The organism is Lacinutrix sp. Bg11-31, assembly GCF_002831665.1.
In the GTDB taxonomy this organism is placed as follows: Bacteria; Bacteroidota; Bacteroidia; order Flavobacteriales; family Flavobacteriaceae; genus Lacinutrix.
Genome location: NZ_CP025118.1, coordinates 3,229,601 through 3,344,943, shown reverse-complemented (window position 1 = coordinate 3,344,943; position 115,343 = coordinate 3,229,601). Strand labels below are relative to the sequence as shown.

At 32.4% G+C, this 115,343-nt stretch carries 90 protein-coding genes and 1 tRNA gene (2 of these 91 running past the window's edge); 32 read left to right on the top strand and 59 right to left on the bottom strand.

What is annotated here, in order from left to right:
• Window positions 1-274, bottom strand: the 5' end (the start) of a protein-coding gene (gene mutS, locus CW733_RS14885; protein WP_100998087.1) for a DNA mismatch repair protein MutS. The gene continues 2,339 nt to the left of window position 1, outside the view; the window shows 274 of its 2,613 coding nt (coding positions 1-274); the start codon lies at window positions 272-274; its stop codon lies off the left edge, out of view.
• 157 nt (window positions 275-431) lie between these two features.
• Here mutS and CW733_RS14880 point away from each other — a divergent pair, with 157 nt between their 5' ends.
• A complete protein-coding gene (locus CW733_RS14880; protein ID WP_100998086.1) occupies window positions 432-989 on the top strand; it encodes an RNA methyltransferase in 558 nt (185 codons plus the stop codon).
• A gap of 87 nt (window positions 990-1,076) precedes the next feature.
• Here CW733_RS14880 and CW733_RS14875 read toward each other — a convergent pair whose 3' ends face one another.
• Both CW733_RS14875 and folK read right to left on the bottom strand, forming a co-directional pair.
• The gene (locus CW733_RS14875; RefSeq protein ID WP_157811593.1) at window positions 1,077-1,457 is read right to left on the bottom strand and encodes a hypothetical protein; all 381 of its coding nucleotides are present in this window, start codon (window positions 1,455-1,457) and stop codon (window positions 1,077-1,079) included.
• A 147-nt stretch (window positions 1,458-1,604) separates the two neighbouring features.
• Entirely contained in the window at window positions 1,605-2,735 is a 1,131-nt protein-coding gene (gene folK / locus CW733_RS14870) for a 2-amino-4-hydroxy-6-hydroxymethyldihydropteridine diphosphokinase (protein ID WP_100998868.1), read from the bottom strand.
• Between the two features lie 357 nt (window positions 2,736-3,092).
• Between folK and CW733_RS14865 the strand changes: the two genes are divergently transcribed.
• Both CW733_RS14865 and rpsU read left to right on the top strand, forming a co-directional pair.
• Window positions 3,093-5,786: an AsmA-like C-terminal region-containing protein gene (locus tag CW733_RS14865; RefSeq protein ID WP_100998084.1), complete on the top strand. Its 2,694-nt coding sequence runs from the start codon at window positions 3,093-3,095 to the stop codon at window positions 5,784-5,786.
• A 249-nt stretch (window positions 5,787-6,035) separates the two neighbouring features.
• Window positions 6,036-6,230, top strand: a complete 195-nt coding sequence (gene rpsU, locus CW733_RS14860) for a 30S ribosomal protein S21 (RefSeq protein ID WP_034061258.1) — start codon at window positions 6,036-6,038, stop codon at window positions 6,228-6,230.
• Window positions 6,231-6,482: 252 nt separating this feature from the next.
• On the opposite strand, the gene CW733_RS14855 is transcribed toward rpsU, so the two are convergent.
• Window positions 6,483-7,277, bottom strand: a complete 795-nt coding sequence (locus CW733_RS14855) for a DUF2797 domain-containing protein (RefSeq protein ID WP_100998083.1) — start codon at window positions 7,275-7,277, stop codon at window positions 6,483-6,485.
• A 43-nt stretch (window positions 7,278-7,320) separates the two neighbouring features.
• On the opposite strand from CW733_RS14855, the gene CW733_RS14850 reads away from it, so the two are divergent.
• On the top strand, window positions 7,321-8,835 hold the full coding sequence (locus tag CW733_RS14850) for a GH3 auxin-responsive promoter family protein (protein ID WP_100998081.1): 1,515 nt from the start codon (window positions 7,321-7,323) through the stop codon (window positions 8,833-8,835).
• Window positions 8,836-8,999: 164 nt separating this feature from the next.
• Here the strand turns inward: CW733_RS14850 and CW733_RS14845 are convergent, their stop codons facing one another.
• The 8 genes from CW733_RS14845 to CW733_RS14810 form a co-directional block, all read right to left on the bottom strand.
• Window positions 9,000-9,521 (bottom strand): GNAT family N-acetyltransferase, encoded by a 522-nt coding sequence (locus CW733_RS14845; RefSeq protein WP_100998079.1) that lies wholly within the window; start codon window positions 9,519-9,521, stop codon window positions 9,000-9,002.
• A gap of 65 nt (window positions 9,522-9,586) precedes the next feature.
• Window positions 9,587-10,819 carry an ATP-dependent Clp protease ATP-binding subunit ClpX gene (gene clpX, locus CW733_RS14840; RefSeq protein ID WP_100998077.1) on the bottom strand — a complete coding sequence of 411 codons (1,233 nt, stop codon included), beginning with the start codon at window positions 10,817-10,819 and terminating at the stop codon, window positions 9,587-9,589.
• Window positions 10,820-10,911: 92 nt separating this feature from the next.
• Window positions 10,912-11,586 (bottom strand): ATP-dependent Clp endopeptidase proteolytic subunit ClpP, encoded by a 675-nt coding sequence (clpP, locus tag CW733_RS14835; RefSeq protein WP_034061248.1) that lies wholly within the window; start codon window positions 11,584-11,586, stop codon window positions 10,912-10,914.
• A 217-nt stretch (window positions 11,587-11,803) separates the two neighbouring features.
• Window positions 11,804-13,132 carry a trigger factor gene (tig, locus tag CW733_RS14830; protein WP_100998075.1) on the bottom strand — a complete coding sequence of 443 codons (1,329 nt, stop codon included), beginning with the start codon at window positions 13,130-13,132 and terminating at the stop codon, window positions 11,804-11,806.
• Between the two features lie 177 nt (window positions 13,133-13,309).
• Complete coding sequence (locus CW733_RS14825; protein WP_100998063.1) at window positions 13,310-13,657, bottom strand: phage holin family protein; 348 nt, start codon at window positions 13,655-13,657, stop codon at window positions 13,310-13,312.
• Window positions 13,658-13,678: 21 nt separating this feature from the next.
• Entirely contained in the window at window positions 13,679-14,443 is a 765-nt protein-coding gene (locus CW733_RS14820; protein WP_100998061.1) for an alpha/beta fold hydrolase, read from the bottom strand.
• 200 nt (window positions 14,444-14,643) lie between these two features.
• Window positions 14,644-15,357: a pyridoxine 5'-phosphate synthase gene (locus CW733_RS14815; protein ID WP_100998059.1), complete on the bottom strand. Its 714-nt coding sequence runs from the start codon at window positions 15,355-15,357 to the stop codon at window positions 14,644-14,646.
• A 26-nt stretch (window positions 15,358-15,383) separates the two neighbouring features.
• Complete coding sequence (locus tag CW733_RS14810) at window positions 15,384-15,905, bottom strand: hypothetical protein (RefSeq protein WP_100998057.1); 522 nt, start codon at window positions 15,903-15,905, stop codon at window positions 15,384-15,386.
• Window positions 15,906-16,008: 103 nt separating this feature from the next.
• Here CW733_RS14810 and CW733_RS14805 point away from each other — a divergent pair, with 103 nt between their 5' ends.
• The 11 genes from CW733_RS14805 to CW733_RS14755 all read left to right on the top strand — a co-directional run bounded on the left by CW733_RS14805 (window position 16,009) and on the right by CW733_RS14755 (window position 26,617).
• Complete coding sequence (locus CW733_RS14805) at window positions 16,009-16,668, top strand: CBS domain-containing protein (protein WP_100998055.1); 660 nt, start codon at window positions 16,009-16,011, stop codon at window positions 16,666-16,668.
• Window positions 16,669-16,670: 2 nt separating this feature from the next.
• The gene (locus CW733_RS14800) at window positions 16,671-17,546 is read left to right on the top strand and encodes an NAD kinase (protein WP_100998053.1); all 876 of its coding nucleotides are present in this window, start codon (window positions 16,671-16,673) and stop codon (window positions 17,544-17,546) included.
• Window positions 17,547-17,687: 141 nt separating this feature from the next.
• Entirely contained in the window at window positions 17,688-18,389 is a 702-nt protein-coding gene (locus CW733_RS14795) for a DUF6089 family protein (RefSeq protein WP_100998051.1), read from the top strand.
• 1 nt (window position 18,390) lies between these two features.
• Window positions 18,391-19,128, top strand: a complete 738-nt coding sequence (locus CW733_RS14790) for an isoprenyl transferase (RefSeq protein WP_100998049.1) — start codon at window positions 18,391-18,393, stop codon at window positions 19,126-19,128.
• Window positions 19,064-21,712 carry an outer membrane protein assembly factor gene (locus CW733_RS14785; RefSeq protein ID WP_100998047.1) on the top strand — a complete coding sequence of 883 codons (2,649 nt, stop codon included), beginning with the start codon at window positions 19,064-19,066 and terminating at the stop codon, window positions 21,710-21,712. Before CW733_RS14790 ends, CW733_RS14785 begins: the two co-directional genes overlap by 65 nt.
• Before the next feature lie 237 nt (window positions 21,713-21,949).
• The gene (locus CW733_RS14780; RefSeq protein ID WP_100998045.1) at window positions 21,950-22,939 is read left to right on the top strand and encodes an OmpH family outer membrane protein; all 990 of its coding nucleotides are present in this window, start codon (window positions 21,950-21,952) and stop codon (window positions 22,937-22,939) included.
• Window positions 22,940-22,976: 37 nt separating this feature from the next.
• Complete coding sequence (locus CW733_RS14775; RefSeq protein WP_100998043.1) at window positions 22,977-23,486, top strand: OmpH family outer membrane protein; 510 nt, start codon at window positions 22,977-22,979, stop codon at window positions 23,484-23,486.
• Between the two features lie 92 nt (window positions 23,487-23,578).
• A complete protein-coding gene (gene murI / locus CW733_RS14770) occupies window positions 23,579-24,361 on the top strand; it encodes a glutamate racemase (protein ID WP_100998041.1) in 783 nt (260 codons plus the stop codon).
• 171 nt (window positions 24,362-24,532) lie between these two features.
• Window positions 24,533-25,078, top strand: coding sequence for a hypothetical protein (locus tag CW733_RS14765; RefSeq protein WP_100998039.1), 546 nt, complete (start codon window positions 24,533-24,535; stop codon window positions 25,076-25,078).
• Between the two features lie 133 nt (window positions 25,079-25,211).
• A complete protein-coding gene (locus CW733_RS14760) occupies window positions 25,212-25,895 on the top strand; it encodes a hypothetical protein (RefSeq protein ID WP_100998037.1) in 684 nt (227 codons plus the stop codon).
• 122 nt (window positions 25,896-26,017) lie between these two features.
• Entirely contained in the window at window positions 26,018-26,617 is a 600-nt protein-coding gene (locus tag CW733_RS14755; RefSeq protein ID WP_100998035.1) for a hypothetical protein, read from the top strand.
• A gap of 139 nt (window positions 26,618-26,756) precedes the next feature.
• On the opposite strand, the gene CW733_RS14750 is transcribed toward CW733_RS14755, so the two are convergent.
• The 4 genes from CW733_RS14750 to CW733_RS14735 form a co-directional block, all read right to left on the bottom strand.
• On the bottom strand, window positions 26,757-27,269 hold the full coding sequence (locus tag CW733_RS14750; RefSeq protein ID WP_100998033.1) for a gamma carbonic anhydrase family protein: 513 nt from the start codon (window positions 27,267-27,269) through the stop codon (window positions 26,757-26,759).
• Window positions 27,270-27,510: 241 nt separating this feature from the next.
• A complete protein-coding gene (locus tag CW733_RS14745; RefSeq protein ID WP_100998031.1) occupies window positions 27,511-28,248 on the bottom strand; it encodes a LytTR family DNA-binding domain-containing protein in 738 nt (245 codons plus the stop codon).
• The gene (locus tag CW733_RS14740; RefSeq protein WP_157811592.1) at window positions 28,245-28,697 is read right to left on the bottom strand and encodes a hypothetical protein; all 453 of its coding nucleotides are present in this window, start codon (window positions 28,695-28,697) and stop codon (window positions 28,245-28,247) included. Before CW733_RS14740 ends, CW733_RS14745 begins: the two co-directional genes overlap by 4 nt.
• Window positions 28,698-28,777: 80 nt before the next feature.
• The gene (locus CW733_RS14735; RefSeq protein ID WP_100998027.1) at window positions 28,778-30,970 is read right to left on the bottom strand and encodes a histidine kinase; all 2,193 of its coding nucleotides are present in this window, start codon (window positions 30,968-30,970) and stop codon (window positions 28,778-28,780) included.
• A 207-nt stretch (window positions 30,971-31,177) separates the two neighbouring features.
• Here CW733_RS14735 and CW733_RS14730 point away from each other — a divergent pair, with 207 nt between their 5' ends.
• Window positions 31,178-32,200, top strand: coding sequence for an SIMPL domain-containing protein (locus CW733_RS14730; RefSeq protein WP_100998025.1), 1,023 nt, complete (start codon window positions 31,178-31,180; stop codon window positions 32,198-32,200).
• A gap of 96 nt (window positions 32,201-32,296) precedes the next feature.
• Window positions 32,297-33,478, top strand: coding sequence for a VWA domain-containing protein (locus CW733_RS14725; protein ID WP_100998024.1), 1,182 nt, complete (start codon window positions 32,297-32,299; stop codon window positions 33,476-33,478).
• Between the two features lie 95 nt (window positions 33,479-33,573).
• Here CW733_RS14725 and CW733_RS14720 read toward each other — a convergent pair whose 3' ends face one another.
• Window positions 33,574-34,584 (bottom strand): type IX secretion system membrane protein PorP/SprF, encoded by a 1,011-nt coding sequence (locus tag CW733_RS14720; RefSeq protein WP_100998022.1) that lies wholly within the window; start codon window positions 34,582-34,584, stop codon window positions 33,574-33,576.
• Between the two features lie 259 nt (window positions 34,585-34,843).
• Here CW733_RS14720 and CW733_RS14715 point away from each other — a divergent pair, with 259 nt between their 5' ends.
• Both CW733_RS14715 and CW733_RS14710 read left to right on the top strand, forming a co-directional pair.
• Window positions 34,844-35,746, top strand: coding sequence for a NifU family protein (locus tag CW733_RS14715; RefSeq protein ID WP_100998020.1), 903 nt, complete (start codon window positions 34,844-34,846; stop codon window positions 35,744-35,746).
• Window positions 35,747-35,855: 109 nt separating this feature from the next.
• A complete protein-coding gene (locus tag CW733_RS14710) occupies window positions 35,856-36,056 on the top strand; it encodes a dodecin family protein (RefSeq protein WP_100998018.1) in 201 nt (66 codons plus the stop codon).
• 80 nt (window positions 36,057-36,136) lie between these two features.
• On the opposite strand, the gene CW733_RS16675 is transcribed toward CW733_RS14710, so the two are convergent.
• Together CW733_RS16675 and CW733_RS16670 are read right to left on the bottom strand one after the other, a co-directional pair.
• Window positions 36,137-40,027, bottom strand: coding sequence for a T9SS type B sorting domain-containing protein (locus CW733_RS16675; protein ID WP_232730370.1), 3,891 nt, complete (start codon window positions 40,025-40,027; stop codon window positions 36,137-36,139).
• Between the two features lie 163 nt (window positions 40,028-40,190).
• Complete coding sequence (locus tag CW733_RS16670) at window positions 40,191-43,541, bottom strand: choice-of-anchor L domain-containing protein (RefSeq protein ID WP_232730369.1); 3,351 nt, start codon at window positions 43,539-43,541, stop codon at window positions 40,191-40,193.
• A 234-nt stretch (window positions 43,542-43,775) separates the two neighbouring features.
• Here CW733_RS16670 and CW733_RS14700 point away from each other — a divergent pair, with 234 nt between their 5' ends.
• From CW733_RS14700 to CW733_RS14690, 3 genes are all read left to right on the top strand, one after another.
• Entirely contained in the window at window positions 43,776-45,881 is a 2,106-nt protein-coding gene (locus CW733_RS14700) for a thioredoxin domain-containing protein (RefSeq protein WP_198520080.1), read from the top strand.
• Between the two features lies 1 nt (window position 45,882).
• Window positions 45,883-46,242, top strand: a complete 360-nt coding sequence (locus tag CW733_RS14695; RefSeq protein ID WP_100998017.1) for a DUF1304 domain-containing protein — start codon at window positions 45,883-45,885, stop codon at window positions 46,240-46,242.
• A gap of 76 nt (window positions 46,243-46,318) precedes the next feature.
• Window positions 46,319-47,131: a mechanosensitive ion channel family protein gene (locus CW733_RS14690; protein WP_100998016.1), complete on the top strand. Its 813-nt coding sequence runs from the start codon at window positions 46,319-46,321 to the stop codon at window positions 47,129-47,131.
• Here CW733_RS14690 and tsaB read toward each other — a convergent pair whose 3' ends face one another.
• From tsaB to CW733_RS14580, 22 genes are all read right to left on the bottom strand, one after another.
• Window positions 47,132-47,809 carry a tRNA (adenosine(37)-N6)-threonylcarbamoyltransferase complex dimerization subunit type 1 TsaB gene (gene tsaB, locus CW733_RS14685; RefSeq protein WP_100998015.1) on the bottom strand — a complete coding sequence of 226 codons (678 nt, stop codon included), beginning with the start codon at window positions 47,807-47,809 and terminating at the stop codon, window positions 47,132-47,134. It lies immediately after the preceding gene.
• 109 nt (window positions 47,810-47,918) lie between these two features.
• Window positions 47,919-49,256: a TolC family protein gene (locus tag CW733_RS14680; protein ID WP_198520079.1), complete on the bottom strand. Its 1,338-nt coding sequence runs from the start codon at window positions 49,254-49,256 to the stop codon at window positions 47,919-47,921.
• Window positions 49,243-50,358 (bottom strand): efflux RND transporter periplasmic adaptor subunit, encoded by a 1,116-nt coding sequence (locus CW733_RS14675; RefSeq protein WP_100998013.1) that lies wholly within the window; start codon window positions 50,356-50,358, stop codon window positions 49,243-49,245. Before CW733_RS14675 ends, CW733_RS14680 begins: the two co-directional genes overlap by 14 nt.
• 62 nt (window positions 50,359-50,420) lie before the next feature.
• Window positions 50,421-51,662 (bottom strand): ABC transporter permease, encoded by a 1,242-nt coding sequence (locus CW733_RS14670; protein WP_100998012.1) that lies wholly within the window; start codon window positions 51,660-51,662, stop codon window positions 50,421-50,423.
• A 58-nt stretch (window positions 51,663-51,720) separates the two neighbouring features.
• Window positions 51,721-52,950 carry an ABC transporter permease gene (locus CW733_RS14665; RefSeq protein WP_100998011.1) on the bottom strand — a complete coding sequence of 410 codons (1,230 nt, stop codon included), beginning with the start codon at window positions 52,948-52,950 and terminating at the stop codon, window positions 51,721-51,723.
• Window positions 52,943-53,644 carry an ABC transporter ATP-binding protein gene (locus CW733_RS14660; RefSeq protein ID WP_100998010.1) on the bottom strand — a complete coding sequence of 234 codons (702 nt, stop codon included), beginning with the start codon at window positions 53,642-53,644 and terminating at the stop codon, window positions 52,943-52,945. Before CW733_RS14660 ends, CW733_RS14665 begins: the two co-directional genes overlap by 8 nt.
• A gap of 151 nt (window positions 53,645-53,795) precedes the next feature.
• Window positions 53,796-54,014 (bottom strand): hypothetical protein, encoded by a 219-nt coding sequence (locus tag CW733_RS14655; protein ID WP_100998008.1) that lies wholly within the window; start codon window positions 54,012-54,014, stop codon window positions 53,796-53,798.
• Between the two features lie 68 nt (window positions 54,015-54,082).
• Window positions 54,083-54,631, bottom strand: a complete 549-nt coding sequence (locus tag CW733_RS14650) for a DUF420 domain-containing protein (protein ID WP_100998006.1) — start codon at window positions 54,629-54,631, stop codon at window positions 54,083-54,085.
• 54 nt (window positions 54,632-54,685) lie between these two features.
• The gene (locus CW733_RS14645) at window positions 54,686-55,429 is read right to left on the bottom strand and encodes an SCO family protein (protein WP_100998005.1); all 744 of its coding nucleotides are present in this window, start codon (window positions 55,427-55,429) and stop codon (window positions 54,686-54,688) included.
• On the bottom strand, window positions 55,416-56,150 hold the full coding sequence (locus tag CW733_RS14640; RefSeq protein ID WP_100998003.1) for a hypothetical protein: 735 nt from the start codon (window positions 56,148-56,150) through the stop codon (window positions 55,416-55,418). Before CW733_RS14640 ends, CW733_RS14645 begins: the two co-directional genes overlap by 14 nt.
• Window positions 56,151-56,239: 89 nt before the next feature.
• Window positions 56,240-56,620, bottom strand: a complete 381-nt coding sequence (locus tag CW733_RS14635) for a cytochrome C oxidase subunit IV family protein (RefSeq protein WP_100998001.1) — start codon at window positions 56,618-56,620, stop codon at window positions 56,240-56,242.
• Between the two features lie 50 nt (window positions 56,621-56,670).
• Entirely contained in the window at window positions 56,671-57,669 is a 999-nt protein-coding gene (locus CW733_RS14630) for a cytochrome c oxidase subunit 3 (protein WP_100997999.1), read from the bottom strand.
• Window positions 57,670-57,809: 140 nt separating this feature from the next.
• The gene (locus CW733_RS14625; protein WP_100997997.1) at window positions 57,810-58,391 is read right to left on the bottom strand and encodes a cytochrome c oxidase subunit 3; all 582 of its coding nucleotides are present in this window, start codon (window positions 58,389-58,391) and stop codon (window positions 57,810-57,812) included.
• Between the two features lie 2 nt (window positions 58,392-58,393).
• On the bottom strand, window positions 58,394-59,284 hold the full coding sequence (gene cyoE, locus CW733_RS14620) for a heme o synthase (protein ID WP_100997995.1): 891 nt from the start codon (window positions 59,282-59,284) through the stop codon (window positions 58,394-58,396).
• Window positions 59,285-59,512: 228 nt separating this feature from the next.
• Window positions 59,513-61,624, bottom strand: coding sequence for a gliding motility protein RemB (locus CW733_RS14615; RefSeq protein ID WP_100997973.1), 2,112 nt, complete (start codon window positions 61,622-61,624; stop codon window positions 59,513-59,515).
• A 216-nt stretch (window positions 61,625-61,840) separates the two neighbouring features.
• Window positions 61,841-62,638, bottom strand: a complete 798-nt coding sequence (locus CW733_RS14610) for an energy transducer TonB (RefSeq protein WP_100997971.1) — start codon at window positions 62,636-62,638, stop codon at window positions 61,841-61,843.
• 118 nt (window positions 62,639-62,756) lie between these two features.
• Window positions 62,757-63,479, bottom strand: a complete 723-nt coding sequence (locus tag CW733_RS14605) for an energy transducer TonB (protein WP_100997969.1) — start codon at window positions 63,477-63,479, stop codon at window positions 62,757-62,759.
• 42 nt (window positions 63,480-63,521) lie between these two features.
• Window positions 63,522-63,914, bottom strand: a complete 393-nt coding sequence (locus CW733_RS14600) for a VanZ family protein (protein ID WP_157811591.1) — start codon at window positions 63,912-63,914, stop codon at window positions 63,522-63,524.
• Entirely contained in the window at window positions 63,907-64,287 is a 381-nt protein-coding gene (gene gcvH / locus CW733_RS14595) for a glycine cleavage system protein GcvH (protein WP_100997959.1), read from the bottom strand. Before gcvH ends, CW733_RS14600 begins: the two co-directional genes overlap by 8 nt.
• A gap of 287 nt (window positions 64,288-64,574) precedes the next feature.
• On the bottom strand, window positions 64,575-71,891 hold the full coding sequence (gene sprA, locus CW733_RS14590) for a cell surface protein SprA (protein WP_100997957.1): 7,317 nt from the start codon (window positions 71,889-71,891) through the stop codon (window positions 64,575-64,577).
• Window positions 71,892-71,897: 6 nt separating this feature from the next.
• Window positions 71,898-72,479: a Holliday junction branch migration protein RuvA gene (gene ruvA / locus CW733_RS14585; protein ID WP_100997955.1), complete on the bottom strand. Its 582-nt coding sequence runs from the start codon at window positions 72,477-72,479 to the stop codon at window positions 71,898-71,900.
• 63 nt (window positions 72,480-72,542) lie between these two features.
• Window positions 72,543-74,828, bottom strand: coding sequence for an NADP-dependent malic enzyme (locus CW733_RS14580; RefSeq protein ID WP_100997954.1), 2,286 nt, complete (start codon window positions 74,826-74,828; stop codon window positions 72,543-72,545).
• Window positions 74,829-74,906: 78 nt separating this feature from the next.
• Here CW733_RS14580 and CW733_RS14575 point away from each other — a divergent pair, with 78 nt between their 5' ends.
• A complete protein-coding gene (locus CW733_RS14575) occupies window positions 74,907-77,288 on the top strand; it encodes a TonB-dependent receptor domain-containing protein (protein WP_198520078.1) in 2,382 nt (793 codons plus the stop codon).
• Here CW733_RS14575 and queG read toward each other — a convergent pair whose 3' ends face one another.
• The 10 genes from queG to CW733_RS14525 form a co-directional block, all read right to left on the bottom strand.
• Window positions 77,289-78,215 carry a tRNA epoxyqueuosine(34) reductase QueG gene (gene queG, locus CW733_RS14570; protein WP_100997952.1) on the bottom strand — a complete coding sequence of 309 codons (927 nt, stop codon included), beginning with the start codon at window positions 78,213-78,215 and terminating at the stop codon, window positions 77,289-77,291.
• 39 nt (window positions 78,216-78,254) lie between these two features.
• Window positions 78,255-79,277 (bottom strand): Holliday junction branch migration DNA helicase RuvB, encoded by a 1,023-nt coding sequence (gene ruvB / locus CW733_RS14565; protein WP_100997945.1) that lies wholly within the window; start codon window positions 79,275-79,277, stop codon window positions 78,255-78,257.
• Between the two features lie 199 nt (window positions 79,278-79,476).
• Entirely contained in the window at window positions 79,477-81,264 is a 1,788-nt protein-coding gene (locus tag CW733_RS14560) for a cbb3-type cytochrome c oxidase subunit I (RefSeq protein ID WP_100997941.1), read from the bottom strand.
• A 26-nt stretch (window positions 81,265-81,290) separates the two neighbouring features.
• The gene (locus CW733_RS14555; protein ID WP_100997940.1) at window positions 81,291-82,367 is read right to left on the bottom strand and encodes a cytochrome c oxidase subunit II; all 1,077 of its coding nucleotides are present in this window, start codon (window positions 82,365-82,367) and stop codon (window positions 81,291-81,293) included.
• A 31-nt stretch (window positions 82,368-82,398) separates the two neighbouring features.
• Window positions 82,399-83,763 carry a quinol:cytochrome C oxidoreductase gene (locus CW733_RS14550; protein WP_100997939.1) on the bottom strand — a complete coding sequence of 455 codons (1,365 nt, stop codon included), beginning with the start codon at window positions 83,761-83,763 and terminating at the stop codon, window positions 82,399-82,401.
• 21 nt (window positions 83,764-83,784) lie between these two features.
• Window positions 83,785-84,252 carry a cytochrome c gene (locus tag CW733_RS14545; RefSeq protein ID WP_100997938.1) on the bottom strand — a complete coding sequence of 156 codons (468 nt, stop codon included), beginning with the start codon at window positions 84,250-84,252 and terminating at the stop codon, window positions 83,785-83,787.
• A 99-nt stretch (window positions 84,253-84,351) separates the two neighbouring features.
• Window positions 84,352-84,882, bottom strand: a complete 531-nt coding sequence (locus CW733_RS14540; RefSeq protein WP_100997937.1) for a DUF3341 domain-containing protein — start codon at window positions 84,880-84,882, stop codon at window positions 84,352-84,354.
• A 3-nt stretch (window positions 84,883-84,885) separates the two neighbouring features.
• Window positions 84,886-86,355 carry an NrfD/PsrC family molybdoenzyme membrane anchor subunit gene (gene nrfD / locus CW733_RS14535; RefSeq protein WP_100997936.1) on the bottom strand — a complete coding sequence of 490 codons (1,470 nt, stop codon included), beginning with the start codon at window positions 86,353-86,355 and terminating at the stop codon, window positions 84,886-84,888.
• 34 nt (window positions 86,356-86,389) lie between these two features.
• On the bottom strand, window positions 86,390-89,491 hold the full coding sequence (locus CW733_RS14530) for a TAT-variant-translocated molybdopterin oxidoreductase (protein WP_100997934.1): 3,102 nt from the start codon (window positions 89,489-89,491) through the stop codon (window positions 86,390-86,392).
• A gap of 75 nt (window positions 89,492-89,566) precedes the next feature.
• On the bottom strand, window positions 89,567-90,862 hold the full coding sequence (locus CW733_RS14525; RefSeq protein ID WP_100998865.1) for a c-type cytochrome: 1,296 nt from the start codon (window positions 90,860-90,862) through the stop codon (window positions 89,567-89,569).
• A 212-nt stretch (window positions 90,863-91,074) separates the two neighbouring features.
• Between CW733_RS14525 and CW733_RS14520 the strand changes: the two genes are divergently transcribed.
• Entirely contained in the window at window positions 91,075-91,467 is a 393-nt protein-coding gene (locus CW733_RS14520; protein ID WP_100997932.1) for an SPOR domain-containing protein, read from the top strand.
• Window positions 91,468-91,872: 405 nt separating this feature from the next.
• Here CW733_RS14520 and infB read toward each other — a convergent pair whose 3' ends face one another.
• From infB to rimP, 3 genes are read right to left on the bottom strand one after another with little or no spacing between them, the layout of a single operon-like run.
• Window positions 91,873-94,659, bottom strand: coding sequence for a translation initiation factor IF-2 (gene infB, locus CW733_RS14515; protein ID WP_100997930.1), 2,787 nt, complete (start codon window positions 94,657-94,659; stop codon window positions 91,873-91,875).
• A gap of 35 nt (window positions 94,660-94,694) precedes the next feature.
• Window positions 94,695-95,927, bottom strand: coding sequence for a transcription termination factor NusA (gene nusA / locus CW733_RS14510; RefSeq protein ID WP_100997928.1), 1,233 nt, complete (start codon window positions 95,925-95,927; stop codon window positions 94,695-94,697).
• A 12-nt stretch (window positions 95,928-95,939) separates the two neighbouring features.
• Complete coding sequence (gene rimP, locus CW733_RS14505; protein WP_100997926.1) at window positions 95,940-96,401, bottom strand: ribosome assembly cofactor RimP; 462 nt, start codon at window positions 96,399-96,401, stop codon at window positions 95,940-95,942.
• Window positions 96,402-96,706: 305 nt separating this feature from the next.
• Here rimP and CW733_RS14500 point away from each other — a divergent pair, with 305 nt between their 5' ends.
• Window positions 96,707-97,528, top strand: a complete 822-nt coding sequence (locus tag CW733_RS14500; RefSeq protein WP_100997924.1) for a universal stress protein — start codon at window positions 96,707-96,709, stop codon at window positions 97,526-97,528.
• A gap of 180 nt (window positions 97,529-97,708) precedes the next feature.
• On the opposite strand, the gene CW733_RS14495 is transcribed toward CW733_RS14500, so the two are convergent.
• A tRNA-Gln gene (locus tag CW733_RS14495) sits at window positions 97,709-97,781 on the bottom strand.
• A gap of 208 nt (window positions 97,782-97,989) precedes the next feature.
• Here CW733_RS14495 and CW733_RS14490 point away from each other — a divergent pair.
• Window positions 97,990-101,481 (top strand): DUF2723 domain-containing protein, encoded by a 3,492-nt coding sequence (locus tag CW733_RS14490; RefSeq protein ID WP_100997923.1) that lies wholly within the window; start codon window positions 97,990-97,992, stop codon window positions 101,479-101,481.
• Between the two features lie 2 nt (window positions 101,482-101,483).
• Complete coding sequence (locus CW733_RS14485; protein WP_100997922.1) at window positions 101,484-102,137, top strand: polysaccharide deacetylase family protein; 654 nt, start codon at window positions 101,484-101,486, stop codon at window positions 102,135-102,137.
• On the opposite strand, the gene CW733_RS14480 is transcribed toward CW733_RS14485, so the two are convergent.
• Both CW733_RS14480 and CW733_RS14475 read right to left on the bottom strand, forming a co-directional pair.
• Window positions 102,134-102,430, bottom strand: coding sequence for a co-chaperone YbbN (locus tag CW733_RS14480; RefSeq protein WP_100997921.1), 297 nt, complete (start codon window positions 102,428-102,430; stop codon window positions 102,134-102,136). The genes CW733_RS14485 and CW733_RS14480 overlap by 4 nt on opposite strands.
• A 251-nt stretch (window positions 102,431-102,681) precedes the next feature.
• Window positions 102,682-103,983 (bottom strand): metallophosphoesterase, encoded by a 1,302-nt coding sequence (locus CW733_RS14475; RefSeq protein WP_100997920.1) that lies wholly within the window; start codon window positions 103,981-103,983, stop codon window positions 102,682-102,684.
• A 199-nt stretch (window positions 103,984-104,182) separates the two neighbouring features.
• On the opposite strand from CW733_RS14475, the gene CW733_RS14470 reads away from it, so the two are divergent.
• The 3 genes from CW733_RS14470 to CW733_RS14460 all read left to right on the top strand — a co-directional run bounded on the left by CW733_RS14470 (window position 104,183) and on the right by CW733_RS14460 (window position 109,536).
• Entirely contained in the window at window positions 104,183-107,140 is a 2,958-nt protein-coding gene (locus CW733_RS14470) for a GH92 family glycosyl hydrolase (protein ID WP_100997919.1), read from the top strand.
• An 81-nt stretch (window positions 107,141-107,221) separates the two neighbouring features.
• Window positions 107,222-108,538 (top strand): sugar MFS transporter, encoded by a 1,317-nt coding sequence (locus CW733_RS14465; RefSeq protein WP_100997918.1) that lies wholly within the window; start codon window positions 107,222-107,224, stop codon window positions 108,536-108,538.
• On the top strand, window positions 108,535-109,536 hold the full coding sequence (locus CW733_RS14460; RefSeq protein ID WP_100997917.1) for a N(4)-(beta-N-acetylglucosaminyl)-L-asparaginase: 1,002 nt from the start codon (window positions 108,535-108,537) through the stop codon (window positions 109,534-109,536). The genes CW733_RS14465 and CW733_RS14460 overlap by 4 nt, the downstream gene beginning before the upstream one ends.
• A gap of 175 nt (window positions 109,537-109,711) precedes the next feature.
• On the opposite strand, the gene cphA is transcribed toward CW733_RS14460, so the two are convergent.
• A complete protein-coding gene (gene cphA / locus CW733_RS14455; RefSeq protein WP_100997916.1) occupies window positions 109,712-112,354 on the bottom strand; it encodes a cyanophycin synthetase in 2,643 nt (880 codons plus the stop codon).
• Window positions 112,355-112,613: 259 nt separating this feature from the next.
• Between cphA and CW733_RS14450 the strand changes: the two genes are divergently transcribed.
• Window positions 112,614-113,474, top strand: coding sequence for a cyanophycinase (locus CW733_RS14450; RefSeq protein WP_100997915.1), 861 nt, complete (start codon window positions 112,614-112,616; stop codon window positions 113,472-113,474).
• A gap of 463 nt (window positions 113,475-113,937) precedes the next feature.
• Window positions 113,938-114,231 (top strand): GIY-YIG nuclease family protein, encoded by a 294-nt coding sequence (locus CW733_RS14445; RefSeq protein ID WP_100997914.1) that lies wholly within the window; start codon window positions 113,938-113,940, stop codon window positions 114,229-114,231.
• 247 nt (window positions 114,232-114,478) lie between these two features.
• Here the strand turns inward: CW733_RS14445 and CW733_RS14440 are convergent, their stop codons facing one another.
• Window positions 114,479-115,343, bottom strand: the 3' portion of a protein-coding gene (locus CW733_RS14440) for an isoaspartyl peptidase/L-asparaginase family protein (protein WP_100997912.1). It continues 65 nt past the right edge of the window; the window shows 865 of its 930 coding nt (coding positions 66-930); the start codon falls outside the window, past its right edge — the gene reads right to left on this strand; it ends in the stop codon at window positions 114,479-114,481.

Here is a 115,343-nt window from a genome sequence, read left to right as displayed (position 1 = left end):
CGCAAATAGCAACACGCTCTCCTGCTTTTACTAACTTAGGCAAATAGGTGTTTATAGAATGGTGTGGAAAACCAGCAAGTTCTATTTCGCTTTCGCTTCCTGCTCCTCTTTTGGTTAAAGTAATACCCAAGATACCAGCTGCTTTTATAGCGTCGCTTCCAAAAGTTTCGTAAAAATCCCCAACACGAAATAACAATAAAGCATCAGGATATTTTGCTTTTATAGCGTTATACTGCTTCATTAAAGGTGTTACTTTTTTCGTTTTTGCTGCCAAAGAAATTTTGTTTTGAATGTTATTGGATATAAGTTTGCAATGTAACTAAATATTGATTTTTTTAGAAATCAATTTTACTTTAGTTATTTATAATTATTCACAATTCTACAGAAGAGATTACCGCATCGTATTCTCCTCTCAATATACCGATTGATTTATGCGTAAACTAAAAAATAGTGAACTCGACAGATTAAGTGTTGATGACTTTAAACAAGCCAACAAAACACCTATTATTATAGTTTTAGACAACATTAGAAGTTTAAACAACATTGGTTCTGTTTTTAGAACGAGTGATGCTTTTTTGGTTGAAAAAATTTATCTCTGTGGCATAACCGCTACTCCACCGCATAAAGATATTCATAAAACAGCATTAGGCAGCACAGATACTGTAACTTGGGAATATGCCGAAAGCACGTTAGATGTTATTAAAAAACTAAAAACTGAAAATGTGAAAATTTGCGCTATCGAGCAAGCTGAAGATTCAACTATGCTTGACACTTTTAAAGTAGAAGACGACAACAAATATGCTTTAGTTTTTGGTAACGAAGTTAAAGGCGTTGCACAAGATGTAGTAAATGCTAGTGATGTGGTTATTGAAATTCCTCAGTTTGGAACAAAACATTCTCTTAATATTTCTGTTAGTTGTGGTGTTGTTGTTTGGGACATCTTTAGTAAATTAAAAAATATTACTCTACATAATAGTACTATTTATTAATTTCCCTGAAAAAGGGTACCCTTTCCCATTTACCAACACTTTTACATCTATTACATTTTTTAGCAAATTACCTCCTTCCGGAAAGAGCTATACATCGTAAAAAAAATCATTCTTATTAACAGTCTTAGCTCCAGCGTTACCAATACTAATTTTAGAAACAAACACATTTGCTTCCCCAAAATTTTTCATAAAATTGGTACAGGCTTGAATATAGTAATCTCCATATTTAATAGAATCGAATAACTCAAATTGACCTATTCCAACGCCTTCATTTATAAATACGTTTTCCGTTTTAATTAATTCTCCTTCTTCAGAAAATAAGCTAACATAAAGTAATGTGGTTTTTAGAGAAGGTTTGTTTTCATTTGAAGAAACATAGGCTTTAAACCAAATAACATCCTCTTTAGCATAATTTGATTTATTAGTATGAATAAACACTTTTTCGAAAAACAACTGATCTTTTTGCAAAGCAGATACGATAGAGTCTATCGGTTTATTTTGTGCAACTAAGAATTGTGCAAAAAATAAAAAAATAAAAACCTTAAAAACACACTTCATGATTTGATTGATTTACATTAAGTTTAAATAAAATCTACAATAAATAAGGGCGAAATATTAATTATCTCCACAAATAGCATCTAAAACAAATAAATAATCTTCACGATTCTTCACAAAATCACGATTAGAAATATCTATTATCTTTACATTAAAGTCCGTTTGAGTTTTTAAAAAATCTAAATAACCAGAGTTAATTTTATCAAGATAATCACTATCAATATTTTGCTCGTATTTTCTACCACGTTTTTTAATGTTCTCTTTAAGTCTTTCGGTATTTTGATAGAGATAAACATAGAGTTCTGGTTTCGCAATATCTTTATACATTAAGTAAAACAACTTTCTATATAATTTAAACTCGTCTTGATTTAGTGTGATTTTAGAGAAAATTAACGATTTAAAAATATCGTAATCACTTACAATAAAATCTTTAAATAAATCGAGTTGCGATAAGTCGTCACTTATTTGCTGGTAACGATCTGCAAGAAAAGACATCTCTAAAGTAAAGGCATAACGTTGCGCATCTTCATAAAACTTAGGCAAGAATGGATTATCTGCAAAACGCTCTAAAATAAGTTTAGCATTATAATCTTGAGCAATTTTTGTAACCAAACTTGTTTTTCCTGCTCCAATATTTCCTTCAATTGCAATGTAGTTATACTTCGAAAAATCGTGTTGCTTACTTGGATTTTTTAACCAAATATTTATTGGTTCTAAGACACTCTTATCTTCACACTCGGCTAACAAAACAGAAATTTGTTTTCCTAAAACTGGATGCTTAAACTTAGATGCGATATGGTGTAGAGGTTCTAAAACAAACTTACGGTTGTGCAATTCTGGATGTGGTACTTTAAGAGATTTAGTATCAATTAATGTTTCATCTATAAATAAAACATCTAAATCTATAGTTCTAGACTCATAACCTTGTTTTATAGTTCTAACCCTTCCTAAATCCGTTTCTATTGCTAATAATTCCTTTAGAATCTTATTCGGTTTCAAATAACTTTCGACTAACAAACATGCATTAAAAAAATCATCACCATCAAAACCCAAAGCTGGTGTTTTAAAAACTTTCGATATTATTTTAATAGTCCCAATTTTTAAATGAATAGCGTCCACAGCAGCTTGCAAATTCTTAAATTTGTCGCCTTTATTGCTTCCTATAGATATGTAAATTTTTTGTGAATCCATTTTTAATTGAGAAAGCAAAATAACTAAAAGTAAATGGTTTCCTTTAAATTTAGTTAAAGAACTTATTAACGAATTTAAAGAAAGCCTTTCGAAGGTGTCTCGACAGCGTTCAGCAAGACTCTTTAACACAAAAATGACACTAAAAAAAACAAACATAAAGTTTAACGTGTTTTTTATATTTGCTTGTTTATTATTTTTTAAGTAAATTTTTCAATTTAAAAGCAAATGAAGAAATTTACCTTTTGTAATAAATGCTAAACTTTTATTAAAACCTTTGATAACACATCTAAATACTTAGATTGTACGTAAATACAATACTTAACAAAACTAAATCTATCCCTAAACTTGGGTTTAAACATGAAAAAAATATTAAAGATTACAGGTATCTCTCTATTAATTATAGTTATACTTTTATTAGTTGCTCCTTTTATTTTTCAAAGTCAGATAAAAGACATGGTTCGCAACTTTATTAATAATAGCGTAAATGCTAATGTTGAATTTGCAGATGTTAGCTTAAGCTTTTTAAGCAGCTTTCCACAAGCCAATGTTACAGTCGACGATCTTAAAATCACCAATTTCGAACCTTTTAAAGATGAAACTCTAGCGAGCGTAAAATCGCTATCTTTCGATATGTCTATTAAAGAACTCTTTAAAAAGGCAGATGAAGGACCTATTGTTGTTAATTCAATTTATATAAATGAAGCACTTATTAATCTAAAAATAAACAAATTTGGAGATGCTAATTATGATATTACTAAAACAAAGGAAAATATAGATATAAACACTGAAAAAAGCGAAGGTTTTACGCTAAACATTGAAGATTACGCTATAACAAAAAGTGTCTTAACCTATTTAGATGAAGGATCAAACACCAAACTTCATGTTACGGAATTAGATCATTCTGGAAGCGGAACGTTTTCGGAAAGTGTTTCAAAATTAAACACAAAAAGTGAAGCTAACGTTACATTAAGTCTTGACAATACTGAATATTTAAGCAATAACAGCGTAAAATTAGATGCTTTAATAGATCTTGATTTAAAAAACAGCAAATACACTTTTAAAGAAAACAAAGGTCTTATAAACGATTTGCCTTTAGAGTTCTCAGGCTATGTACAACTGGTAGAAGGCGGACAAAATATTGATATTGCTTTTGAGAACCCTGGTTCAAGTTTTAAAGATTTTCTAGCAGTTATCCCTAAAGTATATTCTAAAAACATTAGCGATGTTGAAACTAGTGGAAACTTTAAAGTAAGTGGAAAAATTAAAGGGTTGGTAACCGAAAAAACGATTCCAACTTTAGATATTAACATTGTATCTAACAATGCATCGTTTAAATATCCCGATTTACCAAAACGTGTTGAAAACATTAGCATTAATGCGGCCATAAAAAACACGACTGGTAATGTAGATGACACTTTTTTAGACTTAAAAACACTTAACTTTAAAATTGACGAAGACGAATTTAAGTCTTCAGTAGTTATAAAAAACCTTACCAAAAACATGCTTGTAAATGCTAATATTGATGGTGTTTTAAATTTAGCTAACATTACGAAAGCATATCCTGTAACTTTAAAAAACGAATTAAGCGGAATTATTAAAACAAAGCTAAATACTAATTTCGATATGAATGCCATTGAAACCAATGCCTACGATCGCATAAAAAACAATGGTAACATAAGCGTAAACGATTTTGTGTTTTCATCTGTAGATATTGTCAATCCGTTAAACATTTCTCAAGCTAATGTTAGTTTTAAACCTGGCACTGTAACTTTAGAAAACTTTAAAGCCACAACTGGCAAAACAGATTTAAATGCTACAGGAACCATTAATAATTTACTAGGTTTTTTATTGAGTGACAAGAAGCTAAAAGGTGATTTTAATGTGATTTCTAATAATTTCTTAGTTAGCGACTTTATGGTAGAAGGTGGAAGCGACAGACCTGTAAACCAAAGTACAGAACCAAACGATGCTCTTAAAATTCCTGCATTTATGGACTGCTCTATTACAGTTGATGCAAAAACGGTAGTTTACGATAATCTAACGCTTACAAACGTAAAAGGAAAATTATTAATTAAAGATGAAACTGCGAATTTACAAAACGTAACTTCTGATTTGTTAGGCGGAAAACTTAACATGACAGGCTTAGTCGATACTAAAAGCAAAACACCAACTTTTAATATGGATTTAGGCATGAGTAATTTTGATATCTCTCAATCTTTTAAAGATTTAGATATGCTTGAAAATTTAGCTCCAATTGCAAAAGTATTACAAGGAAAACTAAATAGCGCAATTACATTAAGCGGAACTTTAGGAGACGATTTTACACCTCTAATGAGTTCGATTTCCGGTGGTGCTTTAGCCGAATTATTAACCACTAAAGTGGAGCCCAAAAACGCTCCTTTATTTGATGCTTTAACTAGTAAATTAAGCTTTATAGATTTTGATAAGCTAGATTTAAAAGATTTAAAAACAGCTTTAAAATTTGAAAATGGTCGCGTAACACTTTCTCCTTTTAATATAAACTATAAAGACATTGACGTTACAGTTGCTGGAAATCATGGATTCGATAAATCTATGGATTACAATGTTATTTTTAATGTGCCTGCAAAATACTTAGGAGGTGAAGTAAATAGACTTATTGGAAAAATAAACGACAATGAAGTTAACAAAATAAGCATTCCTATAACCGCAAATTTAACAGGATCGTTTACAAGCCCTAAAGTGCAAACCGATTTAACAAGTGGAGTAAAAAATTTAACAACACAATTAATAGAAATTGAAAAACAAAAACTTCTTAATAACGGAAAAGATAAAATTAAAGATTTGTTAGGCATTAATGGAGGCAACCAAACGACAAACGGCAGTACTAACACTCAAACCGGATCTCCTGTTAAAAATGTTATAAATGATATTTTCTCAAGCGGGAATACACCAAGCACGAACCCAAGCGCACCAACAGATTCAACTAAGCAACCTGTTAATGTAGTAAAAGATGTTTTAGGTGGATTGTTTGGGAAAAGTAAGAAGAAAAAAGACACAATTAAACAGTAAAAAGAAACAAGAACGTTTCGAAATTTCTGAACTGTTAGAACATAGAGCAAATAACTGACTTTAACTAAATTATTAAACCTTTAAAAGAGGCTTAAAAAGCCTAGATTTATTAGACTTTTCTAATATCTAAATGATTAAAACAGAGCATTAATAAAATAAAATGCAAAAATTGTATAAGTCTATTGTTTAAATTAAAAGATAAACTTATATTTGCAACCTGAAATTTAAGAATACACATAATATAAAGATATGTTAAGAATAGAAATTAAAGACGGAGAAAATATAGAAAGAGCTTTAAAACGTTACAAAAGAAAACACCGTAACATTAAAGTAATGCAGAACTTAAGAGAAGGTCAACACTTCACTAAGCCTTCTGTAACACGTCGTCGTCAAATTCAAAAAGCAGCTTACATCCAAGGATTAAGAGACGCAGAAAACGTATAATACATACTTTTTCTTTTATAATATATAAACCTTGCATTCTATTAGAATGCGAGGTTTTTTTGGTTTCTAGTTATTGGAATGTTTAGAAATTTTATATTTAGGGATTGAACTGGGTTTGTGCTGAATTTTATAACACCTCCCAAACTCAAAAAAAAAAAAAAAAAAAAATAGCTTCACTCGTTTAAAAACATTGATAACTAAATAGACTGTTGGTAAAAACACCAACAGCGGCAAAACTAATAAGCCTATTTACTAAACGATCTCAATAGTAACCACTTTACCTTCATTTCCACGAATATTACAAACGGTATCATCTTCAAAAATAAGATACTGTCCTTTTATACCTTTTAAAACACCTTCAAAGCTACCTACTTTTTCAATATTTAAACTTTTAGGCTTAACGGGATAAGACAATACAGGAAAATCTATATTAATTTCATTATTATTTTCAATAAAATATTCTTGAGCTTCATCAGGAATGTATTGTTTTAGCTTGTTTTTCCACTCTACTAAACTCTCGTCGACTACATCGTTTTTAAGCATGGTTCGCCAATTGGTTTTATCTGCTACATAATCTTTTAAAGCAACTTCTGTAATACCTGCTAAATAACGATTAGGCACTTCTACAATCTCTATAGCTTCATGTGCTCCTTGATCTATCCAACGTGTTGGCACTTGGGTTTTTCTAGTAACACCAACCTTTACATTGCTAGAATTAGCGAGATATACAATATGTGGTTTTAGCTGTACTTTCTTTTCGTATTCTAAATCGCGATCTTCTTTATCTAAATGCGCAGTACTTAATTCTGGTCGCATAATCCAATCTCCTGCTTGAGGCATATCGAAAAAGCAATTTTTACAAAAGCCTTGCCTAAAGATTGGCTTGTCTAAGCCACAGTTTAAACATTGATGCTTAACAAATTTAATTCTCAAGGTTTTATCTAGTAGTTGATTCATATTAATGAAATCGTTTTCGAAAACTAAATAATATTGAATTGGGCTAGAAAACTCCGTTGTCATTTTTGTTAGCACGCCTTGGTAAGTCATAAAAAAAAGTGTTATTTTTAGTGTCTAAATATACCATAAATATATGCCAATTACTTTAGTAAACTCTATCGCTTCATGGTTTTTAAAGAAACGGTTTCACCAAATCGATTTATTTCTAAAATACCCAAACGAAGTGCAAGAAGAACTGCTTTTTAATTTAATTGAAACAGCTAAGGATACTGAAATTGGTAAGAAATACGACTATTCTTCTATTAAAACCTACGCAGAATTTGCAAATAGAGTTCCTGTAAAAAACTACGAAGGTTATCAAGATTTATTTGAACGTTCTCGATTAGGAGAACACAATATTTTTTGGCCTTCACCAATAAAATGGTTTGCAAAGTCCAGCGGAACAACTAGTGCTAAAAGTAAATTTATTCCAGTAAGTCAAGACTCTTTAGAAGATTGCCATTATGCTGCAAGTAAAGATTTACTCTGTATGTATTTAAACAATAATGAAAACTCTCAACTCTTTACAGGGAAAGGTTTAAGACTTGGTGGAAGTAAAGAATTATACAAAGAAAACGGAACTGCCTTTGGAGATTTAAGTGCTATTTTAATAGATAACATGCCTTTTTGGGCAGAATTTAGTAGCACGCCAAGCAACAAAGTCTCTTTAATGAGCGATTGGGAGACCAAAATGGCTGCTATTGTAAACGAAACTATAAATGAAAATGTTACTAGTTTGGCAGGTGTACCTTCTTGGATGCTTGTGTTGCTTAATAATGTTTTAGACAAAACTGGAAAAGATTCATTGTTTGATATTTGGCCAAATCTGGAAGTTTACTTTCATGGAGGTGTAAGTTTTAATCCTTACCAACAGCAGTATAAAAATATTTTACCAAAGAAAGATTTTAAGTATTATGAAATTTATAATGCTTCGGAAGGATTTTTTGCTATTCAAGACCTAAACCATTCTAACGAATTACTATTAATGTTAGATTACGGAATTTTCTACGAGTTTATTCCAATGGACACTCATGGTACACCAAACGAACGCGTTATTCCTTTAAGCGAAGTAGAAAAAGGTAAAAACTACGCAGTAATAATTACTACAAACGCTGGATTATGGCGCTATAAAATTGGTGACACTGTTCGTTTTACATCTGTTTCACCTTACAGAATTAAAGTTTCTGGAAGAACAAAGCACCATATTAATGCTTTTGGAGAAGAACTTATTATTGAAAACGCGGAAGATGCTTTAAAAAAAGTATGTAAAAAAACAAAAAGTGAAATTGTAGATTATACTGCTGCCCCAATATTTATGAAAGGTAAAGAGAAAGGTGCACACGAGTGGCTTATAGAATTTAAAACACCTCCAAAAGATATCGATTATTTTAATGAATTGTTTGACAATGCACTAAAATCTATAAACTCAGATTACGAAGCCAAACGTTATAATAACATGACATTAAATAAGCCGAAAATTAATGTAGCCAGAACAAAACTATTTTATGATTGGCTGAAACAAAACAACAAACTTGGAGGACAACATAAAGTACCGCGTTTATCTAATACAAGAGATTATATAGATGAGCTATTAAAGTTAAATGATTAAAACTAGATGCACAAAATAAAAATAATTTAAATAAATTATTGGTAATCAAATAATTATATTTATATTTAACTTGCTATTATTAAATTCTATCCTAGTTGAAGATGTGTTAATTAGTTAATTCAGATTCAAGAAAAACCACTCCTAACTTTTTTATGAGTGGTTTTTTATTTACATAAAATATATATACTGTTTTTAGGAAAACCGGGATCTTCTCTCTCAGGCTGTAAGACAAATCCATTAGTAACTAACAACTTCTTTGAGCTTTCGTTTTCAATATGCGTAAAGGCTTCAATTATACTTAAGTTAAGATCGTTTAAACCAAATTTTATAACTGCTTGTAGTGCTTCAGACATGTAACCTTTTCTAAAATACTCAGGCAATAAATCGTAACCAACTTCAGCAGTTTTCCTGTCTTGAGAAAAATTCCACAAGCATATACTACCTATTTTTTCATTTGTAACTTTATTGATTAAAGTCCAACTTATAGATTTGTCTTCTTCTAAATAACTAATCAGTTTATTAATATGTGCCACAGCTTCTTCTTCCTTTGTATACAAAGGTTGTATAATATACTTTCTTACAATTGGGCTAGATCGAGAAGCAAAAACAAGAGCAACATCTTCCAGGTTTGTATTGGTAAAAACAAGTCTTTCTGTTTCTGGATTTTTAAATCTTGACAGCTTCATTTATAAAAAATAAAAAAGCCTACTTTATAATAAAGTAGGCTTCAATTTGTACTATTATTATGTTATTAAGAAACTGCCTTTAATTTCTTAATAGTGTTTTTAGATATTTTTTGTTCGGCGTAAGCCTTAGTGACATTTAATTTCTTAATATCACTTCCTGGTAATTCGAACATGGCATCTGTTAAAATCTCTTCACATAAAGAACGCAACCCTCTAGCTCCTAACTTATATTCTATAGCTTTACCAACTATAAACTCTAAAGCACCATCTGTAATACTAAACTCTATCTCGTCCATAGAGAAAAGTTTTTTGTATTGCTTTATAATAGCATTTTTAGGCTCTGTTAAAATAGCTCTAAGCGTAGCACCATCTAAAGGATCCATGTATGTTAATACAGGTAACCTTCCAATAATCTCAGGAATTAACCCAAAGTCTTTTAAATCTTTAGGAATAATATATTGCAATAAGTTATTATTATCTACAACGTCATCACTTATTGAGGCGCTATAACCAACAGCTTGCATGTTTAATCTTTTAGAGATTACACGATTTATACCATCGAAAGCTCCACCAGCAATAAACAAAATATTCTCTGTATTTACTTCTATAAATTTTTGATCTGGATGTTTTCTACCTCCTTTTGGTGGTACATTTACAACCGTTCCTTCTAATAATTTAAGCAATGCTTGTTGCACACCTTCTCCAGATACATCTCTAGTTATAGAAGGATTATCACTCTTACGAGCAATTTTATCTATCTCATCTATAAAAACGATACCTTTTTCGGCTTTCTCTAAACTGTAATCTGCTGCTTGTAATAAACGTGTTAAGATACTTTCTACATCTTCACCTACATAACCTGCTTCAGTTAATACTGTGGCATCTACAATAGCTAAAGGTACGTTAAGCATTTTAGCAATTGTTTTTGCCATTAACGTTTTACCAGTTCCAGTTTCACCAACCATAATAATATTCGATTTTTGAATCTCGATATCATCATTTGATGGTGGCTGCAATAAACGTTTATAATGGTTATAAACCGCTACAGACATTACTTTTTTAGTAGACTCTTGCCCAATAATATATTCGTCTAAAAACGTCTTTATTTGCTGCGGTTTACGCAACATAAGTTCTGCAGACAAATCTTCACTATCACTCTCCTTAGATTCTTCAATTACAATACCATGTGCTTGCTCTATACAGCGATCACAAATATGCGCATCTAAACCTGCGATTAATAAACTTGTTTCTGGCTTTTTCCTACCACAAAACGAACATTCTAATTCTTCCTTTGCCATTCTTTAATAATTAAAAGTAAAAAGTTGAAAATAAAAAGTTCTTACTCAAACCTTTCTAGTACAACTGCAATCACTATTGTATTATATAATTTCTAATTACGAGCTAAAATCTCGTCAATCATTCCGTATTCTTTAGCTTTATCTGATTTCATCCAATAATCACGATCACTGTCTTCGTAAACTTTGTCGTAATCTTGACCAGAGTGCTTACTTATAATTTTATAAAGTTCTTCTTTTAAAATTAATATTTCGCGAGCTGTAATTTCAATATCACTTGCTTGACCTTGTGCACCACCTAACGGTTGGTGAATCATTACACGAGAATGTGTTAAACCACTACGCTTTCCTTTTGCTCCTGCGCATAATAAAACGGCTCCCATTGAGGCTGCCATTCCTGTACAAATAGTTGCTACATCTGGTTTAATAAACTGCATAGTATCGTAAATACCTAATCCTGCATATACACTTCCTCCTGGAGAGTTAATGTACATTTGAATATCTTTATTAGCATCCACACTTTCTAAAAACAAAAGTTGTGCTTGTACAATATTTGCAACATTATCGTTAATTCCTGTTCCTAAGAAAAGGATACGATCCATCATTAATCTTGAAAACACATCTAGCTGAGAGATGTTTAATTGACGTTCTTCTATAATATAAGGCGTCATGTTTTGAGGTGTAACACTACTAATGATTTTGTCGTAGTATGTACTGCTTATTCCTTGGTCTTTTATAGCAAATTTTTCGAATTCTTTTCCGTAATCCATATGTGTGTTTTGAATTTGATATTTTAGTTAAGTTTCTAAATTACTTCAGAAACATTTAAATGTATGGCTAAATCAACAGTTCTCAAACTTTTTATGTTGAATTTAACGCTAATAAAATAGGCACTGAATTGTAAATAATTCAATGCCTAAATATAATGATATTATAATTAAATTTCACAAGTACTACAACTGCACTTAGTAAGACATTTTAATAAAATTATTTGTCTCCGTAAACTTCTTTAACAAATTTATCGTAAGATAATTCTTTAGTTTTTACGTTTGCTTTTTCTTTATAAAGACCTAATAGTTTTTGGCTTACTACTTGCTCGCTTAAACGTTTTACTTCTTCTTGGTTAGATAATACTCTTGCAGCAATATCGTCAAGTTCTTTGTCACTAGGATTCATTTGACCAAATTGTGCCATTTGCACTTTAATCATTGTCTTAGCACTCTCTTTTACGTCTTCGAAATCTACCTTAATGTCGTTAGCTTGCATTAATTTAGCTTCGATAAGTTGGTAACGTAAGCTTTTCTCAGACTTCTGGTACTCTTCTTTCGCTGTAGCCTCATCCATAGGGTTTTCTCCTGCTGACTGCATCCATTTTGTTAAAAATTCTGCTGGTAAATCGAATTTAGTATTTGCTACTAAATCTTCAGTAACATCGTTTAAGAATTTCTGATCTGATTGCTGTACGAATTGCTTTTCAGCATCTTCTTTAATCTTCTCTTTTAATTCTAAAACCGATTTTACACCATCTTTTCCAAATAACTTATCGAACAACTCTTGATCTAAATCTGCTGGTTCGCGTTTATTAATTTCGGTTACTTCAAAAGCAACTTCAATATCTAAACCATGTGCTTTATCATCTTCCACTTTTAATGCTTGCATTAATTCGTGGTCATCTTCGTAAAGTCCTTTTGTTTTTAATGTAATAACATCTCCAACTTTAGCTCCAACAAATTTCTTTTCTGTTGCTTTACCTTTAAACTTATCTAAAGTTAAAGTTACAGTATTTTCTATTTCTTCAGCTTCATTTTTATAAACACCAGTAATTTCACTGTCTTTAGCAACTTCTTTTAAAGCTACTAATTTACCATATTGCTTCTGGATATTTTCAACTTGACCATCAATCAATTTATCGTCTGCAACGATATTGTAATGTATTATATCTTTTTTTCCTTTTAAATCAACTTCGAATTCTGGCGCAAGACCTAATTCAAATTCAAAAGAAAAACTATCTGAATCCCAATTGATTTCGTCTTGAGTTTTTGGTAATGGCTGACCTAAAACATCTAACTTTTCTTCAGCTAAATACTTATTTAATCCTTCTTGAATTAACTTATTAACCTCATCGGCTAATACAGCTTTACCGTATTGTTTTTTAACCATTCCCATTGGCACTTGACCTTTTCTAAATCCAGGAATGTTTGCAGTTTTTCTGTAATCTACTAAGATTTTATCAACTTTAGCTGTGTAATCCTCTTTCTCGATTAATACTGTTACTACAGCATTTAATGCATCTTTATTTTCTCTTGTAATATTCATCTTGAATAATCTGTTTAATGTAACCAAAAATGGAGTGCAAAAATACTAATTTTTTACTCTCCATCAAAGTTTTTGATTTGTTGAATTTTAGACGAAATCTAATAACAAAGAATGTTCTCGCAAAGTTGTTAAGCTGTAAAGTTTGCTGCTGCCCATTATTCTTTGACTTATTACTGCTTACTTTTTCTCTGTTTTCATAAATGATTGCAATAACGATTGTAGTATTGACAATAGCACACTAAATAAAATTGCCCACCAGATATTATCTACAGAAAAACCATCGATTAATTTATCTGCAAGTAAAATGATTAGCGCATTTATTACAATTAGAAATAACCCTAATGTAATTATAGTTATTGGCAATGTTAATATCACCAATAACGGTTTTACTAATAAATTTAAAATTGACAATACAACTGCTACAATTATTGCAGATACATAGCCATCTACTTGCACGCCATTTAATACGTTGGCCAACACAAATACTGCTATTGCGTTTAAAAGAAGTCTAATTATTAAGTTCATAATTTTTGTTTTATATGCTTTTCAATATACAAAATTAATTACTGCGTTATAAAAATCTTTAGGATTCTCTGCATGCAACCAATGTCCTGCGTTTGCAATGGTTTCGATTTTAGCGTTTGTAAAATGAGCCTTTATAATTGCTTCGTCTTGCGCTGCAATGTATTCGCTTTTATCTCCTTTTAAAAATAACGTTTCACCTTCAAATTTAGAATGTATTGGTAATACTTCTCCAACTTCACTAACGTTTTTAGTTAAAACATCTAAATTTATTCTAAGTCCTAAAACTCCTTTTTCTACCCAATATAGATTTTTTAAAAGGAACAGTCTTGTTCCGTAATCGCTAACATAATTAGACAATTGCTCTTCTGCCTCTCCTCTTGTTTTTAATGTATTAAAATCTAAATTCGCTAAACCTTCTAAAATAGCATCGTGATGAATAGGATAAAAACGCGGAGAAATATCTGCAATTATTAACTTACTTACATAATCGGGAAATTGCGATGAAAATAACATTGCTGTTTTTCCTCCCATAGAATGACCAAGTAAAACAATATCTTTTAAATTATGCGTGTCGCAATAGTCTTTTAAATCTTGAGATAATAGATCGTAATTAAAGTTATCGCTATGAAAACTTCTTCCGTGATTTCGTTGATCTACCAAATGAACCTGAAATCCTGCTTTAGCAAATTCCTTTCCTAATGTTTTCCAATTATCGCTCATGCCTAAAAAGCCATGAAGGATAATAAATGGCTTACCTTCTCCTATTATGTTTGAGTGTAATTGCATTTTATTCTTCCTTAAATCCTCCAAAAAGAGGAAATTGTAATATTAATTATATTGTTTTTACTCGAATATTTTTTTGACACGAATTGCACTAATTTTCACGATTCCGGATGTGCTTACTCTTACTAATTCTTTTACTGTTTTTTTTTCTGAATATGAATTGATTATAAATTTAACCTCAACTTAGAGCTAAAGTTCAAACTCTACTTCAGCTTATTCAAATACATGTTAACTACATTTTCTATACCTAAATATAAGCTTTCGGAAATTAAAGCATGACCAATAGAAACCTCTAACAATCCTGGGATATTTTGTTTAAAAAACTGAATATTATCCAAAGACAAATCATGTCCAGCATTTATTCCTAATCCTATTTTATTTGCAATCTCTGCACATTCTGCATAAGGCTTTATTGCTTTTTTATTCCCTAAACGATATTGATCTGCAAAACCTTCAGTATACAATTCTATTCTATCTGCTCCTGTTTCTTTTGCACCTTCAATTTGCTTTATATCTGGATCTACAAAAATAGATGTACGAATATTGTTCCTTTTAAACTCGGCAATAACTTCAATTAAAAAATCTTTATGTTTAATAGTATCCCAACCCGCATTGCTAGTTAAAGCATCTATACTATCGGGAACTAATGTTACTTGTGTTGGCTTAATTTCAAGAACCATATCTACAAATTTCGAGATTGGATTTCCTTCTATATTATACTCTGTATGTACAATTGGTTTTAAATCGTAAGCATCTTGGTAGCGAATATGCCTTTCGTCTGGTCTTGGATGTATAGTTACTCCTTCTGCTCCAAAACGTTGCACGTCTTTTGCAAATTGCACCACATTTGGCGTATCTCCTCCTCTAGAATTTCTTAAAGTTGCTATTTTATTTATATTTACGCTTAATTTCGCCATTTTTTATTGCTTAAATTTAATACTTACTATTTATAGTAATCTTTTACACCTAATCCTATTGTCCAAAAATATTTTGCTTTTTCTTTATCATCTAAAACCCATTCTTTATTTTCAAGATACACTCCCATTTCTTTCATTCCTTCTATCAACTCATCAATCTCTTCTTCAAAAGCATCTCTATAAACACCAATTGACGACTCAAGAAAAGTGTAACAGTAAGGTGCTTCGCTAGAATCAACAACTCCATCATTTTCTATAGTTAACAACTCAATTAAATCTAAGCTTTGAGATTTAAAAGGGTTGATTCCATATATTTCAATTTCTGTTTTTTCCGGAAAGGGACCACATATAAATTCAATAAACTCAATATTTCCAGAACTATCTATATCTACTCTTAGTTCAAACTCGTCATAAAAAAGACTATCATCATTAACTTCTGAAGGTTTCCCCAGTTTATTTAACAATTCAGTTTTTGAATCACCCAACGTAATAACTTTTCCATTTACAATTTCAATTCCTTGTAATGGATTTAAAATAATTTTTATCAACTGTTTTTAGTTTTTTATTATTGTTTACAATACAAAAATACAAAGTAGATGCACGAGATTGTTCTTATTTTTAATTAATTTGCATAAAATTGAAAGACGCACAATGAATCTTCTAGATTACATAATAAACGATATTAAACCATTATTAAATACTGACAAAGTTAAAGAGATTCAGCTGCTTTTTAATCAGTTAACGTATTCTCATATTCCTATTGTAAATGCTGAAGGTGTTTATTTAGGTTGTATCTCTGAAAACGATGCACATTGTTTTGATAGCGAAAAACCAATTCAAGACTATCGTTATTCTGGTGAAGGCTTTTTTGTTAGAGAAGATACTGATTGGTTAGATGTACTTGAAGCATTTGCTCAAAACTCAGCCAACATCATGCCTGTTTTAAGTAATAAAAACGTGTATTTAGGTTATTATGAGTTAAATGACATCATTACCCTGTTTAATGAAACACCTTTCTTTTCTGAAGCTGGAGCTGTATTAATTATAGAAAAAGGAATGGCAGATTATTCTTTTAGTGAAGTAAGCCAAATTGTAGAGTCTAACGACGGCAAAATTCTAGGCGCATTTATTTCGAAATTTGAAAATGACATCACTCAAATTACTTTAAAAATAGGGAATGCTAATCTCAATGAAATCATGCAAACTTTTAGACGTTATAGTTATAATATATTATCTGGACATGAAGACGACAGCTATTTGATAGGGCTTAAAGAACGTTCTGATTATTTAAACAGATACCTAAACATATAATTATGAAGGTCGCCATTTACAGTCAGTACCCAAAAAAACAATCTAAAGATTCTTTAAAAGTACTTACAAAAGAACTGCTAAATTTAAACGCTTCGCTTTTTCTAGAAAGTGAATTTTATAACGATATTAAAACTGAACTTTCCAAACCTTCAGTATATAACACTTTTAAAACTTTAGACAAAAGCTTCGATTTATTTGTAAGCATTGGTGGAGACGGCACCATTTTAAGAGCTATTACCTTTGTAAAAGATTTAAACATTCCAATAATTGGCATAAATACTGGAAGGCTAGGTTTTTTAGCAACAATACAACCAGAAGATATAAAAGAAGCTATCATAGATATTTATAATAAAAAGTACACGTTAAGTAAACGCACCTTATTATCTATAGAAACTTCACCAGAGAACAATGATATAAAAGATTTAAATTTTGCTTTAAACGAGATCGCAGTCAGTAGAAAAAACACAACCTCTATGATTACTGTGGAGACCAAATTAAATGGTGAATTTTTAACATCGTATTGGAGCGATGGTTTAATAATTGCAACACCAACAGGCTCTACAGGTTATTCTTTAAGTTGTGCAGGACCAGTTATTACTCCAGACACTACAAGTTTTGTTCTAACACCCATTGCACCTCATAATTTAAGCGCAAGGCCATTAGTTATAGAAGATTCTTTTACAATAGAACTTAAAGTAAGTGGTCGTGAAGACAATTACTTAGTCTCTTTAGATTCTAGAATAGCAACTTTATCTAACGACACCATTATTACCATAAAAAAAGCACCTTTTACTATTAATATGATAGAGTTAAACTCTGAAAGTTTTCTAGCAACCTTGAGAAAAAAACTACTTTGGGGAGAAGACAAGAGAAATTAACAGCTTATTTTTTAGCAAAAAAACTTCCAAAACATTCATTTTTACAATAATTATAAGTAATCACTGTTTTAAACTGTAACTATTTAGCTGAAATCACAATAGGCTAATCTTATTTATTATATTTGCAAACTTTGAAGATTTATGAAGTATTTAACGCTTTTACTAATAATATTTTTTGGCACACAAATAAGTAGCGCTCAAATTAACGAATTTGGAATTTTCGTTGGTGGCAGTAACTTTATTGGAGATGTAGGTGCAACAGACTATATAGCACCTAAGCAATTAGCTTTTGGAGCAATCTATAAATGGAACAGAAGCAAAAGGCATTCTTATAGAATCTCTTTAACCTTTACAGAGTTAGAAGGAGACGATAATGATTCTGATGATCCTAGCAGACAAATAAGAGATTATAAGTTTAATAATAACATTTTAGAACTTTCTGCTGGAATGGAATTTACTTTTTTCGATTTCGATTTGCATAATGGAGGAACGGTTTCTACTCCTTATTTATACTCTGGAATTAGTGTAGCAAAACACGATAATTTTTTTTTTAATCCTGATGGCACTGGTGCTATTGTAGACGAAGAAACTACGAACTATGCTTTTGGTATTCCTATGGTTTTAGGATATAAAGTAGCGGTTTCAACAGATTTTATTTTAGCTTTAGAAATTGGAGCTCGTTATACGTTTTCGGATAAATTAGACGGGAGTGTCTCAGATTATGGTGGAGCAGATGCATCTGTTAGCTTTGGAAACACTAATAATAATGATTGGTATACCTTTACAGGTATTACACTAACCTATACATTTGGTAGAAACCCATGTTTTTGCCCAGGAGGATAATTTGGATACAAGCAAGATAAATACAAGTAAATTACCAAAACATGTTGCCATTATTATGGATGGCAATGGTCGTTGGGCTAAACAAAAAGGCTTTCTTCGTGCTATTGGTCACGAAAATGGCACAAAATCCGTACGCCAAACCGTTGAAGCGAGTGCAGAACTAGGTATAGAAAACCTAACATTATACGCATTCTCTACAGAAAACTGGAACAGGCCAAAGTTAGAAGTAGATACTTTAATGAGGCTTTTAGTATCTTCTTTAAAGAAAGAAATTAAGACACTTCAAAAAAACAACATAAAACTTAATGCTATTGGTAATCTCTCTAACTTACCTAAAAAGGTCTTTAAAGAACTTAATGAGGTAATAGAGAATACTAAAAGCAATACACGCATGACATTAACCTTAGCATTAAGCTATGGTTCTCGTGATGAATTACTAAATGCCATTAAAGAAATAAGCGATAAAGTTAAAAATAATATAATTTCTTCTGAAAATATTGACGAATCGATTATTAATGAGCATCTTTACACGCAAAATTTACCAGATGTAGACCTACTTATTAGAACCAGTGGAGAACAACGCATCAGTAATTTTTTACTCTGGCAAATAGCTTATGCTGAATTATACTTTACAAAAGTATTATGGCCAGATTTTACACAGCAACACCTTTGTGATGCTATCATCGAATATCAAAATAGAGAAAGACGCTTTGGGAAAACAAGTGAACAAATTAGTTAAAAACAAACAATTGAAAACATTTTTACAATCCACATTAGCAATACTATTTGCGCTATCTAGTTTTTTAACTCAAGCGCAAGACCTCTCTTATGAGGACAGTAAAACATACACAATTGCAGACATAAAAGTTGTTGGTAACACAAGCTTTAGTGAGCAAACCATTATTACGTTTTCTAAACTTAAAAAAGGAGATGAAATACTAATTCCTGGTGAAGAAATAAGTACTGCTATTAAAAAACTATGGAAAACAAACCTCTTTAGCGATATTGAAGTATACCTTTCTAAAATTGAAGGCAATGCTGCATACCTTGAAATAAGACTTGCCGATTTACCAGCTTTAAACGAATTAAAAATTGTTGGTGTTAAGAAAAGCAAAAAAGAAGCCTTAATTAAAGAAAGCAAGCTTCAACAAGGTGTAAAAATCACTGAAAACCTTATTACTACTACAAAAAACTATATTCAGAATACAAACAGAAAAGCAGGTTTTTTAAATACAAAAGTAAACATCAATACCATTCCTGTAGTAGACTCACTAGATAATGCCAGAGTAAATATGGTATTAACTGTAGATAGAGGTGAAAAGGTTAAAATTAGCAAAATCAACTTTGAAGGGAATACTGTTTTAAGCGATAAAAAGCTTAGAAAAGCCATGAAAAACACTAAGCAAAAAAACCCTATTCGTATATTAAAGCGTTCTAAATATATAGAAGCCGATTTTAAAGAAGACATAAATAGTGTTATAAACAAGTATAAGGAAAATGGATACAGAGATGCTCGTATTATTTCAGATACTTTAATTGTTAATAATGCTAAAACAGTAAGCTTAAACATTAAAGTAGAAGAAGGAGAAAAATATACCTTTGGAGAAATTACATTTATTGGTAACACCGTTTATACAGACCAATTTTTAAGACGTAAGTTAAGAATTGAAAATGGAGATACTTATAATGGTGTTTTATTAGAAAAACGAATTGCAGACAATTCAAGTCCAGATGCAGACGATATTACAAATCTTTACCAAGATCATGGTTATTTATTCTCTACTATTAATCCAGTTGAGGTAAGTGCAGATGGCAATGTAATAGACATGGAAATTAGAATTTCGGAAGGTAAACCAACTTATTTTAACAAAATTACTGTAGTTGGAAACGAGAAAACTAACGATCATGTTATTTATAGAGAAATAAGAACACGACCAGGCGAATTATATAGTAAATCTAACGTTGTACGTACAGTTCGTGAATTAAGTCAGTTAGGTTTCTTTGATGCAGAACAAATTGATCCTCAGTTTAAAAACGCAAACCCAGATGATGGAACTATAGATATAGAATATGGTGTTGTAGAGTCTGGATCTAGCCAAATAGAACTACAAGGTGGTTATGGTGGTGGTGGTTTTATTGGTACATTAGGTTTATCATTTAACAACTTCTCATTAAAAGATATTCTTAAAAAGGATGCATACAAACCAATTCCTTCTGGAGATGGTCAAAAATTAGCATTACGTTTACAAGCAAGTCGTTTTTACCAAACCTATAGTTTTCAGTTTTCAGAGCCTTGGATGGGTGGAAAAAAACCAGTACAATTTTCAACATCGTTATCGCATACTAAGCAGTTTTTATATAATGCGCAAACCGGAAAAGCTGATAAAGACAAACGTTTTAATATTACAGGTCTTACATTGGGTTTAGCTAAACGTTTATCTGTACCAGACGATTACTTTACGCTATCTCAAGCGTTGAGTTTTCAACACTACAATTTAAAAAACTACAACACAGGATTATTTACTTTTGGTGATGGTTATTCTAACAATTTATCTTACACAATAGGACTAAGTAGAAATAACACCTTTAACGATCCCGTTTTCCCAACAGGAGGATCTAGTTTCTCAGCAACAGCAAAATTATCCCTACCATATTCTATGCTTAATGGCACAGACTACGAATCTTTACGCGTAGAGCGAGAAACAAATCAAGAGATTGTAAACGATGCTACTCTAGATATTGATGATAGAACTGTTGCATCAAATAGAATTTCTGAAATTGACCAAGAACGTTTTAAATGGTTAGAATTTTATAAATTAAAATTTAAAGGAGATTGGTACACAAAATTAGTAGATAAATTCGTTTTTAAATCAAGTTTAGAATTTGGTTATTTAGGTGCATATAATCAAGATAGAGGTATTATTCCTTTCGAGCGTTTCTTTCTTGGAGGTGATGGACTAGGAAGTTATAGTTTAGATGGTAGAGAAGCCGTTGCTTTAAGAGGCTACCCAAACCAAGGACTATCAGATAACGATGGAGGAACAGTCTTTAATAAATTCTCTTTAGAATTACGTTATCCAATTACACTAAAGCAATCAGCAAAAATATATGCCTTAGGTTTCTTAGACGCTGGAGCATCATACGACAGTTTTAAAGACTACAACCCGTTTAACGTAAAACGTTCTGCAGGTTTAGGAGTTAGAATATTTATGCCTGCCTTTGGTTTATTAGGTATTGATTTCGGACATGGTTTCGATCCACTTCCAGGAAATACAATAAAGCATGGATGGGAAACTCACTTTATTATCGGACAACAATTTTAATAAAATAAAGGTCTTTTTTGTATAAAAAAAGGCCTTTATTAATGTAAAAATTTCAACAATTTATTATTTTTGGCACGATATTTTCAATGATTACTTTGAGGATTTGATTCAAGAATTAAAATTTTTACAATTAAAATTCGTTATTTTGAAAACTAAGTGATTCAAAATAAGACAGAATCAATATCCAAACTGTCTGTTTTTTTGAATTTATGTTATTAAATATAAAAATATAACCAGATGAAAATTAAAGTTCTTTTTTTATTGACCATAGTATCAATGCTATCCTTTCAAGCAAACGCGCAACGTGGAGTGAGAGTTGGATATATAGATACCGAATATATTTTACAAAACGTACCTGAATATACTGAGGCAACTTCACAGTTAGATTCAAAAGTTCAGAAATGGAAAGGTGAGATAGAAACAAAATTAAAAATTGTAGAACAAAAGAGAACCGACTTAAATAACGAGAAGGCACTTTTAACTAAAGAATTAATTGAAGAACGCGAAGAAGATATCACTTTTGAAGAAAAGGAAGTATTAGATTATCAGCAAAAGCGATTTGGACCTAATGGAGATTTAATGATCCAAAAGAGACAATTAATGCAGCCCGTTCAAGATCAAATTTTTCAAGCAGTTCAAGATATTGCTAAAGCAAAAAAATACGATTTTGTTTTCGACAAGTCCGCAGATCTAGTAATGCTATATTCAGCAGAGCGTTTTGATATGAGCGAGCAAGTTTTAAGAACTATTACACGCTCTTCTAAAAGAAAGCAGCTAAAGTCTAAGAAAGATAAAAAAGAAGCTAAAGATGAGGATGTAACTGTAGAAATAGACGAAAGCAAAGACGCAAGACAACTCGCTTTAGATAAGAAAAAAGCAGATAGAGCAGCGTTACAAGAAGCTAGAAAAAAAGAGATTGCAGATAAAAGAGCAGCAGCAATTGCAGCAAGAGAAAAAGCAAAACAAGATAAGCTAGACGCAAGAAATAAAACTAAAGAAGGTACAGAGAACAATAAAGAAGAAGGTACCGAAGATAATAAAGCAGAAACTGGAGATGCTCCTAAAACTAAAGAACAAATTTTAGAAGCACGTAAACAGAAGAAACTAGCAGATAGAGCAGCTAGAAAAAAAATGCTTGAAGATAAAAGACAAAAAACCTTAGAGGATCGTAAGAAAGCAAAAGAAGAAAAAGACAGTGCTCCAGAAGACGAGAATCAAGACGATTAAAAATTAATAACTATAACACACAAATACTATTTTAAAAATGAAACAAATTAAAACATTACTAATTGCAGCAACATTATTTTTTGGAGCTACTAGCTTTACAAACGCTCAATCTAAGGTTGCCCACATTAATACAACAGACTTAATTCAAGCAATGCCTGATATGAAAGTTGCTCAAGCAGATATGGAACGTATTGGTAAAACTTACCAATCTGATATTGAAGCTATGAAACTAGAATTAAAAACTAAAACTGAACGTTTTGAAGCAGAAGCTACTACAAAAACTCAAGAAGAGAACGAAAAGCGTTATGTTGAAGTACAGACAGATCAACAATCTATGCAACAATATGCAGCTAATGCTCAACAGCAATTACAAAAGAAAGAAATGGAGCTTTTAAAGCCTATTACTGAAAAAGCTAAAGCAGCAATCTTAAAAGTAGCTAAAGCTCAAGGTTTTGACTATGTATTAGATTCTTCTCCTCAAGGTGGAGTAATTATGGCTGAAGGTAAAGATTTACTTGCAGATGTAAAGAGAGAATTAGGATTCTAAGAAGACCTAACCAAAACAAATAGTACTAAAAGCCGACTTATTAAGTCGGCTTTTGTATTTTTATAAAGTGAGTAATCTTAGACTAAATTTTTATGAGTAAACAACCTATTGGCATATTCGATTCTGGCGTTGGTGGCACTTCCATATGGAAAGAAATGCACTTGTGTTTGCCTCTCGAAAGTTCTATTTATTTAGCCGATAGTTTAAATGCGCCTTATGGGCAAAAAGGTAAAGACAAAATTATTGAGCTTAGTATAAAAAACACCGAGTTCCTTTTAAATAAAAACTGTAAACTTATTGTTATTGCTTGTAATACTGCAACAACAAATGCTATTAGTGTTTTAAGAGAAAAATATAATGTTCCAATTATTGGCATTGAACCAGCAATTAAACCAGCTGCATTAAATACGCAAACAAAAGCTATTGGTATTTTAGCCACTAAAGGCACGCTATCTAGTGCGTTGTTTCACAATACATCTAACTTATATTCAAATGGCATAACCATTGTAGAGCAAGTTGGCCAAGGTATTGTAGAATTAATTGAAACTGGAAACTATGAGTCTATTGAGATGGAAATGCTGCTTAAAAGCTATTTAAAACCAATGCTTGAAGCCAATATAGATTATCTAGTACTTGGTTGCACGCATTATCCATATCTTATTCCTATGCTTACTAAATTACTTCCTAATCATGTTAAAATTATAGATTCTGGTTTGGCAGTTGCTAAACAAACTAAAGCTGTTTTAGAGCAACATAATTTATTAAATGCCGAAACACTAAAACCAAAGAATAAGTTTTATATTAATTTGAAGAACACCGAAGTAATGCAATCTCTTTTGGGAGATACGTTTTATGTTGATTATTTAGAGTTTTAATTTGATTTTTTAGTGTACTTCTAATAAAAAAAACTACTTATATGCTAATATTAATAAATTATCTTTATAGGATAGCATTAACACAAAACTGACTATAATCTGATATATTTACGGGATATCGTTAATAAAAGTGTTGATATAACACGTTACCCAACATTTGAAAACCAACTTATGACAAAAAGAGATTTTTTTAGAATTATAATAAAACTTTTCGGACTTTACTCATTAATTCTAACTGTTTTCACATACATTCCGACCAATATAAGCTATGTAACTTTTCAATTCGAACCGATTGTGTTACTTTGGATTTTTGGAGCTGTGGCTTTAACAGTTTTGGTTTATATACTTCTAATTCGTAAAACTGACTTAATAATTGACTTTCTAAAATTAGACAAAGGATTTGATGACGAACGAATTGAATTTAAGAATTTTAATAGTCAAAAAATAATGCAACTTGCCCTGATATTAATTGGCGGATTTTTGATTATCGACTATTTACCTGACTTTTTACAATATACTTATTTAGCATTTAAAAAAGAGGTTTCACCAAACGGACTGAATCAATTGGAAGATTTTAGTTTTGGAAAAATAACGGATTACTTCAATTGGGTAATTTCTGGAATGAATTTAATTGTTGGCTATATTTTGCTAACTAATTACGACCGAATTACTAAATGGTTAAATAGAAAAGAAAAAACGTTGGGTAACACCGTATAAAAATAATTGCTACATTGTGCTTAATCAAAGGTCGTTGCGCTTTTGTTACATCTGATTTTCCTTCGGAAAATCCTCGCACACAAAACCGCAACTATTCTTATACATAAACGTTGGCAACAATTTAAGAGAAACTATGTACAAAGGAAAAACTGATAGAGAATTAATTGAACTTTTAGCAATTCATAAAAAGTTGACATTCCAATCTCAACTGAATTTAAAAACGGAATTAAATCACCGAAATATTCAAGAGAATATCGCAGGTTTGGAAAACACTCTTAACGAAAAAATTTCTGAAATTGAAAATCTTGATTATTTAAAGAATCTTGGATTTAAAGCCGACAAATTCGGCGACTCAATTAAAGTTACCCGAACTGACAAAGCTGTTTTAATGGATATTGTTGCAATTGTTTTGGGAATAATATTTTGTCTAATTGGATTTTTTGGAATTTTAGGTCTTATTGGTTCATTTTCGAGCGAAGGCGAATTTAGTATTTTATCGCTAATCACAACTGTCGGAATGATAGCAATCGGAGTTTTAGGAGTTAAATTTTTAAGCGGAATTAAGAGCTTAATTGACTATGCTGGTTTTGAATTGCTAAATAATAATGGAACAATAACTCTGAAAAAAAGATTTGACACAAAACTTGTAGAAATACAGAAAAACGAATCTTTACTTGAGTTAAAAGAACAATCGGAATTGATGATTTTAAAATTGGAAAATGACGATATTTTAAGTGCAAACACAAATAATATTATTCAGAAAATGACAATATCTGAATTAACAAAAAAACTAAAAACTGTTGCCAACATCGCATAAAAATAATGCGTAGTTTAGTGCTTAATCAAGAGTTCGTGCATTTTTGTTACATCTGATTTTCCTGCGGAAAATCCTCGCACACAAAACCGCAACTTTCCATATACATAAACGTTACAAAACATATGAAACAGAAATCACCGATTATTCTTCTTTTGATACTATTTTCGAGTTTAGTCTATTCACAGGAGTTTCCAGATTATTTAGTAGACGAAAATGGTTTTCAATTTTCTTGCGAAATTAGAGAGATTAAAAATGGTAAGATTAAATACTATGTTAATGGAAATTCATCAATAATAACAAAACGAATTGTTGAATTTGAAAACGGTTACTTATCCGATTCTAGTAAAGTAAAAAACTCTTTAGGAACTAAAATTCTAAAACCGGATTTAGGATTTGCTAATGTATATATCTATAATGGTCAAACAACTGCTTTCAAAGTTTATCACAATGGTAAAGAGTTAGTTAAGATTAAAGGAAATAGTTATTTTCTACTAAAAATTAAGAGTAACGAATTACATTCTTTTTTTAGTTCTGGAGATGATAGCCTAGTAGAAATTAAAGCCGAAACTGGAAAGACATATTATATTAAAGGGAAATTAGGTGAAAAAAGCGCGTCAAATGGAATTAATAATTATACAACATTTAGTCATAATTTGATTTTAGAAAACAGTGAACTTTCAAGATATGCTGTTTTATCAATGAAAAAGAAAGCTAAAAAATAATAAGTTTTGTAACATCCGTATATAACAAATAGAAATCGACGAAAAACACTACCTACTATTTAAAAATAATCTTATTAGTTTACGAATTTAAGAAAATGTGTTTTTTGACATTTAAATTAATTTATACAGGCAACTTTTATTACTTAAACCAACTAGAATATTTCACATAATTCTCAGCAATGCGGTTTATTTCTCCATTAATTAATTCTTTACTAATGTCTTTAACTTTTTTCGCTGGAACTCCTGCGTAAATACTTCCAGATTCTACTGTAGTGTTTTGTGTAACTACTGCTCCTGCCGCAACTATACTATTACTTTCTATAACGCAGTTATCCATAACTATACTTCCCATTCCTATAAGTACATTATCTTGAATGGTACAACCATGCACTATGGCATTGTGTCCAATAGACACATTATTCCCAATAATTGTTGGGTATTTTTGGTATGTGCAATGCACAATTGCTCCATCTTGTACATTTACCTTATTACCCAGTTTTATATAATTTACATCGCCTCGTAACACAGCATTAAACCAGATACTACATTGTTTTCCTACTTGTACATCTCCAACAATAGTTGCGTTTTCTGCAATGTAGCAGTCTTCTGGTAATTGTGGGCTTTTTCCGTTTACTGGTTTTATTATTGGCATGGTTTAGTTAATTTGTTAATTCGCTAATTTGTTTATTGGTTCTCGATACATTCCGATAAAAAAAATCGGAACACTCGAACTGACAACGTGATGCAATTTAATACTTTGGTGTCACTTCGAGTGATTTTTGAAGCATGAGAAAATTGTATCGAGAAGTGTTTTTTTTTGTTAACCTGATTATTGTTCTAAATTGTTCTCGATACAATGCTCCTTTGGTCGCATCACTCGAACTGACGAATTATTATTTAAAATAAGATAATAATTCAGATTTTCTAGATGGCGAAACCATCACTTCTTTTCCGTTACTTAAAATTACGCTTCCTCCTTTTCCTTTTACATATTTTACAACTTCGTTTACATTAACTAAGTAACTTTTATGCACACGCGCAAAATTAGAATCTTCTAAGGCCTGCTCAAAATACTTAAGTGTTTTGCTTACTACTTTCTTTTTGTTGTTGTTTAAATGGATTTCGGTATAATTGTCATCGGCTTTACAAAATAGAATATCTGCAGTACTTATAACTTCGAATCCATTTTGTTGTGGAATGGTTATTTTTCCAGCTACATTATTATTGGTTTTTGGTACTAAAACTTGATCTTGTAGTGCATCTTCTTTTGTTTTAATTTCTACTACATAATCTACTGCCTTTATTAAATCGTCTATTGCAATAGGTTTCATTAAATAATAGCTTGCGTGTGCATTTAAAGCCTCAATTGCATAATTGTTGTATGCAGTTACAAAAACGGTTTCAAAATCTCTGTCTCCCACCTTATCTAGTAAATCGAAGGCATTACCATAAGGCATTTCTACATCTAAAAAAACCAAATCTAACTCGTTGTTTCTTATTAACTCTAAGCCTTCGTTTATGTTTGCTGCTTCACCAACAACATTTACGTTTGGACAGTATTTTTTGAGATAGTTTTTAAGAATCTCTCTACTTGTTTCTTCGTCTTCTACTATTATTGAGTTTAGTTTCATTTGCTGTTGGTTCTGAGTTTTGTGTTTATTATACTAATACTCATTCTCTCATTATTTTTAGAAGGAATATTTCTTATTTCATTCCAATAAGTCATTATCTCATTTTTTGATTCTGTTAAATTTTTAAGTTTTTTCAAATATTGATCGCTATCTACTTCTTTATCATTTATTAGGTAGACGATTTTAGGGTATCGTTTACAATAAATAGAAATTATAGTATCTATAATAATTACTCCTTCTTTTGCTTCTTTACCTAAATGATTAGAGAAATATTTTGAATCTTTATAAATATAATTATAAGATGAATAAGGCCTTTTCTTTAATTTATCATCAGAGTCATTTAATTGACTCAATCTTTTATAAGGCTTTCCATTCAACAAAATCATTGGATCACTATTAATTTGATTTTTCTTTATATTTAAATCAACAAAATCAGATAATTCAATCATTTTATTTGGCTTATATGAAGTTGATTTACAACTTAAAACCATTGACACAAATAATAAAGCAAAAACTCTACTCCACATAACTAATCTCGTTTCAAAGTAACAACAACCTTAGTTCCAATATCTCCTTCAGTTTGTCCTTTATATAATTCGTCTATAAAAACATCAACTTTATCTTTATACATTTCATTTAAAATAGCAACTCGCTTTTTTATATTTCCCATGCCTTTAGAATTCTGTTTCTGCTGGTTTTCGGTTTTAAGTGACTTAGATTTTTCTCGACCAATACCATTATCTGTAATGGTTATAGTAATTTCATCTTTACTCTTTTTTGTTATAGAAATATCAAGCTGCCCTTTTTCTTCTTTATATCGTAAGCCATGCCAAACCGCATTTTCTATATAAGGCTGCAATAACATTGGCGGAATTTGGTAATCTTCCACATTTATGGCTTCGTCTACTGTAATATTATAATCGAACTTATCTTGAAATCTAAAATGTTCCAGTTTTGTATATAATTGCAATAACTCTACTTCTTTTGCTAAAGGAATAAAATCTTGCTCACTATTTTCTAAAACGGCTCGCATTAGCTTAGAAAAATCGCTTAAATATTTATTTGCTGTGCGCTCATCGTTTGTGGCAATAAAGCTATTGACAGAATTTAATGCGTTAAATATAAAATGAGGATTCATTTGGCTTCGTAAAGATTTTAAAGCCAATAAATTATTTGCCAAGCGTTGTTGTTTAATATACTTATACATTAAATAAGCTGCAAAAAGTAATAGTAACAATCCACCAATAAGTGAATAAATTATTATTTTCTGGCTCTTATTTTGTTCCTGGTTTAATTGATATCTACTTTCCGATAGTTCTCGATCGCTTTCTAGAGAGGTGATGCGGTTTTGTTTTTCGGCAATACTTTTATTAAAACGCGCAGCTTGTGTTATTTGCTGCTCTTTTTTTACAAAAAGTGCTTCAACAGACTTAATATATTCGTCGTAAGTTTTTCTAGCACTTTCATAATCTCCAGATTCTTCAAAAACTTCCGACAGCTTCCTATTGGCATCTTTTTCAACCACTAAATCCTCTCGCTCGCCTGCCTCTACTATACTTTTTTCTAAATATGGTATCGCTTCAGCATAGTTTTTTTGCATATATAATGCATTACCAATTTTATAGTTTTGTTTTTGAATGGTGTAACTGCTTTCAATATCTATTATAGAATCTTTTTCAATATCTTTAATATCTAAAATAGCCTCTTGTCTAAGGCGAATTTCGTCATCAAAATTTCTATTAGAGTTATTAAAATCTGCAACTTTCACTTTCTCTTTTATTGCTCGTGTTTTATTCTCTTGCGTTGCTAAATCTAGCGAATTACTATAATATTTTTTTGCTTTATCAGTGCTTCCGCTAGCATCAAACGATTGGGCTATTTTAGAATTTAAGTCGGTTACTTTAGGTGCAATTAAGTGTTTTTGAGCAATACTTAATCCTTTATTGTACGAAGCGACAGACTTTGTATAGTCTTTCATTTTATAAAAAACATCACCAAGTCCTTCGTTTAACTCAACTAATTGATAATTGGATAATTCCTTCTGATTTAATTCTTCTAAAACCGAAACACTTTCTTGATAATTACTATTAAGCATGTATGCTTCTCCTAACTTCAATTTTACTTCGTTAGAATTGTAACTATTAAGGCTTATTCTATAATTAGAAACTGCTAAATCGTATTGTTTCCAATGCATATAAATGTCGGCAAGCACTTCGAAGGCTTCAGCATTTTGCTTTACAGACTCACTCTTTTTAATGCTTTCTGTTACAAATTGTATACTTTTATTGGCAGATTTTTTCTTGTAAACTAATGCCGAATCTATTAAATTGTTAAATGAGTTATTTTGCGTTCTTTTAAATAACTTACTACTTGAATACGACGTTTTTGGTAATACATTTACAGTAATACGCTCATCACTTTTTACGGTGTAATAAATGGTTTCAAAGTCTTTGTGACTAATAATAAGTTCGTCTCCAATTTTTGCTCGTACTCTAAATTCGCCAGCTCCATTAGACGATGTGTACGCGCCTCCATTTATTTCGACATTAACATCTTTAATAGCTTCACTAGATTCTTCTTCCTTTACTAGACCACGAATGTAGAAAAAAGCTTCGTTTTTAATTTGACCTTCTGTTTCTATAGCATCGCTTTGCTGTCCATACAATGTACACGAGCAAATAATGAATAGAATATAACTTATATATAATTTAATGTGCTTCATTTTTATAATTACTAAAAGATAAACTTACACACTTTAATTGGCATAATAAAATCAGTTTCCTCGAAACTGAAGCAACACACAGATAAAATCGCCTTGTTTACTCATTTAAAAACGCAAGTCACTCATTACAAAGTAGCATTCACTCATTGCTATTTTTATTAAAAAAAAGTTGAGCATAAGTTTACACTCTAATTAATACACAAACACATGAAACACTCAATTTACTTAGCCTTATTATTATACGCTTCTTTTACATCTGCACAAATTAGAGGTAATGCAACTACTATTTCTAGGCAAAATGTTATACATGCAGAATCGCTTGGCAATGCTAATACTTATGGTAACAACTTGAATACTTTTAGGCAGCGAAATCTAGTGCCAAATCCAGTAATTACAATAGATGTAAAAGCACTTAACAATATTGTAGCAGATTCTTACACAGCTGTTTTTAACTTGGTTCAAATTGGTGAAACGGCAGAAGACACCAATAGATTAATGAACGCGCGTGTTAATAGCGTAAAAAGCGCTTTAACGACTCAAGGTATATTTAACAAGGATATTATTATAGATGTTATTTCTTTTGTTCCTGTTTACGAAACTGTAGTTGAAAAAAAATTATTTAGTAAAACTTATACTGAAGTTCCCAAAGGCTTCGAGTTACAGCAAAACTTACATATTAAGTTCACTAAGGTTAATCAGTTTGAAAAGGTATTAGCAGCTTGTGCAAAAAACGAAATTTACAATTTAGTAAAAGTGGATTATTTTATAAATAATATTGAAGCTGTTTACACAAAGCTAAGAGCCGAAATTTTAAAAACACTTAAAGAAAAAAAGCAATTTTATTTAGACTTAGGTTTCGATTTAACAAACTACAAACCAACAATGGCAGACACTAAATACTGTCATTTTCCAAGAGAATTCTACAAAAACTATCAAGCTTTCAATAGTATTTCTTTAGAAGCTATAAAAAAGAACAAAGGCATAGTAAAAGCAAAAAAACAAACCTCTTACTATTACGACCCATTGTCTTTTAAAGAATATGATATTATTATAAACCCATCTATTGTAGAACCTGTAATCCAAATAGGAATGGAAATAAAACTACAGTATAGAGAAAAACCTGAAACACCAAAACCTATAGAAAAAGTAAAAGAAGTAATAAAAAATAAGTATTTCATTCTGTCTAAAGATGGAGAGCTTACAGTAAAAGAATTAAAATTAGAAAATTAAAAATTATGACACGAGCATGCCAAAAGCTTAATCATCTATTAGAATGATTAATAGCGAACTGCATGTAACCTTAAAAAAATCAATAAATCTAAACACATGAAAACAACAATTAAATTTAGCTTAGTAGCTTTAACAGCCTTTTTCTTTTTAGCCTGTAATGCTAACAACAAAAAGCAAACTAAAAGTTATGCTTTAAACGAAACTATTGTAACAGCAGATCCAGTTTCAACTACTCCAAAACTAGACAAGAAATACATTAAAGTTGCATTGTTACTAGACACAAGTAACAGTATGGATGGTTTAATAGATCAAGCAAAAGCGCAACTTTGGGAAATTGTAAACGAGTTGTCTTATGCGAAATGTAAAGACGATAAGCCCAATCTAGAAATAGCACTTTACGAATATGGAAACGACAACTTAAATAGCGAGGAAGGCTACATTAGACAGGTTTTAGCCTTTAGTGATGATTTAGATGAAATCTCAAAACAACTCTTTTCCTTAACCACAAAAGGAGGTAACGAGTATTGTGGTTATGTAATAAATACTGCATTAGACCAATTAAAGTGGAATGCAAATCCAGGCGATTTAAAGCTTATTTTTATTGCAGGAAACGAGCCTTTTACTCAAGGCGAGGTAGACTACAAAAACGCATCTAAACGTGCGCATAATAAAGATGTAACCGTAAATACTATTTTTTGCGGAAACTACAATCTAGGAATTTCTAGTTACTGGAAAGAAGGAGCCGATTTAACACATGGAGACTATATGGCTATTAACCATAACCAAGAAACTATTTATATTGCTACGCCTTATGATGATGCTATTTTAAAACAAAACAACAAGCTAAATAAAACCTATATCGCCTATGGTTCTCAAGGCAGGATAAAAATGCAATTACAGGCAGAACAAGATGATAATGCTGAAGGTTATAGTAGCGCAAATGCAGTAAGTAGAACCGTTAGTAAAAGCTCTCATTTATATAAAAATTCTTCTTGGGATTTGGTGGATGCATCAAAAGACGAAACTTTTAAATATGAAACTTTAGATGAAAGTGAATTACCGCAGGAGCTAAAAAATAAAAGTGCTTCAGAAATTAAAACTTATGTTTCAAACAAAACGAAAGAGCGTAAAACGATTCAGAAGGAAATTCAAGAATTAAATAACAAACGAAAGGATTATATTTTAAAAGCTAATAAAGACAACAGTAATGGATTAGAGAATGCCATGATAAAAGCAATAAAATCTCAAGCGAAAGTTAAAAACTATACATGGAAATAGCTTAAACTTATTTAAATACAGAATTGGTATTAAAAATCAAGCAAAAAAAAAGGCCTCGATATATCGAGGCCTTTTTTATATAAATATATTTTGTTTTAGTTAATCGCTGGACAATTACAACTGTAACGCTCTTTAGAACAACCAAAATTATAACCTAAAGTTATTTGGTGAAAACCACCATTATTAAATACTACCGAATTTGCTTGGTAACTATAAGTATAAGCAAACATAAAGTCGTTTAAATTAACACCTAAAAGTGGCGTTATGTATTGTAATTTCTGGCTACTTACTCCAGAACCATCAACAAACTCTGCACCATCTAAACTTCTTCTGTAAGAGATTCCTCCCCAAACCTTTCCGAAATCTAGTGTTTTATATGCTTTAAGGTTTACATCAAAAGAAGCTTCTTCTGTTGCATCTCTATACATAAACATAACCGAAGGTTCAAAACTCCAATCATTGTTGTAGCTACTAAATGTATTACCTACAGAAATCAAGTATGTACGTAAATTTTGGTAGCTTAAACCTTGTTCGTTAAAGTTTACACCATCATTTTCTAAAAGATTTTTTACTGTTGCATGCGCGTAAAAATCATATAAGTGGTAAGAAAAACCAAAATCAACATTAAAGTTTGTTGCAGATTGTTCTATTCCTGCTATAATTGGATCAGGACCATCAAACAAAAATGATGTTTCGTCTAATTTATATTGAATAGCTCCAAGGCTTAAACCAAAGGATAACATATTTAAATCTATTTCATTTCTAGAAAACATAATGTGGTGAGCATATGTAAAATACGCTCCTGTTTGTGAATGAAAACCGTTTTTATCAGAATATACTATTGCTCCAATTCCAGATTGAGACTCTCCAACTCTACCATTAACACTTGCTGTTAATAATGCAGGAGCATCATCGTCCCCAAACCATTGTTGGCGACCAGTAATTCTAATTTTAGAACAATTAGCAACTCCAGCCATAGATGGATGGATAAGATAATAATTATCTGTTAAGTAATCTGAATATACAGGAAGTCCTTCTTGTGCCTTAGCAAATTGAGTGCTAAAAAACACAATAACTACTAATGTAAATAACCTTTGTAATCTCATAATATCTTTTTTCAAGGTAGATGTTGGTTCAAAATGTATAGCTCACGCTAAAATAACTCTCGTTTGTCGAATAAATTATATTGAGCCAAATATATAAATTTACTTTGGAATATTTAGACTCTCAAAAGTTAAAGCTACCAATATAAAAAGGATTTAACAAAAAAGCTAAATTTTTAGACATATTAACGCCGTCTTTAAGTATCAAATATATCGATATCTCTACTTACTTTTAGTATTTTTGCATAAAAATTGTTGCAAAATGAATACTTTTAAAGTTACAACACAAGAAACTTCCAATTCTACGATATTAAAATTTGAAGTCAATCAATTTATAACTCAGCACCAAAGCTTCGAGTTTAATAATATAGATGAAGCTAAAGCATCTCCTTTAGCTCAACAATTATTCTATCTGCCATTTGTAAAAAAAGTCTACGTAACTAGTAATTTTGTTGCTATTGAACGTTTTAATATTGTTGAATGGAAAGAGGTGCAAAATGAAGTTTCTGAACAAATTGAAAACTACTTAAACGAAGGCAACTTGGTAATAAACCAAGACATCGCACCAAAGAAGACACCAGTAACTGTATACGCAGAGAGCACTCCTAATCCTAGTGTTATAAAATTTGTTGCGAATAAAAAGATTGCCAATGGTGCTTTCGAATTTACTTCAATAGATACTGCTAAATCTTCACTTTTAGCTACAGAATTATTTCATTTCCCTTTTGTTAAAGGAGTCTTTATAGATGAAAATTATGTTTCTGTTACTAAATATGATGTTGCTGAATGGAATGATATTACAAATGAATTACGTGAGTTTATTAGAGGTTATATTGAAACTGGAAAGGAAGTTATTTCTGCTAATGCACCAGAAGTAATAGAAAAATCTACTGAAAAAGTTGAAGCACATTTTGAAACCTTAGACGACACCTCAAAAGAAATAATAAACATACTTGAAGAATATGTAAAACCTGCCGTTGCTAGTGATGGAGGTAATATTCAGTTCGATTCTTATGATGAAGCAACAAAAACCGTTAAAGTTATCCTACAAGGTGCTTGTAGTGGTTGTCCTTCTTCTACGTTCACTTTAAAAAATGGTATAGAAAATATGCTAAAAGAAATGCTAAAAGGCAAAGTGAACACGGTTGAAGCTATAAACGGTTAATCTTACAAATAAACCTTTCATCGGTTTAGCTTTTTTTTTAAATAACTCCATTTGTAAATTTTATAAAAACCTGTAATTTAGAGTCAATATTAATTTAAAACTCAAAATTATGGCTGTATTAAAAGTTATTGAAGTATTATCAAATTCTGAAAAAAGTTGGGAAGACGCAACTAAAAAAGCAGTAAAGCATGCTTCAAAAAGTGTAAAAAATATACGTTCAGTATACGTTCAAGATCAAAGCGCAAGCGTTAAAGATGGAGAAGTATCTGATTTTAGAGTAAACTTAAAAATTACTTTTGAAGTAAATTAATCACATTTTAATATACTTACAAAAAACGCCTGAACATTAGTTCAGGCGTTTTTTTGTTTTAAATACTTATTCTATATTTTCTATCGCTTCAACGTAAAGTGTCTACGAATAGATTTTTTCTCATCTGTACTTGGTTCTCTATATTCTAAAGTAAACCAGTAATCACTTGTAGGCATTGGGTTACCGTTGTAAGTACCATCCCATCCTATTCCTGTTGGGCTTAACTGTTTTAATAGTTTACCGTAACGATCGAAGATATAAATAACAGCATCTGGCTGTCTTCCAATATCGTAAACATTCCATGTGTCGTGGTAACCATCGCCATTTGGTGTAAAGTATAATGGGTAATCCATAACCATAACTGGGATTGTTGTTTCTCCACAACCTATCGTGTCTCTTACTGTTACCATATGCTCTCCTGCTGCAACATCTGTAAAGGTATACACATATGCTCCTGCTGCATTTAACGTTCCTAGTTCCCAACTACCGCCATCGATACTAAACTCGTATACTGCTATTGAGGTGGTTGCTGTACCTGTTGCTGTTACTAATATATCGTGTTGATCTGCAAAAGCTAAGCTTGTTATCTCATAAGCTACTGCTGGTGGCTCGCTTACTGTTACGAAAGTGTTAACTTCAATACTTGGACATCCTGTTGCGATATCTGTTGCTATAACACCATAAGTTCCGCCTTCGGTTGGCTCTAAGAATTCTGCTGTTTGGCCTGCTATATCTGTGCCATTTAAGTTCCATACAAAAGTATAGAATGCTGGATCTAACCCTGTGTCTATTACTGGTGAGTTAATTACTTCTGTACCATTTGTGTTGATACATAATAAATACTCTGCTTCTAAAGTAAATGATGGCATTGGGTTTACTTGTAAAGTGATTTCTGCTGTTTCATAACAAGCAGACGTATCGTTATCTACTTCTCCATCGTTGTTTAAATCTACTAAATCACCAAGACCATCACCATCTAAGTCGATGTAATCTATAATGCCATCTGCATTGGTATCAAATCCTTCTGCTACTCCATCACCATTAATATCTACAATATCAAATATGCCATCTGCTGGTACAGTGGTGTCGATTGTATCTATTGTGCCATCGCCATTAACATCTAATCCTACAGTTAATGTAGTAAGATCTAAATTTAGTGTGCCTGGAATATCATTATCTACTCTTACAATAATTACTTGTGGGTTTACTGTATTGGTATATGTAAATGGTAGCGGATTTGTACCTGCATCTGCATCGACTTGATTATCGTAATACGTTACCGTGTAATTTAATGGGTCTTGGCCATCTAATACAAAAGGATTTTGTGTTGCTAAATCAAACTCAACCATGTCGTTTGTTGTATCGTTATCAAACTCCATAGTATCGTCACATACTTGGTAAAGTATTGCAACACCATCTGGATTGGCTTGTGCTGCTTCGTCTACTACTAAATTGAAGGTTAATGCTGTGGTATCACATCCTGTTACTGTGTTTGTAATGTTTACGTAAATAGTTTGTGGATCACTAGTATTCGTGTAATCGCCACTTGCTGTTAAATCGTTCATTGAAGCATCTGCTTCGCCTTGCGTTTCATGGTAAGTGACTGTAAATATTGCTGGATCTTGTCCGTTTAATATCGCTGCTGTCATCGTTGTTAAATCGAAGTCTGCAACGTTGTCTGTATTCAGCTCACAAATAACATAGTCGTTTACTGGTGTAACTACTGGTAATGGGTTTACAATAACATCGAAGCTTACTAAACTGTAACAGCCTGTTCCATTTAATCCTGTAGCATCTGTACCATTGGTAAGACGTACAAAAATAGTTTGTGGTGTTACTGCTACGTTTGGATTTCCAGGATCTTCGTTAATATGCATGGTTGGGTCTGCTATCGCATTGTTACCCATTACAGCATCGTCTTGTGTAATGTAGTAACTTGCTGTTACACCTACTTCTCCATTGATAATGAAGCCTTCGTTTTGTGTTAAATCGAATGTTTCTAATAAATCGTTTGGTCCTACAATGTCTATATCGTCACACAATTCTAAATCTACTGGATTTGGACTTGGTGATGGGTTTGGGATCACTCTAATAGTTACGGTTGTAAAGCTAAAGCAGCCTGTGTCGCTATCGGTTACTCTTACGTATAGGGTTTGTGGTCCTGTCATCGTATTTTCATACGCTGTTGGATCTGCTATGGCATTAATATCTGCTTGAGCATCGGCTAATGCTTCGTAATAAGTAACTATCCAACTCACGTTTGTAACACCTGTGATTTCGATGTCTTCAACCGTTAAATCGAAAAATGTAATGCCATCGTTAGCTTCCATGTAATTGGCATCTAAATCGTCACATTGGGTTAATTCATTATCATAATTAGCAGCGATTACTGGTGGGAATTCTACCCTTATAATAAAGCTTCCTGTAGTTACACAACCGTTAGCATTGCTTACTAAACGTATATATATCGTTTGTGGATTAGCGACATTAGTATAGTTACTTGTGTTTACTATTGGGTTGTTTCCTGAGTCTGCTAGTGCTTGTGTTGTGTGGTAGCTTAGCGTGAAATCTGCTGCTGTTTGTCCTCCTGTAAAAATTTGTGGTGTGATTACGGCATCAAAATCAAACTGGTTAACACCATCGTTATCATCATCACAAATAATATAGTCGTCGATTGCAATTGGTACTACTGGTGAAGGTAATACTACTAAATCCATAGTTACAATGGTAAAACAACCGGTAATATCGTTTTCTGCTAATACATAAATAGTTTGCAGATTAGCAACGATGTTTGCGTATGGACTTACTAATGGATTTGTCATGCTCATCGCATCGGCTTCTGTTTCGTAGTAGCTAATAGTGATGTCTGGCTCGCCATTGGCTATTATTGCAGATTGACCGTCTAGATCGAACATATCGTAAAAACCATCGTTATCGTCATCACATTCGTCTGATGGTAACGGCATTGCTACTGGTGATGGTAATGGGTTTACTCTTAAATCTAGAGTAATCGTACTTACACATCCTGTAACATTGTTTGTTGCTCTAACGTAAACCGTTTGTGCATTGCTTGTGTTAGAATATGGACTAACGATTTCTACTGTTGCGTCGTTAGTGTCTGCTCCTGCTTGTGTGCTAAAGTAAGTTAAAGTAATACCTGTTTGTCCGGCTAGTATTTGTGCATTAGCATCTTCTAAGTTGAAGGCTTCTACTTCATCGCCTGGATTATTAACATCGCATAAACTTAGTGGTGTTGGCTGTACTAATACTGGCAATGGATTTACTATTAATTCTAAGGCTACTGTTTTATAACAAGCTGTAGCATTATCTTCTACTCGTACCCAAATGGTTTGCATGTTTGCCGTTGTATTTACATAGGCGTTTGGTGTTGCAATAGCATTGGTTGGTGCTTCAGCATTAGCTTCTGAGGTGTAATACGTAATAGTGTATAATGTTGGGTCTAAATCGTTAGAAGTATCTGCATCTAATAGGTTTAGAATTTCTGGATCTTTGGTTGGTAAATCGAACGTAGCAAAACCATCGGCATTATCATCACAAACTTCTAGTGGTGTTAATACTAATGCTGTTGTTATTTGTGGTGTTGGATTGACAATAAGTACTAAGTCTACAAATGTTGCACAGTCGGTTGCAATTGTAGAACTTTCTACACGCACGTAAATGGTTTGCATGTTGACTACAATGTTATTATAAGGACTTGCTAATGCATTAACATTGTTGTCTGCATCTGACATCGTTTCATGGTAAGTTACCGTAAGTCCTGGTGCGCCTCCTGTGATTTCTGCTTCCGAATCGGTAAGTGTAAAGACGCCAAATCCATCACTGTCTGGATCGCAATATTCTAAATTCGCTGGTGTAAAAGCTACTGGTGCTTGCTCTACTACTAGATCTAATGTTGTTGTGTCGTAGCATCCTGTATTTACATCTTGTACGCCTACAAAAATAGTTTGCATGTTAGGCACAACGTTAGTGTACGGGCTCGCTAATGGATTAGCTTGTGCATCTGCATCTGCTTGTGAAAAGTAATACGTTACAGCGTATGCTGGATTACCGCCTGAAATTTCGTTGTTTTTTATGGTTAGCTCTATTTCTGTTATTCCATCTGGTGTGCCATCATCACAAACTTCTAGTGGTGTTGGTACAACTAGTTGGGAGTGGGTTGGCTGTAACTGTTACCGTACCTGTTGCTCTACACGTTCCATTAGTAAGGTAATCTACTGTATAGGTAGCTCCTGGTGTTCCTCCTGTTATTGCTCCAGTTGCAGAATCTATTATAGCAGCATCAGTTGGCACAGTACTAAAAGAGTAGGTTCCACCTGGTGTTACTTCAGAATCGACTATTGCTCCATCACATGTTGGTATCATAATAAATGAAGCATCATCTGTTGTTTCAACAGTTAATGGAAATATTGATGATGATGAGCAAGCTCCTCCAAATGAATATTCAACAAAATAAGTTGTAGCAGAAGTTCCTCCTGTTACAGTTCCTGTTGCTGGATTTATATTTGCGCCATCTGTTGGTACTGGATTAAAAGTATACGTTCCTCCTGTATTAGCTTCTGTTGTTACTATTCCTCCATCACAGTTTGGTGTCATTGTAAAAGTGGCATCAAATGTTTCATCTACTGTTACGGTAAACGAGCTTGTTGTAGGACAAGTACCACTTGTTGTATAATCTACTGTATAACTTACTGTTGAAATACCGTTGGTAATTGTTCCTGTTGCTGGATCTATTGTAGCTCCATCTGTTGGCATTACATTAAAAACGTAGGTTCCTCCTGGCGTAACTACTGAATCTACTGTTGCTCCATCGCATAAAGGCATCATTGTAAATGTAGAATCATCATTAGGATTAACAGTAATAGTAAAACTAGTTTCTCCAAAACATGTTGGATTTGAGTTGTCATCTACTCTAACATAAATAGTTTGAGGACTAGCTGTATTAGAATATGTTATTGGATTAGTTATAGGATTTGTAGATGTAGCAACATCTGTTTGCAATTCATAAAAACTAACTGTAAAATTTGCAGGATCTTGACCATTTAGAATATCAGATTCTAAAGTCGTTAAATCGAAAATCTCAACACCATCGTTTGTAGAGTCATCACAAACAGCAATATTAGAAGGCTGTGTAGCTGTTGCATTTAGATTTACAACTAAATTAAAAACTTCAGTTGGCGAAGCTATGTAACATGCAGCATCTTGGATACTTTCAATTCTAACAAAAATAGGCTGAGGACTTAAAGTGTTTAAATATGGACTTGTTAAAGCATTTGTTCCAGCATCTGCATTTACAAAATCTAAATAATATGTTACATTAAAATCTGCTGCTGCTTGAGTTCCAAGAATTACTAGATCTTGACTCGTTAAATCAAAAGACTCTTCTCCATCGTTAGAAATATCATCACAAACCACCATATCTGGCGCAGGATTTAAAACGATATTTAAATACTGTAATAAAAACACATCTGTAGAGTAACACATTCCAGATTGCGTATCATCTACTCTAATATATACCATTTCCCCATCAGTTCCTGTGTAAGTTGCTGGATTACCTATAGGGTTTGCATCAGCATCTGCATCTGCTTGAGAGCTATGAAAACTTACAACAACTGCTGCAGGATCTTGAGTACCGATTGCAGAAGTTTCATTTTGGGTTAAATCAAAAATTACAGCTCCTCCACTATTACATTCCGTTATATTAGTAACAGCCTCAACTGTAGGGCCAGGAATAAATTCTACAAAAATAGAATCTGAAGTTTGACAAGTTACAGAAAAAACAATATCTACAGAATAAGTTCCTTCTTGTGTTGCATTAAGAATAGATCCTGTTTCTCCAGGAATTACTACGCCATCTAAATACCAAGTATGTATTGCTGTTGGTAATGCTGTATCTAGTACAATTGCTGTACCTTGACATTCTGCAGTACCTGCATTAATAGTTATATCATCTCCTAAATCTCCACCTAAATCAAAAGAACCAGCTCCTAAAAACACAGCAGCATCGTAGGCTGTATCCAAAGCATCGGCTATTACTAATTTAATAGTATAAGGGTTATCTGGTGTTACGTTAGAAATAGCAGTCATTGGTACTGTGTAGCCAAGAAAATTTATTGGACTATTATTTCCAGGTAATCCTCCAGCTCCATAATAAGCATCGAAAAAAGTAGGATTTGCCGATGGACAACCACCATTCCAAGTATTATCTCTAACTGTAAAAACCGTTACTACATCTGTAGTCCCAGGTACTAAAGCTAAATTTGTTGTAATACCTGTGGTTTGGTCTGTTAATAAAAATGCAAATGCATCTGTAAAACCACATTGAAATGTTCCATATTCTTCCGAGGCAAAAATGAAATCGAAACTAATTTGGCTTACAGTTGGTGTAAAATCGAATTGAAGATACGACGCGTTATTAGTATTTGTACCACCAATTTGAGCTTCTAAATCTGCATCTCCTGGCCATGTTCCACCACCTGCACTCTGGTTACTATCTTCTGGTCCTTCAGCATCCAAAGCACTTCCAGAAGACAGCACTATTCCTGCTTCAAATCCAAATGCACCTGGTATTGCTGTAAAAGAACCAATACCGTTTACAGATCCAAAATCGTTTCCAGAACTAGAAACAATATTTGACACTGCTGCACACGGACTATCTATTAAAACATCTTCTACTAGCTGTTGAGCATTATATGTTGTTACATCTACGTCTATATATGGTGTTAAAACCTCAACGGTAATTGTTACAGATTCTGAACATCCCGTAGGATTAATGTCTGTTACTGTAAATGTTGTTGTAAACGTACCAATATTATTAAATTGATGACTAACAGCCTGTCCGTTATCGGTTGCAGACCCATCTCCATAATTCCATGAATAAACTGCTCCTGTTGCATCTTCTGAAAATGTAGCACTACCAGTAAAATCTACTGAACCTCCAACTGGAATTTGAACCACTCCTCCTCCATTTGCTACTGGATTAGTAGTGTCTATTGAAGGTGTAATAGTTTGACATGTTTGTAAACATGAAATATCTGCTGCCCAGCCTGTAGTGTTACCAGAACTATTACTAATAAATTGAAGCGTAATACATCCTGTTGTGCTTGTTGGTGATGCAGATATAGTTTGTGGATTACTATTTGCTCCAGCTCCACCTCCATAATAAACTCCAATTACAGCAGCAGAAGTATCATCTCCATCATAGACTGTTAATTCGTCTCCTGGTGCACCATTAAAGATATCTTGAGTATTAAATAAAGTAAAATCTAATTGAATAAATTGATCTATTGTGTCTGGACAAATTGTTAATACAAAATTCTCATCACTAGAATAATTTGATGATGCTCCTCCTGAATCGTAGAGAGTACCAGAACATTGATTAACAGTTCCATTCTGCATTAACACATCTTGTGCAAAAAGACTTGATGAACAAAAAAATAAAACTAGGATTAGCGTAAAGTGCTTCATTATGGTTGGTTTTTACTTCATATATAGGTAGTGTACAATAATACTAATAAATACTGAAATTATAAAGTATTCAAGAGGTCAAACAACCTTAAAATTGTACTTTCATCTATATGTTGATACTTATATATCGTTTGATTGTTATATTAATATAACAATCATTATTAAATTATTCCTACCTTTTCTAAAATTTAATGTATAATACAGTTATACAATCGTTGCTTAAAATCAATAAAGATGAAACTACTCACATTTATATCTATTCTTTTACTATACAACTGTAACGCACAAAAAAAAGAAACTGTGGCTCACAAATTCACCAATAATTTAATTAACGAAACAAGTCCTTATTTGCTACAACATGCTCATAATCCTGTAAACTGGGAAGCATGGAATTCGACTACTTTAAAACTAGCCAAACAATCTAACAAACTTATAATTATTAGTGTTGGTTATGCTGCCTGCCATTGGTGCCACGTTATGGAACATGAAAGTTTTGAAGACGAAGCTGTTGCGCAAGTAATGAATAGCAACTTTGTTAATATTAAAGTTGACCGAGAGGAACGACCAGATATTGACCAAGTCTACATGAATGCTGTCCAACTAATGACTGGTCAAGGCGGTTGGCCAATGAATGTAATTACACTTCCGGATGGCAGGCCTGTTTGGGGAGGAACGTATTTTAAAAAAGACCAATGGGTTAGTGCTTTAACTCAAATTGCTGAGTTATACGAAACACAACCTGAAAAACTAGAAGAATATGCTAGTAAACTTGAGCAAGGCATGAAATCTGTAGATGTTGTTTCTATGAATACTGAAACTCCAAAATTTGAAACTTCTTTTATTAATGAAGCCGTTGAAAACTGGTCAAAACATTTCGATAACAAACAAGGAGGCATGAATCGTGCACCAAAGTTTATGATGCCTAATAACTATCATTTTTTAATGCGTTATGCGTTTCAAAATAAAAAAGAAAATATTGCTAAATTTGTTGATAACACGTTAACAAACATGGCATTTGGTGGTATTTACGATCAAATTGGCGGTGGATTTTCTAGATATTCGGTTGATGTAAAATGGCACGTGCCACATTTCGAAAAAATGCTTTACGATAATGGGCAATTGGTTAGTTTATATGCTGATGCTTACTTGCTAACTAAAAACGAATTATATAAAGAAGTTGTAGTTGAAACTCTTGAATTTATAGAAAGAGAGCTCACAGCTACTAATGGTGCTTTCTACTCTTCGTTGGACGCAGACAGTTTAACAGAAACTGGAGAACTTGAAGAAGGTGCTTTTTATATTTGGACAAAAGATGTTCTAAAATTGATTTTAAAAGAAGATTTCAACTTGTTTTCTAACTATTATAACGTTAATAATTATGGTTTTTGGGAGCACAAAAATTACGTTTTAATTAGAACTAAAAATGATAATGATTTCATTGCAAAAGAAAACATTTCACTTGAAACTCTAAAAACAAAGAAAGCGAAATGGCAATCCCTTTTATTAGCTGAAAGAGAAAAAAGAGAACGCCCGCGTTTAGATGACAAGATTCTAACCTCTTGGAATGCCTTAATGTTAAAAGGCTATGTTGATGCTTATCGTGTTTTAAAAGATAAAAAATATCTTGATGTTGCTTTAAAAAATGGACAATTCATTTTAAGTAGTCAATTAAAAGAGAATGGCAGTTTGTTCCATAATTATAAAGATGGAAAATCGAGTATTAATGGTTTTCTAGAAGATTACACCACTACTATCGATGCTTTTATTGCATTATATGAAATCACTTTAGATGAAAAATGGCTAAACAAAGCAAAAGCATTAACCGATTATTGTTTTGATGCTTTTTTAAACGACACTAATAAAATGTTTTATTTTACTTCTAATAAAGATGAAAAATTAGTTTCTAAAACTATCGAGTATCGCGATAATGTAATTCCAGCAAGCAACTCAATTTTTGCCAAAAACTTATTTAAACTCTCGCATTATTTTGATAATGAATACTATTTAAACACAGCAACTACAATGCTTAATAATGTAAAACCAGAAATTAAAGAATACGCTTCTGGCTATTCAAACTGGTTAGATTTAATGCTAAATTACACAGAACCTTTTTACGAAGTTGCTATTGTTGGTAATAAATATAAAAACAAAATTAAAGCGTTAAACGAGCGTTACATTCCAAATAAAATAATAGTTGGCAGTAAGGGTGAAAGCAAGCTACCTTTACTTAAAAATAGATTTATAGAAGACGAAACGTTTATATACGTTTGTGTTAATAAAGCTTGTAAGCTACCAGTTAAAGACGTTAAAAGCGCTATTAACTTAATAAACAACAACTAATATGAATTTACTAACCACTATACTAGTAGCTTTTGTAGCACTGCTCCATTTTTACTTTTTAATACTAGAAATGTTTTTATGGACTTCTCCAAAAGGCATAAAAACCTTTGGGTTAGAAAGCAAAGCATTTGCCGAAAAAACTAAAGTACTAGCAGCCAACCAAGGTTTATATAACGGTTTTTTAGCTTCTGGTTTAATTTTCGGGTTGTTATTAAAAAACACAAATACTATCATTTTCTTTTTAAGCTGTGTTATAATTGCAAGTATTTATGGAGCCTATTCTACAAAAAAAATACGTTTATTTTATTTTCAATCTATTCCAGCAATTTTAGCTTTAGCCTCTGTTTTATTTTTAAAATAACACAGGATTAACTTAATACCGTTTAGAAAGTTTTTAATTTTGCACAAAATTAAATTTTAATTAATTAAATAAAGAAATGGATTTACAAAAATGGATTGACAAAGGTTACGAACTTATGCTTGAATATGCTCCTAAAACACTACTAGCAATAGTAATATGGATAGTTGGTGCTTTTGTTATTAAATATCTTAGAAAAGGAATAAGTAAAACAATGGACAAGGCAGACTACGACCCTAGTCTTAAAAAATTCTTGCTTAATTTAATTGGTTGGGTCTTAAAAATAGTTTTAATAATTGTTGTGTTAGGTACATTAGGTATTCAAACAGCATCATTTGCAGCTATAATTGCAGCAGCTGGTTTGGCAATTGGTTTAGCATTACAAGGTTCTTTAGGCAATTTTGCTGGAGGAGTTTTACTTATGATCTTTAAACCTATAAAACTTGGTGATTTAATTGAAGCACAAGGAGAGGTAGGTGTTGTTAAAGAAATTGAGATTTTCACAACTAAGCTTACAGGTTTATCCAACCGTGAAATTATAATTCCAAATGGTGCTTTATCTAATGGAAATATTATTAATTACACTACAGAAGGTACACGAAGAGTTGACCTTGTTTTTGGTGTAGGTTACGATTCGGATATTAAACAAGCAAAAGCGGTTTTACTTAACGTATTAACAAATCATCCAAAAGTATTAAAAGATCCAGCTCCTAAAGTTAATGTTATGGAATTAGCAGATAGCTCTATAAACTTTGCTGTAAGACCTTGGTGTAAAGCTGAAGATTACTGGGCTGTATATTTTGAAGTAACAGAACAAACTAAAGAAGCGCTAGATACTGCTGGAATAGAAATACCTTATCCACATCAAGTAGAAATACAAAAGCAAGGATAATTACTTTTTAGGTTTAGGCTTTAAAGCCACAAAGTCTTTTAAATAATAAGGTTCAAAATAAGCGACATCTTCGGTGTCGCTTTTTTTATGCTTTAAAAAAGCCAAAGCACTCATTTGGTCTGCAGATGGTAATTTATCTTCAACAAACACAGCGTTTTCATGACTTAGAAGCGCTTTTGTTTTCTCTACTCCATTTCCAACAAAATACACTTTACCTTTAGATAATTCTTCAGCAAAAGAAGTTTCGTCTAAAATTTGAGCCTCGATAGCTCTAATCTGTTTTAATTCTGAAGAAAAAATAGCCGAGTACACTTCCATTCGTCTAGCATCTAACATTGGAACAACAACACCACTTTCTGCTTTTACTTGATGTGCTAAAGCCTCTAGAGTAGAAATAGAAATTAACGGAATATCTAAAGCATAACACAAGCCTTTTGCTGCCGAAACACCAATACGTAATCCTGTATAAGAGCCTGGTCCTTTACTAACTGCTATTGCTTCTAATTGCGTACGCTCAATCTTTGCTTCGCGAAGCGTTTCATCTATAAAAACATGTAACCGTTCTGCGTGAGAATAGTTATTGCTATAATCTTCTTTTAAAAGCAAAGTCTCACCATCCTTAGATAGTGAGACTGAACAATTTGTTGTTGACGTTTCTATGCTTAATATGTACATCAATTTATTTTTTTAGAATTCATAAAACCTAAAGTAAAATTACCATTTTACTTTAGGTTTTAATTCACTCTTTATAATTTATATAAAACAATTTGCTAATATCTTTTATATTTTACTCTGTAATTGGTTTTCCAAGATAGAAATCTAAAACTTTTGTTTTAAAAACAAAATCATATTTAGCATTAATTAATGAAGCTTCTGCATTTACAAGTCTTAATCTAGATTGCTCTAAATCGAATGCATTCATGACTCCTATATTATAACGTTCTTCGGAATTACTAAATGCTAACTCTTGCGATTGTAGTGACACTTTTGCAGCTTCATAAGCTCTTAATGCAGACTTTGCATCTGTAAAAGCACGTTGTACATTTGCTTCTAAAGTTAACTTGGTTTGTTCTAAACCTAATAATGCATTTTGTTCTTGAATTTGCGATTTTGCAACTGCTGTTTTATTCTGGTATCCAGAAAATATTGGAACATTAACACTCAACCTAAAACTATGTGCTTTTTGGTCGTTAAGCTGTGTAAAGAATCTATCTTCAGTATCGGTTAAATTAGTAAAGAAAACATTAGACCCAAAACTATATCCTGCAGAAACAGTTGGATAAAATCCACTTTTAGATATTTCTGTACTTAATTTCGAGCTTTCAATATTTTTTTCAGCCACTTTAACTTCGCTTCTATTTTCAATAGCATAATTTAAAATAGGAGTAACATTATCGTACATCAATTCTGCTGAAGGATCAACCACATCAATAACTTTAACATCGAAACCAGCAAAATCTACTTGTAATAATTGCGATAAAGACAATAATGATAACTCGTAGTTGTTCTCTGCAACTGTAACACTCTGTACGTCTCTACTTAATGTTGCTTGCGCATCATAGATATTAGCTTTTGGTTGTACACCAGCATCTACTAATTCTTGAACTTGGTTGAGTTGTTTTTTTGAAAATTCGAATTGTGCTTTTGCAGACTCTAAATTCTCTTTATTAAATAAAATATTTAAATATGAATTTACCACATTAAGAGAAATATCATCCTTAATACGTTGCAGCTCTAGTTTGTTAGTCTCTAAATTTAACTGAGACTGCTTATGCAAATTAGTTAACCTAAAACCATTAAAAATAGTTTGGCTTGCTCCTACACTAAAACTAGTACTGTTAGATGTTCTATCTGCAAATTGCCCTGGAAACAACTCTGTATTCCCAACCGATAAACTATGTCCTGCACTACCACTTACAGCAGGTAAAAAAGAACCTTTCGATGCTATAATATCTTGCTCGTTTAACAATAGCGTATTTTGAGCTTGTACAATAGAAATATTATTTTCTAAAGCATGGTTTACACTTTCTTGTAACGACCATACTTTGCCTTGAGCATAAGCCGAGGAACCAACACATACAAAAGAGACAATTGTTAAAACACTTTTTATATTAATCTTCATCATCGTTATCTTCTTTAGAGGCTTTGTTCCAAACCTTGATTTTATCACCTTCTTTAACGCCATCTGTAATTTCTACATTAATACCATCAGAAAGACCTAACTCAACATTTACTTTTTCAAATTCACCTTCACCTTTTTCAATTTCAACAAAAGGCTTTTCTGTAATTCTATTAAATTGAAGTAAAGACTCTTTAATAACCATAATGCTATCTTTAGATTCCATTTCAATTTCTGCATTAGCACTATAACCTGCTCTAATTTTTGTAGAAGATTCCACTTCTACATCTGCTTTAATTGTAAACTGTACAGCTCCATTTACTTCGTTACCTTTTGGCGCAACAAAAGTTAATTTTGCAGGGAATTCTTTTTCTCCAATAGCACCTAATACAACTTTAATATCTTTTCCTTCTTCAAGTTTACCAACTTCTGCTTCGTCTACTTTTCCTTCAAAAATCATTTTACTCATGTCTGCAATTGTAGCAATTGTAGTACCTGCATTAAAGTTATTACTTTCTATTACTTGATCTCCTTCACGTACAGGAATTTCTAAAATAGTACCAGGAATTAGTGCAATAATATTTGTGTTTGCAGAACCTCCTCCAGAAAGTGATCCTCTTTTAATAATTTGGTAATTATTTTGTGCTTGACGTAGCGTTTCGTTAGATTGATTTAAAGCCAACTCACTGTTTTCGAAATCCTGTCTTGAAATAACGCCTTTATCGAATAACGATTTATTTCTATCGTAAATTGTTTTAGAATTGTTGTAAGCTAATTTTGCAGACGATATTTGCCCATTTGCACCAACTAAACTTTGCTCGTTTGGTACTACTCTAATTTTAGCTATTACATCTCCTTTTTTAACAATATCTCCTTCTTCTACCAATATCTTATCGATAATTCCAGCTATTTGTGGCTTTAATTCAATTTCTTCTTCAGGGTTTAATTTTCCTGTAGCAACTATTTTTATGTTAATTGAATCGTAAAAAGGCTCAGCTGTTTTAAAATCTTCTACAGATTTAGAATTAGAGTCTTTAAAATACTTCAGCACAAATATAAGTGCGATAAGCAATCCTAATCCTACAATAATTTTTAATGCTTTTTTCATTTTTAAATTTAATTTTCTTCGTTGGTTTAAAAGCGATGTGCTTTCTTTATTTTGATTAACTATTATTCTTCTCTTAAGGCATCAATTGGCTTTATACTAGTTGCTTTAAAAGCAGGTATCAATCCTATTAATGTTCCTAATACTATTAATATTACTAGTGCTATAAAAACGACACTAATAGAAACTGACGCATTTATTAACACAGCATCTGTTCCTTGACCATATAAAGAATCTACAAGTATAAGTAAGGATCCTCCACTAATTATACCAAGTAATCCTGCTATTAAAGTAATAAAGACAGCCTCTAAAACAACTTGTCTTTTTATCTCGAATGGTGTAGCACCAAGTGCGCGACGCACTCCAATTTCTTTTGTTCTTTCTTTTACAGTAATAAGTAGAATATTACCAATAGCAAACACACCTGCAACAAGCGTAGCAATACCTACAAACCATGTTAAAAACTGCATACCTGTTAAGAATCCTGTTATTTTTGCAAATTCTTTCCCTAAATTAAAACTACCAAAAGCACGATTATCTTCTGGGTGTACTTTGTTTAAGTTTCTTAAAATAAGCTTAGCATCTGTTTCTATTTGCGAAATATCGTATTCTGGTTTTCCGGTAATCATCATCCAACCTATATTTTCGCCCATATTATATATTTGCTGAAAGGTTGTAAATGGAATATGAATATCGCTTGATGGTCCCATATTAGCATTTCCCGTTTCAAACATACCAACGACTTTAAAGTTCATGCCATTAAGCTGAATGTACTCACCTATCATTTCGGCGTCTTTTTCAAAGAGTTGTTTATAAATTTCTTCTGAAATTACAACTACTTTTCTATTCTCATCGATGTCTATTTGATTGATAAAACGTCCTTGAATCATTTTCTTTTTCTGAACCTGATCTAGTAATGGGTAATCTCCATTTACGCCAAAATTTCCAGATAAGAAATTATGTACTACTAAAGCCTGACTTTGATTTCTAGGCACAACAAACTCGATACCTTCTACGTTTTCTTCTATCTTTTTAGCATCACTTATTTTAAGCTGAACCTGTCTACCTTCCTGAAACCCTTTAAATGGTTTACTTGTACTTTGCGCCCAAACAAATACACTGTTGGTAGCAAAGCTTCCAAATAGTCTATTAAATGAGTTTTCGATACCACGTGCAGATCCTAATAGTCCAATAAGCAATAAGATTCCCCACCAAACACCAACCATAGTTAATGCAGTACGTAGTTTGTTTTTGGTTAAACTATCGTAGACCTCTTGCCACGTATCTCTCTCGAATAAAAATTTCATTTGTTAATTTTTATTAATTCAAACTGAAAACCTATTAATGTTGCTCTGTTAATCATAATTAATCGTCTCTTAGTGCTACAATAGGCTTAATTCTAGAAGCTTTTTTTGCTGGTAAATAACCTGCAATTGCTCCTGCCAAAATAAGTGTAATGGCTGCGCCAATTACAATACTTAAACTTACCGATGGATCTTTAATAAAATATTTCTCTAAAAACGGACCTGCAAACTCTACAACTCCCATACCAATTACTAAACCTACAAAACCAGCAATAATAGTTACCAATATAGATTCTAATAAAATAATAGATACTATAGATTTTGGAGACGCTCCTAAAGCTTTTCTAATACCAATTTCCTTTGTACGTTCTTTTACTATAAAAATCATCATGTTACTAATACCTACAATTCCGGCTATTAAAGTTCCAAAACCAATAACTAAAACTAGAAAACCTAGAATAAATGTAAACTGATTAATTGCTTTAGATTCGTTTGCTAAATTACGAACACGAATAGCACGCTGGTCGTTTTGCGAAACCATAAACCTGTCTTTCATCTTTTTGGTTAGTAGATTACTAAAACCAATAGCTGCATCGAAATTCATTTCAGGATTATAGGTTAAATTTATTTGGTCGACATAATCGTTATTCCCATAAATTTGTTGTGCTGTACTTATTGGCATGTAGATTAAACGTTCTTCATTATCCCCTCCATCATCACTAAACACACCTACTACCTTATATTGAATACCATTTAAATTTAAATATTTTCCAATAGCTGTTGTTTTTAAAAACAAATCTTCTTCTACCAAACGCCCAATAACTACTACTTTGGTTTTGTTTTTAATATCAGACTCGTTTACATAACGTCCATAAGTTACTTTTGTATTCTCTAAATATTGATGATCTGGATTAACTGCACGAATACTATAGTTGTTTTTTTCGTTTCTAAAAGTCGCAATAACATTTAAGTACACTCTTGAAGTAATATACTGTACTTTATCTCCAAATTCTTCTTTAATCCAAGCTTGATCTTCATTTTTAAATTGAATGCGTCGTCCTGCTTGTAAGCCATTACTCGCTTTAGATGTCATACCAGATTGTACAAATATTGAATTGGATGCATCATCTACAAATGCAGAATCAAATGTATTTACCAGTCCGTTTACAATACCAAATAATATTGCAAATAGGGAAATAGCAAATGCAACCGTAAAACCAGACAATAAAGACCTGGTTCTATTCATATTTATACTTTGGAAAATTTCTCTCCAGAGATCTCTATCAAACATATTGCGAAGCTCTTACTTGTTCTACAAATGTATCCTCCATAATAACACCGTCTTTTAGTCTTACTATACGTTTACACATGCTTGCAATATCCTCTTCGTGTGTTACCATTAAAATGGTTTTACCTTCGTCGTTTAAAGACTGTATAAAATCCATAATTTCGTAAGACGTTTTGGTATCTAGAGCTCCTGTAGGCTCATCTGCCAATAATAATTTTGGATCTGCTGCTAATGCTCTTGCAATGGCTACACGTTGTTTTTGCCCTCCAGATAATTCGTTTGGTAAGTGATGTGCCCAGTTTTTTAAACCTACTTTTTCTAAATGAAATAAGGCTTTTTCTATACGCTCTTTACGCTTTAAACCTTGGTAATATAATGGCAAAGCCACATTATCTAAGGCATTTTTATAATTTATTAAGTTGAAAGACTGAAAAATAAACCCTAAAAATTTATTTCTATAGATAGCTGCCTTTTTTTCGGTAAGATTTTTAATAGGTACATTATCTAAAATGTATTCGCCTTCATCTGCTTCATCCAGCATTCCTATAATATTAAGCAAAGTAGATTTTCCTGATCCCGAAGAACCCATTATAGCTACCATTTCTCCTGCTTCTACAGATAGGTCTATTCCTTTTAATACATGTAAACTAGAGTCTCCAATTGGATAAGACTTGTGTAGCTTATTAATTTTGAGCATAATGGTTGATTTTTTGATTGATGTTATCTACATCATATCCATTAGACTGCAAAGGACTTTATTTGTTACAGGAATTGTGTAAAAAAAATGTTAAAACATGAATATTTGTGTTAAACACTCTTACAAGTCTAAATGAAAGAAAGTATTACTGCTACTTTTTAACTCTAAAATACTTCCAATAGATAGCAAATCCAACACCAAAAACTAAAATATATGGTATTGCCATTAAGTAAATAATACCATCGTTTATACCTTTTGCTACACCTTGACCTTCCTCGTTTTCCAAAACTGCTCGACACATGGCACATTGCGCATTTGTATCAATAAAAGTGAGGAGAGAAAAAAGGAATAAGGTTACTTTGTTTTTCATTTTTATAGAATTACTTCTCGATACAATTTCTCATGCTTCGAAATCACTCGAAGTGACAATAGATTAAATTACGCGTAATATGGAGATATCATTAAATAGACAACAACACCTGTTACTGCAACATATAACCATAATGGAAATGTGATGCGTGCTATTTTTTTATGTCTTTCGAAATTATTTGAAATAGCTCTTACATAAGTAATTAACACAAAAGGTATTACTACAATAGATAGTAATATGTGTGTTATTAAAATGAAGTAATAAACATATGCAATAACTCCTTCTCCTCCAAATTTGGTAGAATCGCTCGTCATGTGATATCCAATATATAATAACAAGAATATTACAGATAAAGAGATTGCAAATTTCATTAATCGCTCATGAAGCACACGATTACCTTTCTTTATTGCCGACACTGCTACTAATAACACAATAGCTGTTAATCCATTTATAGTTGCGTAGATTGGTGGCAAGAACGTTAAAGGCTCTACATCGATCCCAAAGTCTTTTAATTTAATTAAAAACAATGCTGCTACAGCTATAGGAATAATAACAGAAAGTGCAACAATCCATTTATTATATTTTTTTTCGTTTTGTATATTTTCTGATGTATTCATTTTTATTTATACCGTTTTAATCATTAAAAATCAATCGAAGTAATAATCTACAACTTACTCGTTTAAAAGTTTTTTAATATCTTCTTTTAGCATGGTAATTTCCTGTTCATTACCATCTTCATCCATTTTCTCTTGCTCGCTAATAATACCTTTGTAAAATATTTTAGGGTTACCAAAACCATCTAGCCTTGAGCGAATAAATCCATTTTTATCTATTAAAGCAAAATCACCAGAATGCTCAAAACCTACTTCATCGTCTTCTACTTTACCTACAAAAATATTAAAGCCAACATTAGCTAACTTGTAGATTTCAGTCTCGTCACCTGTCATTAAATTCCAATTAGGATTGGTAATACCATATTTTTCAGCGTATTCTTTTAAAACTTCTGGTGTGTCCAATTCTGGAGTAATCGAAAAAGAAGCGACACCAAAATCGTTATTAAGTTTATATACGTTTTGTATGTCTACCAAGTTTCTATTCATTCTTGGACAAATTGTAGGGCATGTTGTAAAAAAGAACTCTACAACATACACTTTACCTTTATAATCTTCTTGCGTTATTGTTTTACCATCTTGATTAGTAAAGCTAAACGCAGGTACTTTTTTAGGAGTTCCGTTTATTTCTATAAACGCTAGTTCTCCTTTGTCTTCAAAATTATTGTCTTGTCCAACACTTATTCTGTCGTTTCTAGTGATGTCGTTGTTTTTTATTCTATCAACAATTTTTGGAACGAATATTATTCCAAATAATAAAATAATAAAAGCAATACTTATGTAAGAGTAATTATTCTTTTTCATCTGTTTCTTTATCAGGATTAAGATCTTTAGCTCTTCGGTTTGAAGAATCTATTTTATTTCTTCCAGATTTTCTATATTCTTCTAATAGCACGCGCATGTCTTCGGCTGCTAATTTGTTTTTGATAATTGAAACCTTAGAACAATCGTAAGCTGTTAGTGGATAGATTTGGGTTTCTTTTTCAATCTCTTTTTTAGTCCTATCGTCAAGTCTCCCTCTTTGACTTAGTTCTTTATCTATAACAAATACACCGTTTGTTCCCAAATTAGCATCAAGTTGTAGACTTGTTCGCAAACTATTAAATAGTTTATTAATATCACTATCGCTAGCATATACAAAGTGCCAATACTTGTGCACGCTATATTTAGTTAATTCTTGAGTTAATCTAGTCGTTCTATCCTGAGACTCTTTAGTTACCATCATTACTATTTGAAACTTCTTAAAGCCTTTAAACTTATTATAAACAAGTTCTTTAAGGTTTGAAGCCTCTACTATTCTAGATTCTGGATCGCTTCCTAAAAAGCCTAAAACTGTTATGTGGTCTTTTAATAGAACTTCTGAATTTGTTATTGAAGATAAATTAGAAATATCAAGCACCTCTTCTTTTACAACGTCTAGAATATTATAGTTATTTGTTGCAGGATACAACATAAGTAAGAAAACAACTGGTAAGAAGAATAATATTATTAAAATCAAATATTTTTTAATAGCTTTTTTACTCATGATTGCTTTCTATGTTTAGAATTACAAAAATAAAAAAAGGTGGTTTAAAAAAACCACCTTTTACTATCTTTTAACTTAAATCATTTTAATTAAAAATCTTTTTTAACAAATCCGTTAGTGTAAACACCTTCAATGTAACCTCCTTCTTGTAGAAGGATAAAGACTAAATAGCAAATCAAGAATACTGCTGTCCATATTACCATACGTCTTAACGCTTTGACTTCATCACGCATGTGCATAAAGTCCCAAGTAATATAGTATGCTTTTACTATGGTTAGAATAATAAAAATCCAGTTAAGTAATTTCATACCTAAAACTTTACCCATTAACATTTCTGGTTTGTAAATACCTAAAACCACCTCTATTAAAGTTATAAATGTTAAGAAAGCTAAAACGCCCCAAATTTTTGAAGTATTCGATTTAAACTTTACTAAACCTTGAAATATTGCTAATTTATGTTCTGCCATTATAATATGCTTTAAATAGTTTTCCTTTTACAGGAAATGATAATATTATTTTATTAAACTAAGTAGAAGAATGTGAATACAAATACCCAAACTAAATCTACAAAGTGCCAATACAACCCTACTTTCTCAACCATTTCATAGTTCTTACGTCTTTCGTAAGTACCTATAATAACGTTAAAGAAAACAATAATATTAATTACAACTCCAGAGAATACGTGGAAACCGTGGAAACCTGTAATAAAGAAAAAGAAATCTGCAAATAATGGCGAACCATATTCGTTGGTTTTTAAGTTAGCGCCATGCACTACTGCTTTTCCGTTTGTTTTTAATTGCTTTAATGACTCTTCACGAGAAAGTATTGTTTTATGACCGTGCTCATTTATAATTTGGTTTCTAATCAATACATTTTCGTTTGCAACTAAACCGTTGTAAACTTCGTCTACAGAATATTCTGGTAGTGAACCTTCACTTACAAACCATAACCCTTTTTTGCTTTCGTGTTGTGCTCTATCACCATGTACTACTTTTGCAAAGTCTGCAATAGCTACACGTTCAAATTTTTGCTCACCGTCTACAGTTTTATACTCACCAAATTGTAAGATGTTACCACCTTTAGTTTGTACAGCTCCATATTCTCCTTTAATAAATGTATTCCATTCCCAAGCTTGAGAACCAACAAAAATCACACCACCAATAACAGTTAAGAACATATACCATGTTACTTTTTTCTGATTCATGTGATGTCCAGCATCTACGGCTAATACCATAGTTACCGAAGACATAATAAGTACAAAGGTCATGAACGCAACATAAATCATTGGATAATTACCATGAAAGAAAGGTACGTGAGTAAAAACTTCGTCTGCAATTGGCCAAGAATCAATAAATTTGAATCTAGAAAAACCATAAGCAGCTAAAAATGCTGAGAATGTTAAGGCATCGGAAACGATAAAAAACCACATCATCATTTTACCATAACTGGCTTTTAATGGAGCATTTCCGCCTCCCCAAGTTTTACCTTCTGTTCCAGTAGTTGCAACTGTAGTATTCATATAGTTGAGTTCGTTAATTTAAAATATTGCACAAAAATAATCATTTTCTTCTACTAAAGAAATGTTAAACTGTAATTTTTGAGCCTTGTTTTGTCTGATTAGTAAATTCTGTTTCTTGTCTACCCTTATATTGTATAAATCTAACCTACAAAATACATTAGTAAATACAAGAATACCCACAGTATATCAATAAAGTGCCAGAATGTTCCGGCTAATTCCATACCTAACATATTATCTGCCGTATACTTTTGTTTAAAATGATTATAAATTACGACCAGCAAGCAAATTAGTCCAACAGCTACGTGTAGTATGTGAAAAAAAGCAATTAAAAATATAAATGATGCTTTAGGATCACTAGTTTCTCCTGTAAAATAATAACCAGCTTCTATAAGCGCTCTAAAGCCCTGAAATTGAAGTACAATAAACAACACTCCTAATACAAAAGTAGTTAATAATAAAATAGTTGTTAATTGTCTATTGTTGTTTGTTAAAGCCCGTTGCGCAAAAACATAAGCAATACTACTTGCTATTATTACAAAAACACTCACTAAAAACACTTGCGGTAAATCTAAGGCTTTAGACCAATCTGGACGTGTACGACTAATTATTACTGCACTTGTTAAACCTGCAAACGACATAAACAATGCAATAAGGCCAAACCAAAGCATCATTTTTTTAGCACGTTCTTTCTTTTCTTTTAGGGTTCCTTGAGTTAAATCCATAATTATCTAATAAACTTATCTACTACGTAAATAATTTGTACTAATGTGATGTATGAAACACTAGCTAACATAAGTTGCTTCGCAGCTTTTTCTGTCATTTTTTTGAATAGCTGAATCGCGTAATACAGCATAAACAGACCTAAACCAAAAACAATTGTTGCAGCAACATAAGATAGCTCTAGCTTTCCTGTTACTCCAAAAACCGGAATAATTGAAATTATAATGGTCCAAATAGTATACATAATTATTTGTACAGCTGTGCCTTTATCCTGTTTTTTAGTTGGCAACATGAAGAAGCCTCCTTTTTTATAATCGTTAAATAAAAACCATCCAATTGCCCAAAAGTGAGGAAATTGCCAGAAAAATTGTAATGCAAATAAGGTTCCTGGCTCAATACCAAACTCGTTAGTAGCTGCTACCCAACCTAACATAAAAGGTATTGCTCCTGGAATAGCACCAACAAATACAGCCAAAGGTGTTTTTGTTTTTAATGGTGTGTATGCACAAGTATATAAAAAGATAGAAATAGCACCAAACATTGCTGTTTGCGGATTAATATAATATAGAATACCAATACCAAAAACGGTAAAAACGGTTGCTATTATAAAGGCAGTGCGCACAGTCATGCGACCAGCTGGAATAGGACGATTTTTAGTCCTGTCCATTAAAACATCTAAATCTTTTTCTATAATTTGGTTGTAAGCGTTTGAAGCTCCAACCATAAAATAACCACCTAAAGCTAATAAAAAAAGTGTTGTGTAATTAACCTCTTCAACACCAAGCAAATAACCAGCAACAGAAGAAAACACGACACTTAATGCTAAACGCATTTTCGTGATTTCTTTAAAATCTGAAATTAATGAAGGTTTTGCTATGATAGTTGTAGTACTCAATGTATTGCTTTGTTTTTAATGCTATAGTAAGCACTTAAAAATTTTAGGCAAAGATACGTTGTAAAAGTAGATTTATAAAAGAAAAGAGTGAGGATTTTAAGGTTAGTTTATACTTAAAAAAATCTATTGTTAAAATCACTTACAAAACTAGAGATATACAAATATCGAATAGTTATCATTCATTTCCTGTTTTATGCTTATTCAATAAGAACTGTGTTTCTTTAAACCCTACAAATCATAATACCAATTAAACAAATCTGTTCTCAATCCAATATTAAACCAAACAGAACTGCTTCTTAGTTCCGCCTCACCAATAGCATCAGGATTAAAATTACGATAGCTCACATTAGTAAACAATTTTAAATTTGATGCAGGATTTAGAAGAAAGCCTGCTTGTAAGCTTGCATTAATAGTAGTTGTTTGTATGCCTTGCCCAATTTTTACTCCAGAATCGAAAGGTCTATCTACTTCATCTCTAAAAATATTACCTCCATAATTAAAATTATCTGTACCATTATTAATATCAAAACCGCGAATTCCTGTTATTAGTTTAGCTTCTCCAAACAATCTGCCTTTTCTATAACGGCCTATCAATACTAACTCTCTAAAGTTTGCTCCCCAAAGGTGTGCCATTGGCTGGTTATTATGCGCATAGTTTAGTGTTATTGTATTATGCGAATAGGTATAAGGTCGTACTGCGTTATATTCCGCTTGAAGCATTAAATCTTTCACTTTAAAAGCATTGTAATACTTTACACCTAATTGTAATCCAAATTTATTTTTCCAACTACCTTCTCCTCCTTTAGCGTCACCTAATGAAAATTCATCTAAAACAAATTGAGAATACATATTAAAATTATCGTTAATCTTATATTTTGCAGAAGCTCCAACAATAGCATTTCCTGCATCTTGTCCGGTTTCAAACTCGATAGCGCGATAGAAAATAACAGGATTCAAATAATTAATATCGAAACCTCTATCGTTTGTATTTGCCCATATTACAGATTCGAACAATCCTAAATTTAAACGCTTGTTTACATTCCAACTTAAATAGTGGTTAGCAATGTATTTAGTTAAAAAGGCTCCATCTTCGGTAACTTCTGCTCTTACATCTTTTAACCACGTGTATGTGTTTGTATATTTTATTTTCCAAAACTTAGTATTCAATTTTAAATAAGGATACGGGCTTGCTGCATCACTTTGCAACAATGAACGATAGCCATCACCAATAAAATTCTTTCCATGTCCAAATTGGACATTAATAAATTTTGCTGGTGTGTAAGACAGATACGCTTCTGCCACAGGATAATCATAAGCATCCTCTTTAAAGCGCTTAGCAATACCACGACCAGGAATAATGGCAGGATCTCCACCTTCCGATTTAATACTATCTGCATAGTCATTAAAATACTGTGCAAAACGACCTTGGTTTTCGTAAACCGAAGCCGAGAAATTAAATGTCGCACCTAATCCTCCTTGTATAAAAACGCCTCTTGTATTATTGAAAGTAGAACTAAAATCTGCATCAGTATCTTTTCCTACTTGTAAATCAAAAATTGGATCTACAGTAAACCAATAGTCTGAACCTTGTAGTTGTACCAAGTGCTCATTCCATAATTTCTTTCCTGCCCAAGTTTGAGTTTCTTTTTTTAAAGCTTCATTTTCAGCATTAAAATCATGATAAGCAGAAACCTCTTCATAAATAAATGGTTTTGAGGCTGTATGGCTATTTGTGCCTATTAAATTTGTTGCACGATCAAACTTAGAATAATTTTCATGCGAAAACGGAATATTTAACTGACTTGAATATTCGCTATTATCGTATTTTATATAATCTGCATTTACTCTATCAAGCTCATTTTTAGCAGCTAATTCTAAAGCACTTAGCTCTTGTTCTATTTGTTTTTTATTTTGAAGTGCTAAATCCTGAGCAACAATTGTTTGGTCTTCTAATGGGATTTTTAATACTATTGAGTATTGCTTGTACGTTGGATTACTATTATAAGTTGCTGGGTCTACTTTTGGGAATTCTTTAATAACACGAATAACTTCGGCTTTTAACTCTGGATAAACAGCATCCACATACATGGTTCTAAAGTAACCCTCTTTATCTACTTCGAATAAAATAACAACTTCTCCTTTGTAATTAGCTTCGCTTATGGTCTCTGATACTTTGAAGTTTTCAAATATTAAATTGAACACTTTAGCATCGAAACATTTTTGCATGTTAGCAATTGGTTCTTCTTTACAAGAATCGAAAACAGGAGGCTTTTCGTTATTATCTTGAGCAATTGCTAAAGACTGAAAACATAGTATTAAAATGAAAGCATAAAACTTCATGGTCTATTTTACATTTAATTTCGTCGAAAGATAACATTTTTAAATTTTTTAATACTGAAGTTTTAATACTTGATTTATAATCCATCTTAAAGGAATAACTCTCCAATTTGGAAACCAATGAGACATCAAAACTAGTTCTAAAAAATTTTATTGCAAATTAAAAACCGTTACTACCAAAGGTAATAACGGTTTTTAATAATTGAAATACTATTCTATTTATTGAATATTGAAATTAATTGGAAGCATATACGACACCACAACTGGCTTATTATTATTTTTTCCTGGCTGCATTGTTGGAATCTTACCAACCACTCTATTGGCTTCTTTTTCTAACGCTGTATGTTTAGCTTTCGTTTCAATAATTTCAACCTCTCCAAGTTTATTGATTTTAAAAGAAACATAAATTTTCTGTTTTCCAGTTATACCTAAATCAGTTGCTACATCTGTATCAAATTTTCTCTGTACTAGTTTTGATAATTTTTCAGACAAACATTTCCTTCTACCTTCATTGTTTGTTTCTTTCTCACAACCAGGGAAAATTGGCACTTGTTGTACAGCCATAATATTTATTATTGGTTCAATATCTTCAATAACCAAACTTGGATCATCTGTAGAAAGAACAGGCTTTTTATTTGGAGGAACAACAACATCAACAAGTTTAGCTTCCACTTTCTTAATTTCTTCTAAATCGTCTACAATTTTAAAATCAGGATTTTTAGGCTTAGGCTTAACTATTTCCTCTTTAGGTACGTGCTTAACTTCTTTTACAATTTTGTAAATTTTAGGATCAACCTCATAGATGGAATCATCCTTTTCATGAGTTACATAGACTAACTCCTTAGATCCCTCAAAAGACATCTCTAAAGCACCATAACTTGCCAACAAGCACAAAATTAATCCAACCTGAAAGTACAGCGTTGAGTTTTTTTGTAAATTTACATCATGTTTTTGCGATTTCTGCACGTTAATCTCGTTTTGACGAACGAGATCGTGACTTTTCTTTGAATTGTTCATAATTATTAAAGTTTACATGTTAATATTATGAAGAAATAACAATAAGCATACCAAAACCAAAAAACCCGATACAAAGTTTGTATCGGGTTTTTAATTTATGTGCTTTTAAACTAATTAATTAGTCTTGTACATTAAATGTTATTGGCAAATCGAAAGTTACTTTCACAGGCTTTCCTCTTTGCTTACCAGGTTTCATTTTTGGTATTAAACCAACAACTCTTCTAGCTTCTTTTTCTAATCCAGGATGTGGACCACGTGTTTTAACGTTAACAATGTTTCCTGCTTTGTCTATAGTAAAACGAGCATAAATACGTTGTTTACCACTTAAACCCAATTCTTGACCTAAGTCTAAATCGAATTTTCTTGAAACTATTTTGTTAATTGCATCAGACATACATTTACGTTTCTGATCGTTGTTTCCTTTTTCACAACCAGGATATACAGGTACACTTTCGATTACTGCGAAAGAAACTTCTACATCTTCTTCTATCTCTTCTACTTCAACATCTTCAACTTCAACAATTTCTTCTTCTTGAGTTGTTTCTGTAGATTCGATAACCGTTTCCTCTATTTCCGCTTCATCTTCAACAACATCAATAACTTCTGGCGCTGGTGGTGGTGGTGGTGGTGGTGGTGGTGGTGGTGGTGCTTGATTTGTAATTGGAATTTCTTCATCCAATTCGTCATCAACATCAATAGACCTATTATCTACAACACGCTCGTCGTATGTTTTGTAATTGATAGCCGTATATGTTAAACCTAACATTAACAACATACCAACCGCAAAATAGAGAGAGCTGTTTCTGCCTACGTTTGCTTTAGGGTTTTTCTTTGTTTCCATTAATTTGTTTATTTATGCTTTGCTAAAATAACTATTTATTTATCAAAAAAGCAAGCTATTATTCTTTTTTATGGCGCGTTTTTTTATACTTAATAAAAGTAATGAAGCAAATACCATTCCTAAAACATTTGCTAACACGTCTTTAAAGTCACTTTCTCTACTTACAGTAATCCAACCTTGTAGTAATTCTATAGCTATACCATATACCAATGAAAATAGTGCCGCAAGACTTAAAGCCTTACTGTATTTAAAGCTAAATTTATAATGAAACACTACAAACCATAGTATAACGAAAAGAAAATGTGCTAAAACATGTCCTACTTTATCGTTAAATGATGGTAAATCTTTAACAACATCTTTTAACTTCATTAAGCTTAAAGCAGATAACATTATCGTGTAAAAAACACTTACTAAAAGACTAAATTTCTTAAGCACTAATTAGCGCTTTGTAATCTTCGGCAGATAATAATGAATCTAATTCTGAAACATCTGACACTTTAACTTTAACCATCCAACCTTCACCATAAGGATCTGAGTTTACTTTTTCTGGCTCATCTTCAAGAGACTCATTAAATTCTATAATTTCTCCTGCAACAGGTAAAAATAAATCTGAAACCGTTTTTACCGCTTCAACTGTACCAAATACTTCTTCAGCATCTAATGTTTCGTCTAAAGTTTCAACTTCTACATAAACAATATCACCTAATTCGCTCTGTGCAAAATCTGTAATACCTATTGTAATTACATCTCCTTCTATTTTAACCCACTCGTGGTCTTTAGTATATTTTAATTCTGATGGAATATTCATTATGTTATTTTTTTATAATTTTTACAAATGTAATAAAGAATTTTTTGAAAACAACTTTTTTAAGGCAGAGCCAAAGAAGTATTTTGTTGGTTTTTCTAACTTAAAAAAGTTAAAATTATTTATTTAGATTCTCGTTTTACTCATTGATATTATTTTTTAATTAGAAATCGTAAATCTTCGATTTCACGGTAATGACAATTTCAATGGAAACCTCAAGGCAAAGTCTTGAGGGATTTATTTTTATTTAATTGCTTTGGGTTTTCAAATAGAAAAATTAAACCATTTTATTAGTTACCAAAATTATACCTCAAAGTTAACCCAGAGCGTATTGTTGTTTGTGGAAAAGCAGTAGATATTGCATATTCTGAGAACGTATAATCGAAGTAAAAAATACCGGTTAAGTTTTTACTAAATGAATAATTAGCATTATACTTCAATCCGTAAATGGTTTGTCCGTTTGTTATTTGATTATTCTCTAAATCTAAATATCTAATAATTGTTTTATTATCTCTAACAGAAAGATTAGCTTCCATTAATAAATCACTAACTATAGCTTTTTTTGGTCCTGCTAATTTAGTTTTAATACGTACATCTTTAAATCTGTAACCCAATTTAAGTGCGTATTCTTTTCCTTGAATTTCAGTCATTAAATTATTATCGAAACTTAGAGATAGTAATCTATCCTTTCTAACCTCAACTCCAACAATTACAGAGTTTTTCATTTCCATATCTACTTTAATTAACGGACTAAATAACTCAGTTAAGTTGACATTACTATACAGTTCTGCATTTTTATAGTTACCTGCTTGATCTAAGTCATCAGATGGCTGGAAATCGTAAGGAGAAGTGTAATCGATACCATTAAAATCTAAATTTGTTCTAAATTGATTAATAGTATAACTAGAACGGTAACCATGAGATAATGATAAGCGTTTAAAACGTTTTTTAAACCATTTAAACTTCATTAAGCCTGTGTATTTAATATCCCAATTGGGGATTGGCACATTTCTAAAGGCCCCTAATTTTGTTTTCTCAGCATTTTGCCCAGTGTATGCGCTTAAAAACGCTGGTAGTAATACTGCTTGACTTGTTTTACCAAAACCTTTTGGAAAACCATTAAGATCTGCGCCTTCAAAATTATCTTGATTGTTTAAATCCACTCCTTTTTCGGCAGCCAATCTTCTTGCTATTATTAATCTATTTTCTCTAAAAGCATCAAAAGCTTCTGAGCTTATTTCATCACTTTTTCCAAAGGCTGTAGGTAATGTAAATGTTGACACATTAAAATTTCCAAAGGTATTTGGTGTTAAGGATTGGTATTCATTAGTAATTTGATCTACTTTGTAGTTTTCTGTATAGTTTTCAGCATAGGTTCTTGTTGCTACTAAATCTATTTTCAAATCATTAAAAGGCTCTAAATTAGCCGAAAGATCCAGTTGTTTTGTATGGGTTTTTGTGTACTGTTGATTAAAATCTTGAAAGTCTGTTAACCAACCATTTCTTGCTGCTATATCTCTAATATCTCTCTGGCTTCCTAAAGTATAGCCAAATGTTGGTTTAGAAGTGCCAATAAATCCTGGAGTATCTAAGAAACCTGGTAAAAACGTTCCGTTATTTTCAGAATAATTAGCTTGAATACGTTTTACAGAAGTTAAAATACCAATTCCAAAATTGGCTATTCCTGTTCCAAAACCACTTTTCTTTTTAGTTACTACCTTTTTTGTGTCGTCTTTTTTAGATGCTCCTGGAGGAGTACCTCTTTTTGGTTTTCTACTAACCTTACCATTACTTTTAGTTACACGCTTCTTCTTAAGACCAATGTATTTATAAAACTTACGCATATCTAACGTAGAGTTAATATTGTGTGTGTTTCCGTTGGAAATAGAATTTCCTAAATCGTAAGTTAAACCATCATCTGCAACAAGCTCTCCAAATAAATCTGAACCTTTTTGCCATTGGTATAAACCTTGGTAAGAATATGTTGCATTAATAAAATCAAGCGCTGGGAATTTGTTGAAAGGTAACTCGTAATTTATACCTAAAGTTTGCGAGCGTCTATTAGCATCACCAACATCAAAATAACCATCCCAAACATCTAAACTTGGGTCTTGTTCTCCATTTACAATATTATCTTTAAAGTAGTTTCTAACTATATTATTATTTGCAACTGCAAAATTAAAAGATAAAGACTTCGTTAAATTCCAGTTTACAGTAGATTGGAAATCGAAGTTGTAATTTCTTCTAAACAACTCCTCTAAACCAATATTATTTCCACCTAATTCAACCTCTCTAAAACGCTGACTGTTAAATTGTCTTTTTATATCTGAATTAACCGTAAAACTAGAAGGCATTAAGTTAAGGTTAAAGTCTTTTAATAATTTCCAATATTTATTAGTAAAAAGTGAATCGTTCTTTTTAAAAGGCTCGAATACTTTTGGCTCAAAATTATAGGCATAACTTGCTCCTGTTCGAGATTGCTTATCTATAGAACGCTCGATTTCGAAATCGCGATGTTCTACTTTGTTATAAGAATGATTAAATGTTAAGTTTTCTACATCGTAAAAACGAGGTTTAGATTCTCCTGTTCTTACTTTTCTAACACCAATAAAATTGATACTTCTACGTTTAGTATATTCTTCGGACTGTTCTCTAATAGTTTTCTTTTCTTCGGCAGTTCCGGCAGCATCAATTCTATCCTGAAGCTTTAAATCTTCATATTGCGCATCGTATTCTGGCGTAATTAATTCTACACCTTGACCGTAATTAAAAGGTAATTGAACTCCCCATTTTTTAGGTAATAATTGTCCGATATTTATATTAGTAACAACATCGTACTGCTTAACCTCTTCCATACTACGCTCTTGTGGACCTTGATCTACAGAACCAAAACCAGCTGTACTCATTCTACCTGTTGCACTTATATTTGCAAAATCAGCAAAATTAGTATCTACATTCATTATAGCAGCCCAACCACCTTCGTTATCCATATCAGATAATCGAAGTTCATTAAACCATACCTCTCCACATTGCGCATTAGGTGAACCATTTTTTACACCAACCATTAAGGTTCTTACAGCTCCAAAATTTGGATTTCCTTTTATTGCTAATCTAGTTTGCCCAAGTTCGTAGTTTTCATATTGGGAAGTTGTTGGTATTTCTATTAATTCGCCATTTACAACATCGTAAAAACTAGCCTCTGGATTTGCCAAAGTACCATTTGCGATACCCAAAGATTTTATTTTCTCTAAAAGGTTTAATGGTAAATTTATTTCATTTGCAGTAGGCCATAAAGCAGCACTAGTGGTTCCTGTTGAAACTTGTAATGGAATTTCGATTTGGTAGTAATTTTCTGTTAAATCATTACCCATTCTAATAAAACCAACTAATTCTTTATCTCCTAATCCAGGAACATCTCCTTCTTCTGCATGCATAAACATTCTAAGACGTTTGTATTGTCTCATATCTATACTAATATTCTTATATACAGCTCTAGAGTCTTTTGGCTCTAAATCGCATACATTAACAACAAGAGATTGCTCGTTTTGATCTATTATGGAGTTATTATTATTTAATCTTTCTGGCTCTATTCCTGGTGGAGACTCGTAACTACCATCATTTTCTTGTGTACTTACTACTCCAACTGTAAATTCTGTATCATCAAAATTTGGCGATGTTGGGCCTCCATTTAACGATAATTGATAACGTCTCCAGTCGCTACGTACCAAATCTAAAGTACCAAAACGGAAGGTTGTTTGTTCTGAAAAACCATTAAGGTACATACGTGCAAAACGAATAGAACGTAAATCTGTAATTCCATTTCTAGCAATTACATGATCGCCTTTAACTGGAATTCTAAATTGGTACCAACGTACTTGTTCTGATTCTCCATTAGGTAAAGATCTAGGACGTATTTTTACATCTTTAATAAAATCTCCTATTGGGTTTCCGGGTAAAATTTCGTTTGTATTGTTTAATGGTAAATTTTGTCGTGTTACTTCTAATTCGTATTCGTAATAACTATCGATAGTATTCATCGTGTTATCTCTATTAATATCTTCTACATCTGGTTGTGTTGTAGAACCTCTATTAGTATCGCTAAATGCATCTGGAGAATTACCTTGCACATTGTTATAACGTTTGTAACGGTCTAAAACATCTCCTTCTGCACTTAAATAATATTGATAATTATCTGCAGATGGATCTGGCAAAGATGCAATTGAAGATGGTATTGGTGTTGGATTCCCAGGATTAATAGTAGGATCGGTAATACTCATTTCTTCTAAATCATCATAACCATCGAAACCAACATCTTGATTTGTACGCTCATCTCCTGTAGAATCAAAAGCATAGATTAATGCTTGATTTTGAGGAATAGCCCAAGGTGTTATTGTGCTTTGTAATAAATTAACGTTCCCATCTGCTGGTAAACCATTCTCATATTGTTTTTTACCATCTTTTAAAACATCTTCTGAAATGCTTCCTAAGTTAAATACCAATTTTCCTCCTGGATTTGTTGGATTGTCTTGAAAAGGATCTTGCATCCAAAACTCTATATATTCTACATTAGATTGTTCAAAATCTGTGGATGTTAATTGTCTTGTAATTCCTGCCCAACCATTAGTAGGTGTTATAAGCGTAGAACCATCTGCTTCTAAATTGGTGTCACTAAAGTTATATGGCCCTCTTTCTGTTGGATAATAAGTTAAATCTAAAGTGTTTAAAACACTTGTTTGACCTTGTGCTATATCTTGCTCTGGGAATAATTCACTAACAAAAACACGAGAAGTATATAAGTTTGATACATCGTCATCATCTATTCCTGTTGGTCTTTGACTACCATAAAAAATAGGATCGATAGTATACCAGTTTAATAATGCTCTGTCATAACCATTTCTAATACCACTAAAACCATCTGCTACTGTAGTTCCATTTAATTCTAAAGGTCTACTTGATAGTTTCCATGATTGAGCCGATTTTAAGTCTATACCATTTTGACTCCCTTCAAAGTCATCAATATAAGCGGTTGCTTCTCCGTTAAAATCTGTTCCTTTTGGTGCTCCAGGTAATAAATAAGCAAATTCTCCATTAACCGATAAATTAGAAGGTGCATCTGTGTCTATATTTGGCAGCTTGTTTACTAGTCTTGTAAAGAAAGGTACTTCGGTAGAATAATTACCATTAAATCCAAGTATTGTGTTATTAATTGGCTCACTATTATAGTTTGCTTTCTGGGTAATTGGTCTTTCGTTTAAATTAACATAAGTAGCACCAATTAAAAACTTCTCATTAAATTGATGTTCTACATTAATACCTGTGTAACGCTTTGTTTGTTGACCAAATATTGAGTTGTTTTCTGTAGTTACCTGTATTGGAGTATTTGATGCTTTTAAAGCTTCGTCTAAAATTTGTACACGACCTAATTGGTAATTTACTGTATAATCTACGCCTTCTACAAGAACACGTCCTCCTGCAGTTACTTTTACAGAGCCTCTTGGAACATTAAAACCTCCAATAGCAATACCATCTCCTCCTTGAGATTTATAACGTCCTTTTATTTGAAATTTATTTTTCTGAACCTCGTCTAAAGCTGCCGTTTTTGTAGATTTATACAAGATATCATAAACGTACTTTTCTTGATTGGCGTTAGTATACGTATCCGATTCATAATCGAAGCCATTGTTTCCTGGGTTACCATCATTATCTAAAACATCAAATAAATAACGTCCAAAAGGCTCTACTTTAGTAAATACTATTTTCCCATTTTGAGGTATTACTGTTATTCCTGATACAAAATCGAAAAAACCATCTCCATTAGCTTGCGGATCGTTATTATAATTTAATCTGTCTAAATTGAATAAACGCAATAATGTAGTTTGTTCTATTGGTTCGCCTTCAAAATCGGTTCCAAAAGGAGAACCATCTACAGCACTAATATAATTTAAAGGTGCAGATTCATTATAGAAAATATTTAATTTAAAATCTTCCTGACTTAATTGGTAGGCTCCAGTGTCGTAGATATTCTTCATCATTAAATCCCAAATTGGTTGAGAAACAGATGTAATACTACTTTTAAGTAATTTAAGAATTAAGTTGTTATTTGTTACGTTTGTTACTTCATTACTACCATTTGTTTCTACAGTAGTTGCACCAATACCATCGTTAGCAAATTCACCAACCTGATACACTTGACCTCCAACTGTATATTGAAAAGCTACGGCTAATACTTCATCATTATTTAATCGCTGATTTAATGAAATATAACCTAATTGTGTGTTGATAACATATTCTTGACCTTCTTGTAGTTTTCTAGTGTTTTCAAGTTTTGCGTAATCAAATCCTTCGTTAAAACCAGAAACTAGTATACCAGATTGAACGGTTGCAATATCTCTAATAGCATCTGTAATTTGCGAACCTGGTCCACCAATATTTGTTGGATCTAAACGGTTATTTGCATTATCTGGGTAAGCTCCTGGACCAGCAGTAACAACAACTCCTGAATTTCCAACAAAAGCAGTTTCTCCAAGATCCTGAAGTGCTACTACATTTCTTACGTTTTCTGTTCTATTACTTCTATTAGTTACCCAAACTTCTGCTCTTGTAATTTGAACATTTGTATTTATATATGGGTAATTTTCTAAAGATTTATCGTAATTCTCACGGAAATACTGTGCTAGGAAAAAGTGACGATTCTCATCGTAATCACGAATAAAGAAATCGAACTCGTCTAATGTTCCTCCACCTTGAGCGACTACAGAACGTGTGTCTGATTTTTGTTCAGAAAACACAGCAGTAACTGTAGTTTTTCCAAACTGTAATTTTGTTTTAACACCAAATAGACTTTGCGCTCCAGAAATAAGAGAGCTATTTAATGGCATACTTACATTACCAACTTCTAGTTTTTGAAGTATAGAATCTTCACCTCCTCCAAAAGTAGGATCGTATTCTAATTTTACTAATTGTTGAAAGTCGAAACTTGCTTCGGTATCATAATTGGCAGTAACTTGAAGCCTCTCTCCAACTTTACCTAATAAACTTAAACTAATTCTCTGGTCGAAATCGAACGTAAAATTACTTCTGTTTCTAGGTGAAAATGATGGATTATCTTGTTTTGTAAACAAAACTCCTAAATCCATTTCTAAAGAACCTTGTGGTACAACTTCTATGGTGTTTCCGCCAAAAATAGTTTCAAAAAACCCTGAGTTTACATAAAATTCGGGTAGTAAATTCTTTTTTGCTTCTTCGGAAGTGTCCTTTTTACCATCAGTAGCATCAATTTTATCTTTATAATATCCTTTTAAATTTTCTTTAAACACCAAATTTTGATACTCTTTTGGTGTTAAAATAATTGGATAATTAAGATTAAAGTTACCAATAGATTCTGTATAAACATAGCGATCTGTTTGTGGATCATAAGTATACTTAGAGGTAATACTATTAGGATTTGGCATTTCAATATTACCAAAACTAAACCCAGTTTTTGTAGAGTCACTTTCTACTGTTGGATCTGGATCTTGCGCAAAAGCACTAAGCGATAACAAGAATGCTAAAACTGTTAATGCACTATTTTTAATCGATTTATAAAAAGACAGGTTAGTTGTGTTCAAAATCTACTATAATTTTTTTAAAGCTTGTTTAATTATGTTCTCTACGCTAGCCTCTGGTTCGGATACAACAATTTTATCTACCACACGCTCTGCTTGTTTTTTCGCAAAACCAAGTACTTCTAAAGCAGATAACGCTTCATCTTTGTTGGTATTGCTTCTATTGACAGAAACTTCGTCAATATCGTAAATTTTAATAATTTTATCTTTTAAATCAATAATAACACGTTGCGCAGTTTTTATTCCAATACCTTTTATGGATTGAATAAGTGCAACATCCTCTGTAGCAATACCTTCACGAATTTGTTTAGGCGTAAGAGACGAAAGCATTGTTCTTGCTGTGTTAGTACCAATTCCGCTTACAGAAATTAGTAACCTAAACACTTCTCGTTCTCCTTTTGTTACAAAGCCATAAAGACTATGAGAATCTTCCTTTACTTGAAGATGTGTAAATAATTGTATATTTTCCTGTTCAGGAATTTGAGAAAAGGTATTCAAAGAAATGTTTAACAAATAACCTACACCATTACAGTCTATAACGACATCTGTTGGATTTTTTTCCACCAATTTTCCTTTAATATGTGTAATCATCTACAGTTATTTGTTAAGATTTCAAATGTAATAAAATTCTCGGACTAAAAATTATTTGCTTTTTTAACTCATTAACGCCTCTTTTCCTTTCTGTTGTGCATCTATTACTGCTATTGCAGTCATATTTACAATTTCATCTACACTTGCATCCAATTGAAGAATATGCACTGGTTTACGTAATCCCATCATAATAGGACCAATAGACTCTGCTTTATTCAATTCTTTTAGTAATTTATAAGTGATGTTTGCAGATTCTAAATTTGGAAAAATAAGAGTATTCACCTTATGTCCAGCTAATTTAGAAAACGGGAATTTATCCTGAAGCATTTTGTTATTAAGTGCAAAATCTGTTTGCAACTCTCCATCTACTATTAAATCTGGGTGCCTTCTGTGTAAATAAGAAACTGCTTCACGTACTTTAGTTGCTGTTTGATCTTTTGAAGAACCAAAATTCGAAAAACTCGTCATTGCCATTACTGGCTTTAGTCCAAACATTTTTACAACACCAGATGTCATTTGTGCAATTTTAATTAAGTCTTTAGCAGTAGGATTAATATTTATAGATGTATCACTTAAAAACATTGGCCCACGCTCTGTCATCATAACATTTGTAGTCGCTATTCTGGTAGAACCAGGTGCTAAACCAATAAGTTCTAACATAGGCTTTACTACTTGAGGATAACTACGAGAATAACCAGATATTAAAGCATCTGCATCTCCTTCATTTATCATCATTGCTGCATAGTAATTACGCTCACGCATTAATTTTTGTGCCTCCAATAAAGTTACACCTCTACGTTTACGTTGCTCCCAATAAACTTGCGCGTATTTATTTTTCTGCTCGATTTGCTCGTCCGTTTTTGGATCGATTATCAATACATCTGCATCAAATTCTATCTCTTCTTTTAAACGCTCTATTTCTTCTTTTCTTCCTAATAAAATAGGAATTGCTATGCCTTCATCATAAACTATTTGTGCAGCTTTTAATACATCTATATGGTCTGCTTCTGCATATACTACACGCTTAGGAGCAGATTTTGCTCTGTTTAAAAGGAGTCTAATAATTTTATTATCATTACCCAAACGCTCTAGCAATGAGTCTTTATACTTTTCCCAATCTTCTATTGGTTCTAATGCTACTCCACTTTCCATTGCAGCCCTTGCAACCGCTGGAGATACTTCTCCAATAAGTCTTGGGTCGAATGGTTTTGGAATGATATATTCTTTACCAAAAGTTAATCTGGTTTCATTATAGGCAATATTTACTTGCTCTGGCACTGGTTCTTTAGCCAAATTTGCTAATGCTATAACAGCTGCCATTTTCATGGCCTCGTTAATTTTTGTTGCACGAACATCTAAAGCTCCTCTAAAAATAAAAGGAAAACCAAGTACGTTATTTACTTGATTAGGATGATCGCTACGTCCTGTAGCCATAATAATATCATCTCTAGTGTCTATAGCTAATTGGTATTGAATTTCTGGGTCCGGATTCGCCATTGCAAAAACAATAGGATTCTTAGCCATTACCAATAACATTTCTGGAGTTACAATATCTGAAGTAGATAAACCAACAAAAACATCTGCACCTTTCATGGCTTCAAGAAGTGTATCTATTCTTCTGTGCGTTGCAAATTCTGCTTTTTGAGATGTTAAATTACCTCTATCATCTCTAATTACACCTTTACTGTCTAGCATGACAACGTTTTCACGTTTTGCTCCAAATGCCAAGTATAGTCGTGTACAAGAAATTGCTGCTGCTCCTGCTCCACTTATAACTATTTTTGCATCTTCAATCTTTTTTTCTGAAAGCTCTAATGCATTTAACAAGGCTGCAGCCGAAATTATAGCCGTTCCATGTTGGTCGTCATGCATTACAGGAATGTCTAACTCTTCTTTTAAACGTCTTTCTATTTCGAAAGCTTCTGGTGCTTTAATATCTTCAAGATTAATACCACCAAAAGTTGGCGCTATCATTTTTACAGTTTGAATAAACTCCTCTATGTCCTCTGTACCAACTTCAATATCGAAAACATCGATATCTGCAAATATTTTAAACAGTAAACCTTTTCCTTCCATTACTGGCTTTGAAGCTTCAGGTCCTATATTACCTAAACCTAAAACTGCTGTTCCGTTAGAAATCACAGCAACTAAATTGCCTTTTGCAGTATATTTATAAACATTATTAACATCTTTTGCAATCTCTAAACATGGCTCTGCTACACCTGGAGAGTAAGCTAAAGCTAGATCTCTTTGGCTTGCATATTTCTTGGTTGGCACTACTTTTATCTTACCTGGAGTTGGCTTAGCATGGTATACTAATGCTTCTCTTCTTTTGCTTTGTTTACTCATATATTTTCATTGTGATATGAAATACAAATGTAAGGTTTTTGCAGAAAGGAAATGCTGAAAAAACAATATCTTCGAGCTATGAATATTGGATCATTTAAAAATTATCTTACAATCGCGTTATTGTTTTTCTTCGCCTCAATATACGGTCAGAACATTATTTCTGGCAACGTTGTAGATTCCGCAAACAACCCAATTGAATTTGCTAATATTATTTTAATAGAATCTACAAATAACGCTGTTAAATATGGAGCAGTTTCTAATGAAAAAGGTGAGTTTGTTTTAAAACTAGAAGAAAAAGGAACCTTTAAATTAGTTGTTAGCTTTATTGGTTATAAAGATTTTAAAAAGGATTTAGACTTTTCGGAATCTATAAATATTGACGACATTATTTTATTAGAATCTAATACTAGTTTAAAGGAAGTTACTATTACTTCTTCTAAAGAATTTATAACAAAAAAAGAAGACAAGATTATTTTAAACATAAAAAACAGTCCTCTTAAAGCAGGTTATAATGGTATTGAAGTGTTACAAAGATCACCATATGTATGGGTAGATTCTAGTGATAATATATTAATGCGAAACGAAGCCGCTACAATTTTAATAAACGGTAGAAAAAGTAATTTAAGTAGTAGCGACTTGTCTAGTTATTTGTCTGGTATAAATTCTGAAAGCATTAAAAGTATTGAAATAACCACCAATAAAGGAGCAAACTTAGATGGAGAAAGTACAGGTGGTGTTATTAATATTATTCTATCAAAAGGAGTCTTAGGTTTTAATGCGACTGTAAAAACCTACAACTTCTTTAAAGGTAAAAACTACAACAAACACTATTTGGGTAGTGTTTTTAATTATGGAGCTAACAAATGGAATGTTTATGGTAGTTATAATTATTCTAAAAATTACACTGGAACAAAAATAGATACTGATATTTTTTATAATGAAACTTATAATTTTATTCAAACGAAAAGACTTTCGGAATCAACATTGCCAAAGCATAATTATCAATTAGGCTTAGTCTCTGAGATTTGGACTAATCATGAATTAGGCCTAGAATTGTTTGGCTCAACCAATAGACGTGCTTCGGGTGTTTTTGGGAACTTAACTATAACTAATAATAATGATTTATTAGACTCGGGAACTGTAAACGTTACAAATAATGCCAATAGCAATGTGGTTAATGGAATACTTAACTACAAATGGAAAATAAAAGGAAATGACGAAACTTTCACTGTTTTTGTTGATTACACTAATCAACAAAATACTGATAAAAACATAAACTTCTCTAATTATAATTTGGGTTTGTTTGATGATAACTTAGAAACCAATAATGCAGATACAGATACAAAGGTCTATTCTTTTCAAGGCGATTATAAAAAGAAATATAACAAAGGTTTAAAATTAGAAACAGGTATTAAACACACTATTAGCAATAGGTTTAATGGTTTACTTTCTAAATTTCTAGAAGAAGATTCTTTTATTGTTGATGAAGAAAGAACAACCTTGTTTAAATATAATGAAGGTATTACTGGTGGTTATTTTTCTTTAGATAAAAATTTATCGTCTAAGCAGTATTTAAAATTAGGTTTAAGGATTGAGAATACAGCTATAGAAAGGTTTGACTTATTGGATGATAATAACCGTATTAAACAAAATTACACAAACCTCTTTCCATCGGCTTATTATTCTTATAATTTTTCTAAAAGCAAATCGTTATCAACAAGTTATTCTAGAAGTATTAGAAGACCTTCTTTTAACTTATTAAACAATACTATTATAAAGGTCAATGATTTTAGATTTTTAATAGGAAATCCAGACTTAGAGCCTGAGCTTGTAGATAAAGTTGAGATTAGTTATCAATTTAACAAGCAAACAGTATCGGCTTATTACAATGAAGTAAATGATGCTATTAACGGAGTGTATTTTTTAATTGATGATATTGCTTACTATCAAAAGAAAAATGCCGGAAGTCAAATTCAATATGGTTTAGAGTATAACAGATCTAACAAGATTAATAGTTGGTGGTACTTACGCTTTACAGGAAATTTATTTTACAGAAAATTTGTTGATGAACAAGGTAATGATCAATTTGGGAAGGCCACTATTTACCTAAACACATTCAACAATTTTAAATTAAGTAATACCTTAGATTTGGATATTATTGGTCGTTATAACTCAGCAAAAACAGATGCTTTTTATGAAGCAGCAGAAAAATACAGTGTTAATTTAGTAGTAAAGAAATCGTTTTTGGACAAAAAACTAAACGCAAGACTATACATAAATGATGTATTTAATTCTTTACAATACATTAATGTTAGACAGTTTGATAATTATGTAACCAGAGATTTTACAAAACCCAGAACAAGAACTGTAGGTTTATGGCTTACTTACAATTTTACAAATAATGTAAAAGCCAGTAAAAAGAGAAATAAATCAAAGAATGATGTTAAAAATAGATTTTAGTTATTTCAAAAAATCTATATTTCTTGTTAAACCTGAGAATTTAGTACGCTTCACTGCCGATTTTTGAAACACTTTTTTAAAAACATCTTCTGTAATTTCTTCCCAATCCTTTTTTGTCATATCTAATAACTCTGGATGTGGATTAAAAAGAGGTTCGCTATGTGGTTTCGAAAACTTATTCCATGGACAAACGTCTTGGCAAACATCGCAACCAAACATCCAATCGTCAAACTTGCCTTTCATTGTGTTAGGCAATTGGTCTTTTAGTTCTATTGTGAAATAACTAATACACTTACTTCCGTCCACAACATAAGGCTCTGTTATGGCCTGTGTAGGACACGCATCTATACAAGCTGTACATGTTCCACAGTGATCTGTTGTTGCATGATCGTATTCTAAATCTAAATCTATTATTAGTTCGGCTATAAAATAAAAAGAACCTACTCGCTGCGTTAATAAATTACTGTGTTTCCCAATCCAGCCTAGTCCAGATTTTGCTGCCCAAGCTTTATCTAAAACTGGTGCAGAATCTACAAAGGCACGACCAGAAACTTCGCCTATTTCATTTTGAATATAATGCGTGAGTTCTTTTAATTTAGATTTTATAATATGATGATAGTCGTGACCGTAAGCATATTTAGAAAGCTTTGGTGCTTCAGTATCTTTCTGTATTTCCGCCGGATAATAATTTAGTAGTAAAGAAATAACACTTTTAGAATCTTCAACTAATTTTGTTGGGTCTAAGCGCTTGTCGAAATGGTTTTCCATGTAACTCATTTCGCCATTCATATTCTTATTAAGCCAATTTTCTAAACGTGGTGCTTCGACTTCTAAAAATTCAGCTTTACTAATACCACAAGACAAAAAACCGAGGCGTTTGGCTTCGGTTTTAATTAGGTTTGTGTATTTAGCTTTATTGTTTATCATTTTATTATGGATTCCAGCCTTCGCAGGAATAAAAAAACATTAAAATAATCCTCCTTGAGTTGGACCTTTTACTCTTCCTAGGTGTTTGTAAGCTAATTCTGTGACTTCTCTGCCTCTTGGAGTACGCATAATAAAACCTTGTTGAATTAAAAAAGGTTCGTAAACTTCTTCAATAGTTTCAGAGCTTTCACTTACTGCTGTTGCTATAGTTGATACTCCTACAGGTCCTCCTTTAAATTTATCGATTATTGTAGATAAAATTTTATTATCCATCTCATCTAATCCGTAAGCATCAACATTTAAAGCCTCTAGAGAAAACTTAGCGATTTTTATATCTATACTTCCATTACCCTTTATTTGCGCAAAATCACGAACGCGACGTAACAAAGCATTTGCTATTCTAGGTGTTCCTCTACTTCTACCTGCAATTTCTATTGCAGCTTCCATAGCTATTGGAACATTTAATATTTGAGCACTACGTTGTATAATTGTACTTAATAATTCGGTATCGTAATATTGTAATCTACTCTGGATTCCAAAACGTGCACGCATTGGTGCTGTAAGTAAACCAGAACGTGTAGTTGCACCAACCAATGTAAATGGATTTAAATTAAGTTGAACTGTTCTTGCGTTTGGTCCAGACTCAATCATGATGTCTATTTTAAAGTCTTCCATTGCAGAATAAAGGTATTCCTCTACAATTGGACTTAATCTATGTATTTCATCAATAAAAAGTACATCTCTATCATCTAGGTTAGTCAATAAACCAGCTAAGTCACCTGGCTTATCTAAAACTGGTCCAGAAGTTACTTTTATACCAACCTCTAATTCATTAGCGAGTATGTTTGCTAAAGTTGTTTTACCTAAACCTGGAGGACCGTGAAATAATGTATGATCTAAAGCTTCATTTCTTTGGTTAGCAGCTTCAACGAAGATTTTTAAATTTTCTAACACTTGGTCTTGACCAGAAAAATCTTCAAAAGATAATGGTCTTAATGTTTTTTCAATGTCGAATTCTTCAGAAGAAAAATTATCGTTTGAAGGATCTAGGTTTTCGTTCATGTTACTTTCCGCGAAAGCGGTATTCTTGTTTAATTATGTATTAAGACTCAATCGCATATGATAAGACTTAAATAAAACTGAATAACTTCAGCTTAAACAAATATAAAGAAAAAGCCTTTCAGTTTTTATTACACTGAAAGGCTTTTTAATATGTTTTGGTTTCTCATTACTGAGAGACCTTATTTACAAAGTGAATTGATTAATGTTGTAACTCTTCTTCACCTTCCTTTAAAGGAATGTTTTGCGGTACGAAATCATCGTCATGTCCTGGTTTAGAATAGTCATAAGACCATCTATATACGTGAGGTATTTCTCCTGGCCAGTTACCGTGAATATGTTTTACTGGTGTTGTCCACTCTAGAGTTGTAGCTCTCCATGGATTTTGAACCGCTTTCTTACCGTAGAATATACTACTAAAGAAGTTCCATAAATAAATTAATTGCGCTGCTCCACCAATTAATGCAAATATTGTAATGATTTGGTTTGTATCAGCTAAATCATCAAATAATGGGAAATTAGAATTTGTATAATAGCGTCTTGGTAATCCAGCCATACCTATAAAGTGCATTGGAAAGAAAACACCATAAGCACAAACTGCGGTGATCCAAAAATGGATAAAACCTAGTTTTTTATTTAACATTCTACCAAACATTTTTGGATACCAATGGTAGATACCTGCAAACATACCATAAAGTGCAGATATACCCATTACTAAATGAAAATGTGCAATTACAAAATAAGTATCGTGAACATTAATATCTAAAGCTGAATCTCCAAGAATAATTCCTGTTAAACCACCTGTTATAAAAGTAGAAACAAAACCTATAGAAAATAACATGGCAGGATTCATTTGAATATTTCCTTTCCATATTGTGGTTATCCAGTTAAAGGCTTTAACTGCAGATGGTATTGCAATTAATAGTGTTGTAAATGTAAACACAGAACCTAAGAAAGGATTCATACCTGAGATAAACATGTGGTGCCCCCAAACTATTGTTGATAAAAAAGCAATAGCTAATATTGAAGTAATCATAGCACGGTAACCAAAAATTGGTTTACGTGAATTAGTAGCCATAATTTCAGACACCAATCCCATTGCTGGTAAGATTACAATATATACTTCTGGATGTCCTAAGAACCAGAATAAGTGTTCGAATAATACAGGAGAACCTCCTTGATAATGAAGCACTTCACCTTGAATAAATATATCTGATAAGAAGAACGATGTTCCGAAACTTCTATCCATTATCAATAGTAATGCTGCAGATAATAATACTGGGAATGAAACGATACCAATAATTGCTGTTACAAAGAATGCCCATATTGTTAGAGGTAGTCTAGTCATAGACATTCCTTTAGTACGTAGGTTTATAACTGTTACAACGTAGTTTAAAGACCCCAATAATGAAGATGCAATAAATATAGCCATAGAGACTAACCATAACGTCATTCCCATTCCAGAACCGCCTTGAGCCATTGGTAATGCACTTAATGGAGGATAAATTGTCCAACCTGCTGCTGCTGGTCCTGCTTCAACAAAGAAAGAAGATACCATGATTACACTTGAGATGAAAAATAACCAATAAGAAACCATGTTTAAGAATCCTGAGGCCATATCTCGTGCACCAATTTGCAACGGAATTAGTAAGTTACTAAAAGTACCACTTAAACCTGCTGTAAGTACAAAGAATACCATTATAGTACCATGTATTGTTACTAATGCTAAATAAATATCAGCATCCATAACACCGTCTGGTGCCCATTTACCTAATAATGCTTCAAAAATCACATTTGGCTCTTCTGGCCATGCAATTTGCATACGCATCATTAAAGACATTATTACACCTATAACACCCATAATAGTACCAGTAATGAGGTACTGCTTGGCTATCATTTTGTGATCAATACTAAATATGTATTTAGTTATGAAAGTTTCTTTATGGTGGTGATCGTCGTGAGCGTCGTGAGTATCTGCGTGTGCTGACATAATCTATATATCTTTATAATCTTTTATTAATTATTTACTAGAGAATTTTTGAATACCTTTTGAGTTTTAATCCAAGCATCGTATTCTTTTTGAGTTTCAACTATTATTTTCATTTGCATATTGTAGTGAGATTTACCACAAATTTTATTACATAATAATAAATAATCGAATGTATAAGGTTCTAAAGCCTCTTCTCCTTTAGCTACTAAATCTTTAGACTTTTCAACTCTAATATTATTAATATTAGAAACTTTGTCTTTCATTTCTGGCGTATCACGCATATCTGCAGTAGTAACAGTTGGTGTGAAACCAAATTGTGTAATCATACCTGGAACACAATTCATTTGAGCTCTAAAGTGAGGCATATAAGCAGAGTGTAAAACATCTTGAGAACGCATTTTAAATAACACTGGACGCCCTACTGGTAAATGTAACTCCGAAGTAATAATATCATCTTGAGCATTAGGGTCCGCTTCATCTACTCCTAGTATGTTTGCGCGATCAATATCAATTAATCTTACGTTAGCTTTACCTAAAGTATTGTCTTCTCCTCCGTAACGTGCTTTCCAGTTAAATTGTTGAGCATATAACTCTACAACTAAAGGATCGTTATCTTCATTAACATTCATTATTGTAGTCCAAGTAAATAGGCCTTGAATAATTAATACTGCTAATACAATTACAGGTATTATAGTCCAAACAGCTTCTAACTTATTGTTATCTGCATAAAACAAAGCCTTTTTTCCTTTTTCTCCTCTATATTTAAAAGCGAAATAGTGTAATAAAAACTGGGTTATTGTTTGTACAATAAAAATGACTATCATAGAAATAATCATTAAACTATCTACTCCAGGACCATGTTCTGAAGCCGAATTAGACATTAATGGTAAATCGCCAAGCGCAACAAAACTCCAAATAGTTATAGCATAAATGAATACCAAAAAGGCAATCATTAGGTAACCATTCATTTTATTGTCTTTGTCGTTTGCTACTTGATTATTTCCATCAGCTGAGTCGCTTTGGGTTAAATCGAATATCTTGACCATCTGCCAGATGGCAACTAGGATAAATACTAAAACTAAAATTGATAATAAAGCCGTCATTGTTGTCGTTATTCTTTATTTAATAAAATTATTAATAATGAAAATGTTCACTTTCTTTAATAAATGGATTCCTTGTTTGAGTTAAAGGTGCTTTAGTAAGCGCTGTAAACACAATAAAGATGAATAATCCTGCAAAGAATAACACTGAAAAAATTTCTGGAATACCAATATACCATTGGTCACCAACTGTCGCTGGCATAATCATATTGAAAACATCAATATAATGACCTGCTAAAATCACGATACCTGCCATTACAACAAACCAAGGAACACGCTTGTAATCACTGTTCATTAATAGTAATAAAGGGAAAATGAAGTTCATGGCTAACATGCCAAAGAATGGTAATTTATAATCTTCTATTCTAGTTACAAAATAGGTTACTTCTTCTGGAATGTTTGAATACCAGATTAACATAAATTGAGAGAACCATAAATATGTCCAGAATATACTGAAAGCAAACATAAACTTTGCTAAATCGTGTATATGACTGTCGTTAACTTGTGGCAATAAACCTTTGCTTTTTAAGTATATTGTTATGAATGCGATTACAGTAATACCGCAAACCATCATTCCTGCGAAAACATACCAACCAAATAATGTAGAGAACCAGTGAGGATCTACACTCATAATCCAATCCCAAGACATCATAGATTCTGTATAAATAAAGAATACTAAAAATGCTGCTGAAATACGAAATGTCTTCTTAAAGTTTTTGTTGTCGTTTGCTTTATCTTGAGCAATAGAGAATTTTCTAGAAAAATGTCTGTATAATGACCATCCACCAATAAAGATTAAACCTCTAATAATGAATCCCCAAATATTTAACCAACCTGTTTTACCTTGAATTAATTTATCGTGTGCAACTACCTCAGGATCCATCCAAATAAAAATATTGTTATGTCCTATAAAGTGAGATAACGCAGCTATTAATACTACAATTAAAGCTCCTGGCAATAAATAAGCTGTGATACCCTCCATTACTCTTAGTACCAATGGAGACCAACCTGATTGAGATACATATTGAAGTGCATAAAATGCTAATACGCCTAATGATATCATCATAAAAAAGAATGCTGCTACATAAAATGCAGACCAAGGTCTGTTATGCATAGCATGCATTACGTGGTTTACATGTTTTGTATGCTCATCAACGACTTCATGGTTTCCACCATGAGTTTCATCTAATGAATGTGTATCATGACTAGTTGCTTCAACTTGATGAGTTTCTTCTTCATGAGCTGCTGCTTCTCCATGATGAGATTCATTTGCTAACATAGTCTCTACTTCCTCAAATGATTTATTTGAAGTTATAAAGCCATAGCCAACACCTAACAGTCCAACGACCATTAAAATGATTGCAGTTAATCTTAGTCTATTTGAAATTTTGTATTCCATTATATAATCTTTAACTAAATCTTATTTTTCTAAATCTGCCTTCAATTTCATAACATATGAAACTACTTGCCAGCGTTCTTCGTAATTTATTTGATTTGCGTAAGAACCCATTGCATTCTTACCATAATATATAGTATGATAAACACTACCATCTGTAATTGCTCTTCCAACATCATCGTAACTTGGGATACCAAGAATTTTCTCTCTCTGTACTAACTTCCCTTTTCCGTCACCTTTAGTTCCATGGCAAATTCCACAGTATATATCGAATAACTCTTTACCTCTTACGTAATCTACTTGAGTAGAATCTAAAACGTTTTTCAAGTTCGCTTTAGCTTCATTGTAACCTTCAGTATTATTGTCAATATCAAAAGGTGTATAGCCTCTAGGTATTGTTCCATCAACAGGTAATTGAGCTTCAACTCCGTTTGCAAATGCATCAGACTCTTGGTATGTTTCGTATGCTACTGATTCGTACATATTGGGCATGAATTCGTAATTCGGTCTCGAATCTTTCTTACAAGCTACAATCGACACTAAAACCAGCGCTAATATTGTTATGTTAAAAATGCTCTTCATTGTCTATAATTAATGCGTATTATCTACTACGTTTATTTCAACTGCACCAGTTTCTGAAAGTAAATCGTGCAATTCTTTTTCGTTTCCATGAACGGCTATTTCCATTAAAAAATGGTCATCTGTTGTTCTTGGATCAGGATTTTCTGCTTTTTTAAATGGCCACATTCTACTACGTAAGTAAAACGTTATTACCATTAAATGCGCTGCAAAGAAAACTGTTAATTCGAACATAATAGGTACGAATGCTGGCATATTTTCTAAGTAGCTAAAACTTGGTTTACCACCAATGTTTTGCGGCCAATCTTCAATCATAATGAAATTCATCATAATAGTTGCTACTGCTAATCCAACACAACCGTACATAAATGAAGCAATTGCTATTCTTGTTGGCGCTAATCCCATTGCCTTGTCTAGTCCATGGACAGGAAATGGTGTATATATTTCTTCAATGTGATGTCTTTTAGCTTTCACTGTTTTAACAGCTGCCATTAACACATCGTCATCGTTATAAATAGCGTGAATTACTTTTGAAGTTTCCATATGCTACTCGTTATTATTATTTTGTTCTTTATTATCGTAATTCGTCACTACTGAAGTTCTAGCATCAGCACCTGTTCCCATTAAAGTTTTACCAGATTCTCTTAAGTTTTTATACTTATCACCAGAAGACTTTAAAATAGTCTTAACTTCTGCTTGCGCAATTACTGGGAATGTTCTTGAATATAATAAGAATAATACAAAGAAGAATCCTATAGTTCCTATAAAAATTCCAATATCTACAAACGTTGGTGAAAACATTGTCCATGATGATGGTAAGTAATCTCTGTGTAAAGATGTTACAATAATTACAAAACGCTCAAACCACATTCCAATGTTTACTACTATTGATATAAAGAATGAGAACATAATACTTGTTCTTAATTTCTTGAACCACATAAATTGTGGAGAGAATACATTACAACTCATCATTAATAAATAAGCCCACCAATATGGTCCTGTTGCTCTATTCAAGAAAGCGTATTGTTCGTATTCTACACCTGAATACCAAGCAACAAATAGCTCTGTTATATATGCTACACCAACTATAGAACCTGTAATCATAATTACAATATTCATTAATTCTATATGTTGTACTGTAATATAATCTTCTAAACTGCACACTTTTCTCATAATAATAAGTAGTGTGTTTACCATTGCAAATCCAGAGAATACTGCTCCAGCAACAAAGTAAGGTGGAAAAATAGTAGTATGCCAACCTGGTATAACAGATGTTGCAAAATCAAAAGATACAATCGTGTGTACAGAAAGCACTAAAGGTGTTGCTAAACCTGCAAGTACTAAAGATACTTCTTCAAAACGTTGCCAATCTTTTGCTCTACCAGTCCAACCAAAACTTAATAAACTATATATTTTCTTTTGGAAAGGCTTAATAGCTCTATCACGTAACATTGCGAAATCTGGTAATAAACCTGTCCACCAAAATACTAATGATACAGACAAATACGTAGAGATTGCAAATACATCCCAAAGTAAAGGTGAGTTAAAGTTCACCCACAACGATCCAAATTGATTTGGTATTGGTAGTACCCAATACGCTAACCATGGTCGACCCATATGAATAACTGGAAATAAACCTGCTTGTACTACTGAGAAAATTGTCATTGCTTCTGCAGAACGGTTAATTGCCATTCTCCATTTTTGACGGAATAATAATAGTACTGCAGAAATTAAAGTTCCTGCGTGACCAATACCAACCCACCAAACGAAGTTAGTAATATCCCAAGCCCATCCTACGGTCTTGTTTAATCCCCAAGTTCCAATTCCGGTAGATATTGTGTAAGCCATACATCCAACTCCCCAAAGGAAAGCTACTAATGCTATAGAGAATACAATCCACCATTGTTTGTTGGCTTTACCTTCTACAGGAGCTGCGATATCTACGGTTACATCGTGATACGACTTATTGCCTGTAACTAAAGGTCTTCTAATAGGTGCTTCGTAATGAGACGCCATAATCCTTTTATAATTGTTCGTTAATTAATCCTTTCTATGCTTTCGTGTTTCTCACTTTAGTATGATACTGAACATTAGGTTTAGTACCAACACTTTCTAATAAATGATACATACGATCGTCTTCTAAAAGTTTTGCAACTTTACTATCTTTATCGTTAATATCTCCAAATACCATTGCTCCATTGCTACAAGCAGATGAACAAGCTGTTTGGAATTCACCATCTTTAATAACACGTCCATCTCTTTTTGCATCAAGAATAGTTTTTTGTGTTTTTTGAATACACATAGAACATTTTTCCATGACACCACGAGAACGTACTGTTACATCTGGATTAATTACCATTCTACCTAAATCGTCATTCATATAGTAATCGAACTCATCGTTCCCATTATAAAGGAACCAATTAAAACGACGCACTTTATAAGGACAGTTATTAGCACAATATCTTGTACCTACACAACGGTTATAAGCCATATGATTTTGACCTTGACGACCGTGTGATGTTGCAGCTACTGGACAAACAGTCTCACAAGGAGCATGATTACAGTGCTGACACATTACTGGTTGAAAGGCTACTTGTGGATTATCTGCAGGGTTTTCTAATTCTCCAAATCCTCCTAAAGAACCATTGTCTCCAAATAAGCCATCGAAACCTTCTTTTTTAGCATCATCAGCTGAAAAAGACTCTTCCGAAGAATAATATCTATCAATACGTAACCAGTGCATATCGCGACTTCTACGTATCTCCTCTTTACCTACAACAGGAACATTGTTTTCTGCATGACAAGCAATTACACAAGCTCCACAACCTGTACAAGCATTTAAATCAATAGATAGGTTAAAGTGATGTCCAATAGAACGATCAAATTCATCCCATAAATCAACTTCTGGAGAGGTGATTTCAACTTCTTCATGGTTTAAAGATACCGTAGGTACTTTATTCCACACCGTTCTATCTTTAGTGTTAAAGACCTCTAATGTTGTTTCTTTAATAATGTCTCCACGACCCATTAAAGTGTTTTGTAATTGCACACAAGCAAACTCGTGCATACCAGCCGCTTTAGTTACAGTTACATTTTGTATATTATTGAAATCTTGGTATAATGCATATGCATTAACACCTGTTTGCATTTCTTCTTTTAAACCTGCTACTTTACCATAACCAAATGCTAAACCAACAGAACCTTTAGCCTGACCTGGTTGAATAATTACTGGAACAGTTAATTTAGTTCCATTTACAGTAACATCTGCATAGCTACCGTTTAAGGCTCCTGTTGCTTCATGTTCATTAACTAAATCTAAAGCTTTAGCATCTGCTGCTGAAACCGTTAAATAGTTGTCCCAAGTAGTTCTTGTAATTGGATCTGGAAATTCTTGCAGCCATGGATTATTTGCTTGTTGTCCATCTCCCATTCCTACTTTAGTATATAAAGTAAGCTCCATCCCATTTGAAGTTGCGCTAGCAGCTAAAGCTCTTGCAGCATTTCCAGAAGTTGTTTCAACGTTATCTTCTGAAACTTCAGTAGTGTTTTCAACTAAACCTCCTGAAACTTTAGATATATAAGAACCATCGTGTAACGCTTGGTTAAATGATGCTCCTCCTAATATTTCTGAATTCCAAAGTGTTTTAATATAATCACTATACTTTTCATCTTTACCATTCCAAAGCAATAATGCATCTTGGAATTGTTTTGTATCGAATAAAGGACGAATTGTTGGTTGAACTAATCCAAAATGACCTTTTTTCAGTTCTACATCTCCCCAACTTTCTAAGTAGTGAGGCGCAGCAGCAATATATTGCGAAGCTGAAGCTGTTTCATCTGCTTTCATTGAAAAAGCAACAGATAATTCTGTATTTTTTAATCCTTCAGCAAAATCTGAAGTATTAGACAATGTATAAAGTGGATTTACACCACTCATAATAACAGCTCCTACTTTACCTGCTTTCATATCAGCAACTAAAGACATTACTGCCTTATCATTTCCTTGTCTTGTCTTAATAGGTTTTTTAGCGTTGAATGCCTTACTATTAAGCTTTTCATTAATTTCTAAAACAACCGTTTGTGCATTTACATCTTGAAGGCCCGTAACTACAACACCTGTACTTCCTGCTTTTCTAAGCTCTGAAGCAGCATCTTGTACAGCCTTATCTATATTTGGTGATAAATTTCCAGAAAAAGCACCACCTACTAATAAACTATGCAATTTTGCTAAAGCTAATTTTTGCTGACTTGGTGTTAAAGGCACACGTTTATCTGCATTTGCTCCAGCTAAAGACATATTAGATTCAAACTGAATATGGCGAGACATTTTTCCGTTTGTTGGAACGCGTCCTTGTGAATATGCCGAATCAAATCCACCACCTTGCCAATCTCCTAAGAAATCTGCGCCAAAGGCAACAATTGTTGCTGCTAGTGAAAAATCATAATCAGCTAAGCCTCTTTCTTTATATTTTGCTTGAAATGCATCTAATGCAGCAGACTCTGAAACAGCGTCATAAACTACATGATTTACATTTCCGTACTTTTCTTTGAATTCTGCAATTAACTTAGACGTTGTTGGACTTGCATATGTTTGTGTTAATAACACAATTTGCTTTCCACTGTCTTTTAATGCATTTAATTTCTGAGTCGTTTCAGAAGTAAAAGCAGACCATGAAATAGCGGCTTCACCTTTCATTGGGCCTTGTACTCTTAAGCTATCATACAAACCTAAAACTGATGCATTAACTCTTGCATTTGCACCACCATTTGTAGTACCAAGATTATTGTTTTCAATTTTAATTGGACGACCTTCTCGAGTTTTTACTAAAACACTTGCAAAATCAAAACCATCTGCAATAGTTGTTGCATAATAATTAGCAACACCTGGAATAATAGAATCTGGCTGTACTACGTAAGGTATTGATTTAATTACTGGTCCTTCACATGCTGCTAAAGAAGCTGCAGCTGTACTAAAACCTACGTACTTTAAGAAATCGCGACGCGTTGTAGAAGATGCCTCTAATGTTTCCTTGTCTCCAAGAAACTCATCATTTGGAATTTCATTTACAAACTCGTTTTGTTTTAGCGCCTCAACAATAGAGCTATCTTTTAGCTCCTCAACACTTTTCCAGTATTTCTTGTTTGATGACATATTATATAATTGGATTACTTCTTAATTTATTTTTTAAAATTTTCCGCTTTAGCGAAAAGAAAAACTATTCTATAGTTAGTAATGACACTTACCACATTCTAATCCACCCATCTGAGCTGCTGTCAACTCCTCAACACCATATTTTTTAGATAGTTGATTGTGAATTTTAGTATAGTATTCATTGTCTTTCACGTTTACATTTGTTTCTCTGTGACAGTTAATACACCAACCCATTGTTAATGGAGCAAATTGATACATAACTTCCATTTCTTCAACTGGACCATGACATGTTTGACATTCTACACCTGCAACAGACACGTGTTGTGAATGATTAAAGTAAGCAAAGTCTGGCAAGTTATGAATTCGTGTCCATTTTACTGGACTCGTTTCACCTGTATATTTTTGTTCTCCGTCATTCCAACCAACAGCTTTGTATAGTTTTTTGATTTCGGAATTATAGTCTACACCATACTCAGCCAATCCTTCAGATTGTGTCTCTGGAGCAACTTCGTATATTGATTTATGACAATTCATACATACATTTAAAGAAGGAATCCCTGATGTTTTACTTACTCTTGCTGAAGAGTGACAGTATTTACAATCGATCCCATTATCTCCTGCATGTATTCTATGTGAATAATGAATTTCTTGAACTGGTTCGTAACCTTGATTAACACCAACTTGCATAAAGTAACCATATACAAAGTAAGCCGAAGCTAATAGGAAGAATATTGCAGTAACTAACACTAAGAATTGGTTTTCTGCAAATGCTTTCCAGATTGGCGTACTTTTTGGCTTTTCTGCAAAAGCAAGACCTTTTTCATCTGCAAAACGACGTAAAGTTTTATTTACTAAAAATAATGCTCCTGCTAATAAGGCGAATAATAATGCTAATGCTCCAAGAATTAATCCGTTTGAAGACGCGTCGTTAGAAGGATTAACTCCTACAGATTGACCAGGAATCACTACTGGCGCTGGAGCTTCAGCAGCCGTGTAAGCCAAAATATTATCGAGATCAGCATCTGCTAATTGCGGAAAAGCAGTCATTGCAGTACCATTATACTCGTTATAAATCTTGTTTGCATAAGCATCTCCAGATTTAACCATGCCAGCACTGTTTTTAATCCATGCGTATATCCATGCTTTATCAAGACCTTCGTCTTCTGCTAAACGATTCTCAACATTACGTAATGCTGGACCTGTCATTTTCTTATCTAATTTATGACAAGAAGCACAGTTAGCATTAAACAATGCTTTACCTGCTGCAACATCTCCATCTTGAGCAGAAAGAGTAGTAGAAAACGCTATTAAAAAAATTAAGCAAAAATGAAGAATATTAAGGCCTAATTTGCGGTGAATCACCTGTTTCATATTATTGATTGAATTTACTTCTAAACTTTGGTACGATTTTTTCATCTATATCTAAAAATACAGTTATAAAAAACTTAGGCAAAAGTAATACTTAAAGTCCATTTTTGAAATCTTAACGAAGTCTTAATTTATAATTTAGAAAAATTCTAAATAAGAAAAAGCCGTTTTCTTTCGTTTAATACTTTTACATTTGCATCAAATATATATTAAATATGAACATTAAATCACTTAAAATCCTTTGTTTATCATTAGGCTTAACGTTTTCAAGCTGTATCGTTTTAGCTCAACAAGGAACTGTTATTGTAAATCAAGATCCTGAGATTACAGCTTTATTAAAGTTAAAAAAACAAATAAATAACGAAGATGAAGATAGTGATCGTTATAAAATTCAGATTTATTCTGGCTCAAGAGCTAAAGCTGAAAGTACAGAAAATAGTTTTGATGGCGCTTATAATTCTTGGTCTTCAAAATTGGTATACGAAACACCAAACTACAAAATTTGGGTTGGTAGTTTTAGAACAAGACTAGAAGCTGACAAAGCATTAAAGAAAATAAAAAATAAGTTTCCAAGCGCTTTTATTTTTAAGCCGAAGAAGAGGACTTAAGATGGTATTAAAGTAGATGTTTATAATTTAATATTCATATTTCCAAAACGAAGTGTTTTTAGAGTATAAAAATATAAAAAACTGTTTTCAATTACTTGAAAGCGGTTTTTTGTTTCTATAAATTTAGAGATTATTTGACTTAGTTTTTATTACAATAACCAATTATTAAAATTAGAATTAAGGCTATAGGGTTATATATTAAACACAATGGTTTTTTTGTGTTTTCTTCAAACAGATGTTTCTCAAATCAAATTCTAAAACTACAGAATTGAAAAGTTAAAAAAACATTGAAACTAACAAAATTACGTTAATAGAAAAGCCGTTTTCAATTACTTGAAAACGGCTTTTCGTTTTATAAATTATTCACTTTGCTCTGAATGATAAAGCAAAATAGTTTAAATCTTATTATTTAAGCTTCTTCTTAACTTCTACTTCATGGAAAGCTTCTATTACATCGCCTTCTTTAATGTCGTTGTAATTTTTAACTTGCATACCACAATCGTATCCTTTACCAACTTCTTTAACATCATCTTTAAATCGTTTTAAAGAATCTAATTCGCCTGTGTAAACTACAACTCCGTCACGTATTAAACGTATTTGAGAGTTTCTGTAAATTTTACCATTCATTACCATACAACCTGCAATACTTCCAATTTTAGTAACCTTAAAGATTTCTCTAATTTCTGCAGTACCAGTAATTTCTTCTTTAAGCTCTGGAGATAACATACCTTCCATTGCATCTTTAAGATCATTAATAGCATCGTATATAATTGAGTAAGTTCTAATATCGACTTCTTCTCTATCTGCAATAACTCTTGCATTTCCAACAGGACGCACATTAAACCCGATAATAATCGCATCTGAAGCAGTTGCTAATAATACATCACTTTCTGTAATAGCTCCAACACCTTTATGTAAGATATTTACTTGAATTTCTTCAGTAGAAAGTTTCTGGAAAGAGTCTGTTAACGCCTCAACAGAACCATCAACATCACCTTTAAGAATAATATTTAATTCTTTAAATGTACCTAATGCGATACGACGACCAATTTCTGCAAGTGTTAATGTTTTAGTAGTACGAACATCTTGCTCACGTTGTAACTGCATACGTTTTGTTGCAATTTGCTTCGCTTCACGCTCATCTGCAAATACATTAAATTTATCACCAGCTTGTGGTGCGCCATCTAATCCTAATATTGATACAGGAGTAGAAGGACCAGCAGATAGAACATCATGTCCACGTTCATCTTGCATTGCTTTAATCTTACCACTGTTTTTACCTGCTAATACATAGTCACCTACTTTAAGTGTTCCTGCTTGAACTAATATTGTTGACACATAACCACGACCTTTGTCTAAGAATGCTTCAACTACTGTTCCTATTGCTGGTTTATTTGGGTTTGCCTTAAGCTCTAATAATTCTGCTTCTAGCAATACTTTTTCTAATAATTCTTTTACACCAGTTCCTACTTTTGCTGAAATATCATGAGATTGAATTTTCCCTCCCCAATCTTCAACTAAAAGATTCATTTGTGCTAAACCTTCTTTAATCTTTTCAGGATTAGCGTCTGGCTTATCTATTTTGTTAATTGCAAATACAATTGGGACTCCTGCTGCTTGAGCATGAGAAATTGCTTCTTTTGTTTGCGGCATGATGTCATCATCTGCTGCTGCTACAATAATTGCAATATCTGTTACTTGAGCACCACGTGCACGCATGGCTGTAAAGGCCTCGTGACCTGGAGTATCTAAAAATGCGATTTTTTGACCATTTTCTAATTCTACACCATATGCTCCAATATGTTGTGTTATTCCACCAGACTCTCCTGCGATTACGTTTTCTTGACGAATGTAATCTAGAAGTGATGTTTTACCATGATCTACGTGTCCCATTACTGTTACAATAGGTGCGCGTTCAACTAAATCTTCGGGCTTATCCTCTACTTCAACAATTGAATCCTCAATATCTGCTGTTATAAACTCTACTTTATATCCAAATTCTTCAGCTACGATAGTTAATGTTTCAGCATCTAAGCGCTGATTCATTGTCACCATCATACCAAGAGACATACATGCTGAGATAATTTGAGTGACCTGTACATCCATCATCGTAGCAACTTCGCTTGAAGTAACAAACTCTGTTACTTTAAGAATTTTGCTTTCTGCTGCTTCGATTTGCTCATCGATTTCAGTCTGCTCTCTATGCTTATCTCTTTTATCTCTTCTATTTTTAGCTCCTCTACCTTTGTTAGATTTTCCTTGTAATTTTTCAAGTGTTTCTCTTACTTGTTTTTTCACATCCTCCTCAGTAGGTTCCGCTTTTACGATAGGAGCACGACGACCTTGTCCAGGTTTCCCTTTAAATCTATCGTTTCCACCACGAGTATTCCCTCCTCGGTTACCTGTTGTACTTGGTCTATTATCACCTGGCTTAGAGATACGACGACGCTTTTTCTTGTTAGCATCATCACCTTTTTTAACAACCTCTTTCTTTTTCTTAGGCTTATTAAATTGAGATAAATCAATCTTTTCACCTGCTATTTTAGGTCCAGATAATTTTTGATATTTTGTTTCTACTGTTTCTGGCTCATTACTTACCTCTGCAGGAGCAACTTCTTCAGTAGAAGTTTCTTTATCAGTTTTTTTAGTATCTGCTTTAGGAGTTTCTACTTTTGGAGCTTCAACTTTATTAGGCGTAGATTCTTTTTTAGCTTCAGTTTTAACTGGAGTTTTAGTTTCTGTTTTTTCTTCCTTTTTAGGAGCTTCGACTTTAACCTCTTTAACTTCCTTTTCTTCTACTTTAGGCGCTTTCTTTTTAGGATCTAAATCGATTTTACCAACTTTTTTAGGTCCAGCAAGTATTTTAGCCGCTTTAACAACTTCCTCTGCTTTAGCTTTGGCTATTGCTGCTTTGGCATCCTCTTCTTTTCGCTTAGCTTCTAATTCTTGCTCACGTTTAACACGTAAATCTTCCTTTTCTTTAAGCTTAGCTTCACTAACAGCTTGAGACTTTACCTTCTTACCAGCATCTGTTTGAAATTCATCTGAAAGCACCTTGTAAGTTGCTTCAGAAATTTTCGTAGTCGGACGCTTCTCTACCTCGACACCTTTGGAATCTAAAAATTCCACAGCGCGATCTAGAGAGATGTTAAGCTCACGTAGTACCTTATTTAATCTAATCGTTTCAGCCATAAATTGCCTTTACCTTAATTTTACTCAAATATATGTTAATCTTCGAATTCTTCCTTAAGAATTCTTATAACATCTAATATTGTTTCTTCTTCTAAGTCTGTTCTTTTTACTAAATCTGCAACATCTTGTTCTAAAATACTTTTTGCTGTATCTAAACCTGCTTTGCTAAATTCTTTAATTACCCAGCCTTCTATTTCATCAGTGAATTCTCTTAATTCAACATCTTCTTCTGCACCTTCTCTAAATACATCAATCTCGTATCCCGTAAGTTGCCCAGCTAAACGGATATTGTGACCTCCACGACCAATAGCTTTACTTACCTCTTCTGGTTTTAAGATAGCCTCTGCACGTTTATTTTCTTCATCAATTTTTATTGATGTTACACGTGCTGGGCTTAATGCTCTTGTAATGTATAATTGCAAGTTACTAGTATAGTTAATTACATCTATATTCTCATTTCCTAATTCGCGAACAATACCATGAATTCTAGAACCTTTCATACCAACACAAGCTCCAACAGGATCAATTCTATCATCGTAAGAATCTACAGCTACTTTAGCCTTTTCTCCTGGAATTCTTACTACGTTTTTAATAGTAATTAAACCATCGAATACTTCAGGTATTTCAGATTCAAATAATTTTTCTAAAAACTTAGGTGACGTACGCGACATAATAATCGCAGGCTTGTTACCTTTAAGCTCAACGCTATCAATAATACCTCTTACATTGTCTCCTTTACGGAAAAAATCTGATGGTATCTGCTTGTCTTTTGGTAATATTATTTCGTTCCCTTCGTCATCTAATAAAATAACTGCTCTGTGACGAATATGATGAACCTCTGCTGTATATAAACTTCCTTCAAGCTCTTTAAAGTGCTTAAAGATGTTAGTATTATCGTGTTCGTGAATTTTAGAAATTAAATTTTGACGTAATGCTAAAATAGCACGACGACCAAGGTCTATAAGCTTAACCTCTTGCGAAACATCTTCACCAACTTCAAAATCTGGTTCAATCTTTCTAGCAGCTGTTAAAGAAATCTCTTGATTTGGCTCTTCTACTTCTCCATCTGCAACTACAATTCTATTTCTCCAAATCTCTAAATCTCCTTTATCTGGATTTATAATAATATCGAAGTTATCATCATCACCAAACTTCTTCTTTAATGCATTTCTAAAAACATCCTCTAAAATTGCCATTAGCGTAACACGATCGATTAATTTATCGTCTTTAAACTCTGAAAATGACTCAATTAACGCTATATTTTCCATTATTCTACTGAATTAAAATTTTATCACAACTTTTGCTTCTACAATATCGTTGAAAGCTATTTTTGCTTTTTTCTGAACCGTTACTTTACCTTTTCCAACAGGTTTTGGCTCTCTAGCTTTCCATGTCAACTCTATACCTTCATCTGAAACATTTATTAACTCTGCTTCAATATTTTCGGTTTGTGTTCTTACTTCTAACGTTCTACCAACGTTTCTTTTAAATTGTCTTGGCAGTGTTAAAGGCGCAGCTGCTCCAGCTGAAGCTACTTCTAAAGAAAAATCATATTCCTCTCTATCTATATTATGCTCGATTGCTCTACTAATAAAGATACAATCTTCTACTTTCACACCATTATCTCCATCGATAATTATGTTTATTGCTTGCTCGCCAGAAATAGTGAAATCGATTAAATACAAATCGGCTCTCTCCTCCAAGGCATCGTTCAATAAATCTGTTACTGTGGTGTTAAACATTTTTAAGTATAAAAAGAGCGGACTTTTCGTCCGCTCACATTCATTATTTCTTACAACGCTGCAAATATACATAGTTTTTATTAATTTTCATAGAAAACTAAAGCAGACTTTTACTTTTGCTAAAAAAAACCGCTTTTATGTGCTAAATTTTCTAGTATACTGCGATTCTATTTCATTAAAATAAAATATCCTATTACCTCCTTAAAGGCAAAGGTTTTAACTAAAATCTGTAAAATATTATAGTCTAGGTTTTTAAAAGTCCTTTTTTTTTATTAGATTTAAGTACTTCTTAAACACAACTAATTATGAAAAAAATTCTTGTTCCGACTGACTTTTCTACAGAAGCAGAAAACGCTATTAAAGTAGCTGCACAGCTGTCTAAAAAACACAATTGTGAGCTTATTTTGCTCCACATGTTAGATTTACCTTTAACGCACATTAGTAAAGAAGCTCCAGCTGATTTACCAGAAGCCGTTTACTTTATGAAACTTGCCCACAAGCAATTTGAAGATGTTATGTCTAAAGACTATTTAAATGACATTACCGTAACAGAAATGGTAGATTTTCATGATATTTCTACAGGAATTTTAGAAACTTGTAAATCTCATGATATCGATTTAATAGTTATGGGATCTCATGGTTCTAGCGGACTTAAAGAAATGTTTATTGGCTCTAATGCTGAAAAAATAGTGCGTACATCTGAAAAACCTGTTCTAGTAATTAAAAACGAGCACGACGATTTTAATATTGAAGAGTTTGTTTTTGCTTCAGATTTTGAAAACGACAATAGAGAAACCTATAAACAAGCTGCAAAACTAGCTGAAGCTTTTAATGCGAAAATTCATTTGCTTATGGTAAATACTGTTGCTAATTTTAAAACAACAGCACGTGCTAAAGTGAAAATTCAAGAATTTATTGAAGGTACAAATTTCACAAACTACACCACAAATATATATAATGATGAAACTGTAGAAAAAGGTATTCTAAACTTTTCGCACATTATTGATGCAGATCTTATAGGTATTAGCACACATGGAAGGCAAGGTATTGCTCATTTTTTAAACGGAAGCCTAAGTGAAGACCTTGTAAACCATGCAAAAAGACCTGTTATTACGTTTAAGATTTAATTATAAAATATCAACATAATATTATTAACCTCCTGAATACTCCTTTTCAAAACAACCTAAGGAAGCGAGTCTATTATGTTTTTACTGTTAACAAACACCAGTAAAAATTACAAACACCAAGTTAAAAAAACATCTAAAACCAAAAAATCCTAACACATAAAATGCGTTAGGATTACTTTGTTGGCCCACTAGGTCTCGAACCTAGACTCTTCAGTACCAAAAACTGACGTGTTACCAGTTACACCATAGGCCAATATTCTGTAACAGGTTGCAAATTTAAAACAAAGTTTTATTTGCGCAAGTATTTTAAGGTAAAATAATTTTTATTTTTCATCTTTTTTTTTAAAACATAGTTAACAAACTAATAATGAAGCATTATTACTAAAATTTCTTAGGAAAATTTTATCATTCTATTTTCATATTTATTAGTAAATTCGCCTAAAATTAAACAAATCACGTGTATGACGTCTTCAAATTTTAAAAAATGGAACAATATCTTAGGATGGTTCGCTTTTTTAATTGCTTTAATAACTTACAGTTTAACAGTAGAACCAACAGTTAGTTATTGGGATGCTGGTGAGTATATTTTAACCTCTGCAAAGCTTCAGGTTGGTCATCCACCAGGAGCTCCTTTATTCCAAATGCTAGGTGCCTTTTTCTCAACATTCGCCATGTCTCCAGAAAACATTGGACTTATGCTTAATATGTTGAGCGCTGTTTCTAGTGCATTTACTATTTTGTTTATGTTTTGGAGTATTTCATTATTGCTTCAAAAAATGATTTCTTCTGAAGAATTTACCACCTCTAAATCCTATGCTATTCTAGGAAGCGCTTTAGTTGGTAGTTTAACGTTTACATTTACAGACTCTTTTTGGTTTAACGCTGTTGAAACCGAAGTGTATGCAATGGCAACTTTATTAATGGCTATTTTATTTTACTGCGCTTTACGTTGGGATTTCGATATGCACAACCCTAGAGGCAATCGTTGGTTAATTCTTATTGCATTTATTATTGGGCTCTCTTTTGGTGTACACTTTATGGGATTATTAACCATTCCTGCAATTGGGTTAATTTATTACTTTAAAAATTACAATACGGTAACTATTAAAAATTTTATAATTGCTAACGTAGTTTCGGTTGCTGTTCTATTATTCATTTTTAAATTACTAGCTCCAAATATTTTAAGATTCTTTAGTGTATTGGAAATTTTCTTTGTTAACACTATTGGTTTACCTTTTAACTCTGGATCAATAATCGCAGGAATTTTATTGGTAGCTGCAATTTATTTCAGCTTAAAATACACAAAAGAAAAAGGATATAGACATATTAATACCGGAATTCTATGTATAACTTTTGTTGTTATTGGTTTCTCTTCTTGGCTTATGCTACCTATTCGTGCAAATGCAGATGTGGTAATTAATGAAAATAATCCGTCGAGTGCTAGAGAGCTTTTAGCTTACTATAATTTAGAGCAATACCCAAAAACACACTTGTTTTACGGCCCATTATTTACAGATCAATATGCTTCACTAAACGGCAATAAAGAAGATGCTTATACTGATGACAAGCCTAAATACGAAAAAAATTTAGAGCAAGGGAAATATGTAATTGTTAACGATTACAAAGATGCTGTACAGAATTATAATTACGATCATGCTGCACTTTTACCAAGAATGTGGAGTGGTGAACATGCAGAAAACTATATGTTATTTTCAGGTTTTCTAGATTACACTGTAAAGGAGAAATTTAATGTTGATCCGTTTACTCATAAAAAAATTGCTGCTTTTATTGAGAAATACCAACAAGATCAATTAACAGAGCGAGAGTATGATGAATTCATGTCTCTTTATGGCGATAAGTTAAATGTCGCTATGAGTCCAAGTATTCAAAAAGATGTCGCTTTTATAAACCAATTTAAAAATGAAGTTGCCCAAGGAAATGTTGATTACGAAGGCTACCATAGGTTTTTAAAACAGTATGGTCAAGAATATTTAGATATTGAAAAACCTTCTTTTTTAAGCACTACAACATATTTATTTCAATACCAATTAGGCTACATGTATTGGCGTTATTTTATGTGGAATTTCACAGGACGACAAGACGATATTCAAGGTGAATATAATAATCATGGTAATTGGATAAGTGGTATTGACTTTGTAGATGAGATGCATTTAGGTCAGTCTCAAGATAATTTACCAAGCGACGTAAAAAATAATAAAGCTAGAAACACTTACTTTTTTCTTCCGTTAATTTTAGGACTAATTGGGTTGTTTTTCTTATTTAATAAAGACAAGAAAACATTTTGGGTACTTTTGGTATTCTTCCTATTTACAGGAATCGCGATACAAGTATACACCAACGTAAGACCTTTTGAACCTCGTGAACGTGACTACTCAGTGGTTGGTTCGTTTTACGTTTTTGCTATTTGGATAGGCTTTAGTGTTTATGGTATTTTCGAATTCTTTAAAAACAAAGTAAAAGGCACCGCATTACCATTAGCAATTACTGGACTATGCTTACTAATAGCTCCTTTAGTTTTAGCCGTAAATAATTGGGATGACCATGACAGATCTGGAAAATATACTGCCTTATCTATGGCTAAAAAATATCTAGATTCTTGTGGTGAAAACGCCATTCTATTCTCCATTGGAGATAACGATACGTTTGCACTATGGTATGCTCAAGAAATTGAAAACTATAGAACAGATGTTCGTGTTGTAAATACTAGTTTATTTCAAACAGATTGGTATATAGACCAAATGAAGCGGAAAGCTTATGAGAGTGATCCTGTGCCATCGCAATTAACACACGATCAATACAAATATGGTACACGAGATTATATAATGAAACGTACCTATTATCAAGATCCTAAAACCGACGAAATAAGACCAACATTTAGTCGCGATACTTTATTAATTAAAGAGTTTTTAGATTTTGTTTCTAGCGATAATCCTAAAACAAAATTTAAGCGTATTATCCAATTACAGGATGAAGATGTGACTCAATATCCTTCACAATTACTAAACACTAACTATTTTCCAGTAGAAAATATCCGTATTCCTGTTAATAAAGAAAACGCTATTAAATATGGTATCGTTAAGGAAAAGGATGCCGATTCTATAGTTGATTTTATAGATATTAAAATTGAAGAAAGTGCTATTTACAAACAACGTTTATTAATGCTAGACATAGTTGGAAATAACGATTGGAAACGCCCTATTTACTTTACAGGCGGTGCTTTTGGAGAAGACGATTATATATGGATGAAAGACTACCTTCAACTTGATGGAATGGTTTACAAACTCGTACCAATAAAAACACCAACAGATCGTGCGAATCCTTTTGATATGGGACGTGTAGATAGTGATTTTATGTACGACAAAGTTAAAGCTTGGGATTGGGGAAATAGTGGTAGTGACGACATTTACCATGATCCAGAAACTCGTAAAAACTCTATTACTTACAGAGGAAACCTTGCGCGTTTAATGGAGAAATTAATTCAAGAAAAGAAATTAGATAAAGCTGAAAACATAGCAGACATTGCTATGGAAAATATGCCAGTAGATAAATTTGGATATTATACTTTACTAGAACCTTACATAATTGGTTACTACGAAGTTGGCTCTAAAGATAAAGCAAGACAATTATTTAAAGATGTTGCTGTAAAATACCAAGAAAATTTAACATATTACAGTGAATTATCTCGTGCTAACCAAATGAAAAATGCACAAGAAATCTTTACAGACATAGAGCGCTATAGAGCTCTTATTGTTGTTTTAGTAAAATACGATGAAGATTTCGCTGAAAAAGAGTTTATGACCTTTGATAATTACCAAAACTTATTTGAGAAAATATTTCCAAGTGAAAGACCTCAACTAAAAGAGGAACGCGATATCAATAGAGATAGTAGTATTCCTACTATCGAACCAATTAAAGCAGAAACAGAAGAGTAAACATGCAATTTATTCCTGCTAAAATACCGCAATTTATAAAACGAATATTCCCAAACTATGTTTGGGATTTTTCGTCTAAAGACAAAGTTTTATATCTTACTTTCGATGATGGTCCAACACCCGAAATCACCCAGTGGACGCTAAACACACTTAAGCAATACAATGCTAAAGCTACTTTTTTTTGTATTGGAAATAATGTAGCCAAAAACCCTGAACTATTTCACGCTGTTTTAAAGGAAGGACATAGTATTGGAAACCACACACAAGATCATGTTAAGGGTTGGAAAACTTCAACAAAAAAATATTTAGAAAACGTTACTGAAGCTGAAACTATAATTAACAAGAAATTAGAAAGCAGCCAAGTAAAACTTAGCTTATTTAGACCTCCTTTTGGCCAATTAAATAATAGCCAAGGCAAAGCTATAATACAATTAGGTTATAAAATAATTATGTGGAGTGTTGTCGCTTTCGATTGGGAACAAAAAATACCGAAAGAACAATGCTTAAAAAATGTAATTAATAAAGCTTCAACTAAAAACAACATAATAGTGTTTCATGATAGTATTAAAGCATCAAGAAATATGAAATATGCGCTTCCAAAAGTATTAGAGCATTTTAGTAAAAAGGGTTATGTTTTTAAGGCAATCACAGTTTAAACAAAATCTTGAACCAAAGCTATTAAAGTCTTTGCATTTTGTTCTCCACTTTGTCGCCATTTCATTTCTCCATCTTTATAAATAATTAAAGTTGGTAAATTTTTAACTCGTAAAGCTTCAGATAGCTCTTTGTTTTTATCCACGTCGATCTTAATAACTCTAGCTTTATCACCTAGTGCAGCTGCAACATCTCGTAATACAGGATGCATAGCTGTTGATTCTTCATTCCATTCTGTAAAAAAATCTAGTAAAACTGGAATTTCTACATCGATTAATTCTCCAAATTTTGACATTTCTTAATGTATTAGTTTAAAATGGTTTGTGAACTTGATTCTGCCTTTTTTTTTTACCTACAAAATTCACATTTCAAGTTCTAATTTTATTCCTTTTTAAAAACGTAACGATGCTATGTTTTTAAAACAGAATCTCATTACAACTTGAAAGCCAAACTTTTCGGTTTAAAACAAAAAGCAAAAACAAGTTCATTGTAAATCTACAATTTTTTAACAACTTATAAATTTAACTCTTTTAATATAAAAGAAGTTTAGGCAACTTTCGTGCCTTTTTTAAGCTCTATCACAGTAATTTCTGGCCAGATACCTATACGACCTGGAAATGCTAAATAACCAAAACCTCTATTTACATGTAAAAACTTACCTGCTACCTCGTATAATCCAGCCCATTTTGGATAACGGTATTTTACAGGGCTCCATTTAATACCCAACGATGGAACTTCTATTCCAAACTGCATTCCATGAGTATGTCCTGCTAAAGTTAAATGAATATGTTTTTCGAAATCAATTACATTAGTTTCATCTGTAACGACGTCGTGCTTATTTTGGTCTGTTTTATTGAGCTCCATTTCAGCATAATCAAAATGCGATGGATCGTGAGACATTAATATATTAAAATCGTTTTCTCCTATAGTTTTGGTTGCTTCTTTTAAGCTTCCGCGTTTAGGAAAATGTCTCGATGCTCCCCAATTTTCTACACCAAGAATATTAATAAACTGTCCATTACGTTCTATTCTTCGGTTGTCGTTCATAATTAAATCGAAACCTAATTTTTCTTGAATTTCTTCAAATTGACGCTGGTTTTCATCATTTAAGGTTTTATCATTTCCGTAGGCATAATAACCATAATCGTGATTTCCCATAACAGCGAATTTTCCGTCTTTAGCTTTTAGTTTTCCAAAAACATTAATCCAATTATTCATTTCTTCAGCCTTAGTGTTTACCAAATCTCCAGTAAATAAAATGGTATCACTTTCTTGTTCATTTATTAAATCTATTCCATAAGTAATCTTCTCTTTACTCTCCAAACTTCCTGAATGTATATCGCTAATCTGGGTAATGGTGTAACCATCGAAAGCGGCTGGTAAGTCTTCAAAATAAAGCGCATGTTTAATTACTTTATAATTATACTTTCCTTTAAAAACACCATAAAGAATAGAAGTAAACGGTATCGCGGCTAATCCTAAGGCTATTTTAGATACAAAACCTCGCCTACTAGTAGAATAAGCGATGTCTTCTGGACTAGCTTTTGAAAGCTTATTAATTAAACTTAAAGCTCCTCTCACAATGTCTTCACCAAACATAAAGAGTATTAAAATAAGCTTAGGTATAAAAAGCATAAACAAAAAAGCCACGGCATAACCATGCTCATGTGTAAAGCTTTCACCTCGTACAAAATTAGAATAGCGATAAACAAAATTACCCACAACATAAGCACTCGCTAACCAGTAGACTAAATAAATGATATAATTTTTGGTAAGCGTTCTAACAGCTTGAAAAGCATAGAAATCTAATACCATAATAATTAAAACAAGAATAATCCAGCGCAACATAAAGTCAATTTTTTGTGTAAATATATTAATTGTAAAACCGAGTTATCTTACTAATTTGTTAAACGTTTTAATTATTATGGTATTATCTCCTCTTTCTTTGTAACACTTAACGCTATTTAACGTAAAAGAAAAGGCTTAACAATTTTTCGGTTTTCATTTTAGTATCTTAGGTTTTTAAATTTAGTAATCTATTTTTTTAATGAGATACACAACGACCTTAATTTTTTGCTTATTTCTATTGTTAACCAACTGCAAAAATAAAGACAATACAACTTCTGCTACAAAAGACAAGTCATTAATTTCTTACGTAAATCCATTTATTGGGACTGGTGGACATGGGCACACTTATCCTGGCGCAACCATGCCTTTCGGGATGATGCAATTAAGCCCAGACACACGTTTCGATGGTTGGGATGGTTGTTCTGGCTACCATTATAGTGATAATGAAATCTACGGGTTTTCCCACACACACCTAAGCGGAACAGGCGTTAGCGATTATGGTGATATTTTAATAATGCCAACAAACTCGCAAACTTTTAATAATGGAGCTAATACTTCGTCAAGCTCAGCGCAAGTTGAAAAAGGTTACAAATCTAAATTCTCGCATGCTAATGAAGTTGCAGAACCTGGTTTTTACAAAGTACATTTAGACGATACAAATATTGATGTAGAATTAACCGTTTCTAAACGTAGTGGGATTCATAAATATAAATTCCCTTCTAACGCAAACCAATTCGCTATTGTAGATTTAATGCATAGAGATAAAGTTTTAGATGCTAAAATTGAAAAAGTCTCTGAAACCGAAATTGTTGGTTACCGTTTTTCTGATGCTTGGGCAAAAGACCAACGTTTATACTTTGTAATAAAAACATCGCATCCTTTTAATGATGTGTTACAATCTCCTTCTAAAACAGGAATACCTGGAGCACAAAAAATAGCATTAAATTTTAGAAACCCAAACAATGATCCTGTTTATATTAAAGTTGGAATTAGTGCAGTTGATATAGAAGGAGCAAGAAAAAATCTAAAAGGTGAGATTGGAGAACAAACCTTTGAGCAAGTAAAAAAAACTGCTCAAGATTTCTGGGAAAAGCAATTAGAAAAAATAGTTATTGAAAGCGACAATATAAACAATAAAACTAATTTTTACTCGTCTATGTATCATGTAGCTTTAGCTCCAAACCTATACCAAGATGTAGATGGAAGATATCGTGGTATGGATTTAGAAATTCATAAATCTAAAAATTTCGATTATTATACTGTGTTCTCCCTTTGGGATACCTATCGTGCTACACACCCACTTTACACTATTATTGAGCAAAACAAAACCAACGATTTTATAAATACTTTTCTAGCAAAGTACGATGAAGGTGGCATTATGCCAATTTGGGATTTAAGTGCTAATTACACTGGTTGCATGATTGGATATCATGCTGTACCAGTTATTGCAGATGCTTATTTAAAAGGTATTCGTGGTTACGACGAAAACAAAGCAATGGAAGCAATGTTACATAGCGCTACTCGCGATAAACTCGGCTTAAAAAGTTACAAAGAGTTTGGTTTTATTCCTGTAGAAAAAGAAAGCGAATCGGTTTCTAAAACTTTAGAATATGCTTACGACGATTGGACAATTGCTGAAATGGCAAAGGCCATGAATAAAAACGAAGCTTATAAAGAGTATACAAAAAGAGCACAAAACTATAAGAACGTTTTCGATCCAGAAACACAATTTATGCGAGGTCGTTTTCGTAATACCTGGTTTACTCCTTTCGATCCTTACGAAGTCAATTTTAATTATACCGAAGCTAATGCTTGGCAATACAGTTTTTACGTGCCTCAAGACATTTCTGGATTTACCAATTTACTTGGCGGAAAAGATAAATTAGAAGCCAATCTAGATAAGTTATTTGTTGCCAAAGGCGAAACTTCTGGTCGACATCAAGTAGATATTACAGGTTTAATTGGGCAATATGCACATGGAAACGAACCGAGTCACCACATGGCTTATTTGTACAATTTCGTTAACAAACCACATAAAACACAAGAAAAAGTACATCAAATTTTAACCGAGTTATATACTAATACGCCAGATGGCATTTCAGGAAATGAAGATTGCGGACAAATGAGTGCATGGTATATTTTTAGTTCCATCGGTTTTTATCCTGTAACACCAGGAAGCAATCAATATATTATTGGAACACCTTTATTTAACAAAGCAACTTTTAACTTAGAAAGTGGAAAAACGTTTACTGTTTCTGCTGAAAATTTAAGCGATACAAACATCTATATAGCGTCTGCAACTTTAAATGAAAAACCATACAATCAATCTTATATTTCTCATGAAAACATAATGAATGGTGGAACACTTCATTTTAAAATGAAAGGCTCTCCTACAAATTGGGCAACTAAAGACCACGAAGTTCCAGAAACTAAAATTGAAGATCATATTATTATTACGCCTCCATTTATTTCGAAAGGAGAGACTGCTTTTAAAAGTGAAACTAGAGTTGAATTACAAAGCAATACAAAAGATGCTTCAATTTATTATTCTGAAAACAATTCTGATTTCAAAACATACGATAAACCATTTACTCTTTCTGAAGCTGTAACCTTAAAAGTCTATTCAGAATTAAACGGAACAAAAAGCAAAACGATAACTACATCTTTCTTTAAAATAGATCCTAATTTATCTATTAAATTAGACTCAGAATATGCTAACCAATATAATGCAGGTGGAAACAATGCTTTAATAGATGGTATTATGGGTACTCAAGATTTTAGAACAGGAACTTGGCAAGGTTATTTTGATTCAGATTTAATAGCTACTGTAGATTTAGGAAGCAGCAAATCCGTAAACTTCATTAAAGTTAATTTTTTACAAGACCAACGTTCTTGGATTTTTTATCCAACAGAGGTTTCATGTTTAGGATCTAATGATGGTATTAATTTTTCTATAATTGATGGATTAATAAAAATGAGCAACAGCACTGCATCTGAAGCTATTGAAATTAAAACTGCATATTTTAAACAGATTCCCAAAAAGTATCGTTTTATTAAAGTGATAGCACAAAAACTAGGTCAGCTCCCAAAATGGCACTTAGGCTATAAAGACAATGGGAGAAGCTGGTTGTTTGTAGACGAAATTATCATTAAATAACTATACAAAAACCATACAAAGAGCCTAAAACACAAAACTAAAAACTAATTTTATTTACATTTAGGCAAACTAAAAACTAACATGAACCAACAAAAGTCTTACCGCTCATCATTTATTTTACTAACGGCCTTATTCTTTCTTTGGGGATTTATCACCGTTTTGGTAGACTCTTTAGTTCCAAGATTACGAGAACTATTTACACTTAGTTATTCTCAAGCAATATTAGTTCAATTCGCTTTTTTTGGAGCTTACTTTATATTATCTGTTCCTGCCAGTTATATCTTATCTAAAATTGGTTATAAAAAAGGAATTATCCTTGGTTTACTAACGATGGCTTTTGGTTGTTTGTTATTTTATCCCGCAGCCTCTTATCGTGAGTTTGGAATCTTTCTTATAGCCTATTTTATTTTAGCTGGTGGAATCACAATTTTACAAGTGGCAGCAAACCCATATGTTGCTGTTTTAGGTAGTGAAGATGGTGCATCAAGTCGATTAAACTTATCACAGGCTTTTAACTCTTTAGGTACTGCAATTGCTCCTGCTGTTGGTGCTTTATTTATTTTAAGTGATACTATTAAAACCAAAGATGAAATAGCTTCACTTACTGGTACTGCTAAAGATACTTATTTAGCTACAGAAGCTTCTGCTGTACAAAAGCCATTTTTAGGCTTAGCTGTTTTTATTATTTCGATTGCAGTGTTCTTTTTATTTACAAAATTGCCTAAACTAATTGGCGAAAAATCTACAGGTACTTATGCTGGTGCTTTTAAACAAAAAAATTTAATGCTAGGTGTGCTTGGTATTTTCTTTTACGTTGGAGCAGAAGTTTCTATTGGTAGTTTTTTAGTAAACTATTTTCAGGATATGAATATGGTACCCATAATTAGAGAAAGCAACTCTTTAATGAATATTGCAAACACCGTTGCAAGTGTGTTTTTTAAATCTCTTGAAGGAGCAGACAACAAAGCATTACTTGGCATTTTTGTGATTTTCTATTGGTCTGGAGCTATGATAGGTCGTTTTGTAGGCACCTACCTTACCAAGATAATGAAACCAGGAAAAGTATTAAGTATCTTTGCTTCAATAGCTATTTTATTAATTATTATTTCTATAAGTACTACAGGCTTATTATCTATGTGGAGTATTCTTGCAGTTGGTTTATTTAACTCGATAATGTTTCCAACAATATTTGCTTTGGCAATTAATGGTATTGGAGAACTTAAACCAAAAGCTTCTGGATTGTTATGTATGGCAATTGTAGGAGGTGCAATTATTCCACTAATATGCGGTAGTTTAATAGATTCTATAGGATTTAAATTAGCCTTTTTATTTATTACTATTTGCTACGGCTACATATTATACTATGGCTATAGAAACTCAAGAAAGTTAATGTCATGAACAGAAGGAAATTTCTAAAAAACGCAACCTTATCTACCGCTAGCTTGGCAGTTAGCACCACACTAATTAGCTGTGCTGAAGATTCTAAAATTAAAAAGCCAGTTAACACTACTAAAGGAACAAGCTCTTTTCCATTGGTTATTGCAACTTGGGATGTTAAAAATGCTACCGAAGCTGCTTATAAAGTTTTAGAAAAAGGAGGAAATGCTTTAAATGCAGTTGAAGCTGGTTGTCGTATTGAAGAAGCTAACGAAAAAGGACAATCCGTAGGAAAAGGTGGCTTGCCAGATCGTGATGGAAATGTGACTTTAGATGCTTGTATTATGGATAAAAATGGAAACTGTGGTTCTGTCGTTTATCTTCAAAATGTAACACATGCAATCTCTGTTGCAAGAAGTGTTATGGAAAACACACCACATGTTATGTTAGCCGGAAAAGGCGCAGAACAATATGCTTACTCAATCGGTTTAAAAAAAGAAAATCTGTTAACAGATACCTCTAAAAAAGCTTGGGAAACATGGAAAATAGAAGCTAAATACAAACCCATTATTAATATAGAAAATCACGATACTATTGGTATGATTGCCATCGATAAAAATGGTGATATAGCTGGTGCTTGCACAACAAGCGGATTAGCTTATAAAATGGGCGGACGCGTTGGCGACTCTCCAATTATTGGTGCTGGACTATTTGTAGATAATGAAGTTGGTGGCTGTGTTGCTACAGGACTTGGTGAAGAGGTTGTAAAAACGGTTGGTAGCTTTTTAGTTGTAGAGCTTATGCGACAAGGTAAAACACCTCAAGAAGCTTGTGAAGAAGCTATTGGCAGAATAGTAAACAAACCAAATAGTAATTTTAAAAACTTTCAGGTTGGTTATGTCGCTGTTAATAAACAAGGAGAAACTGGCAGCTATGGTATTCACCAATGGTTTAGCACAACAAAGTATCAAGATGGTGTGAATGAAAATATTCAGGCAGAGTTTATTGTTAAAGCTTAGTGAATAGTATTCTTTTCATTACCCTAAAAAGCACTTCGCCTTTTTCTTAAAACCTTCCGTCTTTTTCTTCGGCCGAAGGAAGAAACCACTCATATTCTCAAACTCAAATTCTCAAAGAACAAAAAAGCCGAAACTTTCGTTTCGGCTTTCATATATAATATATTTAATAAAACTTTTAATCAGCAAAATTTAATTCACCTCTAGCCTCTTGTTCTTTAAATTTCTGAACAAGTTCTAAAGCATCAGGAATAACATCACTACACAAAATAATTAGCGAACCTTTAACTGCATTTTTTACAGCATGAGTTATCGCTTCTTTTTCAGATGGAATAACAGTTGTCTTCTTATTTGGGTCTTTCATTTTAATACCATCATTTAGCATTTTTATGAGTTCCTCCTCTGTTTTTCCGCGTAAGCGTTTATCTTGTCTAATAATTATTTCATCAAACATTTCGGCAGCAATACTACCCATTTCGTTATTATCTTCTATTCTTCTATCTCCAATTCCAGCTATAATTCCCACTTTTACAGTTGCATCTAATTCTTCAACAAAATTTTGAAGCGCTCTCATTCCCGCAGGATTATGAGCATAATCTAAAAGAATAGTAAAGTTTTCAAACTCGAACATATTTAAACGTCCTGGTGTTTGTGATGCCGAAGGAATAAAGGTTTCTAAACCAGCTTTCATATCCTCAATACTAATGCCTTGCACGTGCGCAGCAAGAACAGCTGCTAACACATTTTGAATCATAAACTTCGCTTTCCCTCCGTAGGTTAACGGAATATTTTCAGCTTTCATCAAGCGCATTTTCCATTCGCCTCTGCAAATAGTTACCCAACCGTTTTCGTAAACTGCAGTAATACCATTTAAACGTTGTAATGCTTTAATATGTGGATTATTTTCATCCATAGAAAATAAAGCAATATTACACTCTAAATTGCGTCGCATATCGTAAACCAAATCATCGTCTGCATTTAAAATAGCATAACCATCTGGTAAAACAGTTTCTGGAACAACAGCTTTTACTTTAGCTAATTGCTCTATGGTGTGAATTCCTTTTAAGCCTAAATGATCTGCAGCAACGTTTGTAACGACTGCAACATCACATTTTTTAAAGCCTAATCCAGCGCGTAATAATCCACCTCTTGCACATTCTAAAACGGCAAAGTTTACGGTTGGATCTTTAAGCACAAATTCTGCGCTTGCAGGCCCTGTGCAATCACCTGTCATTAATAATCTATTTTGAATATACACACCATCACTTGTAGTGTAACCAACACGATAACCATTCATTTTTGCAATATGTGCAATTAAACGCGTTGTAGTCGTTTTTCCATTGGTACCAGAAGTTGCAATAATAGGAATACGTCCTGTTTCTCCTTTTGTTGGAAATAATTTATCGATTACTGGTGCTGCAACATTTCTAGGTAATCCAGATGTTGGCGCTAAGTGCATTCTAAATCCTGGTCCAGCATTTACTTCTAAAACTGCACCTCCAGTTTCAGATAGTGGTTTCGAAATATCTGTGGTCATAATATCGATTCCGCAGATATCTAAATCAATAATTTTAGAAATACGCTCTGCCATACTAACATTTGCAGGATGAATAATATCTGTAATATCCTCTGCAGTTCCTCCAGTACTTAGGTTTGCAGTATCTTTTAATATGAGTCTTTCATCTTTAGCAATAACCGACTCTAAAGTATAACCAGCCTCTTTTATTATCTTTAGCGTTAGCTCGTTTGTAGTAATCTTTGTTAGTACATTTTCATGACCAAAACCACGACGAGGATCGCTATTTACTATATCTATTAGTTCTTGAACCGTCGATTTACCATCGCCAATAACATGAGCAGGTGTTCTAATCGCTCCTGCTACTAAAACATTATTAATCACTAAAAGTCTATAATCTTGTCCTGTAATAAACTTCTCTACAATAATAGCACCACTTCGTGAGCTATCTTTTGCATGATGAAAAGCCACTAAAGCATCATCGTAATTTTGTATATCCACAGTAATCCCTCTTCCATGATTTCCATCTACAGGCTTAATTACTAAAGGATAACCAACATAGCGACACGCTTCTTCAAGACTGCGTTCTCTTCTAATAATATCTCCTCTTGGCACATCGACCTCAGCTTGTTCTAAAAGGTGTTTTGTATCTTCTTTATCGCATGCTATTTCTACACCAATACTACTTGTTTCGCTAGTAACTGTTGCTTGAATACGTTTTTGGTTTGCACCATAACCTAATTGACATAACGAGTATTTATTTAAACGAATCCATGGAATACCACGTGCTTCGGCTTCGGCTATAATAGAACCTGTACTTGGTCCTAAACGCGAGCTCTCTCTTAATTCTCGCATTTCTTGAATATCGACTTCTAAATCGTATTGCTCTCCAGTAATAAGCGCTTCGCAAATTCTAACAGCAGATTTTGCTGCAAAACGTCCAACATTTTCCTCCATATAAGAGAATACTACATTGTAAACACCATCTTCTCCGTAACCACGTGTTCTACCAAAACCAGTATCCATTCCTGCAAGTGTTTGAATTTCTAATGCAATGTGTTCTATTACATGACCCATCCAAGTCCCTTCGTCTACACGCATAAAAAACCCTCCTTCACAACCTTCAGAACAACGATGAGAATACATTGTTGGAAACATCATTTTTAAACGTTCTGGAAAACCATCAACTTTGTTAGACGGTTTCTCTTCCATGTCTTCTAAATCTAAAACCATAACAATTAGTTTATGTCTTCTAACAGACCAATAATTTGGTCCTCTCATGGCATTTATCTCGCGTATTTTCATATTTATAGGTTTAGGTTTCGTTAGTTCGTGAAATTATTTATACTATTTCTACTCCTTAAAAACGGGTAAAATTCGTCCATTTTTAGTTCTCCTTCCTTAGACGCAAATCGCCTAAATTTTTCAAAAATAAATCTCATTAATTTTCGAGGAAAAACAAAAAGCAAAGAAAAATTCAGTGGAAAGATTATAAATATATACAATTTTCTCTAAAAAAATTAGTTTATTTTTGCCGTACACAAATTATTGCAATCCCAGATTTATGTTGAAGAATAAAGGAACACTAATTCCTATTGGTGGAAATGAAGACAAAGGAATAGAAGAGAACGAGCAATATACTCAAGAATTTATATCAGAAGGCATTCTGTTTCATGTTGTTAGAGAATCTGGAGGAACAGCTGCTAATATTGTAGTAATTCCTACTGCATCAAGTATTCCGGTAGAAGTAGGCGAAAATTATTTAGAAGCCTTTAATACTTTAGGTTGCACAAATGTTAAAGTTTTAGACATTAGAAGCCAAGAAGATTCTAAAAAACAAGAATCTATAGACTTAATAAAGGCTGCCAATTGCATTATGTTTTCTGGTGGAGACCAATCTAAAATTACCGAGAGAATTGGTGGTACAGAAATCCATAAAATTATAAAGCACCGTTATAAAACCGAAAAAGGTTTTGTTGTCGCTGGCACAAGTGCAGGAGCCATGATGATGTCTAATGAAATGATTGCTGGCGGAAGTGCCACTGAGTCTTTTATTAAAGGTGCAGTTACCATGTACAAAGGCTTAAGTTTAATACCTGGTTTAATTATCGATACACACTTTATAAAACGTGGACGTTTTGGTCGCGTATCAGAAGCTGTAGCACAATTCCCAAAACTTATTGGAATTGGTTTAGCCGAAGACACTGGTATGATTATTAAAAACAGTAAATGTCGCGTTATCGGCTCTGGAATGGTTATTATTTTCGACGGTAGACGTTTAAGACACAATAAACACTCCATTTTAAAAGAAGGCACTCCAATGTCTTTAACAGGCATGCGAACTCATATTTTATCTAATGGAGATCGTTTCCATATCGATAAGAAAAAGGTTAAAGTATTGGCTATCGAAGCTCCTTTTATATAAAGCTAATCCCTTTGAAAAAAGGGATTTTATTTTTTTAGGGCGTTACCAAAAGGTCAGGCTGTACACTATATCTTTTTTTAAAGAAAAAAAGGATGCCGTTTCCATCCTTAACGCAAAAGCACAATACGTGGATATTTATTTAAAAGGTTCTCGATACAATTTCGAAGAAAAATCGAAATCACTCGAACTGACAACAACCTACAATTAAACACCAAACTGTCACTTCGAGTGATTTGTGAGATTATCGAAAGCAAAATATATTTTGATTGAAGATACCGAAGCGTAGCTTTAGCAAATTGTATCGAGAAGCATTGCAAAAAAGTTCTCGATACAATACTCCTAGCGTCGCATCACTCGAACTGACAACAACCCACAATTAAACACCAAACTGTCACTTCGAGTGGTTTGTGTGGTACGAGCAAATTGTATCGAGAAGCTAAATCATTTTTAACTACCTTTAAATATGAAAACCTACTACGTTTACATATTAGAATGCTCAGACAAAAGTTATTACACAGGTTTCACTTCAAAACTCCACACAAGAATTATAGAACATCAAACAGGTAAATATCCAGATTGCTATACATATAAAAAAAGACCAATTAATTTAGTTTTTCATGCAGAATTCACAGATCCAAATCATGCTATCGATTCAGAGAAACAGATTAAAAAATGGTCGAGAGTTAAAAAAGAGACTTTAATAAATAATGCGTTTGAGAAGTTACCTAATCTTTCTAAAAAGAAATTTAAAGATTGATAGGTTCTCGATACAATTTCGAAGAAAAATCGAAATCACTCGAACTGACAACAACCTACAATTAAACACCCAACTGTCACTTCGAGTGATTTGTGAGATTATCGAAAGCAAAATATATTTTGATTGAAGATACCGAAGCGTAGCTTTAGCAAATTGTATCGAGAAGCATTACAAAAAGGTTCTCGATACAATACTCCTAGCGTCGCATCACTCGAACTGACAATGAATCTAATTGGTGATTATACTCTTATTTATAAATAGAAACCTCCTCAACACCAGTAGAAGATTTACTAGCACGATACATACCTTCAGTATTAAAAGGCATTGCAATATTTCCTTTGGTATCAACAGCAATTAAACCACCATCACCTTTTATTTCGAGAATACGTTTGTTTATAACTTCGTTAGAGGCTTCTTCAAGAGACATGTTTTTGTGTTCTATTAAACAAGCTACATCATAAGCTACAACACCACGAATAAAAAACTCACCACTACCAGTACAACTTATTGCACAAGTTTTATTGTTAGCATAATTTCCAGCTCCAATCATTGGGCTATCTCCTACACGTCCCCATTTTTTATTGGTCATTCCTCCTGTAGACGTTGCTGCAGCAATATTACCTTCTTTATCACAAGCTACTGCTCCAACTGTTCCAAATTTAGAATCTTTCTTTGTTGCGTGATCTAATTGAAAACTATCTGTATCTTTAATCTCTAACCATTGATTATGTCTTAATTCATCGTAAAAATACGATTCATTTTCAAGATTATAATCTAGTTCTTTAGCAAACTGCATTGCACCTTCTCCAGCAAGAAAAACATGTTCGCTCTTCTCCATGACATCACGAGCCAAACTTACAGGATTTTTAATACCAGTAATTAAAGAAACAGCTCCTGCATTTAATGTTTTTCCATCCATTATGCTTGCGTCCATTTCATGGCTTTCGGTTGCTGTAAAAACACTTCCTTTTCCGGCGTTAAACAATGGCGAATCTTCTAAAATAACCACTGCTTTTTCAACAGCTTCGGTTGCAGTTCCATTATTTTCTAGCACTTTATAACCTTCGTCTAATGCTAATTGTAGTGCAGCTTTATATTTAGCTTCCAATTCT

What these genes read in the sequence shown, in the direction of transcription:
- CW733_RS14880 (WP_100998086.1), top strand. Translation starts at nt 432, where the DNA reads ATGCGTAAACTAAAAAATAGTGAACTCGACAGATTAAGTGTTGATGAC.
- folK (WP_100998868.1), bottom strand. Translation starts at nt 2,735, where the DNA reads ATGGATTCACAAAAAATTTACATATCTATAGGAAGCAATAAAGGCGAC.
- CW733_RS14865 (WP_100998084.1), top strand. Translation starts at nt 3,093, where the DNA reads ATGAAAAAAATATTAAAGATTACAGGTATCTCTCTATTAATTATAGTT.
- rpsU (WP_034061258.1), top strand. Translation starts at nt 6,036, where the DNA reads ATGTTAAGAATAGAAATTAAAGACGGAGAAAATATAGAAAGAGCTTTA.
- CW733_RS14855 (WP_100998083.1), bottom strand. Translation starts at nt 7,277, where the DNA reads ATGACTTACCAAGGCGTGCTAACAAAAATGACAACGGAGTTTTCTAGC.
- CW733_RS14850 (WP_100998081.1), top strand. Translation starts at nt 7,321, where the DNA reads ATGCCAATTACTTTAGTAAACTCTATCGCTTCATGGTTTTTAAAGAAA.
- CW733_RS14845 (WP_100998079.1), bottom strand. Translation starts at nt 9,521, where the DNA reads ATGAAGCTGTCAAGATTTAAAAATCCAGAAACAGAAAGACTTGTTTTT.
- clpX (WP_100998077.1), bottom strand. Translation starts at nt 10,819, where the DNA reads ATGGCAAAGGAAGAATTAGAATGTTCGTTTTGTGGTAGGAAAAAGCCA.
- clpP (WP_034061248.1), bottom strand. Translation starts at nt 11,586, where the DNA reads ATGGATTACGGAAAAGAATTCGAAAAATTTGCTATAAAAGACCAAGGA.
- tig (WP_100998075.1), bottom strand. Translation starts at nt 13,132, where the DNA reads ATGAATATTACAAGAGAAAATAAAGATGCATTAAATGCTGTAGTAACA.
- CW733_RS14825 (WP_100998063.1), bottom strand. Translation starts at nt 13,657, where the DNA reads ATGAACTTAATAATTAGACTTCTTTTAAACGCAATAGCAGTATTTGTG.
- CW733_RS14820 (WP_100998061.1), bottom strand. Translation starts at nt 14,443, where the DNA reads ATGCAATTACACTCAAACATAATAGGAGAAGGTAAGCCATTTATTATC.
- CW733_RS14815 (WP_100998059.1), bottom strand. Translation starts at nt 15,357, where the DNA reads ATGGCGAAATTAAGCGTAAATATAAATAAAATAGCAACTTTAAGAAAT.
- CW733_RS14805 (WP_100998055.1), top strand. Translation starts at nt 16,009, where the DNA reads ATGAATCTTCTAGATTACATAATAAACGATATTAAACCATTATTAAAT.
- CW733_RS14800 (WP_100998053.1), top strand. Translation starts at nt 16,671, where the DNA reads ATGAAGGTCGCCATTTACAGTCAGTACCCAAAAAAACAATCTAAAGAT.
- CW733_RS14795 (WP_100998051.1), top strand. Translation starts at nt 17,688, where the DNA reads ATGAAGTATTTAACGCTTTTACTAATAATATTTTTTGGCACACAAATA.
- CW733_RS14785 (WP_100998047.1), top strand. Translation starts at nt 19,064, where the DNA reads ATGCTATCATCGAATATCAAAATAGAGAAAGACGCTTTGGGAAAACAA.
- CW733_RS14780 (WP_100998045.1), top strand. Translation starts at nt 21,950, where the DNA reads ATGAAAATTAAAGTTCTTTTTTTATTGACCATAGTATCAATGCTATCC.
- CW733_RS14775 (WP_100998043.1), top strand. Translation starts at nt 22,977, where the DNA reads ATGAAACAAATTAAAACATTACTAATTGCAGCAACATTATTTTTTGGA.
- murI (WP_100998041.1), top strand. Translation starts at nt 23,579, where the DNA reads ATGAGTAAACAACCTATTGGCATATTCGATTCTGGCGTTGGTGGCACT.
- CW733_RS14765 (WP_100998039.1), top strand. Translation starts at nt 24,533, where the DNA reads ATGACAAAAAGAGATTTTTTTAGAATTATAATAAAACTTTTCGGACTT.
- CW733_RS14760 (WP_100998037.1), top strand. Translation starts at nt 25,212, where the DNA reads ATGTACAAAGGAAAAACTGATAGAGAATTAATTGAACTTTTAGCAATT.
- CW733_RS14755 (WP_100998035.1), top strand. Translation starts at nt 26,018, where the DNA reads ATGAAACAGAAATCACCGATTATTCTTCTTTTGATACTATTTTCGAGT.
- CW733_RS14750 (WP_100998033.1), bottom strand. Translation starts at nt 27,269, where the DNA reads ATGCCAATAATAAAACCAGTAAACGGAAAAAGCCCACAATTACCAGAA.
- CW733_RS14745 (WP_100998031.1), bottom strand. Translation starts at nt 28,248, where the DNA reads ATGAAACTAAACTCAATAATAGTAGAAGACGAAGAAACAAGTAGAGAG.
- CW733_RS14740 (WP_157811592.1), bottom strand. Translation starts at nt 28,697, where the DNA reads ATGATTGAATTATCTGATTTTGTTGATTTAAATATAAAGAAAAATCAA.
- CW733_RS14735 (WP_100998027.1), bottom strand. Translation starts at nt 30,970, where the DNA reads ATGAAGCACATTAAATTATATATAAGTTATATTCTATTCATTATTTGC.
- CW733_RS14730 (WP_100998025.1), top strand. Translation starts at nt 31,178, where the DNA reads ATGAAACACTCAATTTACTTAGCCTTATTATTATACGCTTCTTTTACA.
- CW733_RS14725 (WP_100998024.1), top strand. Translation starts at nt 32,297, where the DNA reads ATGAAAACAACAATTAAATTTAGCTTAGTAGCTTTAACAGCCTTTTTC.
- CW733_RS14720 (WP_100998022.1), bottom strand. Translation starts at nt 34,584, where the DNA reads ATGAGATTACAAAGGTTATTTACATTAGTAGTTATTGTGTTTTTTAGC.
- CW733_RS14715 (WP_100998020.1), top strand. Translation starts at nt 34,844, where the DNA reads ATGAATACTTTTAAAGTTACAACACAAGAAACTTCCAATTCTACGATA.
- CW733_RS14710 (WP_100998018.1), top strand. Translation starts at nt 35,856, where the DNA reads ATGGCTGTATTAAAAGTTATTGAAGTATTATCAAATTCTGAAAAAAGT.
- CW733_RS16675 (WP_232730370.1), bottom strand. Translation starts at nt 40,027, where the DNA reads ATGCAAACTATTTTTGTAGGCGTACAAGATGTAAATACAGGATGCTAC.
- CW733_RS16670 (WP_232730369.1), bottom strand. Translation starts at nt 43,541, where the DNA reads ATGAAGCACTTTACGCTAATCCTAGTTTTATTTTTTTGTTCATCAAGT.
- CW733_RS14700 (WP_198520080.1), top strand. Translation starts at nt 43,776, where the DNA reads ATGAAACTACTCACATTTATATCTATTCTTTTACTATACAACTGTAAC.
- CW733_RS14695 (WP_100998017.1), top strand. Translation starts at nt 45,883, where the DNA reads ATGAATTTACTAACCACTATACTAGTAGCTTTTGTAGCACTGCTCCAT.
- CW733_RS14690 (WP_100998016.1), top strand. Translation starts at nt 46,319, where the DNA reads ATGGATTTACAAAAATGGATTGACAAAGGTTACGAACTTATGCTTGAA.
- CW733_RS14680 (WP_198520079.1), bottom strand. Translation starts at nt 49,256, where the DNA reads ATGATGAAGATTAATATAAAAAGTGTTTTAACAATTGTCTCTTTTGTA.
- CW733_RS14675 (WP_100998013.1), bottom strand. Translation starts at nt 50,358, where the DNA reads ATGAAAAAAGCATTAAAAATTATTGTAGGATTAGGATTGCTTATCGCA.
- CW733_RS14670 (WP_100998012.1), bottom strand. Translation starts at nt 51,662, where the DNA reads ATGAAATTTTTATTCGAGAGAGATACGTGGCAAGAGGTCTACGATAGT.
- CW733_RS14665 (WP_100998011.1), bottom strand. Translation starts at nt 52,950, where the DNA reads ATGTTTGATAGAGATCTCTGGAGAGAAATTTTCCAAAGTATAAATATG.
- CW733_RS14660 (WP_100998010.1), bottom strand. Translation starts at nt 53,644, where the DNA reads ATGCTCAAAATTAATAAGCTACACAAGTCTTATCCAATTGGAGACTCT.
- CW733_RS14655 (WP_100998008.1), bottom strand. Translation starts at nt 54,014, where the DNA reads ATGAAAAACAAAGTAACCTTATTCCTTTTTTCTCTCCTCACTTTTATT.
- CW733_RS14650 (WP_100998006.1), bottom strand. Translation starts at nt 54,631, where the DNA reads ATGAATACATCAGAAAATATACAAAACGAAAAAAAATATAATAAATGG.
- CW733_RS14645 (WP_100998005.1), bottom strand. Translation starts at nt 55,429, where the DNA reads ATGAAAAAGAATAATTACTCTTACATAAGTATTGCTTTTATTATTTTA.
- CW733_RS14640 (WP_100998003.1), bottom strand. Translation starts at nt 56,150, where the DNA reads ATGAGTAAAAAAGCTATTAAAAAATATTTGATTTTAATAATATTATTC.
- CW733_RS14630 (WP_100997999.1), bottom strand. Translation starts at nt 57,669, where the DNA reads ATGAATACTACAGTTGCAACTACTGGAACAGAAGGTAAAACTTGGGGA.
- CW733_RS14625 (WP_100997997.1), bottom strand. Translation starts at nt 58,391, where the DNA reads ATGGATTTAACTCAAGGAACCCTAAAAGAAAAGAAAGAACGTGCTAAA.
- CW733_RS14615 (WP_100997973.1), bottom strand. Translation starts at nt 61,624, where the DNA reads ATGAAGTTTTATGCTTTCATTTTAATACTATGTTTTCAGTCTTTAGCA.
- CW733_RS14610 (WP_100997971.1), bottom strand. Translation starts at nt 62,638, where the DNA reads ATGAACAATTCAAAGAAAAGTCACGATCTCGTTCGTCAAAACGAGATT.
- CW733_RS14605 (WP_100997969.1), bottom strand. Translation starts at nt 63,479, where the DNA reads ATGGAAACAAAGAAAAACCCTAAAGCAAACGTAGGCAGAAACAGCTCT.
- gcvH (WP_100997959.1), bottom strand. Translation starts at nt 64,287, where the DNA reads ATGAATATTCCATCAGAATTAAAATATACTAAAGACCACGAGTGGGTT.
- ruvA (WP_100997955.1), bottom strand. Translation starts at nt 72,479, where the DNA reads ATGATTACACATATTAAAGGAAAATTGGTGGAAAAAAATCCAACAGAT.
- CW733_RS14580 (WP_100997954.1), bottom strand. Translation starts at nt 74,828, where the DNA reads ATGAGTAAACAAAGCAAAAGAAGAGAAGCATTAGTATACCATGCTAAG.
- CW733_RS14575 (WP_198520078.1), top strand. Translation starts at nt 74,907, where the DNA reads ATGAATATTGGATCATTTAAAAATTATCTTACAATCGCGTTATTGTTT.
- queG (WP_100997952.1), bottom strand. Translation starts at nt 78,215, where the DNA reads ATGATAAACAATAAAGCTAAATACACAAACCTAATTAAAACCGAAGCC.
- ruvB (WP_100997945.1), bottom strand. Translation starts at nt 79,277, where the DNA reads ATGAACGAAAACCTAGATCCTTCAAACGATAATTTTTCTTCTGAAGAA.
- CW733_RS14560 (WP_100997941.1), bottom strand. Translation starts at nt 81,264, where the DNA reads ATGTCAGCACACGCAGATACTCACGACGCTCACGACGATCACCACCAT.
- CW733_RS14555 (WP_100997940.1), bottom strand. Translation starts at nt 82,367, where the DNA reads ATGACGGCTTTATTATCAATTTTAGTTTTAGTATTTATCCTAGTTGCC.
- CW733_RS14550 (WP_100997939.1), bottom strand. Translation starts at nt 83,763, where the DNA reads ATGGAATACAAAATTTCAAATAGACTAAGATTAACTGCAATCATTTTA.
- CW733_RS14545 (WP_100997938.1), bottom strand. Translation starts at nt 84,252, where the DNA reads ATGCCCAATATGTACGAATCAGTAGCATACGAAACATACCAAGAGTCT.
- CW733_RS14540 (WP_100997937.1), bottom strand. Translation starts at nt 84,882, where the DNA reads ATGGAAACTTCAAAAGTAATTCACGCTATTTATAACGATGACGATGTG.
- nrfD (WP_100997936.1), bottom strand. Translation starts at nt 86,355, where the DNA reads ATGGCGTCTCATTACGAAGCACCTATTAGAAGACCTTTAGTTACAGGC.
- CW733_RS14530 (WP_100997934.1), bottom strand. Translation starts at nt 89,491, where the DNA reads ATGTCATCAAACAAGAAATACTGGAAAAGTGTTGAGGAGCTAAAAGAT.
- CW733_RS14525 (WP_100998865.1), bottom strand. Translation starts at nt 90,862, where the DNA reads ATGAAACAGGTGATTCACCGCAAATTAGGCCTTAATATTCTTCATTTT.
- CW733_RS14520 (WP_100997932.1), top strand. Translation starts at nt 91,075, where the DNA reads ATGAACATTAAATCACTTAAAATCCTTTGTTTATCATTAGGCTTAACG.
- infB (WP_100997930.1), bottom strand. Translation starts at nt 94,659, where the DNA reads ATGGCTGAAACGATTAGATTAAATAAGGTACTACGTGAGCTTAACATC.
- nusA (WP_100997928.1), bottom strand. Translation starts at nt 95,927, where the DNA reads ATGGAAAATATAGCGTTAATTGAGTCATTTTCAGAGTTTAAAGACGAT.
- rimP (WP_100997926.1), bottom strand. Translation starts at nt 96,401, where the DNA reads ATGTTTAACACCACAGTAACAGATTTATTGAACGATGCCTTGGAGGAG.
- CW733_RS14500 (WP_100997924.1), top strand. Translation starts at nt 96,707, where the DNA reads ATGAAAAAAATTCTTGTTCCGACTGACTTTTCTACAGAAGCAGAAAAC.
- CW733_RS14490 (WP_100997923.1), top strand. Translation starts at nt 97,990, where the DNA reads ATGACGTCTTCAAATTTTAAAAAATGGAACAATATCTTAGGATGGTTC.
- CW733_RS14485 (WP_100997922.1), top strand. Translation starts at nt 101,484, where the DNA reads ATGCAATTTATTCCTGCTAAAATACCGCAATTTATAAAACGAATATTC.
- CW733_RS14480 (WP_100997921.1), bottom strand. Translation starts at nt 102,430, where the DNA reads ATGTCAAAATTTGGAGAATTAATCGATGTAGAAATTCCAGTTTTACTA.
- CW733_RS14475 (WP_100997920.1), bottom strand. Translation starts at nt 103,983, where the DNA reads ATGTTGCGCTGGATTATTCTTGTTTTAATTATTATGGTATTAGATTTC.
- CW733_RS14470 (WP_100997919.1), top strand. Translation starts at nt 104,183, where the DNA reads ATGAGATACACAACGACCTTAATTTTTTGCTTATTTCTATTGTTAACC.
- CW733_RS14465 (WP_100997918.1), top strand. Translation starts at nt 107,222, where the DNA reads ATGAACCAACAAAAGTCTTACCGCTCATCATTTATTTTACTAACGGCC.
- CW733_RS14460 (WP_100997917.1), top strand. Translation starts at nt 108,535, where the DNA reads ATGAACAGAAGGAAATTTCTAAAAAACGCAACCTTATCTACCGCTAGC.
- cphA (WP_100997916.1), bottom strand. Translation starts at nt 112,354, where the DNA reads ATGAAAATACGCGAGATAAATGCCATGAGAGGACCAAATTATTGGTCT.
- CW733_RS14450 (WP_100997915.1), top strand. Translation starts at nt 112,614, where the DNA reads ATGTTGAAGAATAAAGGAACACTAATTCCTATTGGTGGAAATGAAGAC.
- CW733_RS14445 (WP_100997914.1), top strand. Translation starts at nt 113,938, where the DNA reads ATGAAAACCTACTACGTTTACATATTAGAATGCTCAGACAAAAGTTAT.